The organism is Haloleucobacter ellipsoideus, from assembly GCF_052491725.1.
This window is the reverse complement of the sequence record NZ_JBQWAR010000018.1, coordinates 506,265-620,033: the sequence shown is the minus strand read 5'-3', so window position 1 is coordinate 620,033 and position 113,769 is coordinate 506,265. Positions and strand designations below refer to the sequence as shown.

The 113,769-nt window shown below is 63.1% G+C and carries 97 protein-coding genes (1 of these 97 cut by a window edge); 23 read left to right on the top strand and 74 right to left on the bottom strand.

Annotated elements, in window-relative coordinates; all coding sequences use genetic code 11:
- Positions 1 to 160: 160 nt before the first annotated feature.
- Positions 161 to 1,513 carry a bifunctional UDP-N-acetylglucosamine diphosphorylase/glucosamine-1-phosphate N-acetyltransferase GlmU gene (gene glmU / locus ACT6QG_RS10115; RefSeq protein WP_444977418.1) on the bottom strand — a complete coding sequence of 451 codons (1,353 nt, stop codon included), beginning with the start codon at positions 1,511 to 1,513 and terminating at the stop codon, positions 161 to 163.
- Positions 1,514 to 1,673: 160 nt separating this feature from the next.
- Here glmU and ACT6QG_RS10110 point away from each other — a divergent pair, with 160 nt between their 5' ends.
- Positions 1,674 to 2,072, top strand: coding sequence for a hypothetical protein (locus ACT6QG_RS10110; protein ID WP_444977417.1), 399 nt, complete (start codon positions 1,674 to 1,676; stop codon positions 2,070 to 2,072).
- Here ACT6QG_RS10110 and ACT6QG_RS10105 read toward each other — a convergent pair.
- On the bottom strand, positions 2,032 to 3,657 hold the full coding sequence (locus tag ACT6QG_RS10105; RefSeq protein ID WP_444977416.1) for a glycoside hydrolase family 17 protein: 1,626 nt from the start codon (positions 3,655 to 3,657) through the stop codon (positions 2,032 to 2,034). The genes ACT6QG_RS10110 and ACT6QG_RS10105 overlap by 41 nt on opposite strands.
- A 243-nt stretch (positions 3,658 to 3,900) precedes the next feature.
- On the opposite strand from ACT6QG_RS10105, the gene ACT6QG_RS10100 reads away from it, so the two are divergent.
- From ACT6QG_RS10100 to ACT6QG_RS10080, 5 genes are all read left to right on the top strand, one after another.
- Entirely contained in the window at positions 3,901 to 4,446 is a 546-nt protein-coding gene (locus ACT6QG_RS10100; RefSeq protein ID WP_444977415.1) for a hypothetical protein, read from the top strand.
- A 207-nt stretch (positions 4,447 to 4,653) separates the two neighbouring features.
- Positions 4,654 to 7,305 carry a glycosyltransferase gene (locus tag ACT6QG_RS10095; protein WP_444977414.1) on the top strand — a complete coding sequence of 884 codons (2,652 nt, stop codon included), beginning with the start codon at positions 4,654 to 4,656 and terminating at the stop codon, positions 7,303 to 7,305.
- 81 nt (positions 7,306 to 7,386) lie between these two features.
- Positions 7,387 to 8,031, top strand: a complete 645-nt coding sequence (mobA, locus tag ACT6QG_RS10090; protein WP_444977413.1) for a molybdenum cofactor guanylyltransferase MobA — start codon at positions 7,387 to 7,389, stop codon at positions 8,029 to 8,031.
- 108 nt (positions 8,032 to 8,139) lie between these two features.
- Complete coding sequence (gltA, locus tag ACT6QG_RS10085; protein WP_444977412.1) at positions 8,140 to 9,450, top strand: citrate synthase; 1,311 nt, start codon at positions 8,140 to 8,142, stop codon at positions 9,448 to 9,450.
- Positions 9,451 to 9,647: 197 nt separating this feature from the next.
- The gene (locus tag ACT6QG_RS10080) at positions 9,648 to 10,688 is read left to right on the top strand and encodes an enoyl-CoA hydratase/isomerase family protein (protein ID WP_444977411.1); all 1,041 of its coding nucleotides are present in this window, start codon (positions 9,648 to 9,650) and stop codon (positions 10,686 to 10,688) included.
- Between the two features lie 37 nt (positions 10,689 to 10,725).
- Here ACT6QG_RS10080 and lpxB read toward each other — a convergent pair whose 3' ends face one another.
- The 14 genes from lpxB to ACT6QG_RS10010 all read right to left on the bottom strand — a co-directional run bounded on the left by lpxB (position 10,726) and on the right by ACT6QG_RS10010 (position 25,860).
- Positions 10,726 to 11,952: a lipid-A-disaccharide synthase gene (gene lpxB, locus ACT6QG_RS10075; protein ID WP_444977410.1), complete on the bottom strand. Its 1,227-nt coding sequence runs from the start codon at positions 11,950 to 11,952 to the stop codon at positions 10,726 to 10,728.
- A complete protein-coding gene (locus ACT6QG_RS10070; RefSeq protein WP_444977409.1) occupies positions 11,952 to 12,869 on the bottom strand; it encodes an LpxI family protein in 918 nt (305 codons plus the stop codon). Before ACT6QG_RS10070 ends, lpxB begins: the two co-directional genes overlap by 1 nt.
- 3 nt (positions 12,870 to 12,872) lie before the next feature.
- Positions 12,873 to 13,679 (bottom strand): acyl-ACP--UDP-N-acetylglucosamine O-acyltransferase, encoded by an 807-nt coding sequence (gene lpxA, locus ACT6QG_RS10065; RefSeq protein WP_444977408.1) that lies wholly within the window; start codon positions 13,677 to 13,679, stop codon positions 12,873 to 12,875.
- Between the two features lie 4 nt (positions 13,680 to 13,683).
- Positions 13,684 to 14,184 carry a 3-hydroxyacyl-ACP dehydratase FabZ gene (gene fabZ / locus ACT6QG_RS10060; RefSeq protein WP_444977407.1) on the bottom strand — a complete coding sequence of 167 codons (501 nt, stop codon included), beginning with the start codon at positions 14,182 to 14,184 and terminating at the stop codon, positions 13,684 to 13,686.
- Positions 14,181 to 15,275 carry a UDP-3-O-(3-hydroxymyristoyl)glucosamine N-acyltransferase gene (gene lpxD / locus ACT6QG_RS10055; RefSeq protein WP_444977406.1) on the bottom strand — a complete coding sequence of 365 codons (1,095 nt, stop codon included), beginning with the start codon at positions 15,273 to 15,275 and terminating at the stop codon, positions 14,181 to 14,183. The genes fabZ and lpxD overlap by 4 nt, the downstream gene beginning before the upstream one ends.
- A gap of 77 nt (positions 15,276 to 15,352) precedes the next feature.
- Positions 15,353 to 17,878 (bottom strand): outer membrane protein assembly factor BamA, encoded by a 2,526-nt coding sequence (gene bamA / locus ACT6QG_RS10050; protein WP_444977405.1) that lies wholly within the window; start codon positions 17,876 to 17,878, stop codon positions 15,353 to 15,355.
- 183 nt (positions 17,879 to 18,061) lie between these two features.
- On the bottom strand, positions 18,062 to 19,231 hold the full coding sequence (rseP, locus tag ACT6QG_RS10045) for an RIP metalloprotease RseP (protein WP_444977450.1): 1,170 nt from the start codon (positions 19,229 to 19,231) through the stop codon (positions 18,062 to 18,064).
- A gap of 240 nt (positions 19,232 to 19,471) precedes the next feature.
- Positions 19,472 to 20,632, bottom strand: coding sequence for a 1-deoxy-D-xylulose-5-phosphate reductoisomerase (dxr, locus tag ACT6QG_RS10040; RefSeq protein ID WP_444977404.1), 1,161 nt, complete (start codon positions 20,630 to 20,632; stop codon positions 19,472 to 19,474).
- A 7-nt stretch (positions 20,633 to 20,639) separates the two neighbouring features.
- On the bottom strand, positions 20,640 to 21,476 hold the full coding sequence (locus ACT6QG_RS10035) for a phosphatidate cytidylyltransferase (protein ID WP_444977403.1): 837 nt from the start codon (positions 21,474 to 21,476) through the stop codon (positions 20,640 to 20,642).
- Entirely contained in the window at positions 21,461 to 22,228 is a 768-nt protein-coding gene (locus ACT6QG_RS10030) for an isoprenyl transferase (protein WP_444977402.1), read from the bottom strand. Before ACT6QG_RS10030 ends, ACT6QG_RS10035 begins: the two co-directional genes overlap by 16 nt.
- A gap of 57 nt (positions 22,229 to 22,285) precedes the next feature.
- Positions 22,286 to 22,849, bottom strand: a complete 564-nt coding sequence (gene frr / locus ACT6QG_RS10025; protein ID WP_444977401.1) for a ribosome recycling factor — start codon at positions 22,847 to 22,849, stop codon at positions 22,286 to 22,288.
- A 185-nt stretch (positions 22,850 to 23,034) separates the two neighbouring features.
- The gene (gene pyrH, locus ACT6QG_RS10020; protein WP_444977449.1) at positions 23,035 to 23,793 is read right to left on the bottom strand and encodes a UMP kinase; all 759 of its coding nucleotides are present in this window, start codon (positions 23,791 to 23,793) and stop codon (positions 23,035 to 23,037) included.
- A 26-nt stretch (positions 23,794 to 23,819) separates the two neighbouring features.
- On the bottom strand, positions 23,820 to 24,743 hold the full coding sequence (tsf, locus tag ACT6QG_RS10015) for a translation elongation factor Ts (protein WP_444977400.1): 924 nt from the start codon (positions 24,741 to 24,743) through the stop codon (positions 23,820 to 23,822).
- A gap of 109 nt (positions 24,744 to 24,852) precedes the next feature.
- Positions 24,853 to 25,860, bottom strand: a complete 1,008-nt coding sequence (locus tag ACT6QG_RS10010; RefSeq protein ID WP_444977399.1) for a 30S ribosomal protein S2 — start codon at positions 25,858 to 25,860, stop codon at positions 24,853 to 24,855.
- A gap of 312 nt (positions 25,861 to 26,172) precedes the next feature.
- Between ACT6QG_RS10010 and ACT6QG_RS10005 the strand changes: the two genes are divergently transcribed.
- Positions 26,173 to 27,525 (top strand): dicarboxylate/amino acid:cation symporter, encoded by a 1,353-nt coding sequence (locus ACT6QG_RS10005; RefSeq protein ID WP_444977398.1) that lies wholly within the window; start codon positions 26,173 to 26,175, stop codon positions 27,523 to 27,525.
- Between the two features lie 17 nt (positions 27,526 to 27,542).
- Here ACT6QG_RS10005 and ACT6QG_RS10000 read toward each other — a convergent pair whose 3' ends face one another.
- A complete protein-coding gene (locus ACT6QG_RS10000; protein WP_444977397.1) occupies positions 27,543 to 28,364 on the bottom strand; it encodes a sulfotransferase family protein in 822 nt (273 codons plus the stop codon).
- Positions 28,365 to 28,562: 198 nt separating this feature from the next.
- Positions 28,563 to 32,012 carry a DNA polymerase III subunit alpha gene (dnaE, locus tag ACT6QG_RS09995; RefSeq protein WP_444977396.1) on the bottom strand — a complete coding sequence of 1,150 codons (3,450 nt, stop codon included), beginning with the start codon at positions 32,010 to 32,012 and terminating at the stop codon, positions 28,563 to 28,565.
- Positions 32,013 to 32,240: 228 nt separating this feature from the next.
- On the opposite strand from dnaE, the gene ACT6QG_RS09990 reads away from it, so the two are divergent.
- Complete coding sequence (locus ACT6QG_RS09990) at positions 32,241 to 33,092, top strand: hypothetical protein (protein ID WP_444977395.1); 852 nt, start codon at positions 32,241 to 32,243, stop codon at positions 33,090 to 33,092.
- Positions 33,093 to 33,265: 173 nt separating this feature from the next.
- Here ACT6QG_RS09990 and thiL read toward each other — a convergent pair whose 3' ends face one another.
- The 34 genes from thiL to ACT6QG_RS09820 all read right to left on the bottom strand — a co-directional run bounded on the left by thiL (position 33,266) and on the right by ACT6QG_RS09820 (position 68,200).
- Positions 33,266 to 34,261 (bottom strand): thiamine-phosphate kinase, encoded by a 996-nt coding sequence (gene thiL, locus ACT6QG_RS09985; protein WP_444977394.1) that lies wholly within the window; start codon positions 34,259 to 34,261, stop codon positions 33,266 to 33,268.
- Position 34,262: 1 nt separating this feature from the next.
- Positions 34,263 to 34,757, bottom strand: coding sequence for a transcription antitermination factor NusB (gene nusB / locus ACT6QG_RS09980; RefSeq protein ID WP_444977393.1), 495 nt, complete (start codon positions 34,755 to 34,757; stop codon positions 34,263 to 34,265).
- A complete protein-coding gene (gene ribH / locus ACT6QG_RS09975; protein WP_444977392.1) occupies positions 34,754 to 35,245 on the bottom strand; it encodes a 6,7-dimethyl-8-ribityllumazine synthase in 492 nt (163 codons plus the stop codon). The genes nusB and ribH overlap by 4 nt, the downstream gene beginning before the upstream one ends.
- 189 nt (positions 35,246 to 35,434) lie before the next feature.
- Positions 35,435 to 36,052: a riboflavin synthase gene (locus ACT6QG_RS09970; RefSeq protein ID WP_444977391.1), complete on the bottom strand. Its 618-nt coding sequence runs from the start codon at positions 36,050 to 36,052 to the stop codon at positions 35,435 to 35,437.
- A 57-nt stretch (positions 36,053 to 36,109) separates the two neighbouring features.
- Positions 36,110 to 36,556 carry a hypothetical protein gene (locus ACT6QG_RS09965; protein ID WP_444977390.1) on the bottom strand — a complete coding sequence of 149 codons (447 nt, stop codon included), beginning with the start codon at positions 36,554 to 36,556 and terminating at the stop codon, positions 36,110 to 36,112.
- A gap of 102 nt (positions 36,557 to 36,658) precedes the next feature.
- A complete protein-coding gene (ribD, locus tag ACT6QG_RS09960) occupies positions 36,659 to 37,813 on the bottom strand; it encodes a bifunctional diaminohydroxyphosphoribosylaminopyrimidine deaminase/5-amino-6-(5-phosphoribosylamino)uracil reductase RibD (RefSeq protein WP_444977389.1) in 1,155 nt (384 codons plus the stop codon).
- Entirely contained in the window at positions 37,813 to 38,337 is a 525-nt protein-coding gene (gene nrdR, locus ACT6QG_RS09955) for a transcriptional regulator NrdR (RefSeq protein ID WP_444977388.1), read from the bottom strand. Before nrdR ends, ribD begins: the two co-directional genes overlap by 1 nt.
- A gap of 36 nt (positions 38,338 to 38,373) precedes the next feature.
- Positions 38,374 to 39,693 carry a serine hydroxymethyltransferase gene (gene glyA, locus ACT6QG_RS09950; protein ID WP_444977387.1) on the bottom strand — a complete coding sequence of 440 codons (1,320 nt, stop codon included), beginning with the start codon at positions 39,691 to 39,693 and terminating at the stop codon, positions 38,374 to 38,376.
- 197 nt (positions 39,694 to 39,890) lie between these two features.
- Positions 39,891 to 40,742 carry a TonB family protein gene (locus ACT6QG_RS09945; RefSeq protein ID WP_444977386.1) on the bottom strand — a complete coding sequence of 284 codons (852 nt, stop codon included), beginning with the start codon at positions 40,740 to 40,742 and terminating at the stop codon, positions 39,891 to 39,893.
- A complete protein-coding gene (gene exbD, locus ACT6QG_RS09940) occupies positions 40,739 to 41,254 on the bottom strand; it encodes a TonB system transport protein ExbD (protein WP_444977385.1) in 516 nt (171 codons plus the stop codon). Before exbD ends, ACT6QG_RS09945 begins: the two co-directional genes overlap by 4 nt.
- 9 nt (positions 41,255 to 41,263) lie before the next feature.
- A complete protein-coding gene (gene exbB, locus ACT6QG_RS09935) occupies positions 41,264 to 42,409 on the bottom strand; it encodes a tonB-system energizer ExbB (RefSeq protein WP_444977384.1) in 1,146 nt (381 codons plus the stop codon).
- A gap of 341 nt (positions 42,410 to 42,750) precedes the next feature.
- Positions 42,751 to 43,443, bottom strand: coding sequence for an ABC transporter ATP-binding protein (locus tag ACT6QG_RS09930; RefSeq protein ID WP_444977448.1), 693 nt, complete (start codon positions 43,441 to 43,443; stop codon positions 42,751 to 42,753).
- 29 nt (positions 43,444 to 43,472) lie between these two features.
- Positions 43,473 to 44,771, bottom strand: a complete 1,299-nt coding sequence (locus ACT6QG_RS09925) for a lipoprotein-releasing ABC transporter permease subunit (protein ID WP_444977383.1) — start codon at positions 44,769 to 44,771, stop codon at positions 43,473 to 43,475.
- Positions 44,768 to 46,090 (bottom strand): proline--tRNA ligase, encoded by a 1,323-nt coding sequence (gene proS, locus ACT6QG_RS09920; protein WP_444977382.1) that lies wholly within the window; start codon positions 46,088 to 46,090, stop codon positions 44,768 to 44,770. The genes ACT6QG_RS09925 and proS overlap by 4 nt, the downstream gene beginning before the upstream one ends.
- Before the next feature lie 655 nt (positions 46,091 to 46,745).
- Positions 46,746 to 47,003, bottom strand: coding sequence for a DUF1467 family protein (locus ACT6QG_RS09915; RefSeq protein WP_444977381.1), 258 nt, complete (start codon positions 47,001 to 47,003; stop codon positions 46,746 to 46,748).
- 10 nt (positions 47,004 to 47,013) lie between these two features.
- On the bottom strand, positions 47,014 to 47,418 hold the full coding sequence (gene mce, locus ACT6QG_RS09910) for a methylmalonyl-CoA epimerase (protein ID WP_444977380.1): 405 nt from the start codon (positions 47,416 to 47,418) through the stop codon (positions 47,014 to 47,016).
- 182 nt (positions 47,419 to 47,600) lie between these two features.
- Complete coding sequence (locus ACT6QG_RS09905; protein ID WP_444977447.1) at positions 47,601 to 49,214, bottom strand: ribonuclease J; 1,614 nt, start codon at positions 49,212 to 49,214, stop codon at positions 47,601 to 47,603.
- A gap of 223 nt (positions 49,215 to 49,437) precedes the next feature.
- A complete protein-coding gene (locus tag ACT6QG_RS09900; RefSeq protein WP_444977379.1) occupies positions 49,438 to 50,205 on the bottom strand; it encodes a biotin--[acetyl-CoA-carboxylase] ligase in 768 nt (255 codons plus the stop codon).
- Between the two features lie 4 nt (positions 50,206 to 50,209).
- Entirely contained in the window at positions 50,210 to 51,640 is a 1,431-nt protein-coding gene (gene nuoN, locus ACT6QG_RS09895; protein WP_444977378.1) for an NADH-quinone oxidoreductase subunit NuoN, read from the bottom strand.
- Positions 51,641 to 51,653: 13 nt separating this feature from the next.
- The gene (locus ACT6QG_RS09890; protein WP_444977377.1) at positions 51,654 to 53,165 is read right to left on the bottom strand and encodes an NADH-quinone oxidoreductase subunit M; all 1,512 of its coding nucleotides are present in this window, start codon (positions 53,163 to 53,165) and stop codon (positions 51,654 to 51,656) included.
- A 4-nt stretch (positions 53,166 to 53,169) separates the two neighbouring features.
- On the bottom strand, positions 53,170 to 55,095 hold the full coding sequence (gene nuoL / locus ACT6QG_RS09885; RefSeq protein ID WP_444977376.1) for an NADH-quinone oxidoreductase subunit L: 1,926 nt from the start codon (positions 55,093 to 55,095) through the stop codon (positions 53,170 to 53,172).
- 4 nt (positions 55,096 to 55,099) lie between these two features.
- Complete coding sequence (gene nuoK / locus ACT6QG_RS09880; protein ID WP_444977375.1) at positions 55,100 to 55,408, bottom strand: NADH-quinone oxidoreductase subunit NuoK; 309 nt, start codon at positions 55,406 to 55,408, stop codon at positions 55,100 to 55,102.
- Positions 55,409 to 55,418: 10 nt separating this feature from the next.
- Positions 55,419 to 56,033 carry an NADH-quinone oxidoreductase subunit J gene (locus ACT6QG_RS09875; RefSeq protein WP_444977374.1) on the bottom strand — a complete coding sequence of 205 codons (615 nt, stop codon included), beginning with the start codon at positions 56,031 to 56,033 and terminating at the stop codon, positions 55,419 to 55,421.
- A 202-nt stretch (positions 56,034 to 56,235) separates the two neighbouring features.
- The gene (gene nuoI / locus ACT6QG_RS09870; protein ID WP_444977373.1) at positions 56,236 to 56,724 is read right to left on the bottom strand and encodes an NADH-quinone oxidoreductase subunit NuoI; all 489 of its coding nucleotides are present in this window, start codon (positions 56,722 to 56,724) and stop codon (positions 56,236 to 56,238) included.
- A 52-nt stretch (positions 56,725 to 56,776) separates the two neighbouring features.
- On the bottom strand, positions 56,777 to 57,796 hold the full coding sequence (gene nuoH, locus ACT6QG_RS09865) for an NADH-quinone oxidoreductase subunit NuoH (protein WP_444977372.1): 1,020 nt from the start codon (positions 57,794 to 57,796) through the stop codon (positions 56,777 to 56,779).
- An 85-nt stretch (positions 57,797 to 57,881) separates the two neighbouring features.
- A complete protein-coding gene (gene nuoG / locus ACT6QG_RS09860; protein WP_444977371.1) occupies positions 57,882 to 59,960 on the bottom strand; it encodes an NADH-quinone oxidoreductase subunit NuoG in 2,079 nt (692 codons plus the stop codon).
- Positions 59,961 to 59,975: 15 nt separating this feature from the next.
- A complete protein-coding gene (locus ACT6QG_RS09855) occupies positions 59,976 to 60,344 on the bottom strand; it encodes a bleomycin resistance protein (protein ID WP_444977370.1) in 369 nt (122 codons plus the stop codon).
- A 4-nt stretch (positions 60,345 to 60,348) separates the two neighbouring features.
- Positions 60,349 to 61,644 carry an NADH-quinone oxidoreductase subunit NuoF gene (nuoF, locus tag ACT6QG_RS09850; RefSeq protein WP_444977369.1) on the bottom strand — a complete coding sequence of 432 codons (1,296 nt, stop codon included), beginning with the start codon at positions 61,642 to 61,644 and terminating at the stop codon, positions 60,349 to 60,351.
- A gap of 5 nt (positions 61,645 to 61,649) precedes the next feature.
- Positions 61,650 to 62,285, bottom strand: a complete 636-nt coding sequence (gene nuoE / locus ACT6QG_RS09845) for an NADH-quinone oxidoreductase subunit NuoE (RefSeq protein WP_444977368.1) — start codon at positions 62,283 to 62,285, stop codon at positions 61,650 to 61,652.
- Positions 62,286 to 62,368: 83 nt separating this feature from the next.
- Positions 62,369 to 63,556 (bottom strand): NADH-quinone oxidoreductase subunit D, encoded by a 1,188-nt coding sequence (locus ACT6QG_RS09840; protein WP_444977446.1) that lies wholly within the window; start codon positions 63,554 to 63,556, stop codon positions 62,369 to 62,371.
- A gap of 44 nt (positions 63,557 to 63,600) precedes the next feature.
- Complete coding sequence (locus tag ACT6QG_RS09835) at positions 63,601 to 64,227, bottom strand: NADH-quinone oxidoreductase subunit C (RefSeq protein ID WP_444977367.1); 627 nt, start codon at positions 64,225 to 64,227, stop codon at positions 63,601 to 63,603.
- A gap of 31 nt (positions 64,228 to 64,258) precedes the next feature.
- Positions 64,259 to 64,843: a NuoB/complex I 20 kDa subunit family protein gene (locus tag ACT6QG_RS09830; protein WP_444977366.1), complete on the bottom strand. Its 585-nt coding sequence runs from the start codon at positions 64,841 to 64,843 to the stop codon at positions 64,259 to 64,261.
- Positions 64,834 to 65,199: an NADH-quinone oxidoreductase subunit A gene (locus ACT6QG_RS09825; protein WP_444977365.1), complete on the bottom strand. Its 366-nt coding sequence runs from the start codon at positions 65,197 to 65,199 to the stop codon at positions 64,834 to 64,836. Before ACT6QG_RS09825 ends, ACT6QG_RS09830 begins: the two co-directional genes overlap by 10 nt.
- A 433-nt stretch (positions 65,200 to 65,632) precedes the next feature.
- Entirely contained in the window at positions 65,633 to 68,200 is a 2,568-nt protein-coding gene (locus ACT6QG_RS09820; protein WP_444977364.1) for a hybrid sensor histidine kinase/response regulator, read from the bottom strand.
- Between the two features lie 186 nt (positions 68,201 to 68,386).
- Between ACT6QG_RS09820 and ACT6QG_RS09815 the strand changes: the two genes are divergently transcribed.
- Complete coding sequence (locus ACT6QG_RS09815) at positions 68,387 to 70,774, top strand: FliO/MopB family protein (protein WP_444977363.1); 2,388 nt, start codon at positions 68,387 to 68,389, stop codon at positions 70,772 to 70,774.
- 128 nt (positions 70,775 to 70,902) lie between these two features.
- On the opposite strand, the gene dksA is transcribed toward ACT6QG_RS09815, so the two are convergent.
- Positions 70,903 to 71,319: an RNA polymerase-binding protein DksA gene (gene dksA / locus ACT6QG_RS09810; protein WP_444977362.1), complete on the bottom strand. Its 417-nt coding sequence runs from the start codon at positions 71,317 to 71,319 to the stop codon at positions 70,903 to 70,905.
- 293 nt (positions 71,320 to 71,612) lie between these two features.
- On the opposite strand from dksA, the gene ACT6QG_RS09805 reads away from it, so the two are divergent.
- On the top strand, positions 71,613 to 72,455 hold the full coding sequence (locus ACT6QG_RS09805; RefSeq protein WP_444977361.1) for an AAA family ATPase: 843 nt from the start codon (positions 71,613 to 71,615) through the stop codon (positions 72,453 to 72,455).
- 88 nt (positions 72,456 to 72,543) lie between these two features.
- Here ACT6QG_RS09805 and ACT6QG_RS09800 read toward each other — a convergent pair whose 3' ends face one another.
- Positions 72,544 to 73,383, bottom strand: coding sequence for a MipA/OmpV family protein (locus ACT6QG_RS09800; protein WP_444977360.1), 840 nt, complete (start codon positions 73,381 to 73,383; stop codon positions 72,544 to 72,546).
- Between the two features lie 489 nt (positions 73,384 to 73,872).
- On the opposite strand from ACT6QG_RS09800, the gene ACT6QG_RS09795 reads away from it, so the two are divergent.
- A complete protein-coding gene (locus ACT6QG_RS09795; RefSeq protein WP_444977445.1) occupies positions 73,873 to 74,364 on the top strand; it encodes an HU family DNA-binding protein in 492 nt (163 codons plus the stop codon).
- Between the two features lie 75 nt (positions 74,365 to 74,439).
- On the opposite strand, the gene ACT6QG_RS09790 is transcribed toward ACT6QG_RS09795, so the two are convergent.
- The 3 genes from ACT6QG_RS09790 to ACT6QG_RS09780 all read right to left on the bottom strand — a co-directional run bounded on the left by ACT6QG_RS09790 (position 74,440) and on the right by ACT6QG_RS09780 (position 80,112).
- Entirely contained in the window at positions 74,440 to 77,559 is a 3,120-nt protein-coding gene (locus ACT6QG_RS09790) for an efflux RND transporter permease subunit (RefSeq protein WP_444977359.1), read from the bottom strand.
- Between the two features lie 3 nt (positions 77,560 to 77,562).
- Positions 77,563 to 78,717, bottom strand: a complete 1,155-nt coding sequence (locus tag ACT6QG_RS09785; RefSeq protein WP_444977358.1) for an efflux RND transporter periplasmic adaptor subunit — start codon at positions 78,715 to 78,717, stop codon at positions 77,563 to 77,565.
- Positions 78,718 to 78,933: 216 nt separating this feature from the next.
- Complete coding sequence (locus ACT6QG_RS09780) at positions 78,934 to 80,112, bottom strand: aminotransferase (RefSeq protein WP_444977357.1); 1,179 nt, start codon at positions 80,110 to 80,112, stop codon at positions 78,934 to 78,936.
- 204 nt (positions 80,113 to 80,316) lie between these two features.
- Here ACT6QG_RS09780 and ACT6QG_RS09775 point away from each other — a divergent pair, with 204 nt between their 5' ends.
- Positions 80,317 to 80,454, top strand: a complete 138-nt coding sequence (locus ACT6QG_RS09775; RefSeq protein WP_444977356.1) for a hypothetical protein — start codon at positions 80,317 to 80,319, stop codon at positions 80,452 to 80,454.
- A gap of 128 nt (positions 80,455 to 80,582) precedes the next feature.
- Here the strand turns inward: ACT6QG_RS09775 and ACT6QG_RS09770 are convergent, their stop codons facing one another.
- The 4 genes from ACT6QG_RS09770 to ACT6QG_RS09755 all read right to left on the bottom strand — a co-directional run bounded on the left by ACT6QG_RS09770 (position 80,583) and on the right by ACT6QG_RS09755 (position 88,871).
- Entirely contained in the window at positions 80,583 to 80,867 is a 285-nt protein-coding gene (locus ACT6QG_RS09770) for a hypothetical protein (protein WP_444977355.1), read from the bottom strand.
- 53 nt (positions 80,868 to 80,920) lie between these two features.
- A complete protein-coding gene (locus ACT6QG_RS09765; protein ID WP_444977354.1) occupies positions 80,921 to 85,198 on the bottom strand; it encodes a translocation/assembly module TamB domain-containing protein in 4,278 nt (1,425 codons plus the stop codon).
- A gap of 13 nt (positions 85,199 to 85,211) precedes the next feature.
- Entirely contained in the window at positions 85,212 to 87,179 is a 1,968-nt protein-coding gene (locus tag ACT6QG_RS09760; RefSeq protein ID WP_444977353.1) for an autotransporter assembly complex protein TamA, read from the bottom strand.
- A gap of 345 nt (positions 87,180 to 87,524) precedes the next feature.
- Entirely contained in the window at positions 87,525 to 88,871 is a 1,347-nt protein-coding gene (locus ACT6QG_RS09755) for an FAD-dependent oxidoreductase (RefSeq protein WP_444977352.1), read from the bottom strand.
- Positions 88,872 to 89,113: 242 nt separating this feature from the next.
- On the opposite strand from ACT6QG_RS09755, the gene ACT6QG_RS09750 reads away from it, so the two are divergent.
- The 3 genes from ACT6QG_RS09750 to ACT6QG_RS09740 are packed head-to-tail and all read left to right on the top strand — an operon-like array spanning position 89,114 to position 92,220.
- Complete coding sequence (locus ACT6QG_RS09750) at positions 89,114 to 89,635, top strand: SixA phosphatase family protein (RefSeq protein ID WP_444977351.1); 522 nt, start codon at positions 89,114 to 89,116, stop codon at positions 89,633 to 89,635.
- A gap of 25 nt (positions 89,636 to 89,660) precedes the next feature.
- Positions 89,661 to 91,121 (top strand): YcjX family GTP-binding protein, encoded by a 1,461-nt coding sequence (locus ACT6QG_RS09745; protein ID WP_444977350.1) that lies wholly within the window; start codon positions 89,661 to 89,663, stop codon positions 91,119 to 91,121.
- A 52-nt stretch (positions 91,122 to 91,173) separates the two neighbouring features.
- Positions 91,174 to 92,220, top strand: a complete 1,047-nt coding sequence (locus ACT6QG_RS09740) for a YcjF family protein (protein WP_444977349.1) — start codon at positions 91,174 to 91,176, stop codon at positions 92,218 to 92,220.
- Between the two features lie 15 nt (positions 92,221 to 92,235).
- Here ACT6QG_RS09740 and ACT6QG_RS09735 read toward each other — a convergent pair whose 3' ends face one another.
- From ACT6QG_RS09735 to ACT6QG_RS09720, 4 genes are all read right to left on the bottom strand, one after another.
- Positions 92,236 to 92,814 (bottom strand): SGNH/GDSL hydrolase family protein, encoded by a 579-nt coding sequence (locus tag ACT6QG_RS09735; RefSeq protein WP_444977348.1) that lies wholly within the window; start codon positions 92,812 to 92,814, stop codon positions 92,236 to 92,238.
- Positions 92,815 to 93,070: 256 nt separating this feature from the next.
- The gene (locus ACT6QG_RS09730) at positions 93,071 to 93,670 is read right to left on the bottom strand and encodes a hypothetical protein (protein ID WP_444977347.1); all 600 of its coding nucleotides are present in this window, start codon (positions 93,668 to 93,670) and stop codon (positions 93,071 to 93,073) included.
- Between the two features lie 85 nt (positions 93,671 to 93,755).
- Complete coding sequence (locus tag ACT6QG_RS09725) at positions 93,756 to 94,925, bottom strand: vWA domain-containing protein (RefSeq protein ID WP_444977346.1); 1,170 nt, start codon at positions 94,923 to 94,925, stop codon at positions 93,756 to 93,758.
- 57 nt (positions 94,926 to 94,982) lie between these two features.
- Positions 94,983 to 95,732, bottom strand: coding sequence for a metallophosphoesterase family protein (locus ACT6QG_RS09720; RefSeq protein ID WP_444977345.1), 750 nt, complete (start codon positions 95,730 to 95,732; stop codon positions 94,983 to 94,985).
- 262 nt (positions 95,733 to 95,994) lie between these two features.
- On the opposite strand from ACT6QG_RS09720, the gene cbiB reads away from it, so the two are divergent.
- Positions 95,995 to 96,978 carry an adenosylcobinamide-phosphate synthase CbiB gene (gene cbiB, locus ACT6QG_RS09715; RefSeq protein WP_444977344.1) on the top strand — a complete coding sequence of 328 codons (984 nt, stop codon included), beginning with the start codon at positions 95,995 to 95,997 and terminating at the stop codon, positions 96,976 to 96,978.
- Between the two features lie 3 nt (positions 96,979 to 96,981).
- Here the strand turns inward: cbiB and cobU are convergent, their stop codons facing one another.
- Positions 96,982 to 97,500 (bottom strand): bifunctional adenosylcobinamide kinase/adenosylcobinamide-phosphate guanylyltransferase, encoded by a 519-nt coding sequence (gene cobU, locus ACT6QG_RS09710; protein ID WP_444977343.1) that lies wholly within the window; start codon positions 97,498 to 97,500, stop codon positions 96,982 to 96,984.
- A 150-nt stretch (positions 97,501 to 97,650) separates the two neighbouring features.
- Here cobU and argE point away from each other — a divergent pair, with 150 nt between their 5' ends.
- The 3 genes from argE (at position 97,651) to ACT6QG_RS09695 (ending at position 100,289) form a co-directional block, all read left to right on the top strand.
- The gene (argE, locus tag ACT6QG_RS09705; RefSeq protein ID WP_444977342.1) at positions 97,651 to 98,811 is read left to right on the top strand and encodes an acetylornithine deacetylase; all 1,161 of its coding nucleotides are present in this window, start codon (positions 97,651 to 97,653) and stop codon (positions 98,809 to 98,811) included.
- A 320-nt stretch (positions 98,812 to 99,131) separates the two neighbouring features.
- Entirely contained in the window at positions 99,132 to 99,758 is a 627-nt protein-coding gene (locus tag ACT6QG_RS09700) for a chromate transporter (RefSeq protein WP_444977341.1), read from the top strand.
- Between the two features lie 9 nt (positions 99,759 to 99,767).
- Positions 99,768 to 100,289 carry a chromate transporter gene (locus tag ACT6QG_RS09695; protein ID WP_444977340.1) on the top strand — a complete coding sequence of 174 codons (522 nt, stop codon included), beginning with the start codon at positions 99,768 to 99,770 and terminating at the stop codon, positions 100,287 to 100,289.
- A gap of 192 nt (positions 100,290 to 100,481) precedes the next feature.
- Here ACT6QG_RS09695 and rfaE1 read toward each other — a convergent pair whose 3' ends face one another.
- The 6 genes from rfaE1 to ACT6QG_RS09665 all read right to left on the bottom strand — a co-directional run bounded on the left by rfaE1 (position 100,482) and on the right by ACT6QG_RS09665 (position 106,550).
- Entirely contained in the window at positions 100,482 to 101,918 is a 1,437-nt protein-coding gene (rfaE1, locus tag ACT6QG_RS09690; protein WP_444977339.1) for a D-glycero-beta-D-manno-heptose-7-phosphate kinase, read from the bottom strand.
- 18 nt (positions 101,919 to 101,936) lie between these two features.
- Positions 101,937 to 102,923, bottom strand: coding sequence for an ADP-glyceromanno-heptose 6-epimerase (rfaD, locus tag ACT6QG_RS09685; protein WP_444977444.1), 987 nt, complete (start codon positions 102,921 to 102,923; stop codon positions 101,937 to 101,939).
- A 113-nt stretch (positions 102,924 to 103,036) separates the two neighbouring features.
- Positions 103,037 to 104,062 (bottom strand): lipopolysaccharide heptosyltransferase I, encoded by a 1,026-nt coding sequence (gene waaC, locus ACT6QG_RS09680; RefSeq protein ID WP_444977338.1) that lies wholly within the window; start codon positions 104,060 to 104,062, stop codon positions 103,037 to 103,039.
- A complete protein-coding gene (gene waaF, locus ACT6QG_RS09675; protein WP_444977337.1) occupies positions 104,059 to 105,114 on the bottom strand; it encodes a lipopolysaccharide heptosyltransferase II in 1,056 nt (351 codons plus the stop codon). The genes waaC and waaF overlap by 4 nt, the downstream gene beginning before the upstream one ends.
- 162 nt (positions 105,115 to 105,276) lie before the next feature.
- Positions 105,277 to 105,750, bottom strand: a complete 474-nt coding sequence (locus ACT6QG_RS09670) for a phasin family protein (protein ID WP_444977336.1) — start codon at positions 105,748 to 105,750, stop codon at positions 105,277 to 105,279.
- A 248-nt stretch (positions 105,751 to 105,998) separates the two neighbouring features.
- A complete protein-coding gene (locus ACT6QG_RS09665; protein ID WP_444977335.1) occupies positions 105,999 to 106,550 on the bottom strand; it encodes a phasin family protein in 552 nt (183 codons plus the stop codon).
- A 208-nt stretch (positions 106,551 to 106,758) separates the two neighbouring features.
- Between ACT6QG_RS09665 and ACT6QG_RS09660 the strand changes: the two genes are divergently transcribed.
- The 4 genes from ACT6QG_RS09660 to ACT6QG_RS09645 all read left to right on the top strand — a co-directional run bounded on the left by ACT6QG_RS09660 (position 106,759) and on the right by ACT6QG_RS09645 (position 112,514).
- Positions 106,759 to 109,281, top strand: a complete 2,523-nt coding sequence (locus tag ACT6QG_RS09660; RefSeq protein WP_444977334.1) for a PAS domain-containing protein — start codon at positions 106,759 to 106,761, stop codon at positions 109,279 to 109,281.
- 157 nt (positions 109,282 to 109,438) lie between these two features.
- On the top strand, positions 109,439 to 109,678 hold the full coding sequence (locus ACT6QG_RS09655; RefSeq protein WP_444977333.1) for a (2Fe-2S)-binding protein: 240 nt from the start codon (positions 109,439 to 109,441) through the stop codon (positions 109,676 to 109,678).
- 156 nt (positions 109,679 to 109,834) lie between these two features.
- Positions 109,835 to 110,317: a bacterioferritin gene (bfr, locus tag ACT6QG_RS09650; protein WP_444977332.1), complete on the top strand. Its 483-nt coding sequence runs from the start codon at positions 109,835 to 109,837 to the stop codon at positions 110,315 to 110,317.
- A 265-nt stretch (positions 110,318 to 110,582) separates the two neighbouring features.
- The gene (locus tag ACT6QG_RS09645) at positions 110,583 to 112,514 is read left to right on the top strand and encodes an AsmA family protein (RefSeq protein WP_444977331.1); all 1,932 of its coding nucleotides are present in this window, start codon (positions 110,583 to 110,585) and stop codon (positions 112,512 to 112,514) included.
- A 66-nt stretch (positions 112,515 to 112,580) separates the two neighbouring features.
- Here ACT6QG_RS09645 and ACT6QG_RS09640 read toward each other — a convergent pair whose 3' ends face one another.
- Complete coding sequence (locus ACT6QG_RS09640) at positions 112,581 to 113,198, bottom strand: GNAT family N-acetyltransferase (RefSeq protein WP_444977330.1); 618 nt, start codon at positions 113,196 to 113,198, stop codon at positions 112,581 to 112,583.
- An 18-nt stretch (positions 113,199 to 113,216) separates the two neighbouring features.
- Positions 113,217 to 113,769 carry the final stretch of a M16 family metallopeptidase gene (locus ACT6QG_RS09635; RefSeq protein WP_444977329.1) on the bottom strand. It continues 713 nt past the right edge of the window, so 553 of the gene's 1,266 nt are visible here — the last part of the coding sequence; its start codon lies beyond the right edge, outside the window — the gene reads right to left on this strand; the stop codon is at positions 113,217 to 113,219.

Here is a 113,769-nt window from a genome sequence, read left to right as displayed (position 1 = left end):
ACCCTTCCCGAGAATACCGACAATCCCACACATAGGCCAAAGCTCCACCACTTGCCGGCCGCGCCTCAGGGGAATCAGGGCAGCAGCCTTTACCTTCTCTACCGGCAACACCTCCGACGGAGGAATCAATTCATCTTGCCGTTTCTGTCACTCAAGGGAATCAGCGCGGTTTCACCTGTGCGCTCTTGAAGGCCCTGAAGTCCCGCGCCCAGCCTTCCTTCACCACCTGCCGGCTGCGGGCCAGCGCCAGTGCATCGGCCGGCACATCGCTGGTCACCACCGAACCGGTGCCGATAAAGGCCCCCGCCCCGATCGAAACCGGCGCAACCAGAGCACTGTTCACGCCCACAAAGGCATCCGGCCCGATCTCGGTGCGGTATTTGCCGAAGCCGTCATAATTGCAGGTGATGGTGCCCGCCCCCAGATTGGAACGCGCGCCCACATGCGCATCACCGATATAGGAGAGGTGATTGACCTTCGCCCCCGCCTCGATATGAGCGGCCTTGGTCTCCACGAAATTGCCGATCTTCGCGCCCTCGTCGATCCGAGATCCGGGACGCAGGCGGGCATAGGGGCCAATAGTGACGCCGGCGCCCACCTGCGCGCCCGCCAGATGCGAGAAGGCGTGGATGACCGTATCATCCCCCACGCTGACACCGGGGCCGAAAACCACGTGCGGCTCAATGATGACATCGCGGCCCAGCATGGTATCGGCGCTGAGGAACACGGTTTCCGGCGCAATCAGCGTAGCCCCGCCCGCCATGGCGGCCCGGCGCAGGCGCTGCTGAAGAATGGCCTCAGCCTCGGCCAGCTGGATGCGGCTGTTGACGCCTGCAACCTCATCCACATCGGCCTCGGTCGCCACCACCTTCAGGCCATCCGCGCGGGCAAGCTCCACGGCATCGGTGAGATAATATTCGCCCTTGGCATTGGCATTGCCAATTCCCTCCAGCAGCCGCAAGGCATGGGCGCCCGAGAGAGCCATAAGGCCGGCATTGCAGAAATTGACCGCCTTTTCCGCGGCACTGGCGTCCTTTTCCTCACGAATGGCGAGAAGAGCCTCACCATCTGTGAGCAGGCGTCCATAGCCGGTCGGGTCCTGCGGACGGAAACCAAGCGCTGCGACAGCCGCGCCTTCCGCCAGCGGCGCGCGCAGGGCCTGCAGTGTTTCCGGGCGAATGAGCGGGGTATCGGCATAAAGCACCAGCACATCATCCACCCCCTCGGCCAGCGCGGCGCGCGCGGCCAGCACGGCATGGGCTGTGCCAAGGCGCTCATGCTGCACGAAAACCTGCGCATCCGGGATGACGCGCAAGGCTTCGGCCGCCACATCCTCACGATCCGGACCGATGACGACGGCAGTGCGGGTGGCGCCGGCCTTGCGGGTGGTGGTGAGCACATGGCGCAGCATGCTCCAGCCGGCAACCTGATGAAGAACCTTGGGCAGGCGCGAGGCCATGCGCGTGCCTTCACCGGCGGCCAGAATGATGACGAGCAGGCTGCGATCACTCATGTAAAATTCTCCACCATAGCTGCGGCACTCATGAGACAGTCGCCATCAGAATGCCGTGCATGCCGTTCAGATTTCGTGAAAGCCACAGTGCCATGCAACTGGACGCGAACGTCCGTGCACCTTAATCAGCCCTGCCAGCATTTCGAGTTGAGTTGAGCATATGACACAGACCTCACAACCGGGCCACACCTTGTTCCGCCCCGGCCCGCGCAGCCTCAACTGGCTGATTCCACTGGGCATGGGCACGCTCGGCTGGGCCTTGTACATGCGCTACATGATGGTGGAGCCAGCTCTGGTACGGCTGGCCTGTGATGCGGGCCTGCAGAGCGCGGGCTGCTATGCGCGCTCTGCCGTGCTGGTGCTGATGGAATGGTCCATCTTCGGAATGATCGCGCTGGCGGCGGCTGTGGTGCATCTCATTGCCCCTTCCCTCGCCGCCTTTGCCGTGGCGCTGGTGTTTTCCGCCTGCGCACTGGTGTTTCATAATGAAATCGCCGGCGCGCTGGCGGTGATGCTGCTCATCCTTTCGTTCGCGCGGAGCGGACCCGCCACAGCGTGAGCGCAAGCAGCAGGCACAGCAGGCCGAACCACAGGGCCTGCCAGTTCGCCAGCGTCTCATTGAGCGGAATATAGAAGCCGGCCAGCAGGAAGCCCCAGAAGCTGGCCTGCTCGGCCATCCCCGCGCCCTCACGCACCGGTCGATGCGCCAGAGCGCCGGCCAGCAGGGCGACCACAACGCCTGTCAGCGAATAGATCGGGAAATCCTTGTAGCGCGGGCTGAACACCAGTTCGAGCGTGGCGACGCCCACGGCTGCAACACCCAAGGCAAGCATCAGGGCCGAGATGACAGCGGCAGGACGCGCCATCGCCCGCAAATCCCCCGAAAGCGCGACAGCCATCGGTGCAAGGCCCTGCCCGCGGGCGATCACCGCCGGCACCACCCCCACGCTCAGGACAGCCAGAGCGAAAAAGGCGCCATTGCGCACCCAGCCGGTGATGCCAAGGCTTTCCAGCGGCAGGGCGGAAAGAGCAACCCCCAGCGTTGCGCCGCTGGCAAGGGCAACAAGGGCGATGGCGAACCATTCACCGTTGCGCACGCCTCCCTCACGCCCGCGCCCGGCCAGCGCCGCCGCCCCAAAGGCAGCGATGACAGCGGCGATTCCCACACCGATATGCATGCGCCAGCCCGGGAAATCCTCCACCGGCTGGCCCCAGGCGAATTTCGCCTCGCGGTTTGAAGAATCAATAATGCCCCAATGACCGCCCACCGTGCCCTCGCTGCGGCGCTTCCAGGGCTGGTCGAAGGCCTCGATCAGATTGACCCGATAGCCGCGCTTTTCGGCCAGGGTCAGCACATCCTGCACCACCCGCGCCTGATTGGAGGGGGAAGGCAGAGCCCCCTCGCGCATGCGGCCGGAGGAAGGCCAGCCGGTTTCACCGATAAGGATTTCCTTGCCCGGAAACTCCTCCGCCATTTTCTGGCGGATGGAATCGATATGCGCCCCTGCCTCATCGGCAGAAACCGGCAGGTCCTCCCAATAGGGCAGGATATGGATGGTGACGAAATCCACATCCTGGGTCAGCGCCTTGTTGCGCTCCCAGAACTCCCACACATCGGCATAAGTCACGGGCACATCGCCCACTTTCGACTTCACATCGCGAATGGTGGCGGCAAGGTCGGTGGGAGACATCTCGCCCCGCAGCAGCACCTCATTGCCAACGATGACCGCCTTCACCACATCCGGATTCTCGCGCGCAAGGGTGGTGGCAATCTCCACCTCCTCGCGGTTGCGGTCCTTCTCCGCGCCCAGCCAGATGCCCTGCAGCACCTCCAGCCCATGCTTGCGGGCAATGTGCGGAACCTTGTCCAGCCCCATCTCGATGGAATAGGTGCGCACGCAGGAGGTGATCCTGGCGAGCTGCGCCATGTCCTCATCGATCTGCGCCTCGGAAATCACCAGATCCTTGATGAAAGGCGACTGGTCATCGCGGAAGGGCGCATAGGAAACGCAAGGCAGTTTCTGCTCCGGCCCATGGCTTGTGGCAGGCATGTGAACCGGCTGGCCCAGCCATGCCCATAACCCCGAAACGAGCCCGGCAACCACAAGGGCGAGCAGGAGCGGCAGGCGCGCGGCAGACAGCATGAAAACTCCTGATTAAAGCTCTGCGTGTAAGAATGGGGGCGAAACAGGCGGAGAACCCCGCTCCTGAACCCAAACGATCTGTCTGGCGGGCAAATAGAGCTTCAAAAGGGCACTGTGAAGCCGCAGATGCGAAAAGTCGGGTACAGAAGGCGGGTTATGCCGTCATGCTGACAAATTCACGCGCATCTCCTAGAGTTATTATAGTAGGTGCACGCCTTGTATCTCCAGCAGAATATGGATCTCATGCAACGCTTCCGAATTTCGCATCTGGCTGGCGCAACTGCGGTTGCATGTGCGGCTTTCGTTTTCGCTTCCGGCATCAGCTCACCTGCCCTGGCGCAGAACCAGGCCAGTGTGCCCAATGCTCCCCAGCAGCCGGTGCAGCAGCAGAGCCCGGAGGAGAAGATCCTGCAGGAGATCCAGCGCCGCACCATCGAGGAATATGACGAGGCCGCCAAGCTGCCGGGCACGGCGGGCCTGCCGGAATGCGTATGGGGTGGACGGCGGATCGCGGCCTTGCTCTGGCGTGATGATCTGGATACCGCGAGCCGCCATCTGGCGCTTTATGAGCGCTTCGGCTGCCCCACCGAGCATCTGAAGCTGACCTTCCGCTGCCTCGTGCGGCAGGGCCATATGGACCCGAAGGCGCAGGAGCGGCTGGCCGGGCGGGTGCACCAGTGCTGGGTGAACCCGGACTTCACCCCCGCCATCGCCCCCCAGACTCCCCCGCCGGAAGCCGCACCCGCTACCCCTGCGGAAGATGCCCCGCCACAGGATCCCCGCCAGTAAGGAATAGTCACCCGCAGGCCGCAGGGGCGCCGAAACCCCGCCACAGTCAGGCGCTAGTCCTGTATGCGGAACGGCGGGCGCACCCTTGCGTTGCGGCCAGCACAATGGTTTCGGGCGACGGCACCCAGATGACGCCGCCCATACATCTTTCAGTCCTGCGCACGACATTTCGGGGGCAGGACCATCTCCCTGTTGAGCGGGTCGGCCATGCGTAAGGGTCTTGCTGTTGCGGCAGCGGTCATCATCATTGCCTCGTCCCTGAGCGCGCTGCTCTGGTATCTGATGCGGCCGGAGGTGCACGCTCCCGATATTACCGGACAGGTGCAAAGCCTCTCCTTTGCCCCCTACGGCCGCTATATGGACCCGGAAAAGGGCACGCCGACCAATACCGAGCAAATTCGGAATGATCTGAAGGTCGTGGCGCCCTACACGCAGGCTGTCCGCACCTATGCCTCCACGGGCGGCATCGAGCAGGTGGCCCCGCTGGCGGCGGAGCATGGGCTCAAGGTTTCCGTTGGCGCCTGGATCGACAAGCGCGAGGAGCGCAATACCCGCGAGCTGGAGAATGTCGTCGCCATCGCCAGGGCGAACCGGAATGTCTCAAGCATCGTCGTGGGCAATGAGACGGTGTTGCGCGCGGAAAAGACCGGCCCGGAAATGGCGGCGCTCATCCGTCAGGTCAAGCGGCAGGTCAATGTGCCCGTCACCACGGGCGAAATCTGGAACACATGGCTGGATGAGCCGGAACTGGCCTCCTCGGTGGATTATATTCTGGCGCATATCCTGCCCTATTGGGAGGGTGTGCCGGCCAACCAGGTGGTCGATTATACGGTCAATGCCTATAACCGCCTGCGCGCGGCCTATCCCGGCAAGCGTATTGTCATCGGCGAATTCGGCTGGCCCTCCAGCGGCTTCAACCGCGATGCCTCGGTGCCCGGGCAGGTGGAGCAGGCCAAGATCCTGCGCGACTTCATCGCCCGTGCCGATGCGCTGGGCATCGAATACAACATCATCGAATCCTTTGATTCGCCCTGGAAGAATTTCGAAGGCTCGGTCGGCCAGTACTGGGGCATCTTCGATGCGGACCGGAACCTGAAATTCCCCTTCACCGGCCCGATTGTCGAGCGCTCCTACACGCAGACCACCATCATGGCGCTGGTGCTGGGCGTTCTGTTCACCCTGCCGCTGCTGTGGCTGAAGGGCCCCACCTTCGTGCAGGGGCTGGCGCTGGCCATCTCGGCCAATGCGGTTGCCTCCTGGCTCGCGCTGGTGGCCGAGTACTGGCTCACCCATTATGTTTCCGGCGGTGACTATTTCACGCTGGCGCTTTGTGTCGTGATGCTGGTGCCGCTGGTGTTCGTGATCCTCTACCGTATCGAGGAGCTGGCGACCTTTGCCTTCGGTCGCGGCCCCAAGCGCCTGCTGGACCAGCAGAAGCTGCCAGACCCCACCCGCTTCCCCAAGGTCTCCATCCATGTGCCCGCCTATCGCGAGCCGCCGGAGATGCTGAAGCAGACGATTGATGCCCTCGCCCGGCTGGAATGGCCGAATCTCGAATGCATCATCATCATCAACAACACGCCCGACCCGGAGATGGTGGAGCCCATCCGCGCCCACTGTGCGGCGCTGGGAAGCCGGTTCAAGTTCATCAATGCCGAGAAGGTTTCAGGCTTCAAGGCCGGTGCCCTGCGCATTGCGCTGGAGCAGACGGCGCAGGATGCTGAAATCATCGGCATCATCGATGCCGACTATGTGGTGAGCCCGGACTGGCTGAAGAATCTGGTGCCGGTTTTCGAGGACCCCACCGTCGGCCTCGTCCAAGCCCCGCAGGATCATCGCGATGGCCATCTCAGCCCGCTGCATCAGGCGATGAATGCGGAATATGCCGGTTTCTTCGATATTGGCATGGTGCAGCGCAATGAGGATGACGCGGTGGTGGTGCATGGCACCATGTGCCTCATTCGCCGCGCCGCCATGGAGCAGGCTGGCAACTGGTCTTCCGACACCATCTGCGAAGATACGGATCTGGGCCTGACCATCGCCGAACATGGCTGGAAGACCCATTACACCGCCCGCCGCTATGGCTGGGGCCTGCTGCCGGACAGCTTCGAGGCCTTCAAGAAGCAGCGCCATCGCTGGGCCTATGGTGGCACGCAGATCATCAAGAAGCACTGGCGCCGCTTCCTGCCGGGCAACTCCCAGCTCACGGCGGCCCAGAAGCGGCATTTCGTGCTGGGCTGGATGTCATGGCTGGGCGCAGAATCAGTGGGCGCTGCCGTGGCGCTGGCTTCGCTGCTCTTCGTGCCCTTCGTGCTGTTTCTGGGCATTTCCGTGCCGGCCTATGTGCTGACCCTGCCTATCGTGGCGACCTTTCTGGTCTATGCCCTGCACTTCATCAGCCTGTACCGGCTGCGCGTGCGCACCACGCCCCTGCGGATGATCGGCGCGGCCATTGTGGCCAGCGCCGTGCAGTTCACCGTCGCCAAGGCGGTGCTGGATGGCTTCCGCTACAAGGATCTCGCCTTTGCCCGCACGGCGAAGGGCAATACCTGGCTTGCGGGCGCGGCCCGCTCTTTCCCGGCCCTGCCGGAAGCCGTCATCGGCTCCTGCCTGCTGATCGCCGGCGTGGTGCTGGTTTACACCAACTGGCACGATACGCGTGAAATCAATCTCTACGCCATGGCGCTGATGGTGCAGAGCCTGCCCTATGTGGCCGCCGCGGGCATTGGCCTGTTTGAGTCCTCCCGCTTCAATGATTACGCCTTCTGGCGGGCCCTGCATGCGAAAATGGCCCCCTTCCTGCCCCGCTGGCTCGCCCCGGCGCGCAGTTCCGATACGCCAAGACCCGTGGGGGACTGAACCCCGCTGGCCCGCAAGACCTTGCATGCACCGGAATGAAGTGGGCGGGACAGTTCCCGCCCATTTTGCTATCTGGAGGACATGATGCCCCCGCCCCTTCCATTCGGCCTGATTCTCGCTGGTGGCCATGGCCGCCGCATGCAGGCGGGCCTGGAGCGGAATGGGCCTGCGCCCCACCCGCGCCTCAAGCCGCTCGTCATGCTGGAGACGCAGCCGCTGATTGCCCATGTGGTGGAACGCGTGCGCCCGCAGGTGGCGCGGCTGGCCATCAATGCCAATGATCCGCCCGAGCTTTTTCAGCCCTTTGGCCTTCCCGTGATCGCGGACAGCATGCCCGATCGCCCTGGCCCGCTGGCCGGGGTTCTGGCCGGGCTGGAGTGGATCGCGCGGGAAGCGCCGGGCACCCCCTTGCTCACCGTGCCCGCCGATACACCCTTTTTGCCGGAAAACCTCGTCTCGCGCCTCATGCTGGGCTATCAACGCAGCGGACGTGTGACCTGTGCGGCTTCCAACGGACAGAATCATCATGTCATCGCAATCTGGCCCGCCAGTGCGCGTGAACCGTTACATGCGGCGCTTGAAACGGGTAACCGGAAAGTTGGGGCTATCCTTCAGGCGCTGCAGGTCGTATCGGAGTGCTGGGATGGGGAAGCCGGCGACCCCTTCTTCAATATCAATTCAGCCGAAGATCTCGCCGCCGCGAGGTTACACCGACTTGCCAAATAATGGAGACGGGTCACGCTTGCGGCAAAATTGGGGAGGGGTTAGGACTGCACGATGGCGCTTCGCTCCTGCGAAATGCGCTGATGAGTCCACCCAAAGGATGAGGGATCCATGGACGCCACCAATGACACCGGTGCCAAAGCCGCCAAGCTTAGCCTAGGCGAGAAAAGCTGGGATCTGCCGATCCACGGGGGAACCATTGGCCCCGATGTAGTCGACATCTCCAAGCTGTATGGCCAGACCGGGATGTTCACCTACGACCCCGGCTTCACCTCCACGGCCTCCTGCGAAAGCAAGATCACCTATATTGATGGTGACAAGGGTGTTCTGCTCTATCGCGGCTATCCCATCGAGCAGCTTGCCGAGAACGGCGACTTTCTGGAGACCTGCTATCTCCTGCTCTATGGTGAACTTCCCACCGCCGCCCAGAAGGCCGAATTCGACCGCTCCGTGACCTACCACACCATGGTTCACGAGCAGATGAACCGCTTCTTCCATGGTTTCCGGCGTGATGCTCACCCCATGGCCATCATGGTGGCCTCGGTCGGCGCACTGTCCGCCTTCTATCACGACTCCACAGACATCTCGGACCCGAAGCAGCGTCTCATCGCTTCGATCCGCATGATCGCGAAGATCCCGACCCTGGCCGCCATGGCCTACAAATATTCGGTCGGCCAGCCCTTCGTGTATCCGCGCAACGATCTGGACTACACCGCCAACTTCCTCTCCATGTGCTTTGCCGTGCCATGCGAGGACTACAAGGTGAACCCCATTCTCGCCCGCGCCATGGACCGGATCTTCATCCTCCATGCCGATCACGAGCAGAATGCCTCCACCTCCACCGTGCGTCTGGCCGGCTCCTCCGGGGCCAACCCGTTCGCCTGTATCGCCGCGGGCATTGCCTGTCTGTGGGGGCCCGCCCATGGCGGCGCCAATGAAGCCGCACTGAAGATGCTGGCCGAAATCGGCTCGGTGGATCGTATCCCCGAATATATCGCCCGCGCGAAGGACAAGAATGATCCCTTCCGCCTCATGGGCTTCGGCCACCGGGTCTACAAGAATTATGATCCGCGCGCCAAGATCATGCAGCAGACCTGCCACGAAGTGCTGAACGAGCTGGGCATCAAGGATGACCCGCTGCTCGACGTCGCCGTGGAACTGGAGCGCATTGCGCTGCACGACGATTATTTCGTCGAGAAGAAGCTGTATCCGAACATCGATTTCTATTCCGGCATCACGCTGAAGGCGATGGGCTTCCCCACCTCCATGTTCACCGTGCTGTTCGCCCTGGCCCGCACCGTGGGCTGGATTGGCCAGTGGAAGGAAATGATCGAGGATCCGGGCCAGCGTATCGGTCGCCCGCGCCAGCTCTATACCGGCGCACCGCAGCGCGACTATGTGGACATGGCCAAGCGTTCCTGATGGAAAGTCCGTTCCTGATGGAGCGGGCAGGTTGAAGGCTGCGGCCTGAAACCTGATTGGTGATATCTGAAAAAGGGCGTGACCTTCCGGCCGCGCCCTTTTTTGCATCTTCTGGTCGCGCGCCCTGTTCCTGCGGCCTGAACGGCTTATGATCTCCCCATCAGCGTATTTGCGCCATCACTGAAGGGAGTGCCGACATGTCCGCCCAGCAGGCTGTTTCGGGTCTCACGGTCTCTCGACAGGGCCATGCCGCCATCGTGACGCTGGACAAGCCCCACACATTGAATGCGCTGGATCTGGACATGTTGCAGGGCCTCACCCGGCTGCTGAAGCAATGGGCCGCGGATGATGCCATAAGCGCGGTGGTGGTGCGCTCCAGCAGCCCGAAGGCCTTCTGTGCGGGTGGTGATATCCGTCATCTGCGCACCGCCAGCATGGCGCAGCGATTCGATGAGGTGGAGACCTTCTTCACCGCCGAATATGGCCTCAGCGGCCTGATCGGTGCCTATCCAAAGCCTTATGTGTCCCTTATCGATGGCTATTGCATGGGCGGGGGCATGGGCATTTCCATGCATGGCGGCCACCGCGTTGTTGCCGAAGGGGCGGTGATGGCCATGCCGGAAACCCTGATCGGCTTTTATCCGGATGTCGGCTCAAGCTATCTGTTTCCGCGCCTCAATAGCGGGGTGGGCCCCTATCTTGCGCTCACGGGAACATATATCGGCCCTGCGGAGGCACTGGAGACGGGCCTCGCCACCAGTTTCGTTCCCCGCGCCAGCCATACCGCGCTGGTGAATGCCCTGATTGATGGCCAGCCGGCTGCGGAAGCCATTCACCAGTTTTCTGTCCCCCTGCCAGAGCCTTCCGCCCTTGCCCCGCAGATTCCCGATATTGCCAGCGCCTTTTTCAATGCCGCATCGGTGCTTGAAATCATCCAGAGGCTGGAGCACACACCGGGGCCGTTTGCCAGCCGGACACTTGCAACGCTCAGATCCCGCTGCCCCACAAGCCTTGCCCTCACCTTCGAGAATATGCGCCGGGGCGCCCGGATCGATCTTCCCGGCGCTCTCGCGCTCGAACTGCATCTGTGCGTGCCGGTTTCCCGCAGGGCTGATTATGCGGAGGGCGTACGGGCGGCTGTGGTGGATAAGGACCATAATCCGCGCTGGCAGCCGGCCCGCATCGAAGATGTGGATATGGCCGCCATTTCAGCACTTTATGAAGGCGCGCCTGGCTAAGTGCGGCAAGACCGGGGATGGCGCCGAAAGCGGGCGGCTATGCCCTGGAGGGGGGCGGCAAGGCCGGGGAGCGCCCCTGCCGGGCGAGCCTCAGCACAACCTCTGCCGCGCGGGTGCTGGGCCCGGGGCCGGCAATGCCGAAAATATCATCCAGCCGGGCAAAAGCTTCCAGCTGCCTCTGCCGCTCCGGGCCTTGCGCCAGCATGGCCAGCACATTTTCCCGCAGCACAGGCACGGTGCAATATTCCTGCAAAAACTCGGGGACCACATTCTCCCCAATCACCAGATTGGCCAGAATGACTGTGGTGCCCTTCAGCAGGCGGCGGGCAATCTGCGCCTCCAGCCAGCCCAGCTTGTAGGCGGCAACATGGGGAATGCCAGCCAGCGCCAGCTCCAGCGTCACCGTGCCAGAGGCCGCCAGCGCGCCGCGCGCCTGCCTGAAGGCGGCATATTTTTCGGCTTCATCCGTCATGATGCGGGGCTTTTGCGGCCAGTTGGCCATCGCCTTTTCCACGCTCGCCCGCAGATGCGGCAAGGTGGGCAGCACCATCTCCAGCGGGCGCTGCTGAGCCACCTGCGCCAATGCGGCCCCGAAATCCGGCATCAGTCGTTCGATTTCACGCTTGCGACTGCCCGGCAGAACCAGCAGCAAGGGCGGATCACTCTCCCGCCGCTCGGCCTCCTTCGGCGTGGGGCGCAGCGTGTCCAGCCGGTCCAGCAGCGGGTGGCCGACATAAAAGGTGGATGGTCCACCAAGACGACGATGTACTTCCGGCTCAAAAGGCAACAGCGCCAGCAGCGCATCCACATATGGCCGCATGGCCGCCGCCCGGCCTTCCCGCCAGACCCAGACGGTGGGGGAGACATATTTGACGATCGGAATTTTAGGGTTCCGCGCCCGCACCCGTGCAGCCACGCGGTGCGTGAAGTCCGGCGCATCAATCAGCACCAGCACATCGGGTGGATTGGCCAGAACCGCTTCCACAGTCTGCCGCAGACGGCGCAGGATCAAAGGCAGCTTGGCAATAACAGCGGTGACCCCCATGGCCGTGAGGTCTTCCATGGGGAACAGGCCCTCAAGCCCGGCATCCTGCATGCGGGTGCCACCAACGCCCTGAAAGCGCACGCCCTCCCCCGCCATGGCGGTCAGGGCCTCCATCAGGGCACCACCGAGCTGATCGCCGGATTCCTCGCCCGCAACGATAAATACGGAAAGCGGACGGGATCGGGGGGCTGAAATATCGAGTTTCCCTGCCTGCTCCATCACCCGCGCCCCTCAGGCGCCACACCCATGACGAACAGTCCCGCGGCATCCGCCGTTTCCACCAGCCCGACCACATCCGGCACCATGGCTCCGCCCGCTTCAAAAGCGATGCCCGCCAGCCCGGCCTCTTGCGCCCGTGTAACGGAATCCGGCCCGAGCGAGGGCAGATCAATGCGCCGATCCTGCCCGGCCTTGGGAGCCTTCACCAGCACCCCCCGCCCCGGAGGAAAGCGCAGCCGCCCGGCCGCTCGCATTTCACCATAACGGTGCAGCATCTTGTCGGTGCCCTCTGCCGCCTCCACTGCGGCGACAAGGCCATCCACCACGATAACACCCTGCCCCACATCATAGGGGCTGAGAACCTTCAGCAGCTTCATGGCATGGGCAATATCGGCACGGTCCTGCTCACTTGGGGCATGGGCCCCCAGCACACCTTCCGGCAGCAACAGATTGGGGGCCACTTCATGCGCCCCCAGCATGCGAAAGCCCTGCTCGGAAACCAGCTGAACGACACCGGAAAGCAGATGGTTATCACCCCCCCGGAACAGGCGGGCGATGCGCGGCAGCAGCCGCACCATTGTCCAGTCCAGCCCCAGATCCCGCACACGCGGGCGCGTGACGGTGCCAACCATCACCACATCCCTCACACCACGGGCACGCGCCATGGCGGCGACCCCGCCCAGTGAGCCGATGCGGAACCAGTGATGCTCGTAACGTTCCAGCTCCGGGTCGGCAAATCCCCGGATCAAAAGCAGGATGACCTCGCGCCCCTGCGCACGGGCGGCCTCGGCAACGGCTGCCGGGAAAGCCCCGCCACCCGCCACAATGCCAAGCGGCCCGCGCGTGGAAGGCGCGGAAAGAGATGCGCTGTTTGGGGCATCATTGGCCGCATCATCACGGCCGGGAGGCAGGCTCAAGGCTCAGGCCTCCTTGATAACGCCTCGAGAGGGATGACACAGCGCACGCTTGCGGTCCGCATCCACAAAAGCCAGAACGGCAGCGGCGAAGGGAGACGTTGAGACCTTTTCTCGGACCCGCTCAAGGCGCTCGTCAAACGTATCTTCGCCAAAGAAGAGATCGCGATACACCGCCCGCGCCTCATGGATCTCGGCTCGCGTGAAGCCACGCCGCTTCATGCCAATGACATTGAGCCCAACCAACTTGCCCGCCTGCCCGAGAACATTGCCATAGGGAATGACATCCTCGCGCACACCGGTAAGGCCGGAAATCATGCATTGCTGGCCGATACGGGTGAACTGGTGGACAGCGCACAGCCCGCCCAGAAATGTGCGCTCACCCACATCCACATGCCCGGCCAGAGTGGCATTGTTGGCGAACATCACATGATCGCCAACCAGACAGTCATGCCCCACATGCGAGCCGACCATCATCATGACACCATTGCCGATACGGGTTTCACCGCGTCCGGTCGCGGTCCCGATATTGGCGGTGACATGCTCGCGAATATGGCAGTTCTCGCCAATGATGAGCCTGGTCTTCTCGCCCTTGTAGTGAATGGACTGGGGCGGAGTGCCAAGAGAGGCAAACGGAAAGATTTCCGTTCCCGCGCCGATCGTCGTGTCGCCCTGTATATTCACATGGGCATGCAACCGGACCCCGGCACCGAGAACAACGTGTGGCCCAATAATGCAATAGGGGCCGATCACCACATCGTCGGCAAGACCCGCGCTATTTTCAACACGAGCAGTGGGGTCGATTTTCGGCACGATATCAGCTCTCCATAATCATGGCGCCGACCCGCGCCTCGGCCACCAACTCGCCCCGAACCTTCGCCTCACCCCGATACCACCACATGTTGCGGCGGCGCGAGATGCGCGTCATATGATATTCCAGCACATCACCCGGGACGACGGGGCGACGGAACTTGGCTTCATCAATCGTCATGAAATAGACGAGAGACGGCGTCTGGCTTTCCTTGGCCAGAACACAGACGACACCGGCCGTCTGGGCCATGCCTTCAATGATGAGAACGCCCGGCATCACCGGATTTCCGGGAAAATGCCCCTGAAAGTGCGGCTCGTTCGCGGTGACATTCTTGATGCCGACGCAGGATAGGTCGCCATCAATCTGCTCGACGCGATCAACCAGCAGGAACGGATAGCGATGCGGCAGACAGGCCAGAACACGCTGAATGTCAGCATAACCCAGTGATTTCAATTCACCACCAGCTTCATTTCCGGCAGCATTCTGCTGCGACAGCGCATCGCTCATTCGCCCGTCCCTTCCCCTTCTTTGCCTGAATCCCGACCTTGCGGCCGGGCAGCAAGATTCTTCAATGCCGTCACTTCACGGAACCACTCACGCACAGGCTTGGCCGGCGAGCCTCCCCAGCGCACACCTGGGGGCACATCGCCCTTCACATTGCTGGATGCCGCAATCTGCGCACCGCTGCCAATGGTGGCGTGGCCCACAACGCCCACCTGCCCGCCAAGCATCACGAAATCACCCAGCGTGGTGGAGCCGGAAATACCCGTTTGCGAAACAATGATGCAATGCCGCCCGATCACAACATTGTGGGCGATCTGCACCAGATTATCGATCTTGGTGCCCTCACCAATAACCGTATCGGTCAAGGCGCCGCGATCTATCGTTGTGTTGGCGCCGATCTCGACATCATCCTGAATGACGACCCGGCCGAGTTGCGGCACTTTCACATGGCCCGCAAGGCCGGGCTGGTAGCCGAAGCCATCCGCCCCGATCCGCGCCCCACTGTGAATGATGACATTGTTGCCAAGCAGCGCATGAATGACACTTGCGCCCGGCCCGACGGCACAATTCCGACCAATCCGCACATTCGGCCCGATCACCGCGCCCGCACAGATCAGAGAGCCACTGCCGATTTCAACACCCGGCCCGATCACCGCACCGGGATCTACCGTCACGCCCGGCTCCAGCTGGGCTGCCGGATGGACCAGCGCGCCCGGCGCAATGCCTTCCTGCCCGAAAATGGACTGTGGCCGCAAAGCCGAGGGGAACAGATGGCGGGTCACCGCCAGAAAGGCCGCTGCAGGGCGCGGCGAGATCAAAAGGATCAGATCCTCATGCGCCTTGTCAGCAAAACGCTCCGATGTGATGCAGACCCCTGCCCTGGTATTCTGCATCTTCCCGGCAAACTTGGCCGCATCGCAAAAGACCAGATCATCCGGCCCGGCGGCATCCAGCGTGCCGACACCCTTGATGAGGCGCTGCCCCACCTCGGCCAGATCATGCCCGGATGGCGCGCGAATCTGAGATTCACTGAGCCGGGCCACGGCCTCAAGCGTCAGCGCTTCGGGAAGCGGGAAAAAGACCGGAAGATTCATGCAGAAGAAACTCGGGCGCCGCAACACTCAGGTCATGAACCCAAGTCTCGCAGCGCCCGCCTTATATGGGATGAGGATCAGAAGCGCGCACCACCAGAGAAGCGGAACTCCTGAATGTCGTCATAGTTGGCCTTCGAAAGGGCCCACGCATAGTCAAACCGCAGAGGTCCGAACGGCGACTGCCAGATCAGGCTCGCACCAACCGAGGACCGCACCACATTCTCATCCACCACGCAGACATTGCCCGCGGCATTCTTGGTGTTGTAGCCCGTGGTCCGGCAATCCACGAAGTTCGGCTTGCCGTAATAGTTGTTCCCGTTCCAGCCGGCGATATCGGGGAAAGAGGTCGAACCGTTATAGTCGTAGAGCGAACCGGCATCCGCGAAGATCGCAGCAGTCAGCCCCAGATCCTTCGGCAGGAAGGAGAGCGGGAACTGCACTTCGGCAGACACACCCCAGTACATCGTACCACCGAGAGCTGTCGTGTTTTTCTCAAGGCAGTTCAGATAGGCCGGGTTACCGGAGTTCGTCAGGGCGCAAGGAGCAACGTCACGCGGGCCGATACCGGAGGGCGCAAAACCGCGCACCAGATTCGGACCCATGAAGAAGTTGTCCATGATGGCCAGATCATCATCACCCCATGAGGTGACATAACCCGCCTGACCACGCAGCATCAGCACCGCATCAGCAACACCGAGAGCCGTATAGTGACGCACATCGGCAGACGTACGGAGGAAGTTCACGTCACCGCCGAGACCGGCCAGATCCTGCTTCAGCTCGGCATACAGGCCCTGGGTGGGCTTCATGTTGCTGTCGAGACCGTTGAAGGACAGGGTATAGCCGAGCGCCGAAGTGATTGTCCGGCCATCCTGCTGCGCCTGACGCACAGCCCAGGATGTCGTGCTTTCGCAGAACAGAACCTCCTGCGCACCAAGAAGCGGACCGAGATTATCATAACGGCTTGCGTCGCAGACCGTGATCTCACGCTGATAGAGGTTGTAGCGCAGCGCCAGCGTCACTTCGTCCGTGATCGGCAGACCCAGACGCAGGCCACCACCCACCATATCGGTAGAATAGTTGCTGTAGCTGGTCGGGGTCGTTTCCTTCCAGTAGGCATCGACACCCGCAGCGATGCGATAACCCAGGAAGTAGGGCTCGGTGAAGGAGAACTCGGCACCCTTGGTGTTTTCACCCCAGGAACCGGACACCTTCACATACTGACCACGACCCAGGAAGTTCTTCTCACCGAGAGAGACTTCACCGATGAAGCCATCCGAAGTGGAGTAGCCGCCAGACACGGAGAATTCACCCGTGGCCTGATCTTCCACATCCACAACAAGAATGACGCGGTCCGGCGCAGAGCCCGGCTCATTGATGATCCGGACTTCCTTGAAGTAGCCAAGGTTGCGCAGACGGCGCTCGGCGCGATCCACCAGCACACGGTTATAGGCATCACCCTCGCCGAGATCGAACTCGCGACGGATCACCCAGTCCCGCGTACGGGTATTGCCACGCACCTCGATGCGCTCGACATAAACCCGCGGCCCCTCTTCAACAACGAAGAGGAGGTTGATCTTGTGGGTCTCGAAGTCACGGTCACCGCGCGGACGCACCTGCGCAAAGGCATAGCCCCGCTTGGCAACCTCGACGGTGAGATTCTCGACGGACTGCTCGACCAGATCCGCATTGTAGGTCTTGCCCTCGACCGCACGCACAGCGCTGCGCAGCGACTCGGCAGAAACCTCACGGATGGAGGAGGTCACATCCACGGTGCCGAACTTGTAGGGCTCACCCTCATCCAGCGTGAAGGTGACGATATAGCCATCACCATTCGGCTCACGCTCAGCAGTCGCGGAAACAACACGGAAGTCGGCATAGCCGTTCTTCAGATAGAAACGGCGCAGCAGCTCCTGATCCGCATTGATGCGATCAGGATCATAAACGTCGGTGGACTTCAGGAAGGAGAGCAGACCACTCTTCGTCGTGGTGATGACATCATTGAGCTTCCAGTCCGAAAAGGCCTTGTTGCCCACGAACTTGATTTCCTTGACGCCGACCTTCTTGCCTTCCTCGATCTCGAACACCAGATCGACGCGCCCGTTGCCGCGATCAATGGTGACGGGATTGACGCGCACATCATCACGCCCCGAGCGGCGATAAACCTCGATGATACGCTGCGTATCGGACTGAACAGTCGCAGGAGAAAGGTTGCCGCGCGGCTTGGACTGCACCTCGCCGGCCAGAACCTCATCCTTGTGCTTCTTGTTGCCCTCGAAGGACACCTTGTTGATGACCTGGTTCTCGGTCACCCGCACATGGATGCGCCCGCCAGACTGGGAAACCTGAACATCAGAGAAAAGGCCGGTGGCGTAAAGCGCCTTCCATGCCTCGTCGATCTTGGCGGCCGTATAAGGGGCGGAACCGAAATAGGAGCGGATCGTCTCCGCATCCACACGGTGATTGCCCTGCACAACAATGGAGCTGGATTGAGCCGCGGCCGGGCTCGCCAATACGATGGTCCCAGCCGCCGTGGTCATCGCCGCTGTGGTCGCGATGCCAATGGTGGCAGCCAGATTTCTCATCACTCGGAGCGAAGCAGTCATATGGCGCGCAACCTTAAAAATTTATCATTCACAAATCCGACGCGAGGCTTCCCATCGGATTCTCGCCCTAGCAGGGCAGCTTTTACAGGCTTTTAGCCGTGGTGCAAACCACACCCGCGCTTTTCGCCTGCCTTTTCCCGCCAACCGTTGCGATCTCGCCACGACCGGCAGGAGTTCAGCCTCTCACGATGCTATGAGGTGCATCACATCATTCCAGGTAGAAAACAGCATCAGCATCAAAACCAGTGCCATCCCGATCCGGAACCCGATGTCCTGCGCCCGCGGACTGAGAGGCCGCCCACGGATAGCTTCCAGAGCGTAGAACAAAAGATGCCCTCCGTCCAAGAGCGGGATGGGAAAAAGGTTAAGCAAACCTATCGAAACCGACAGAACCGCTGCAAGGGAAAGCAATGCGCCAAAGCCGAAAGTGGCCACCTGGCCTGAAACCTGGGCGATGCGGATGGGGCCGCCGAGCTGATCGGCCGATTCTGTGCCCATGACGAGGCCGCCGATATAGCTGAAGGTGCGGGTCACCACGAACCAGGTTTCCTGCGCGCCCATGCCAACGGCCTCGATCGGCCCGTAATGCTGCGTGGTCACATCCCCGGCGGCAAGGGAGCGGGTGATTCCCAGAAGGCCCACGCGCTGCACATTGCCGAAGCTGTCCTTGATTTCCTTCGCCTCGGGCGTGGCTGTCAGCTCCACTTCCCGATCATTGCGCAGCACCACGACATTCAGCGGCTGGCCCGCATGAATGCTCACGATGCGCTGCATGTCGGAGAAGCTCTCCATCTTCTTTCCATCGATGGACAGCACCAGATCACCGGGCTGGAAGCCGGCCTGCTCGGCAGCGCTGCCGGCATTGATCTGATCCACGCGCGGAGCCGTGACCTGCTTTCCAAATACCATGAAAACAAAGGCAAAAATCACGATTGCCAGAATGAAGTTGGCAATTGGCCCGGCCGCGACAATGGCCGCGCGCCAGCGCAGGGGCTGGTAGAAGAAGCTCTGCCGGCGCTCCGTCGGGCTCATCCGCTCAAGGCGGGTCTGGTCCGGGGTGGAGGCGGCATCGTCGTCGCCAAAGAAGCGCACATATCCGCCGAGGGGAATCGCCGAGACCTTCCAGCGCGTCCCGTGGCGATCATTGAAGCCGAACAGTTCGGGGCCGAATCCCAGAGAGAAGGTCAGCACCCGCACACCCGCCCTGCGCGCCACCCAGAAGTGGCCCAGCTCATGGAAGAACACCACCAGAGTCAGCACGAACAGGAAGGGAATGAGATAGCCGAGCATGGAAGACCCTGCCCCGGTCATGCCTTCCAGAAACCCCGTACTTGCGCTGGAAACCGTTTCCATCATCTGCTTCCTTGAACTGCCTGATGCCGGCATGGGCCATCACGCGCCAGAATCGCCGGGCATCCCCCGGCCCTCATTTCCAGCGCAATCCCCTGCGCAGAACCCTTCCAGTGGGATGCAGGCGTGGCCATGCAGCCAGACACCCAGATCCTACCCATCCTGTACCTAAGCTGCATTTGCGGCAAACTTGAGCACATGTGACCTTGCGGCATATGGAATATGCAGCGGCAGCCGCGCCCGCTACGCAGATACCGAGAGCAACAGGCCGGAGGCCATACGCCGCGCTTCCGCATCAACAGCCAGCGCCTCTTCCACACTGGCAGGCGCAGTGGCCACATTCATGCCCTCCAGCGTTCCGGCGACGACATCGCTGATTCCGTAGAAGCCCAGCCTTCCCTGCAGGAAGGCGGCAACAGCGATCTCATTGGCCGCGTTCAGAACGGTGGGAGCGGAGCCGCCGGCCTCCATGGCCATGCGCGCAAGGGCAAAGGCGGGGAAGCGTTCTTCGTCCACCGCCTCGAATGTCAGCCGCCCCAGCTCCACCAGATCCAGCCGCCGGGCCGGCAAGGGCAGACGATCCGGATAGGCAAGGCAATGGGCAATGGGCACGCACATGTCCGGCATGGCCATGCCGGCAACAACGGCGCCATCAGTAAAGGACACCAGCCCGTGAATGACGGATTCGGGATGCACCACGGCATCCAGCTTCTGCGCGGGCACGGCGAACAGATGATGGGCCTCGATCAGCTCCAGCCCCTTGTTCATCAGGGTGGCAGAATCGATGGTGATCTTGTCCCCCATCGACCAGTTGGGGTGCTTGAGGGCATCCTGCCGGGTGGCATGGCGCATCTCTTCCCGCGACCTGTTGCGGAAAGGGCCGCCTGACGCGGTCAGCGTCATGCGCTCGACAGCCGAGGCCGGTGCCGCGGAGAGCGCCTGAAAGATAGCGTTATGCTCGCTGTCCATCGGCAGGAGTTCGGTGCCCTTCCGCCCGGCCTCATCCATGAAGAAACGGCCGGCGGCAACAAGGCACTCCTTGTTCGCCAGCGCCATGCGCCGCCCTGCCCCGAGCGCGGCGACCGATGGGGCAAGACCTGCAACGCCCACAATGGCGCTGACCACCATATCCGTTTCCCGGGCCGCCGCCTCCAGAACGGCGGACGGCCCCGCCCCGCTTGCAATGCCTGTTCCGGCCAGTGCGGAGGCCAGTTCCGGGCCCGCATCAGGATCTGCAATCGCGGCGAAGCGCGCCTGCAGAGTGCGGGCCATCTGCGCCAGAGCTGCAACATCACGCCCGCCAGCCAGCGCCTCGACCTGGAAACGGCCGGGGTGAGCCATCAGCACCTTCGCCACACTGCGGCCAATGGAGCCTGTCGCCCCCAACACGGTCAGACGGGTCATGACACTCCTACCAGAACAGCAACCCGGTCGCCGGATCTTCCGCCATGCGCACAAGAGCGATCAGAACCGCCACGAGGGCTGCCACGGTGAACCCGTCCAGCCGATCCAGAATGCCACCATGGCCGGGAATAAGCCGGCTGGCATCCTTCACGCCGCAGACGCGCTTGATGGCCGATTCCGCCAGATCCCCCGCCTGTGAGACGATGGAGAGCGGCACGGCAAGCAGCATCAGCGCCACGACATTCGGAAGGCCGGAAAAATATGCGAGAAGACCCGCGGCAAGCGCTGCGGCAAGCATGCCACCGAGCGCGCCAGACCATGTCTTGTTGGGCGAAACCTTCGGCCAGAGCTTTGGCCCACCCAAAGCGCGCCCGACGAAATAGGCAAAAATATCCGTCGCCCATACAACGGCATAGAGATAAAAAACCGCATAAATGCCGGGCTCCCCATTCCCCCTGAGAATGAGGATGGGCAATATGGCCGCCCCGGCAATGACCCCGCCCCAGAACGACCAGATGCGGCATTTGGGCACCACAAGCGCACCAAGCACGGCCCCGGCCAACACGATCAGTGCGCCATAGGCCAGCGGTGCATCCTGATGGGTGAGAATGACAGACGCGATCAGGGCCGCGCCATTTATGCCAAGCCAGAGCCCCTGGCGCTCCAGCCGCCCCATGGCCGCCCATTCATAAAGAACGGCGAGGCCGGCGAAGGTCCACAGAATGGTGAATGGCCAGCCGCCCCACCAGGTCAAGCCCAGAACAAGCGGTACAAGAACCAGACCTGAAAGGGACCGGTGCTTCAGTTCGCTCCCCTTGCAGGGGGGGGTTACGGGGCCGGACAAGGCATTACACCACCAAAACGCCGATCTCGTCGGGCATATTCCTCAAGTGCGCCACGCAGGGCGTCCTTGTCGAAATCCGGCCAGAACAGCGGAAGAAAAACAAACTCGGCATAAGCCGCCTGCCACAACAGAAAATTGGACAGGCGCTGCTCGCCAGAGGTTCTGATGATCAGGTCCGGGTCAGGAATACCCGCCGTCTCAAGGCGGGAGGAGAGCAGATCCTCATCCACATCCTCCGGCTTCAGCAGCCCCTGCGCGACATCTGCCGCTATGGAGGCCGCCGCCGCCGTAATCTCCTGCCGGGCACCATAATTGAAGGCGACGACAAGGGTCAGGCCTGTATTGGCTGCGGTCAGCGCCTCGGCCTCATCCAGAAGCGCGGCAATGTCCTTGCCTAGCCCCGCCCGCGCGCCAATCACCCTGATGCGCACATTGGCGGCCCGCAGCTCCGCCAGATCCCGCCGGACGAAGAGCTTGAGCAGCCCCATCAGCTCGGCAATCTCATGATGCGGACGGGTCCAGTTCTCGGATGAGAAACTGTAGATGGTGAGATAGCGGATACCCAGCTCGCGGGCGGCGCGCACACAGCGGCGCAATGCCTCCACCCCCCGCCGGTGCCCCTCAACCCGGGGCAGCCTGCGGGCTGTGGCCCAGCGCCCGTTCCCATCCATGATGATACCCACATGAACGGGCACATGGGCAGGATCACATGGCGCAGCGCCCGCCTCATCAGGGCGGATAGGCGCGGGCATGGCTTGCTCCGGGTTCAAATGAGGCTCCTCATGCCTGGCGCGGCAGACCACGACAAATCAGACAGAGAGGATTTCCTTTTCCTTCTGGGCAAGGTTCTGGTCGATCTCGGAAATGGCCTCGTCAGTCACCTTCTGGACATCCTTCGAGAGACGCTCGATCTCGTCCAGACCGGTCTCGCCATCCTTCTCCATCTTCTTGAGAAGATCGAGGCCATCACGGCGCACATGGCGCACGGCCACACGGGCGGCCTCGGCATATTTATGGGCGACCTTCACCAGCTCCTGACGGCGCTCCTGGTTCAGCTCGGGAATCCGCAGGCGCAGAACCTGCCCTTCCGTGGCCGGGTTCAGGCCCAGATTGCTGTCACGGATCGCCTTCTCCACGGCGGAGACCATGCCGCGATCCCACACCTGCACGGAAAGCATGCGCGATTCCGGGACGGAAACGGTTGCAACCTGATTGAGCGGCGTACGCGCGCCATAGGCTTCCACCGTGATCGGGTCCAGCAGATTGGCGGAAGCCCGCCCGGTGCGCAGGCCAGAGAGTTCATCACGCAGCACAGCGATAGCACCGCTCATCCGGCGCTTGATATCAGACAGGTCGAATTTCGCGGCGCTCATGACAATCCTCTTCTTGCTTTCGCATCGCCCCAGAGGGCTGCACCTTTTATCCTCAGGCGGCAATCAAGGCGATGACAAAATCCTGGAACCTGCAATGTGACGGAATTCACCGGACTGTAAAACCGTTCAATGCGACAGCTTCAATCCTGAAAAGCTGCATATGCAGGCAAGCTGTATGCACTCCCTCAGGGAGAAACAAGTGTCGCGCGCCCGGCCCCGGTCGCGGCGGCAGTGATGGCACCCGCATCACGGATGGAAAATACGATGATAGACAGAGATGCCTCACGGGCAAGTGCGAATGCGGCGGCATCCATCACCTTGAGGTCACGCGCCAGCGCTTCATCATGGGTGAGGTGTTCATAGCGCACGGCATTCGGGTCTGTCTTGGGGTCCGCGCTATAGACGCCATCCACATTCGTGGCCTTCAGCACAGCCGCGCAATCCAGCTCGGCCGCGCGCAGAACCGCGCCTGTATCCGTTGTGAAATAAGGGTTTCCGGTGCCGCCGGCCAGAATGACCACCCGGCCGCGGCGCAGATGGCGCAGCGCCTGCTGGCGGGCATAGGGCTCGCACACGGAAGGCATGGCAATGGCAGACATGGTGCGGGCCGGCACACCGGCCTTCTCCACAGCCTGCTCCAGCGCCAAGGCGTTCATCACGGTCGCGAGCATGCCCATATTGTCTGCCGTGGGGCGCGCAAGATCCTCGCCCGCCACACGCGCGCCGCGCAGGATGTTTCCACCCCCCACGACCACAGCCACCTCGCAGCCCCGCTCCCGCAGGGCCGCAAGATCGCGGGCGATGGCAGAAACGGTTGGCGGATGAAGGCCGAACGGCTCAGGCCCCATCAGGGCCTCGCCAGAAACCTTCACCAGCACCCGCGGGAAAGGCAGCACCGGGCCCTCAGACCCGACAGCAGCCCTCACCTCATCCGATTCGCCCATCGCCCTGCCTGTCATATCAGCCCCCGTCAGCCCTGACCGGCCGCAGCAGCGACCTCGGCCGCGAAATCGGAGGTTTCCTTCTCGATGCCTTCGCCAAGGGCGAAACGCACGAAGCCGGTGAGCTTCACCGGGCCACCAACCTGACCCTCGGCTTCCTTCAGCACCTGCGCCACAGACTTGGAGCCATCATGCACAAAGGCCTGATCCAGCAGGGTGTTCTCCTTGAAGAAGCTCTTCATGCCGCTCTCGGCGATCTTCTCCTGCACATTGGCCGGCTTGCCCTGATGCTTTTCGAGCAGGATGGCCTTTTCACGGGCCAGAGTCTCGGCGGAGATACCAGCCTCGTCCAGCGCCAGCGGGCTCAGGGCGGCCACATGCATGGCGATCTGACGGCCAAGGGCGGTCAGCTTCTCCACGTCACCGGTCGACTCGAGAGCCACCAGCACGCCGATACGGCCCTGCCCCTCGACAACCTGACCATGCACATAGGAGGCCACGACGCCCTGGGGAACGGAGAGCTTCGCCACGCGACGCAGAGTCATATTCTCGCCGATGGTGGCGACAAGAGCGGTCAGCTTCTCGGCAACGGTGACATCCGCGCCCGGGAACTTGGCGTTTGCCAGGGATTCCAGAGTGCCATCGGTGTTGAGCGCCACCTTGGTGGCCTCGCGCACGAAAGCCTGGAAATCGGGATTGCGGGCGACGAAGTCGGTTTCCGCATTGATTTCCACGACAGCGGCATTGTGACCGGCGGACTCGACAGCAACCAGACCCTCGGCAGCAACGCGGCCGGCCTTCTTCGCAGCCTTGGCAAGACCCTTCTTGCGCAGCCAGTCCACAGCGGCTTCCACATCACCATTGGTTTCGGTGAGGGCGGTCTTGCAGTCCATCATACCCGCGCCGGTCTTGTCGCGGAGTTCCTTCACCAGCCCGGCAGTGATCGCAGCCATGTCCAAATTCCTTCTTTTACAACACGGCCGGCAAGGGGTTGGTCCCGAGCCGGCCGCTGGGGCGTCATACGCCCCTTTGCCTTCGATACGTTTCAGCCGTGCGACAGGATCACTCGGCTTCGGCGGAAAGCTCCTTGGCCTGAACCACCCAGCCGTCAACACGACCCGGCAGACCGACCTCTTCACCGATGCGCTGGGCATCAGCAGCATTCAGGCTGGACACCTGCCAGAAGTGGAAGACGCCAAGCTCGTTCAGCTTCTGCTCGATCTCGGGGCTGACACCGGCCAGCTTCTTCAGATCGTCGGCAACGCCGCGCGGGCCGGAGAGCGGCTCGAAGGACACCCACAGGGAGGTCTCGGCCGGCAGATCTTCCACAAGAGCCAGATCCTCGTCCGCACCCAGATCGAAGCCCAGATCACCCTGGCTGCGACCGATGCCATCAATGGCGGCGCGGGCGATCAGATCGCAATAGAGCTGAATGGCGCGGCCGGCATCGTCATTGCCGGGAACCGGGAAGGCAATGCCGTCCGGATCGCAGTTGGAGTCGAGAATCGCGGCCACCGGAATACCCAGGCGCTGCGCTTCCTTCACCGCGATGTCTTCCTTGTTCGTGTCGATCACGAACAGCAGGTCGGGCAGGCCGCCCATGTCGCGGATACCGCCGAGCGCCTTGTCGAGCTTCTCCAGCTCGCGGGTCAGCGTCAGGCGCTCCTTCTTGGTGTAGCCGGAGTTGCCTTCGGGAGCGGCCAGAATCTCTTCCAGCTTCTTCAGGCGGGCGATGGAGTTGGAAATGGTCTTCCAGTTGGTGAGCATGCCGCCGAGCCAGCGGTGGTTCACATAATACTGGGCGGAACGACGGGCGGCATCAGCCACGATGTCCTGGGCCTGACGCTTGGTGCCGACGAACAGCACGCGGCCACCCTGGGCCACGGTGTCGGACACCGCCTGCAGCGCGCGATGCAGCGCCGGCACGGTCTGGGACAGGTCAAGAATGTGGATGTTGTTGCGCACGCCGAAGATGTACGGAGCCATCTTCGGGTTCCAGCGATGAGCCTGGTGACCGAAATGCACGCCGGCTTCGAGGAGCTGACGCATGGAATAGTCGGGGAGAGCCATTGTCTTCTTTTCTCCGGTTGAACCTCCGCGGACGTACTCTCACTCCATCGGGAGCAGAGCACCGGATGGCCCAAAGGCCGCTGAGTCCGCGTGTGGGATGGTCGCGCATATACGCGAAGGTACACAGTGAGGCAAGCCTGAAGGCGTGATCCGTGCTGGCGCCCCTGAAAAAACTGTGCAGATGGACCGGATCAAAAATATATCTTGTCTATAGACATAATACGTATTGAAGATCTGTTCCGCCCTGTCATTCTGTATGGGAAAATGTGTGGCCTGTCTGCCCGCCACATCCGCGTTATCGAGGGCCCTATCATGGCATCCGCCTCCCCTGCCGCCGCGCCATCCGGCCGCTTCTTTTCCTCCTTCGGCCTTCAGGTTCTGGCCGGTCTGGTTCTGGGCCTGCTGCTGGGCCTGCTGGCCCGCGCCATTGGCCCGGATGCGGACGGGGGCCTCAATGCCCTGACGGTGACGCTCGATCTGGTCGGCTCCATCTTCGTCCAGCTTCTGCGGGCCATTGTCCCGGTGCTGGTGGTTTCGGCGATTGTGGCCAGCATCGCCAATCTGCGCCAGCTTTCCAATGCGGCGGAGCTGGTGTGGAACACGTTGCTGTGGTTCGCCATCACCGCTTTCATCGCGGTGCTCATCGGCATCACGCTCGGCCTCATCATCAAGCCGGGCCTGCATACGGGCGTGACAGCCGCTGCCGAGGCCCTGCCCCGCACATCCGGCGGCTGGCTGGACTTCCTGCGCGGTCTCGTCCCCTCGAACTTCCTCGGGCTGGAAGCCTCAACCCGCATCAATGACTCCGGGGCCACCACCGCGCTCAACTTCAATGTGATGCAGCTTGTGGTCATTTCCATCGTCATCGGCGCGGCGGCGGTGCGAGTAGGCGAGAAGAGCGCGGCCTTCCTTGCCTTCAACGAATCCCTGCTCGCGGTGATCCGCAAGGTGCTGTGGTGGGTCATCCGCCTCACCCCCATTGGCACGATCGGCCTGTTCGGCACCGCTGTGGCACAATATGGGTGGAATGCGCTGGGCCAGCTCGGCTGGTTCACGGCGGCAGTCTATATCGGCCTCGCACTGGTGCTGTTCGTGGTCTATCCGGCGCTGCTCGCCTTGCACGGGCTCAATCCGCTGCGCTTCTTCGCGGGCGCATGGCCGGCCATCCAGCTGGCCTTCGTCTCGCGCTCATCCGTGGGCACCATGCCGGTGACACAGGCCGTGACGGAAGATGAACTGGGCGTGCCGCGTGAATATGCGGCTTTCGCCGTGCCGCTCGGCTCCACCACCAAGATGGATGGCTGCGCGGCCATCTATCCGGCCATCGCGGCGATTTTCGTTGCGGAATTCTATCAGGTGCCGCTGGATCTGGCGGATTACGTCCTGATCGTCCTCGTCTCTGTGCTGGGCTCGGCCGCCACGGCCGGCATGACCGGAGCCGTGGTGATGCTGACGCTCACCCTCTCCACCCTCGGCCTGCCGCTTCAGGGCGTGGGCCTGCTGCTGGCAGTGGACCCGATTCTCGATATGGGACGCACGGCGGTGAATGTGGCGGGCCAGGCTCTGGTGCCCACCATCGTTTCCAAGCGCCAGGGCATTCTGGATGAGGCGGCGTACAACTCCCGCGCCAGCATCGACCGCATAGCCGGGGCGCCCGCGGAATAAGCGGGCGGCAGCCCCGCTCAGGTAAAGGGAAACAGCATGGCAGCCCGCGTCATCTCCATTCTGGCGCGGGAGTCTGCCGGGTCAGTCTCAAGCTGTTTCATCGCCTGATAGACACGGGCCACCAACCGCTGCCGGAGATTTTCGGCATGCTTGGGGGCCGGCAGGGTGTGGTGGCGCAGGGATGAGGTCATGAAGCTGTCCGCCTCTTCCTCCGCCTCGGGTGACAGCACCGGCCATGTGATGCCGAGCTGGCGGCCAAGCTTGCCGATCGTGCCGCGCCAGTCGGCCATGAGCGCATCATAGGAGGCAACGCCCCGAGGCAGGTGACGGGTGGCGCGCTCGGAATCCAGCGTGTAGCGCAGCCAGAGCCGCTCGGTGCGGCGCAGGTCGAACTTGTCCCGCTTGATGATGGAGGCCACCACCTCTGCCGGATTGCGCAGGGCCAGAACCGGGCAGACCTCATATCCCAGATCCCCCAGCGCCTTCTCATACAGCCCCACGAGACGCGAGACGCGCGGGTCTTTCAGCACGATCAGCTCGCTGCCCTCGAACTCGGACGCGATCAGCTCACGCAGGCGCTCTCCAAGTCCGCGGCGGCGCAGGCGCAGCGCCTTGTCCAGCCGCATGCCGTCCGGCAGATCCCAGCCCGTGCCGCTGACCCGGAGAATCTCTTCATTGAGCTCCGTCAGCACGGCGGATTCCCAGTAACCGCGCGCATTGTCCGAAGTGGCGGGAAGAAGGGTGCGCGGGCCCGTTGCGCCCATGAGATTGATGATGCGGGTCAGTGCAGAGGTGCCGCTGCGGTGCATCCCCAGAACCAGAATCGCGCGCTTTCCCACTCTCAATCCCCATCCCTGCAAACATGAACAGCGCGCCACACACCGGAGTACGGCCCCGCATTTGCTCTTAAACGAAACCGTCCGCGTACAGTGGTAATTATATACCAAATCGAGGATTGCCGGGCTTTATCTGCCGAAAAAGGCCAACCAACTCAGATGCAAGACAGCAGATACGGGCCCGCACGCTTCAAGCCGCCCCTAGCCGGCCTCCACGGTCACCACACCGGGAATGGCCTTGATGGCGCCGGCAATCTGCGGCGAAACGGGGTAATGCCCATCCAGCCGGATCTCCACCTCCGCCTTGCCATCCTCCATCAGCAGAATGAGGCTCACCTCACCATCGCCCCGGCCGGCTGAAAGACGACGGGCGATGCCCTCAATCGGCTCCGCGGAACGCAGGAAGATGCGCAGCGCCTTGTGATGGCGGGCGGTGGCCTCATCCAGCCGGTCACAGGTCTGGATGGTCAGGCGCACATCCTCGCCATTGAGCGATGCCCCCACCATCATCAGCACCGGGGTGCCCGGCTCCAGCAGGTCCCGGTAATGGGCCAGCCCTTCCGAGAAAATGACAGCCTCGAAATGCCCGGACGGATCGGACAGGCCAATGATGCCCATGCGGGAGCCACTCTTGGTGCGCCGCTCCTGACGCGAGACAACAGTGGCGGCCAGCCGCCCGGCCGCCGCCCCAGCCCGCACGGCCCGGGATATTTCGGCGAAGGTCTGCACCCGCAGCTTTTTCAGCGCATCCGCATAATCATCCAGCGGATGGCCAGTGAGGAAAAAGCCGACAGCATCATATTCCTTCTTCAGCCGCTCGGCGGGCAACCATGGCGTCACCTCGGGAATATGCAGCGAGGCCGCCGCCGGGCCGGAGCCGAACATGTCATTCTGCCCGGATGAGGCATTGGCCTCCACACGGTGCGCCTCCGCCAGCACATGCTCGATGGCGGCAAAGGCGCGGGCCCGGTTGGGCTCCAGCACATCAAAACAGCCTGCCGCCGTCAGGCTTTCCAGCACCCGCTTGTTGACCATTTTCACAGGCAGGCGTGTGGCAAAATCAGCCAGGCTGCGGAACGGCCTGTCAGCACGCGCATCCACCAGCGCATCCACCGCCGCCGTGCCGACCCCCTTGATGGCGGCCATGGCATAGATGATCTCGCCATCCTCCACCGCGAATTCACGATAGGAGCGGTTGATGTTCGGCGGCACCACCCTGATGCCCAGCCGCTGGGCCTCCTGACGGAATTCGGCCAGCTTGTCGGTATTGCCCATATCCATGGTCATGGAGGCGGCGAGGAACTCGTTGGGGTAGTTCGCCTTCAGCCATGCGGTCTGGTAGGCCACCAGCGCATAGGCAGCGGCATGGGACTTGTTGAAGCCGTAATCGGCGAACTTGGCCAGAACGTCGAAGATCCGGTCCGCCATCGGCTTGTCGACACCGCGCTCGGAGGCGCCGGAGACGAAGCGCTCGCGCTGCTTCTCCATCTCCGCGCGGATCTTCTTGCCCATGGCGCGGCGCAGAAGGTCGGCTTCACCCAGTGAGTAGCCCGAAAGCGCCTGGGCAATCTGCATCACCTGTTCCTGATAGATGATGACGCCGAAGGTTTCCTTCAGATAGGGCTCAAGTTTCGGGTGGATATAATCCGGCTCTGCCCGCCCGTGCTTGCAGTCGCAATAGACCGGAATATTCGCCATCGGGCCGGGACGATACAGCGCCACAAGGGCGATGAGATCCTCGATACGGTCGGCCTTCATGTCCACGAGGGCGCGGCGCATGCCGGCGCTTTCCACCTGGAACACGCCCACCGTCTCGCCCTTGCCGAGCATGGCGTAGGTTCTGGGGTCATCCAGCGGGATCTTGGAAATATCCAGCTCGATTCCGCGCTTGCGGATGAGCTTCACCGCCTTGTCGATGGTGGTCAGCGTCTTCAGGCCGAGGAAGTCGAACTTCACGAGGCCGGCCTGCTCCACCCATTTCATATTGTACTGGGTGACAGGCATGTCGGACTTGGGATCGCGATAGAGCGGCACCAGTTCGTGCAGCTTGCGATCGCCGATCACGATGCCGGCGGCGTGGGTGGAGGCATGGCGGTTGAGCCCTTCCAGCTTTACCGCAATGTCGAACGCCTGCTTCACCACCTCCTCTTCCTCGGCGGCGGCCTGAAGGCGCGGCTCGTCCTTGATGGCATCCTTCAGCGAGACAGGGCTGGCCGGGTTCTGCGGCACCAGCTTGCACAGCTTGTCCACCTGCCCATAGGGCATTTCCAGCACGCGCCCCACATCGCGCAGCACACCGCGCGCCTGAAGCGTACCGAAGGTGATGATCTGCGCCACCTGTGCGCGCCCATAGCGCTCCTGCACATACTGGATCACCTCGTCGCGACGCTCCTGACAGAAGTCCACGTCAAAGTCCGGCATCGAGACACGATCCGGGTTCAGGAAGCGCTCGAACAGCAGGTGGAAGCGCAGCGGGTCCAGATCCGTGATCTGGAGCGACCAGGCCACCAGCGAGCCTGCGCCCGAACCACGTCCCGGCCCTACCGGAATGTCATTCTTCTTGGCCCATTTGATGAAGTCCGACACGATGAGGAAGTAGCCGGGGAACTTCATGCGGGCGATGATGGAGAGCTCATAGGTGAGCCGCTCCTCATAATCCTTCACCTCCAGCCCTTCCGAGGGGCCGTGCTTCTCCAGCCGCAGCGCCAGCCCTTCCCGGGCCTGCCGCTCCAGCTCGGCGGCCTCGGCTTCAACCGGGTCCTGCCCCTCCTCGCTTTCATCCGCCGTGGTGAAGCGCGGCAGGATGGGCTTGACCGTGCGCACGCGCCAGGAGCAGCGACGGGCGATTTCCACCGTATTGGCGGTTGCCTCGGGCAGGTCCGCGAACAGCTCCAGCATTTCCGCCCGGGTCTTGAAGCCATGCTCGGGCGTGAGGCGACGGCGGTCTCCATCGCCTATGATCTTGCTCTCCGCGATGCAGATCAGCGCATCATGGGCCAGATAATCATCGCGCCCGGCAAAGAAAGGCTCATTGGCCGCCACCAGCGGCAGCCCCTTCTCATAGGCCAGATCCAGCAGGCCGCCTTCCACCTGCTGCTCGGTCTGCGTGCCGTGGCGCTGAAGCTCCACATAGAGGCGGTCATTGAAGATGGCGGCCAGCTTTTCCAGCCGGTCTGTGGCGAAATCCATATGGCCGCCCGCCAGCGCCATATCCAGCGGGCCGGCCGGGCCACCGGTGAGCGCGATCAGCCCCTGATGGGACTGCTCCAGCCATTCCAGCAGAATACGCGGCTCATCATCGCTCGGCGTTTCCAGATAGGAGCGCGAGACGAGATGCATGAGATTGCGCCAGCCCTGCTCCTGCTGCGCCAGCAGAACAATGCGCGGGCGGCGCGGACGTATGGCACTGCGCGGCCCGGGCGGCTCGGGCAGATCCACGGCCAGGGACACACCGGCAATGGGCTGGATGCCAGCACCCGACATCTTCTCGGAGAATTCGAGCGCTCCGAAAAGATTCCCGGTATCCGTCAGCGCCATCGCAGGTTGCGCATCAGCTTCCAGCAACTTCGACAGCTTGCCGATCGTCAGCGCGCCTTCCAGCAATGAATAGGCGGAGTGGACATGGAGATGAACAAAACCGGGACCGGACATCAATTCTCACCTTCCACGCTTTTTCCGGGGCGCAAGACAGTGTACATTCCATAAGGGAAGGTACCAGAGCCGGCTGCTGTACCGGCCGTTGTTTTAAGTTGCGGGCATGATCATCGGCAAGTCCTGCCCGGCATCATGTCGTGCCCCCATGCCGCGAACATCCCCCGGCACTCTCCCCCCGTGCCGGCCCACACAAGGAACCGGGAAGACACACCTGCAGGAGAGAAGGTGACACGAGAGATATTCATCCATATCGGAACGCACAAGACAGGCACCACATCCATACAGGCGCTGCTCTGGCGCCGGGCCACGCGATTGCGCAAGGCCGGCATTCATGTGCCCCACACCGGCCGTCCCTTTCCCAATATGGCGGGGCATCACAATATCGGCTGGCTCCTGCGGGGTGACAGCCGCGCCGACCCCGCACTTGGCGGGCTTGATGAACTGGTTCGCGAACTGGCCGATGCACCCTGCCCGAAAGCCGTGATTTCAGCGGAAGACCTGCAGTTCCTGGCTGCCGAACCCCGTCTGCTCCGGCTGATGGAACAGACATTTGAGGCTCATGGATGGCAGCCGCACTATATTGTCTTCCTGCGCGATCCATCCAGCTACGCCATCTCACTTTTTCATGAGATGCGGAAGACCCAGCCGGACCTGGCCTTTTCCGACTTCTCCGAATCCATCCTGCGCAACGGCTATTTTCACCGGCACGCCACGGACCATCGCTATTTCGATTATGAGGCATTCCTGGCACGCTGGACAGCGACAGCGCGCGGACCGGTCGACCTGTATTCCTATGATGCGGCAAGCGCGGGGGTGGGCGTGGTGGAAACCTTTCTCTCCGCACTCGGCATCACCCAGGTGCAGCGCATCATGCGCGAGGCCATCACCCCGCGGCAGATCCGGGATCAGATCATGGCCCGCATCAATATGGCAAAAGCCCCGGCCTCAGGCCCTGCCATTCTCCTGAACCAGAACACCAGACCGGTTAGCGAAGAGATGCGGCAGCAGGCTGCAAAGATCGGAGAGGCCTTTCAGCCCGGTTATGAGCGACTGATGAGGCAGTGCCGCAACCGGTAAGTTGAAGACTCAAATACGATATACACTTATAGGCGAAAGACCCGCAAGGACACGACTCCTATAATGGTATACTATAAATATGTATACACATATACGAGAATACAATAGTCTTCACTCGAATGCATCGGCAAGGCGCCTGCGCCAATGCGGGGCAGTCCTCTCGTCATGCGGGGTCAGAAGTGGCTGAAGCTGGCTTTGCCCAACACAACCGGCTGGCCTTCAGCATCATGGATCTCTAGTCCTGCCCCGGCCACAACCTCGCCAACAGGGTATACACCTATATCCGCAGACGCCGCATCCGAGATGAATTGCGGCACATGTTCAGGAGGCATGGTGGCGAGGATCTCATAATCATCTCCCCCGCCCAGAACCGTCGCGAGCAGGCGCCTATCGGCCTGCACCACCGCGGCCGCGGACGGTGACAATGGCACCCGGCTCACATCAAGCCGGCCACCGCAGCCCGAGACATCCAGCATCTTGGCCAGATCTCCGGCCAGACCATCCGAAACATCCATTGCAGCGGCCGCATGGGTGCGCAGGCTGGCAGCCAGAGGCAGACGCGGCTGGGGATGGAGATAGCGATCCAGAAGAAAAGCGCGCTGCTTCTCATCCAGCACCGCAAAGGCCGGATGTTCCGGCTGCTGGCGCAACAGCAGCCCCAGCGCCGAGTCACCAATCGTGCCGCTCACCACAATCGCGTGCCCCGGTCGCGCGCCTGTGCGGGGCACGAACCGGCCGTAGGGAACAGCGCCCAGAGCGGTGATGGACAGGGTGACCGGGCCATCGGTGGAGACTGTATCGCCTCCCAGAAGCGGACTGCCAAAAGCCGCGCAATCCGCCCCCAGCGCCTGGGCGAAGGGGGCGATCCAGCCTGCGCCCAAACGCCTCGGCACGGCCAGCGCCAGCAGCACGCCGAGCGGCGTGGCTCCCTTGGCCGCAAGGTCTGAAAGATTGACCCGCAGCGCCTTGCGCGCCACGCTGGCCGGATCATCATCTGCAAAGAAATGGACGCCCGCGACAAGGGCATCCTTGGTCAGCACGAGCTGGGTGCCCTCTGGCGGGGTCAGCAGGGCTGCATCATCCCGCAGCCCCAGCGCCTCGGGCGCACCGGCGTGCGGGCGGAAGAAACGGGCGATGACATCATCCTCCCCCGAACCACCGCCCTGCATCTCACACCGCTCCCGGACCCGTCAGGCCCGTGCCGAATTCATGCGGACGCACCTCGCGGGCCAGCTTGTCCAGCACCGCATTGGCCATGCCAATCTCGTCCCCCTCAAGGAAGGCGCCGGCAACGTTCACATATTCGGTAATCACCACCCGCGCGGGCACATCATCCCGTTCCAGCAGCTCATAAGTGCCGGCGCGCAGCACGGCCCGCAGAACAGCCTCCACCCGGCCAAGCGGCCAGCCATCGGAAAGGATGCGGTTCACCAGCGGATCAATGCGGCGCTGCTCTTCCAGCACCCCTTCCACCACGGCACGGAACAGGCGGATATCGGCTTCCGGCATCTGCACGCCCTCAACCTCCTGCCCCAGCCAGAAGGTCTGGAACTGGGCCAGAATGTCGTGCAGCGGGGTTTGCGCCATGTCCATCTGGTACAGCGCCTGCACCGCACCGAGGCGGGCCGCGCTCTTCTTCATGGGTCTGGCGGGGGCGGCGGTCATTGTTCCAGTCTCCGTTTGAGGCGCAGCAGGCTCAGTGCGGCCTCGGCCGCGCCACCACCCTTGTTGCCCTCGCTCACGCGCGCACGCTCCCAGGCCTGCGCCTCGGTTTCCACGGTGAGAATGCCATTGCCCACCGGCAGTGCATGGCCAATCCCCACATCCATCAGCCCGCGGGCGGACTGGTCCGCCACAATCTCGAAATGATAGGTTTCCCCGCGGATGATGACGCCAAGGCCAATCACCGCATCCACCATCTCACCCGCCAGCTCGGCCGCCTCTATGGCGATTTCCGCGGCGATCGGCACTTCCAGCGCGCCCGGCACGGTGATGACCTCAACCTCGACCCCGGCCGCCTCAAGCACGGCGCGGGCGCCGGCCAGCAGCTCATCGGCCAGCGCCTCGTAATAGCGCCCCTCGACAATGAGAACCCGCGCGCCTTCCAGCGGCTCCTCTTCCAGAATGGCACTTTCCCTGCGCGTGCTGACCATTGTTTTCTCCGCAACTGCCGTGCGATGGGCCCTGCCCGCCTCGCATCTCGCCGCCTGCATCATCCCGTGGACGCGTTGCGCCTGCAAAACGCGATCCACCCTGCTTCGCACACGCTCTAGAGCGGATTTGGTCCCGATGGAACCATCCCCCGTTCACAATCCGCCGGAAAGCCGGCCAAGGTCTCGTTTTCAACCTGTATATTGCGGAAACTCGGCGAGGCGCGCCGCATAACGGGCCATCACGTCCACCTCGAAATTCACCTCATCGCCCGCCGCAACCGCGCCCCATGTGGTGACGGCCAGCGTGTGGGGAATGAGCAGGCAGGTGAAGCGGTTGCCCTCAACCGTGTTCACCGTGAGGGAGGTGCCATCCAGGGTCACCGAGCCCTTCACCGCGACAAAGCGGGCCAGTTCCTCGCTCACCTCGAAGGTGAACCGGGTGGATGTGCCCAGATCCTCACGCGCAACGACACGGGCGCGCGCATCGACATGGCCGGAAACCATATGGCCGCCCAGCTCATCCCCGATTTTCAGAGCCCGTTCCAGATTGATCCGCCGCCCGCTCGCCCAGTCCGCCACGGTTGTGATGGCGAGGGTTTCGGGGGCCGCATCCACGGTGAAATGGGCGCGCCGCTCATTGCCCGGCTTCACCGCCGTTACCGTGAGGCACACGCCCGAACAGGCGATGGAAGCGCCCAGCTCGATGCCCGCGGGGTCATAGTCACAGGCAATCGTCAGGGTGCGGACCTCGCCATGGCTTTCCACGGCCAGCAGGTCGCCCATATCCGTGATGATGCCGGTGAACATTGTTTTTCTCCCTCACCTGCCCGCACGCGTGGCGGGCCCTCATGTTGCTGGCGCAGCTCACCGGATGGACGGCTGACAGGCCATGCGCTTGAGGAAAACCCCGATACTGCTGTCTGTCGGCGGCGTGGCTGAAATCACCCGCCACATATTGCGGGTCTTGTTCACGCCGATATAGGCCCAGTGCTCGGCATCATCCCTCTTCTGCGCATGAATGGTGATGCGGTCCGGGTCGATGTTCTTGCGGCTGAGATAGACATACTCCTCACAGGCCACGCCATCATCCTGCAGCTGGCAGATGGAGAGCTGGTCATCCTTGAAGATGTAATGCTCGCTCTGGATATATTCGTAGCGATTGCATCCCTCTTCGCGACACACATTCATCATGTCGACTGCACAGGTGAGATGAATTTCATCCTGCCCCAGAAATTCGGCCCGCGCCGGAGCAGTGGAGGCCAGGATGGGCAGCAGGATGAGCGCCATGAAGATATGCGTGTGTCGAATCACCGGGCTTGCTCCTGTAACCTGAATTGCCCTTGCGGGTCGCAACTTCGATAGGCCAATGCCAGCCGCGGCAACCGGAAAAACAGGCCAAGGCGAAAGCGACCCTTATCGCCTCCACAATCGGACAAGCTGATCCGCCCCCAGCATCGTACGCTCCGCTTCCGCGAAGCCGACCGGTGACAGCATATGCTGTGCGGGGCGGCCAGAAAAGGCATCCACCGCATCTGCCCCCAGCACGACAGGGCTGCGGAACAGGGCCAGCTCATCCACCAGCCCTTCCTGAAGAAACGCGGCGGCGACCGTGGGGCCGCCTTCCACCATCAGCCTGGTAATGCCCAGCAGCCCCAGAAGCTTGAGCATGGCGGGCAGATACAGCCGTCCATCCTTGCCACGCGGGGCACGCAGCACCTCGACCCCCCGCTCCACGAGCCGAGCCTCGCGGGCGGCATCGGCATCCTCAGCCGCGATGACCCAGACAGGCACCTGCGCCGCCGTGCGCACCAGAGCGCAATCAAGCGGCAGCTCCAGCCCCGAATCCAGAACCACCCGAACCGGCGAACGGTCCTCATGCTGTTCCAGCCGGCAGGTGAGCTGCGGATTATCGGCCTTCACCGTGCCGATTCCCACCAGAATGGCATCCGCATGAGCGCGCATCTCATGCCCGCGTGCCCGGGCCTGAGGCCCGGTGATGACAGCAGGACGCGGGCCGGGCAGACCGGCCTTGCCATCCGCCGAGATGGCCATCTTCAGCAACACATGCGGGCGGCCGCGCGTGACACGGCAGATATGGCCGGCATGGTCATAAAGCGCCTGTTCCGCACCCACGCCAACCGTGACCCACACCCCAGCGGCGCGCAGCCGCGCCACACCGCGCCCCTTCACCCGGCTATCGGGATCCTCAAGCGCCGTCACCACACGGCGCACGCCCGCGGCGATCACCGCATCGGCGCAAGGAGGGGTGCGCCCGTGATGGGAACAGGGCTCAAGTGTCACGTAAAGCGTGGAGCCTCGGGCGGCATCTCCTGCCTGCGCAAGGGCCAGTGGCTCGGCATGGGGGCGGCCTGCGGGCGCGGTGGCGGCGGAACCGACAATCTGCGCCCCGCGCGGACCATGATGCACCACCACAGCGCCAACGGACGGGTTGGGCCATGTACGGCCCAGATTGGAGCGCCCCACATTCAGCGCTTCCACCATGAAGCGCTCATCTTCCTCGGGCGAGGTGACCGGCGCCAGAGGCATGGGCGGCTGATGCGGCGCCATCACTCTTTCTCCCCCGGCCGGGATGGATGCCCCTCATCGGCCGGAGCCGGTGAAGGTGCGGCGGAAGGCTCGTCTTCGGCGCCCAGCTCAGCCAGGGCATTCTCGAAATCACGCGCTTCCCGGAAATCCCGATACACGGATGCGAAGCGGACATAGGCCACGCCGTCAATCTGCTTCAGCCCCTCCATCACCATCTCACCGATGAGTTCGGAAGGGATATCGCTTTCACCCTGGCTTTCCAGCCGGCGCACGAGGCCGGTGAGCATGCGCTCCACCCGCTCGCGATCCACCGGGCGCTTGCGCAGGGCTACCTCGACAGACCGGGCCAGCTTGTCCCGCTCGAACGGCACGCGGCGGCCGGAGCGTTTCACCACAGTCAGTTCACGCAATTGCACCCGCTCGAACGTGGTGAAACGGCCACCACAGTCCGAACAGATACGACGACGGCGGATGGCCGTGTTGTCATCTGTGGGCCGGCTATCTTTCACCTGAGTATCCAGGCTGTTGCAATAGGGGCACCGCATGACAAAACGCCTCCGCCGCCAGTCAGATCCTCAGCCTCACAGGCCCGGATAGATGGGGAACCTGTTCAGCAGCGCAGCCACCTTGCCACGCACGGCTTCCTCCACCAGCGAATCCTCGTCCGACTTCTTCTGGGAGAGCACGTTCAGGACCTCGGCGATCAGGTCGCCGATCTCCCGGAACTCTGCCTTGCCAAAGCCGCGCGTGGTGCCGGCCGGGGTGCCCAGACGCACGCCGGAGGTGATGAAGGGCTTCTCCGGATCGAAGGGAATGCCATTCTTGTTGCAGGTGATATGGGCGCGACCCAGCGCAATCTCGGAGACCTTGCCGGTGAGGCCCTTGGGACGCAGATCCACCAGCATCAGATGGGTATCCGTGCCGCCGGAAACAATGTCGAACCCGTGACCCTTCAGGGTTTCGGCCAGCACCTTGGCGTTCTCGACCACATTATGGGCATAGGTCTTGAACTCGGGGCGCAGTGCCTCGCCGAAAGCCACCGCCTTGGCGGCGATGACATGCATCAGCGGGCCGCCCTGAATGCCGGGGAAAATGGCGGAGTTGAACTTCTTCGCCAGCTCCTCGTCATTGGTCAGGATCATGCCGCCGCGCGGGCCACGCAGGGTCTTGTGGGTGGTGGTGGTCACCACATGGGCGTGGGGGAACGGGCTGGGATGCGCGCCACCGGCCACGAGGCCCGCGAAATGGGCCATATCCACCATCAGCAGCGCACCAACGCTGTCGGCAATCTCGCGCATCTTGGCGAAATCGATCACGCGAGGATAGGCGGAGCCACCGGCGACGATCAGCTTCGGCTTATGCTGGGCGGCAAGGCTTGCCACCTCTTCATAGTCGATCCGGTGATCGTCCTTCTTCACGGTGTAGGGCACCACATTGAACCACTTGCCGGACATGTTGACCGGCGCACCGTGGGTGAGGTGGCCACCGGCGGCAAGATTGAGGCCCAGATAGGTATCGCCCGGCTTCATGGTGGCGAAGAACACACCCTGGTTCGCCTGGCTGCCGGAATTGGGCTGCACATTGGCGAAGGCGCAGCCAAACAGCTTCTTGGCGCGCTCGATGGCCAGCTCTTCCACCACGTCCACATACTGGCAGCCGCCATAATAGCGCTTGCCGGGATACCCTTCCGCATATTTGTTGGTCAGCACCGAGCCCTGCGCTTCCAGCACCGCACGCGAAACGATGTTCTCCGAGGCAATCAGCTCGATCTCATCGCGCTGGCGACCCAGTTCCGCCTTCACGGCGCCGGTGATCTCGGGATCGACTTCGGCAAGAGAAGCTGTGAAGAAACGGTTATACTCCTCCGAACTGGAGGCGGTCTTCGCATCGTGCGAGGCCATGGCTGGGTCTCCGGTAATACGGCTGATAACGGGCTCTTGGCTCCGTGCGCCTGAATCGACAGGGAATCTCCTGTGCCTCTCAGGCAGAAACGGCCTATGCCGCTTATCACAGGGGCCGCCACAAGTCCAAAGTCGGAAATGCGAAAAGGGCGAAGCTGCAACACATATTGCAACTCCGCCCCTTGTCCTCGACCTGTTCAGCGACGGGTGAAGTTCACCGGCACACTGAAGGATGCCCCCTGCCCATCCGGCGGACGCGGGAAGGGCGAGGCACGCCGCACTGTCGCCACCGCTTCCTGATCCAGAACCGCGGAACCGGAAGAGCGCACAAGGCTGGCGGATGTCACCTGCCCCGATCCGTTCAGGGTAAAGCGCACCACCGGACGGCCCGTCGCCCCTGCCGCTCCAGCGGGATAGCGCTTGAAGCGGTTGAGATGGGCCGAAACCCGGCTGGCCCAGGATGCCCGCTCACGCGAGTTGGAGGCGCTTGCCCCCTGCGAGGGCGCGGCGGTGGTGTTGCTGCGCTGTGCATCCGAGCGCGGGGCGGCGGAGGTCTGCGGCGCCGGCTTGCGCGGCTTGGGGCGGGCCTCTTCCTTCGGCTTGGGCTGCTCACGCCTGGGCTTCGGCTTCTCGACCGGCTTGGCCACCTCGCGCGGCTTGGGTTCCGGCAGAACCACCTGGGAAGGCACGGGTGCCGGTTTCAGCTCCGGCATTTCCTCGTCCACTTTCTCCTGCACCGGCTCGGGTGGCGGGGGCTCTTCGTCCGGCTTCTCATCCGGCTTGTCCACCGGCTCGACATCCGGTGCCTGCTCCATGGGCGGGCCGGGCGCGACATCCTCCTCCTGCGTATCCGCGCTCACGGGCAATGGCGCCAGCTCCACCATCACCGCCGCCGGCGGGCTCTGCACCGGCTCCACCTCCTGCCAGAACAGGGCGGCATAGACGGCAACGCTGTGGAGAATGAGCACAAACAACCCCGCAACCGCCCAGAGCGCCAGAAGGCGGGGCCAGTTGATCCGGTCGAAGTCATGCCAGCGCGATCCACTCACTGTCCGGCTCCACTGGTGGCAGGGGGGGCCTGTGAGGCGGAGGGTGCAGCCGGGCTGCCGGCAGGATGGCTTGCAGGGCTGGCCTCCGGGGCAGCGCCTGTCACCTCAAGCCCGACAAGGCCGATCTTGAGATAGCCGGCGGCCCGCAGGAGGTTCATCACCTCCATCACATCGCCATAGGAAACCGCCTTGTCCGCCCGCACGAACACGCGCTGCTCGCGGTCATGGGAGGTCGTGCGGTCGAGCATCGCGCCCAGTGCCTCGCGCGAGACGGACTCATCACCCACGGCGAGGGTGAGATCCTTCTTCACCGAAAGGAACAGGGGCTTGTCCGGCCGCGGGGTCGGCTGGGCTGTGGAGGTGGGCAGGTCCACCGGTGTATCGACTGTTGCAAGCGGGGCCGCCACCATGAAAATGATGAGCAGCACCAGCATCACATCGATGAAGGGCGTGACGTTGATCTCGTGGTTTTCCGCAAGATCGTCTCCGCCATGGTCAAGCTGGGCAGCCATGACGCGCCCTCACTCAGCCGCGGCGCGCACGGAACGCGCCTTGCCGGCCTGCCCCTCACGATCCAGATCACGCGAGAGATGGCGCATCACCTCGGCCGAACAGTCGGAGATATTGGCCTTGTAGCCGGCGATGGAGCGGGCGAACATGTTGTAGATCACCACGGCAGGAATAGCCGCAACAAGGCCGATAGCCGTCGCCAGAAGCGCCTCGGCGATACCGGGAGCGACAATGGCCAGATTGGTGGTCTGCGCCTTCGAGATGCCGATGAAGCTGTTCATGATGCCCCACACCGTGCCGAACAGGCCGACAAACGGGGCGGTTGCACCAATGGTGGCCAGAAGGCCGGTGCCGGAAATCATCCGGCGGCCTGCTGCGGCCTCGATCCGGTTCAGGGCCACGGCGACGCGCTCCTTCACCCCTTCGGCCGGCAGGCTGGCGGAAGACTTCCACTCATCCAGCGCGGCAATCACGGTGGCCTGGGCCGGCCCCCTGCCCTTTGGCATCAAAGTTGCCGCCTCTGCCAGAGTGGGCGCCTCGCGCAGCACATCCAGAGTGCGGCGCACCGTGCGGCGGGCGAAGACCAGCTGAAGCGACTTGCCGAACCACACCGTCCAGGTGACGACAGAGGCGAAGGCAAGGCCGATCATCACCGCCTTCACCACCCAGTCCGCCGCCATGAACATGCCCCAAGGGGAAAGATCATGCGGCAGGGTGGAATCCGGCACCTCGTCATATTCGCCATCAGCATCCGCCAGAGGCACGCCCGGGGCCTGCTGCGCGGGGGTCTTGGCCTCTGCACCGGGAGCCGGAGCGGCAGCATTGGCGCTTCCGCCTGCCGGCTGTCCGGAGGATGCGGGAGCCGCAGTCGCGGCACCTTCAGGTGCGGGGGCGGAAGATGCAGTCCCGTTGGCCGCCGAAGTGGCCGGCGGGGTCGCCTGTGGCGCGGCCGCAGGAGCCGCTGTTCCCGTTGCCGGAGTTGCCGCCGCGGCGGGTGCCGGAGCATTCGCACCGGACGAGGGGGCCGCAAGGGGCTCACTCGGCGGGAAGGCCGGGCGGGCGGGGGTGTGATATGGCGTGGGGGTTGAAGGTTCAGTCTGCGCAAGGCCGGGCTGAACGAGGAAGGCAAGGGCCACTGTGCAAACAGCAGTACCCATCAGAAAACGCCGCGCAGAGCGCAGATCAGGCAAGTAGGTATGAGTGCGGAGGGGCATCGCGCGTCACCAAATCCGGAACCGAACAAATTGCTGGCAGTTCTGCTGAGGCATGAGCCTGTACAGAAGCTGGCTCTCGGCGACAGCTATACTCTTAAATGCGTCTCACCGCTAACCCGGGCGGGCCCGCTCGACACAGCGGCCAAAGCGCCCGGCGGACACATTCAAGATACTGGCATCACTCAGAAATTTCGGATCCGGACTTGCAGGAAAGAGGCGTTTTCCCACATTGGAAATGCTCAATACTGCAAGTGACTCTCATACGCATGAGCGCAAAATGGCTTCTATGGAAGTTCCACAACCTGCCCTTCCAGCAGGGTGACGCGCCGGTCCATCCGCGATGCAAGCTCCAGATTATGGGTGGCAATCAGCGCCGCCACCCCTGTTGCCTGCACCAGCTCGGACAATGCGCCGAACACATGATCCGATGTCTTGGGGTCGAGATTGCCTGTCGGCTCATCCGCCAGCAGAAGGCGCGGGGCATTCGCCAGCGCCCGAGCAATGGCCACACGCTGCTGCTCACCGCCCGAAAGCTCCGCCGGACGATGGGTGAGGCGCTCGCCAAGCCCCAGATAACTCAGCAGCTCTTTCGCCCGCTCATTGGCGACAGCGCGGGAGAGACCGCGGATCATCTGCGGCATGGCCACATTCTCCAGCGCCGTGAACTCACCCAGCAGATGATGGAACTGGTAGACGAACCCCACCGAAAGGCGGCGGATGCGGGTGCGTTCGGCATCATTCAGCTTCGATGTCGCCTCGCCATCAATGAACACCTCGCCGGAATCGGGATGCTCCAGCAATCCGGCCAGATGGAGAAGCGTGGATTTTCCCGAGCCCGAAGGCGCCACAAGCGCAACGGACTGGCCATGCTCGATGACCAGATCCGCGCCGGTGAGGATCTCCAGCCTGCGGTCCTCACCCTGCGCATAGGCCCGGCTGACATTCACGAGCGAGAGGGCATGAGGCGGGGCGGCCATGGCGCGGCCGCGGCGCGCGGAATTATCCATCACTCGTATCTCAGCGCTTCCACCGGATCGAGCCGCGCGGCCCGCCAGGAGGGATAGAGGGTGGCAAGAAGCGAGAGCACCAGCGCCATCACCACCACGGTTGCCGTTTCACCCACATTCATCTCCGCCGGCAGACGGCTGAGATAATAGAGCTCCGGCGAGAACAGCTCGGTTGCGGTGAGCCAGGAAATGAGCTGGCGAATGCTCTCGATGTTCCAGCACACCACCACCCCCAGCAGGAATCCCATCAAGGTGCCCACCACGCCGATAGAGGCCCCGGTGATGAGGAAGATGCGCATCACCGCCCCCTGAGTCGCCCCCATGGTGCGCAGAATGGCGATGTCATGCCCCTTGTCCTTCACCAGCATGATGAGGCCGGAAATGATGTTGAGCGCGGCCACCAGCACGATGAGGGTCAGAATGAGGAACATCACATTCCTCTCCACCTGCAGGGCGTTGAAGAAGGTGGCGTTGCGCTGCCTCCAGTCCACCAGATAGACCGGCCTTTGCGCCGCGCTCTCTATCGCCCCGCGCAGATCGGCGACATGATCGGGATTGTCGATATAGACCTCGATCGCGTTCACATCATCATTGCGGTTGAAATAGGCCTGCGCCTCTTCCAGCGGCATGAAGGCAAAGGCGCTGTCATATTCCGACATGCCAACCTCGAAGATGCCGCCAACCTTGTATACCTTTATACGCGGAGAGGTGCCCATGGGCGTCACCGCCCCGCGCGGGGAAACCAGGGTGATATTGTCACCCGCCCGCAGCGAGAGCTGGTCTGCCAGGCGCTTGCCGATCACCAGCCCCTGCCCCTTGTCGAAGCCCTCAAGCGTGCCGCTCTTGATATTGCCCGCCACGGATGGCAGGCCCCGCAGATCCTTTTCGGACATGCCGCGCACCAGCACGCCGGAAGCGCCGAACTGTGATGAGGCCAGAGCCTGCCCCTCCACCAGCGGCACGGCGATGCGCACCCCATTGAGGCCGGAGATCCGCTCCGCCACTTCCTTGAAATCCGTCAGCGGCGTTTCCAGCGGCTGCACGAGCACATGTCCGTTCAGCCCCAGAATCTTGGAGAGCAGCTCCTGCCGGAAACCGTTCATCACCGCCATGACGATGATGAGGGTGGCCACCCCCAGCATGATCCCCAGAAAGGAAAAGCCGGCGATGACCGAGATGAAGCCTTCCTTGCGCCGGGCCCGCAGATAGCGCAGCGACAGCATCCATTCGAAAGCCGCGAATGGACGCGTGCCGGTGGGCTCTTCGGCAGATGCCGCGGCGGACCCTTTTGACGTCATGCCTTCAGCCTCTCCAGGATATCGGCGGGCGCGATCTGTTCGCGTGCACCATCGACCCGGCGCTTCAGTTCCACCTTGCCTTCCGCGAGGCCGCGCGGCCCCACCAGAATCTGCCAGGGCAGACCGATCAGATCAGCGGTTGCGAACTTGGCGCCCGGACGCTCCTCGGTATCATCATAGAGCACATCATAACCGGCGGCGGTCAGCGTGGCGTAAAGCTGCTCGCAGGCAGCATCCGTGGCGCTGTCGCCGGTCTTGAGGTTGAGGATTCCCACCTGGAAGGGCGCCACCGCATCCGGCCAGATGATTCCCGCATCATCATGGGAAGCCTCGATCATGGCCGCCACGAGGCGGGAGGGGCCAATACCGTAGGAGCCCATGTGGATGGTGTGCTGCTGTCCATCGGGGCCCAGCACCTGCGCGCCGAAGGGCTCGGAATATTTGGTGCCGAAATAGAAGATGTGCCCCACCTCGATGCCGCGCGCCGCCATGCGGCGGGCCTCGGGAATGGCGTTGAAGGCCGCCTCGTCATGCTTTTCAGACGTGGCGGCATAGAGCGAGGTCCACTTGTCGAACACGCCCTGAAGGGCTGCCGCGTCCTCGAAATTCACATCCGCCGGCGGAGGTTCCATCTCCAGATAGTCGCCATGGCAGAAGACCTCGCTCTCGCCGGTGGAGGCCAGAATGATGAATTCGTGAGAAAGATTGCCGCCGATGGGGCCGGTATCGGCCACCATGGGAATGACCTTCAGCCCCATGCGCGCAAAGGTGCGCAGATAGCTGGTGAAGATCTTGTTATAGGAGTGGCGCGCACCCTCCGCCGTGAGATCGAAGGAATAGCCGTCCTTCATCAGGAACTCGCGCGAGCGGTAGACGCCGAAGCGCGGGCGCACCTCGTCACGGAACTTCCACTGGATGTGGTAGAGGTTCAGCGGCAGCGCCTTGTAGGACTTCACATAGGCGCGCACGATATCGGTGATCATTTCCTCATTGGTGGGACCGTAGAGCATCTCGCGCTCATGACGATCCCTGATTCGCAGCATCTCCTTGCCATAATCATCATAGCGCCCGCTTTCCCGCCACAGATCGGCGGACTGGATGGTGGGCATGAGCATTTCATTCGCGCCGGCGCGATTCTGCTCTTCACGGATGATGTTGCAGATCTTGTTGAGCACCCGGTGCCCCAGCGGCAACCAGGCATAGATGCCCGCAGCTTCCTGGCGCACCATGCCGGCGCGCAGCATCAGCCGGTGGGATACGATCTCCGCTTCCTTCGGCACTTCACGGAGAATCGGCAGAAAATAACGGGAGAGGCGCATCGGCTGGCTCTATACAGGAAGAGAGAAAAGGATGGTGTGCGGAGTGAAAGCCCAGCACCGCAGAAAACACAAGCCCACCTTATACACCCGGCGGAAAAACCCGCCCATGGTGCGCTGCAATAATCATCATATTGCGATGCAGGGATGACAAACGACAGTTTCTTGTCCTATTTTGATCCCGCACTAAGAAAGGGGATCGTCACTCGCCCGGTGCGCCGGGTGGTGAATACGGTCTGGGTCTCGGGAGGACATGAAAAAAAGCCGTCCACGGCTGTCACGGACAGCATGCAGGGAAACGGCATCACGGAGCGGCCAAACCGCTGTAATGCAGGCAAAGACCTGCGGGCGCTCAGGCACCGTGACATGACAAAGGCGAGACCACCGGGTCTCGCCTTTTCTTTTTGATCAATATATTGATCCAACAAAAACGCACCCCGAACGATAGATCAGCAGCATGACATATCGACTCGGACTCGCCGGCGGGACACCCCCGCTGCCGCCCGATTCGGCAAAATGTCACACCCGTTTGCGGTGCTGATCCGGTTTCAGAGCGGTTATTTTAAAAATTTTGATGATTGTATTTTGTGCATCGCACAATCCACAATCCCCTCACGCATGGGGCGCTCCACGCGCCATCCATGCGGCTTTCAGGGGTTCATTGCGGCTGGACAGGCGGCACAGGCAATGCACCTGTCTGCTGGAAAACGATAAAGACAACCAGTGCTGTCACAAAAGCTGCAACGAATGTCGTGGCCATGACAATGGGCAGGAAAGGCGGCCGGGATGCGGAGGCGCCAGCCTCCCCACCCTTGGCCGCATGCGTCCCTCCGCGGCGGGCATGCCAAGACACGGCCGCCAGCGTCGCCAGAAACCAGACAGTCAGATAGGTCGCGATGACAGCGCTGAGTGTCACCGGGGCTGCCTCAGGCCTGTTCCAGTTCCACGAGGGTCCCGTTGAAGTCCTTCGGGTGCAGGAACAGCACGGGCTTGCCATGCGCCCCGATCTTGGGCTCGCCAGAACCCAGAACGCGTGCGCCCTTGGCCTTCAGATGGTCCCGCGCGGCGAGAATGTCATCCACCTCATAGCAGATATGGTGGATGCCCCCATCCGGGTTGCGCTCCAGAAACTTGGCGATGGGAGACTCCGCCCCAAGCGGCTCCAGCAGCTCGATCTTGGTGTTGGGCAGCTCCACAAACACCACATTCACACCGTGATCCGGCTGCGGCTCCACACCGGAAACCTTGGCGCCCAGCGTATCGCGATACAGGGCCGTGGCTGCGGCAATATCCTTCACCGCAATGGCAACATGGTTGAGCCGTCCGATCATGGGGTCCTCCTCCTCCATTCTTTCCCTGGCCTGGTGCGCGTTTCGCCCCAGGAAAGAAGGTTCTGCATTTCAGGGATATGCGTTCTGACATGATGAATCAGAACGCCCCTTCTTTTAAGCCCAATGAGGAACGCGTCACTCATCATATAGTCAGGGGCGGCAGCAGCGCTTTTGTGCCGCGCTCACACCTCAACCACATGGACATGACAGACGGGCTTTTTGCCCCACACCGCATTCACACAGCCGCGAACCGCGCGCTCAAGAGTATCGGCCAGCGCGTCCGGGTCGCGACGGCGCGCCTTGGGCAGCCCCTCCAGCGTGCCGACAACGGTATCGAGCACATGCTCCAGCATATCGACACCGCCCTCCCCGCGCTCGGGAATGCCGCTGATCTCGACCGAGGGGTCGCCGGCAATCTGGCCGTGGCGATCGACAGCCAGTGCAACGGAAACAGTGCCGACATAAGCCAGCTTGCGCCGCTCCCGCAGGGTGCGGCTGTCTTCGGAGAGAAGAAGCCGGGCATCCTTGTAGAGCCGCCCGAAGGGCACCTCGCCCACACGCTCGGCCGGGCCGGGCGCCAGGCGGATGACATTGCCATCATAGCAATTCACCACTTCCGGCACGCCAAGGCTGCGGGCGAGCTGGGCATGGGCATGCAGATGCAGCGCCTCGCCATGCACGGGCACGGCCACTTGCGGGCGCACCAGGGCGTACATCTTCTCCATCTCCCCGCGCCGGGGATGGCCGGAGACATGAACCAGATTGTCACGATCGGTGACGACCTCAATGCCCCGCTTGATGAGCGCATTGATGATGTGGTTCACCACCTTCTCATTGCCGGGAATGGTGCGCGAAGAAAATACCACCGTATCACCGGGTGAGAAGGTGATTTCGGGGTGATCATCATCAGCAATGCGGCGCAGGGCAGCGCGCGGCTCGCCCTGACTGCCGGTGAGGATGGCCACCACCCGATCGCGCTCCAGATAGCCATAGGCATCAGCGCTGCGGAATGCCGGCAGTCCATTCAACAGCCCCTGCTCCCGCGCCACAGCGATAATCCGCTCCATGGCCCGGCCAACCACAACCACCTCCCGCCCATTCGCCATGGCGGCTTCAGCGATGCAGCGGATGCGTGCGACATTGGAGGAAAATGTGGTGAAAGCGATCCGGTAGCGCGCCTTGGCGACAATAGCCTTCAGCGATTCCGCCACATCCGCCTCTGAGGGGGAAACGCCATCGCGAATAGCATTGGTGGAATCGCAGATCAGCGCCCGCACGCCTTCATCACCCAGCTCGGCCAGACGGCGCGTATCCGTCGGCGTGCCAACCATCGGCGTGGGGTCGAGCTTCCAGTCTCCCGTATGGATGACGAGACCGGCAGAAGTCCGGATCGCCACGGCATGGCTGTCCGGAATGGAATGGGCGACGGGTATGAATTCGAACTCGAACGGCCCGAGCTGGTTCTTCTCGCCCGCCCGCACAATGGTCACCGGCAGCTCGGATGGCGCCCCCGGCTCACCCGCGCGCTTGGCTTCCAGCAGGCCAGCGGTGAAGGCGCTTGTATAGATGGGGCAATTCAGGCGCGGCCACAGATCCAGCACCGCACCCAGATGATCTTCATGCCCATGGGTGATGATCAGACCGACAATATTCTTCTTCTCCGCCTCCAGAAAGCGGAGATCAGGCAGCATGAGATCGACACCGGGCGCCTCGTCCCCGGCAAAGCTCATGCCAAGATCCACAACCAGCCAGCGCCGGTCCTGACGCGGGCCAAAGCCATAGGCCGCGACATTCATGCCAATCTCGCCGACACCGCCAAGCGGGGCAAAGACCAGTTCATCAGTGGCTGTTTTCAACTTGTTTCACTTCCCGAAGACAGCCTGCCCGAACATTCAGGGGCAGAACATCTTCCTTCATAAGGCCGCCATGAGAGCACATGCTCCCACAGGCACATGTCACGATGCAAAGCAGCAGGAAGCCAGGGGCTTCTCTATTGAAACCTGCAGGCTAAATGCCGGGTCACTCTGGCAAACGCAGGGAAACGTCACCGGCGGTAATGATTTCGGCCACCCCGTCACGCCGGCGCAGCATCATCGCGCCCCGCGCATCAAGGTTTTCAAATCGTCCGATGACTTCACGCTCGCCGATTCTGACACTCACCTGATCTCCCATGCCAAGAGCATGGCGCATCCAATCGGACCGGATGGCGGTGAAGCCGTTTCCACCGTTCCACTGGTTGAGGCGCACGGCCATGGCAAGATCGAGCGCTTCCAGCAACCGGTCCGGCGCTGTCGGCGCACCGGCAGCCTCAAGACTGGTGGCGCGATAGGGAAGATCGTCCGGATGATGAAGGCAATTGACGCCAAAACCGATAACGGCTGCGGAGCGTCCGGAGGCATCCGCCCCGCCCTCGACCAGAATCCCGGACAGCTTGCCGCCATCCAGCAACAGATCATTGGGCCATTTCAGCTTGAGCGATTCCGGGTGGATCTGCGGTGCGGCCGAAAGCACGGCATCGCGCACCGCAAGCCCAGCCACGAAGCAGAGCTGGGCCAGGTTTGCCGCCGGTGCCGGATTGGGCAGCACCAGAGTGGCAAACAGGTTTCCTAATTCCGAAGTCCAGAAGCGGCCACGGCGACCACGGCCAGCCGTCTGAATATCGGCCACCAGCCAGACCGGCATCGTCTCGCCACGAGCAAGACGTGCCAGCCCCTCGGCATTGGTGGAGCCGATTTCAGTGAAACGGATAATGGGAACCGTGGACCCCTGGAATTCGTAGTTTGCCATATCTCTAGAAGAGTGAGCGGGCAGCGGCACCCGCCGCCTCTATCAATGGAGCTGGATAAACGAAATAGAAGGTGCAGAAAAGCCCACTAACAGCCAATACCGCCTTCAATTCCGATGGAGCGGGGTCAAACGCCTCTGCCGGCTCGTCAAAGAACATGACCTTGACGACGCGCAGATAGTAGTAGGCACCCACCACCGACGCCAGCACACCGATGATTGCGAGAGGATAAAGGCCCGCCTGAATCGCCGCGACGAAGACATAGTATTTCGCGATGAAACCGGCAAACCACGGGATACCTGCCAGCGAGAACATCAGCGCACCCATCATCAGCGCCATCAGCGGACGTGTGCGGGCAAGACCGGCCAGATCCTCGATATTCTCGACAGCCTGCCCCTTGCGCCGCATCGACAGGATGCAGGCAAAGGTGCCCAGCGTCATGACCACATAAATGGCCATGTACAGCACGACGCCACGCAGACCTTCCACCGTTCCGGCAGCCAGCCCGACAAGGGCGAAGCCGACATGGCCGATAGAGGAATAGGCCATAAGGCGCTTGATATTGCGCTGGCCAATGGCGGCAAAGGCACCCAGCACCATCGAGGCAATGGAGACGAAGATAATGATCTGCTGCCACTCATGCTGAATGTTCGGAAACGTGTCCGCAACGATCCGCACGAGAATCGCCATGCCCGCAACCTTGGGCGCAGTGGCGAAGAACACCGTCACAGGGGTAGGCGCGCCTTCATACACATCCGGGGTCCACATGTGGAAGGGAACCGCGGAGATCTTGAAGCACAGGCCGGCCATCAGGAACACCAGGCCGAAAATCACGCCAAGGGAAGGCTCGCGGACGATATCCGCGATAACGGCGAAATTCACGGAACCGGTGAAGCCGTAGATCAGCGACATGCCATACAGCAGCATGCCGGAAGAAAGCGCGCCCAGCACGAAATACTTCAAGCCCGCTTCCGTGGAGCGCACGGAATCCCGGTTGATCGCCGCCACGACATAGAGCGCAAGGCTCATCAGTTCCAGGCCAAGATACAGGGCGATGAAGTCCCCTGCCGCAACGAGCATGCACATGCCCAGCACGGAGATGACCATCAGCACCGCATATTCAAACTTGGCCTGCTTCTCCCGGTTCAGCCAGTCCACCGCCATGATGAGCGAGACGGCAGCACCCAGAATGGCCAGAACCTGCATGAAGCGGCTGAAGGGGCTGATCACGAGGGAGCCGTTGAAGGCGACGGTTTGCCCCGAGGGGCCCAACACCACCAGAATGCCAGCGGCCACAAGAACCGCAATGGCAAGGCCGGTCACAAGGTTGGCCGCCGCCTCTCCACGGATCGCACCAATGAGAATGAGCACGATTGCAGAAACGGCGAGCACCAGTTCTGGCAGAACCGCGCCAATGGGAGGCAGGAGCTGCGACATAGCGACCTCGAGATCAGAAGGACAGGAGGAGTGCGGTCTTGACCACACCCGCCACCTGGTCGGTACGCGCGATGACAGTGTTAACTGCACTTTGCGTCATGTTGAGGATAGGCGACGGCCACACACCGAACAGGATGGTGATGATGACCAGCGGCACCATGATCGCAATCTCGCGCGGAGAGAGATCAAGAATATGCTTGAGGTTTTCCTTCTCAAGCGGCCCGAAGATCACCTGCCAGTACAGCCACAGGGCATAACCTGCGGAAAGAATGATGCCGATCGCCGCAAAGAACGCGATCCAGGTGTTCCGCTCGAAGACCGAGAGCATGGTGAGGAACTCACCCACAAAGCCCGAGGTGCCCGGCAGACCGACATTCGCCATGGTGAAGATCATCATGACAGTCGCATAGATCGGCATGCGCTTGGCCAGACCACCATAGGCGGCGATATGGCGCGTGTGCATCCGGTCATAGATCACGCCGACGCACAGGAACAGCGCGGTGGACACGAAGCCGTGCGAGATCATGAGGAACATCGCGCCCTGAAGGCCCGCCTCATTCATCGCGAAGATGCCCATGGTGACGAAGCCCATATGGGCCACCGACGAATAGGCGATCAGCTTCTTCATGTCCTCCTGCACGATCGCGACAAGCGATGTGTAGATGATGGCGACAACCGAAAGGGTGAACACCAGGGGGGCAAAAAACACGCTGGCTTCAGGGAACATGGGCAGGGAATAGCGGATGAAGCCATAGCCACCCATCTTCAGAACCGTGCTGGCCAGAATGACCGAGCCGGCTGTCGGCGCTTCCACGTGCGCATCCGGAAGCCAGGTGTGAACCGGCCACATCGGAGTCTTCACGGCAAAGCATGCAAAGAAGGCCAGCCACATCCACATCTGCATGTCGGACGGGAAGTTGTAGGTCAGCAGCGTGGGAACATCGGTCGTGCCCGCCTGCCAGTACACCGCCATGATGGCCAGCATCATGAGAAGCGAACCGACGAGCGTGTACAGGAAGAACTTGAACGTCGAATAGACGCGGCGCGGACCACCCCAGACACCGATGATGAGGAACATCGGGATCAGGCTGCCTTCAAAAAAGAAGTAGAACAGCACAAGGTCAAGCGCGCAGAAGGTTCCCAGGATCATCGTCTGGAGAACCAGGAACGCGATCATGTACTCCTTCACGCGGGTATGGACCCCCCTCCACGACGCAAGGATCACCAGCGGCATGAGGAATGTCGTCAGCATGACGAATGGCAGGGAAATGCCGTCCACCCCCATGTGATAGGAGGCGATGTCACCCAGCCAGGATGTCTTTTCAACAAACTGGAAGCCCGGGGCCGTATTGTCGAAATAGAAGACGAGCGGCAGGGAAACCAGGAATGTTACAATGGTCGTCCACAACGCGATCCAATGCGCGTTGCGCTCCGCCACCTCATCACTGCTCCGCACAAAGAAGATGAAGAGCGCGCCGACGAGCGGCAGGAAGGTGACAACGGAGAGGATAGGCCAGTCGATCATGGCATCACGCTCCGATAAACATGAACCAGGTGAGCAGGGCCGCAATGCCAATGAGCATCACGAAGGCGTAGTGGTAGATGTAGCCAGTCTGAAGACGGACCACCCGACCCGTAATATCTACTACTCGAGCGGCAATGCCGTCGGGGCCGAAACCGTTGATGACGGTTCCATCACCACGCTTCCAAAGCAGATTTCCAAGCCACAGCACGGGACGAACGATCCCGGCATGATAGATTTCGTCAAAGTACCACTTGTGAACCAGGAAGTTGTACAGACCGGGGAATGCCCGGGCCAGACGCGCCGGAGCCTGCGGATCCAGAATATAGAACCAGAAGGCCACCACAAATCCGATGATCATCATGATGGTGGGCGTCAGTATCAGCAGTTCCGGCAGATAGTGCATATCATGCAGAACCGTGTTCTCGGCCGCAATGTAGATGGACTTGCGGAAGAAGGCGTCAACACCCGAACCAACAAAGACATCGAACAGCATGTAACCGGCGAACAGCGCACCCAGTGACAGCACCGCGAGCGGAATTGTCATCACCAGCGGCGGCTCATGCGCGTGGTCAAACGCATGATGGTCACGCGGCTTGCCATGGAAGGTGAGGAACACCAGACGCCAGGAATAGAAGGACGTCAGGGTCACGGCGAGCGTCGTCATGATCCAGCCATAGAGCGAGAAGGAATTCGCGCTGACAATGGTGGATTCAATGATGGCGTCCTTCGAGTAATAGCCCGAGGTGAACGGAAAGCCCGTAATGGCGAGCGTACCGATCATCATCATCGCATAGGTGAAGGGGATCTTGCGGAACAGGCCACCCATCTTCCGCATGTCCTGCTCATGATGCATCGCGGTGATGACAGAGCCGGCGCACAGGAAGAGCAGCGCCTTGAAGAAGCCGTGAGTCATCAGATGGAACAGGCCGAGCGAATAGGCGCCAGCGCCCATTGCCGCGAACATGTAGCCCAGCTGCGAACAGGTGGAATAGGCGATGACCTTCTTGATGTCCGTCTGCACCAGGGCAATCGTTGCCGCAAAGAAGCAGGTGGTTGCGCCAACGAGCATCACGACATCAAGCGCGACGGGTGAAAGCTCGAAGATGGGCGACATGCGCGCCACCATGAACACACCCGCGGTCACCATGGTCGCCGCATGGATCAGCGCGGAGACCGGGGTCGGGCCTTCCATCGCGTCCGGCAACCAGGTGTGGAGCAGCAACTGGGCGGACTTGCCCATGGCGCCCACGAACAGAAGCAGGGCAATGACGGTGGCCGCATCCCACTCACTCCACAGGAAGGTCATCTTCTGACCCACCAGCGAGGGCGCTGCCGCAAACACGTCATCGAACGCCACGGAGCCGGTCATGAAGACAATCGCGAAAATACCGAGGATGAAACCGAAGTCACCCACGCGGTTCATCACGAATGCCTTGAAGGCGGCGGCATTCGGCGCCGGCTTCTCGTACCAGAAGCCGATCAGCAGATAGGATGCCAGACCCACGCCTTCCCAGCCGAAGAACATCTGCACCAGATTGTCGGCCGTCACCAGCATCAGCATGGCGAAGGTGAACAGGGACAGATAGGCAAAGAAGCGCTGGCGGCTCGGATCCTCATGCATGTACCCGATCGAGTACAGATGCACGAGGCAGGAGACCGAGGTCACGACGATGAGCATGACCGCCGTGATGGAGTCAATTCTCAGCGCCCAGTCGATCGGCAGCCCGGTGATGTGGATCCAATCCAGAAGATGGATCCGCACTTCCACACCCTGGAAGCCGACCTGGAAGAAGGCAACCCAGGAAAAGGCGCACGAAATGAAGAGCAGAAGAGTCGTTATGACCTCACTCGCACGCGCACCAATAACACGGCCGAAAAGACCCGCTATCAGAAAGCCGACAAGGGGGAGGAAGACAATCGCCTGATACATAACCTCAACCCTTCATCGCATTGATATCTTCGACGGCGATCGAACCGCGATTGCGATAGTACACCACGAGGATTGCAAGACCGATGGCGGCCTCTGCGGCTGCAACCGTCAGAACCAGCAGGGCGAAGATCTGCCCCGTGATGTTCCCCTGGAAGACGGAGAAGGACACGAGATTGATGTTCACCGAAAGCAGGATGAGCTCGATCGACATCAAGATGACGATCACATTCTTCCGGTTGAGGAAAATGCCAAGAGTGCCAAGGGTGAACAAAATCGCCCCGACAGTGAGAAAGTGGGAAAGACCGATTTCCATGGCTGTCCCCTCAAAGACCCTGACCGGGACGCACTTTGACCACCTCGAGCGTTTCCTCGGGCTTGCGCGTCACCTGGGCAGTGATGTTCTGACGTTTGACATTCGGCTTGTGGCGCAGGGTGAGCACGATCGCCCCGATCATCGCCACCAGCAGCACGAAGCCGGCCGCCTGGAAGAAATAGATGTAGTCCGTGTAGAGAACCCGGCCGATGGCCTCGACATTCGTCAGGTTCTCGCCGCCGGGGTTCGGGTTGGGCGTACCGCCAACCGCATTCGGCGCCATCACCCACGCCCCGACGACCAGCGCCAGCTCGCTCAGGAAGATCAGCCCGACAATCACGCCGATCGGCATATATTGCAGGAAGCCCTGGCGCAGTTCCACGAAGTCCACGTCGAGCATCATCACGACGAAGAGGAACAGCACCGCCACGGCACCGACATAAACGACGACAAGAATCAGGCCGAGAAACTCGGCGCCGATCAGGATGAAGAGACCCGCCGCGTTCACAAAGGCAAGGATGAGGAACAGTACGGACTGAACCGGATTGCGGGAGGAGATCACCATGAAGGCGGACGCCACCAGCACGAACGCGAAGAGATAGAAAAACACTGCCGCGACACTCATGCGCAGAGCCCTCCCCGGCGCGACTGAAGCGCGCATGTGGTCATCGCCACCGCGACCGACGCCCGGGCATCCGCCCGGCGCAGGCTGGCGCGTTGAATGAACTGACCCATCCCAAAATCCACCGATCTGGTCCCGCGCCCAGCACGCGGCACCGTTTCAAACCGCGCCCGCCCCGGAAGGGGCGAGCAAAACTCAAATGCACTCAGCGATAAGGCGCATCCAGCGCGATGGCGCGGGCAATTTCCCGCTCCCAGCGGTCACCATTCGCGAGCAGCTTTTCCTTGTTGTAGTAGAGCTCTTCACGGGTTTCCGTGGCGAACTCGAAGTTCGGCCCCTCGACAATCGCATCCACCGGGCAGGCTTCCTGACAGAAGCCGCAATAGATGCACTTGACCATGTCGATGTCATACCGGGTGGTCCGGCGCGTACCGTCATTCCGGCGCGGGCCAGCCTCGATCGTGATGGCCTGTGCCGGGCAGATGGCCTCGCACAGCTTGCACGCGATGCAGCGCTCTTCCCCGTTGGGGTAGCGGCGCAGGGCATGCTCACCCCGGAAACGCGGTGACAGCGGGCCCTTCTCGAACGGATAGTTCAAAGTGGGCTTGGGCTGAAAGAAATACCGCATCGTCAGGAAGAAAGCGGAGATAAACTCCGACAGGAAGAAGGCACGCGCGGCCTGATCCAGCTTCATCAGCGCTCTCCCCTCGCATTGCAGCAATCGGTGTGATGGATGAGATGCACGATCATTGCGGCGCCATCCCGGTGAAGTGCAGCACGCTTGCCACCAGAACCACGGCGATCAGCGAGATGGGCAGGAAGACCTTCCAGCCAAGACGCATGAGCTGGTCATAGCGGTAGCGCGGCACGATCGCCTTCGCCATGGCGATCAGAAAGAACATGAAGCAGACCTTGATGACGAACCACACAAGGCCAGGCACCCAGGTGAAGGGCGCGAACGGCAGGGGCGAAAGCCAGCCGCCAAGGAACAGGATCGTCGCCAAGGAGCACATGGTCAGGATCGCCACATATTCACCCAGCATGAACAGCAGATAGGGCGTGGAGCCATATTCTGTCATGAAGCCGGCAACGAGTTCGGATTCCGCTTCCACGAGATCGAACGGAGGACGGTTGGTTTCCGCCAGCGCCGACACATAGAAGATGACGAACATCGGGAAGAGCGGCAGGACATACCAGTTCAGCAGGCCCAGATCCCCATCCTGCGCACGCACGATCTCGGACAGGTTCATGGTGCCCGCGCACATCAGCACGGTCAGGATCACGAAGCCGATCGAGACTTCATAGGACACCATCTGCGCTGCGGAACGAAGCGCGGCAAGGAATGGATACTTCGAGTTCGAAGCCCAGCCGCCCATGATCACGCCGTAAACGCCGAGCGACGAAATGGCCAGAATATAGAGAACGCCGACATTCAGGTCCGCGATCACCCAGCCATCCGCGAGCGGAACCACCACCCAGGCCGCAAGGGCGAGAACGCAGGTGACCAGCGGGGCCAGCAGGAACAGCGCCTTGTTGGAGCCCGCCGGAATGACCGGCTCCTTGAAGACGAATTTCAGCAAGTCCGCAAAAGACTGCAGAAGGCCAAGAGGGCCGACCACGTTCGGGCCACGCCGGATCTGCACCGCCGCCCAGATCTTGCGGTCTGCAAGCAGGATATAGGCGACGAAGACCAGCAAGCCCACCAGCAGGGCAAGGCTCTGCCCCAGGATGATCAGCACCTGGATAAGGGTATCCTGCCAGCTCATATCCTAGTTCCCACGATACCTTGACAATATTCGCCAGCCCGCAGGGAGACGGCGTCGAAAACCTGTACCAGCCCGGACATGCGGATCACTCCGCTGCTTCCGCGACAGCCGCCGCCCGCAGGGCCGAGCATTCGGCCATGACAGCGGAGGCCCGCGCGATCGGGTTGGTCAGGAAGAAATCTTCCACCACAAGACGGAACGGTTCCTTGCCGGGTGTTCCTGCCTTCTGGGCCAAGGCCTCAAGAGAGGCCGCATCGGCCGGCTCGACATGATCCACCAGCTTGAAGTGGCCATGCTCTGCCACCAGCGCCGCACGCAGCGCCTGAAGGCTGTCAAACGGCAGGGTCTGGCCCAGCACTTCGGAAAGGGCACGCAGAACGGCCCAGTCCTCACGCGCCTCACCGGGCGGGAAGGCCGCACGGTTGGCAAGCTGCACACGGCCTTCCGTATTCACATACAGGCCGGACTTTTCCGTATAGGCGGCACCCGGCAGGATCACATCCGCACGGTGCGCACCACGGTCGCCATGCGTGCCGAGATAGACCACGAAGGCGCCCGGAGCCACATCGATCTCATCAGCGCCCAGCAGGAAAGCGACATCAAGCCCGTTCGGGGCCACCATCGCCTTCACATCCAGCCCGTCCTTGCCCGGCACGGCGCCCACATCCAGCGCACCCACGCGGGCCGCGGCGGTATGAAGCACGGCGAAACCGTTCCACTCCGGCTTGATGACATTGGTGGCCTGCGCAACCTTTGCAGCCAGCGCCAGCACCGCCGCGCCATCAGCGCGGGCCAGAGCCCCCTGCCCCACAATGATGATGGGACGCTGGGCCTGACGCAGCACATCGGCAAAACCGCCCTGCCCTGTCAGGGCAAAAAGGCTTTCGGGGCCAGCGCCGAGATATTCATAGCTGTAGGTCAGGTCGACCTGCTCACCAATCAGCCCAACGCGCAGCCCGCCACTCCGCCAGCGCTTGCGAATGCGCGCATTCAGAACGGAAGCCTCGTGGCGCGGGTCGGCGCCGACCAGCAGAATGGCATCGGCCTCTTCAATGCCCGCAATGGTCGGATTGAAGATATAGCTTGCGCGCCCAAGAGACGGATCAAGCGCTGCGCCATCCTGGCGGCAATCAATGTTGGAGGAGCCGAGCTTGCCCAGAAGCGCCTTCATGGCGAAGACTTCTTCCACGCTGGCGACATCACCGATGATCGCGCCAATACGCTTCGGGTTGGCAGACTTCACCTTCTCGGCGATCAGCCCGAACGCCTCGCTCCAGGAAGCCGGCACAAAGCGGCCATTCTTGCGCACATAGGGGCGATCAAGACGCTGGGTCTTCAGACCATCCCACACATAGCGGGACTTGTCGGAGATCCACTCCTCGTTCACCAGATCATTCTCGCGCGGCAATATGCGCATGACCTCACGCCCGCGCGTATCAACACGGATATTGGAGCCAACAGCATCCATCACATCGATGGACTCGGTCTTGATCAGCTCCCACGGGCGTGCATGGAAGGCATAGGGCTTGTGGGTCAGCGCGCCCACCGGGCACAGGTCTGCCACATTGCCCTGCATCTCGGAGGACAGGGCCTTCTCGAGATAGGTGGTGATTTCGGAATCCTCGCCACGCCCGATCGCGCCCATTTCCGCGACGCCAGCCACCTCGGTGGTGAAACGCACGCAACGGGTGCAGTGGATGCAGCGGGTCATGGAAGTACGGATGAGCGGACCGATATATTTGTCCTCGACCGCACGCTTGTTTTCGGCAAAACGGGAGGTATCCACGCCATAAGCCATGGCCTGGTCCTGCAGGTCGCACTCGCCACCCTGGTCACAGATCGGGCAATCCAGCGGATGGTTGATGAGGAGGAACTCCATCACCCCTTCGCGGGCCTTCTTGACCATCGGGCTCTTGGTGAGAACCACCGGCGGCTCCCCATTGGGTCCGGGGCGCAGGTCTTTCACCGCCATGGCGCAGGACGCCGTAGGCTTGGGCGGACCGCCCTTCACTTCCACGAGGCACATGCGGCAATTGCCGGCAATGGAGAGACGCTCATGGAAGCAGAAGCGCGGAATCTCGACCCCTGCCGCTTCACACGCCTGAAGCAGCGTATATTCGGCCGGGACTTCGATCTCAGTGCCGTCGACGACGATCTTCGCCATCACTCCCACCTCGCCTTACGCCGCGCCAGGCGCGGACACGGGGACACCAAACCGCAACAGATTGCCGCTCGGGTCCCACACATAGAATTCACGCATGCCCCAGTCCCGGTTTTCCACCGGCGAGATGCGCCCGCCTTCCGCGGCACCTGCCATTTCGGCATGCGCCGCATCAATATCATCCACCCGCACATAGACCGATGTGTTCTCGGCAATGGCCTTGTCAGAGCACCGCCAGAAGTGGATCTCCACATCGTCCCGGCCCACGATGGCGTAGCCATCCATGGTAAACTTCACCGCGAACCCCAGTTTTGCCGCATACCACTGCGCCGCTGATTCAGGATCTGCGGCTGGAAAAGTGGGGCAAATCTGGGTGATGCGCGCCATTACATCACTCCGCCGCCACCGGATGCGGGTGCGGATTGGCCGAATACTGGTCAATCCGCTCCTCGATCACATGGCGATAGTGCCGGATGAGACCCTGTACAGGCCAGGCCGCGGCATCGCCGAGAGCGCAGATGGTGTGACCCTCGATCTGGGTCGTCACCTCAAGCAGCATGTCGATCTCGCTCTTGTGGGCGCGACCTTCCGCCATGCGGTTCACCACGCGCCACATCCAGCCCGTGCCTTCGCGGCAAGGCGTGCACTGGCCGCAGCTCTCATGCTTGAAGAAGTGCGAGATGCGGGCAATGGCGCGGATGATATCGACAGACTTGTCCATCACCAGAACGCCGGCCGTGCCGAACGAGGACTTCACGGCGCGCAGGCCATCAAAGTCCATGATCAGGTCTTCACAATGCTCGGCCGGAACCACCGGGCAGGATGCGCCGCCGGGGATGATGGCCAAGAGATTGTCCCAGCCGCCACGAATGCCGCCGCCGTGTTTTTCCACCAGCTCACGGAAGGTGATGCCCATGGCTTCTTCAACCACGAGCGGCGTGTTGACATGGCCAGCAAGACTGAACAGCTTCGTGCCCACATTGTTCGCGCGGCCGATGGAGGAGAACCACGAGGCACCGCGCCGCAGAATGGTGGGCGCAACCGCAATGCTCTCCACATTGTTCACGGTCGTCGGACAGCCATAAAGGCCCATATTGGCCGGGAATGGCGGCTTCAGCCGCGGCATGCCCTTCTTGCCCTCAAGGCTTTCAAGCAGCGCTGTCTCTTCGCCGCAGATATAGGCGCCCGCACCATGGTGCAGATAGAGATCGAACGGATAGCCGTGCACATTGTTCTTGCCCAGAAGGCCAGCCGCATAGCATTCGTCGATCGCCTGCTGGAGGCGCTTGCGCTCGTAAATGTATTCGCCGCGCAGATAGATATAGGACGTATGCGCCCCCATCGCGAAGGAGGCGATCAGCGCACCCTCGATCAGATGGTGGGGATCATTGCGCATGATCTCCCGGTCCTTGCAGGTGCCCGGCTCGGACTCGTCGGCATTGATGACGAGATAGTGCGGACGCCCGTCGGACTGCTTGGGCATGAAGGACCATTTCAGGCCGGTCGAGAAGCCCGCGCCACCACGGCCACGCAGGCCGGAGGACTTCATCTCGTTGATGATCCAGTCGCGCCCCTTCTCCAGAAGTCCCTTGGTGTTGTCCCAAAGGCCCCGGGCCTGCGCACCCTTCAGGGAGAAGTCGTGCTGCCCATAGAGATTGGTGAAGATACGATCCTTGTCGGCGAGCATGGCGGTCACTCCCCGGCAACCGGCTTGGACCGGTCCGCATAGATTTCGGGATCAATGAGGGCAGCCTGCCCGGAAATGGGTTCCGCGCCCTGCCGCGAATTCTGCGGACCAACCTTCACCGGGTTTCCGGCGGCCAGATCGTTCAGCAGCTTCTCGAAGTTCTCGGCCGTGAGATCTTCGTAATAATCATCATTGATCTGGACCATGGGTGCATTGGTGCAGGCACCCAGACACTCGACCTCAAGCCAGGAGAAGGTGCCATCCGCCGTGATCTGGCGCTCGGCGCCGATCTTGCGCTGGCAGACCGCGCGAATATCGTCGGAACCGCGCACCATGCAGGGGGTGGTGCCACACACCTGCACGAAGAACTTACCCACCGGCTCAAGATTGAACATGGTGTAGAAGGTCGCGACTTCCAGCACGCGGATATGCGCCATGCCGAGACGGTCAGCCACCGCGCGCAAGGCCGGCTCCGGCAGCCAGCCGCCGGCAACCTTCTGCGTTTCCCACAGCAGCGGAATGACCGCGCTGGCCTGACGGCCTTCGGGATATTTCGCGATCAGATCCTGCGCGATCTTTTCCAGCTCCGGCGTGAAGGCGAAGCTTTCAGGCTGCTCTTGAGCAAGGCGACGAACGGACATGGCTCAGAACTCCACACCGACGGCGGCACTCACCGCCGGAAGGCGGAGCGCTTGGGTCGGGTCAATGGCAAGGTGGCGGGGCATCAGCGGTCCACCTCGCCAAACACGATATCGATGGAACCAAGAATTGCTGAAACGTCAGCCAGCATGTAGCCGCGAGACAGGAAGTCCATGGCCTGAAGATGCGCAAAACCCGGAGCGCGGATCTTGCAGCGATAAGGCTTGTTGGTTCCATCAGAAACCAGATAGACGCCAAACTCACCCTTCGGCGCCTCAACCGCGGCATACACATCGCCCTTGGGCACATGGAAGCCTTCGGTGAAGAGCTTGAAGTGGTGGATGAGGCCTTCCATCGAACGCTTCATCTCACCCCGCCTGGGGGGAGCGATCTTATGGTCGGGCGTGTGAACCGGACCCGGCTCCTTCAGCAGCCGGTCGATGCACTGAAGCATGATCCGGGCCGACTGGCGCATCTCTTCCATACGGACGAGATAGCGATCATAGCAGTCACCATGCTTCCCGACCGGAATATCGAACTCCAGATCCGAATAGCATTCATAAGGCTGTGCACGCCGCAGATCCCAGGCCGCGCCGGAGCCACGGATGACCGGGCCGGAGAAGCCCCATGCCTGCGCATCCTCCAGCGTCACGATGCCGATATCGACCGTGCGCTGCTTGAAGATGCGGTTGCCGGTCACCAGGACGTCAAGGTCATCGAGAACCGTGAGGAAGTGCGGGCAGAAATCACGAATGTCTTCCAGCAGCTTCTGCGGAAGATCCTGATGAACGCCACCGGGGCGGAAATAGGCCGCGTGCATACGGCTGCCGGATGCGCGCTCGTAGAACACCATCAGCTTTTCACGCTCTTCAAAGCCCCACAGCGGCGGGGTGAGCGCACCAACGTCCATCGCAAAGGTGGTGACGTTCAGCAGATGGGACAGGATACGACCGATCTCGGAATACAGCACGCGAATGAGCTGCGCCCGGATCGGCACCTCGATACCCAGCAGACGCTCCACCGCAAGGCAGTAGGCATGCTCCTGGTTCATGGGGGAGCAATAGTCGAGGCGATCGAAATAGGGCACGGCCTGCGTATAGGTCTTGCTCTCGATCAGCTTCTCGGTGCCACGGTGCAGCAGGCCGATATGCGGATCAACGCGCTCGACGACCTCACCATCCAGCTCCAGCACCATGCGCAGCACGCCGTGCGCAGCCGGATGTTGCGGGCCGAAATTGATCTGGAAGTTGCGGACCTTGTCAGCCGGCTTCATGTCTTCGGCGGCGTGTCCCAGAGTCTGTGCCATGTGAAGCTCCCTCACCCGGCCTTCGGGGGCACAGGCTGTCCAGCAGCCTTTTCATCGCCCGGCAGAACATATTCGACACCTTCCCAAGGGGAAAGGAAATCAAAATTACGGAATTCCTGAGCAAGACGGATTGGCTCGTAAATCACCCGCTTCAGCTCGTCATCATAGCGCACTTCCACGAAACCGGAGGTCGGGAAATCCTTGCGCAGGGGATGACCATCAAAGCCATAGTCCGTCAGCAGGCGCCGCAGATCCGGATGGCCGGAAAAGAGGATGCCATACATGTCATAGGCTTCGCGCTCGAACCAGTTCGCACCGGGGAAGACAGGGCAGATGGACGGCACCTGGCCATCCTCGTCCGTCTCCAGCTTCAGGCGGATGCGCATGTTCTGCTTCAGGGACAGCAGATGATACACCACATCGAACCGCTTGGCCCGCTGCGGATAATCCACGCCGCACACATCAATGAAGCACTTGAACTGGCACGCCGGATCATCACGCAGGAAGGTGGTCACCTTGACGATCTGCGCGGGCACAACGTTCAGCGTCAGTTCGCCAAGCGAAATACTCCAGCCCGTCACCGCGCCGGGAAGCTCGCCCGCAATATGCGCTGCCAGATCCTTCAGGTTCTCATCCATTCCGACTCTCCGTCCTCTCGGCCTGAAAGGCTCAGCGCTCAATGGTGCCCGTACGGCGGATCTTCTTCTGGAGAAGAAGGACACCGTAGAGCAGCGCTTCCGCCGTGGGCGGACAACCCGGCACATAAATATCGACAGGCACGACCCGGTCGCATCCACGCACCACCGCATAGGAATAGTGATAGTAGCCACCACCATTGGCGCAGGAGCCCATGGAGATGACATAGCGCGGCTCTGGCATCTGGTCGTAGACCTTGCGCAAGGCCGGGGCCATCTTGTTGGTCAGCGTGCCGGCGACGATCATCACGTCGGACTGGCGCGGCGAGGCGCGCGGGGCAAAGCCGAAGCGCTCCACGTCGTAACGCGGCATGGAGACCTGCATCATCTCGACCGCGCAGCAGGCAAGACCGAAGGTCATCCACATCAGCGAGCCGGTTCGCGACCAGGTGATGAGATCCTCCACGGAGGTCATCACGAAGCCCTTGTCGGCGAGCTGCGCGTTCACGTCCTGGAAGAAGGGATCATTCGCACCGACAGGCTTGCCGGTGGAAGGATCGATGATGCCGGTCGCCGCCGGAGCGATGGCGGGCTTCGCCGCTGAAGTGGTCAGTCCCATTCCAGAGCTCCCTTACGCCACTCGTAGATGAAGCCGACAGTCAGGATCACAAGAAAAATGATCATTGACCAGAAGCCCAGATCACCCAGACCACCGAAAGTGACCGCCCAGGGGAACAGGAAAGCGACTTCAAGATCAAAGATAATGAAAAGGATCGAGACCAGATAGAACCGCACGTCAAATGTCATGCGGGCATCGTCGAATGCGTTGAATCCGCACTCGTATGCCGACAGCTTCTCCGGGTCGGGATTACTGTAAGCGACGATAAATGGAGCCACCAGCAACGCCAGGCCAATGACCAATGAAACGCCGATGAAAATCACCACCGGCAGATAATCCATGAGCAATGCGTTCATTTTACCCGCCCATCGGGGCGTGAGGGTCACCGCTCAACGCGTCCCGCACCGGCCTCGGTTGGAGGAATTCGAAATGACGAAGGCAGCCTTATCTCAGTGCCTGATGGGAGGCAAGCCCTTGCTTCCACCAAGTTTCCATCTTCCGGCGCCGCGGCCGTTCAGGGATGCGGCATAAAGAAGGCTATATATGGAAAGAATATAGACAGGGCACAGTGTTGCGGGAATGCAACGAGGGATTTCACGTTTTGTTTTCGTGCCCGCCCTGCATGACCAGTATGTTTATAGCCGACATCAGAAATGGGCGGGCCGGGGCTGTGGATCACCGGTTTCGAAGATTTTGGAGGGGATTCGCTCCCCCACGACAGACTCAGGGCATGAAAAAGGGGGCCGAAGCCCCCTTCCCATAGGTCACATGCGGTAGCGGGAGGCGCCCTCACTCTGTTCCGCGCAAGGTGCCGTTCACGGCTGCGACCAATTGCTTCAGCGAGAAGGGCTTCGGCAGGAAGGAGAAGTGCTCTTCCGGCGGCAGATTCTTGGCGAATGCCTCTTCCGCATAGCCCGAGATGAAGATGACCTTCATGGAAGGGTCGCGCGCCCGCAGCTCCCGCAGCAGGCTGGGGCCGTCCATTTCCGGCATCACCACATCCGAGATGACAAGGTCCACCTTCTTGCGGCACCCCTCCATCACCTCCAGCGCCTCGACACCGCTGGCCGCCGTCAGCACCTCATAGCCGCGCCCGGTGAGCGCGCGGCTGGCGAAGGCCCGCACCGCATCCTCATCCTCCACCAGCAGGATGCAGCCATGGCCGGTGGAATCGCCCACCTTGACCTCGGGCTCCTGCACCTTCGGGGTCTCATCCTCCGCCCCCGGCACATGGCGCGGCAGGAACACACGGAATGTGGCCCCCTGCCCCGGCTCGCTGGCGGCCAGAATGGTGCCCCCCGTCTGCTGCACGATGCCATAGACGGTGGACAGGCCCAGCCCCGTGCCCTTGCCCACCTCCTTGGTGGAGAAGAAGGGCTCGAAGATCTTGTCGATGATATCGGGCGGAATCCCCTCGCCGGTATCCTGCACCTCCACCATCACATAATCTTCCACGGCAAGGCCCTGTCCATAGTCGGCGCAGGCGCTGGCCGGCACATTGGCCGTGCGCAGGGTGAGCGTGCCGCCATTGGGCATCGCATCCCGCGCATTGACCGCAAGATTGACGATGACCTGCTCGAACTGGTTCACGTCCACCTTCACCGGCCACAGCTCGCGGGCGTGCTGCACATCCAGCGTGATCCGCTCGCCGATCAGGCGGCGCAGCAGTTCGGAGACATCCGAGATCGCATCCGTCAGCTCGATAACCTGCGGGCGCAGGGTCTGGCGGCGGGAGAAGGCCAGAAGCTGGCGCACCAGCGCCGCGGCGCGGTTGGCATTCTGCTTGATCTGCATGATGTCCGGGAAGGACGGATCGCTGGGGCGATGCTTCAGCAGCAGCAGATCACAATTGCCGATGATGGCGGTGAGCACATTGTTGAAATCGTGTGCCACCCCGCCGGCCAGATGCCCCACCGCCTGCAATCGCTGGGATTGGGCATACTGGGCCTCGATCGCCTTCTGCTCGGTGGTTTCCATGGCGCACAGCGCCACCGTCCCATCCGCACCGAGAGGCGCGCCATAAAGACGGGCAGCCCGCCCGTTCACCATCACCTCGCATACCGCAGCCGGCGCACCCGCCTTTCGCGCGGAGGACAGGAAGGTTTCGATCGAATCGCGATCCTGCTCCCCCACCGCCTGAAGCAGCGCCGTGCCTGCCGCCGCCGTCTCGGCACCGAACACACGGGTAAAGGTGGCATTCACCCCCTTGACCCGGCCTGTTCCATCCACAACGGCCAGCGCCAGCGGCGCGCGCAGGAAGAACTGGTCGAGAGCCGGATTGGCGGATGCCTCCGCCTGAGGCGCCGCTACAGGAAGAGCCGAAGAAACCGGAGCAGGCTGGCGCGCATCAGCAGGCAGGGCCGCCTGCGGAAGCAGCACGGCTGTCGCCTCACCCGCCATATCCACCATGCCAAGACGCATGAACACCGGAAGCAGGCTGCCATCCTTGCGGATGACATTCAGGCTGAAGCTTGCAGGCTTGGAGCCCGGCAGAAGCGCCCTGCGCACCAGTTCCGCCTGCTCGGGCGCAATCACCTCCTGGAGGGGCAGGCCATCCGCGCCCCATTCGGCAAGCCCGTATCCCAGAATGCGGCACATGCCGGCATTGGCCTGACTGACCCCGGAGCCACTGAGGCGAGCCACTCCGGCGGGAGCAAGATCCCACACCTTCAGCAGATTCTGGGCGGCATCGGCTGAGACTGCGGGCCCTGCCGGGGCTGCCACGGCTGCCACGGGAGGCGGGAGCGGGGCAGCCGCGGGCGCGCTGTGTGCGGCCGGTTCCGCCACCCTTGCGGGTGCTTTCAGGCGCAGCTCCCACAGCACCTGCCGCGTACCACCACCAAGCGGGTGGGCGGAAATTTCCATCTGCCGGTCATTCGCACCAGAATCGACATTGATCACCCGGCTGGCGCTCTCCTTGTTGGCGATCGCGGCCAGAATCTCGCTCACCGCGGCCTGAGCGCCCGGCACGCGGGCCAGAAACTGCTCCGGCGTTGGCGGCACACCGTCGGAGATGCGGCACAGTTCCTTGTAAGAGGCGTTGGCGCTGAGAACCTTTTCGCCATCCTGCACCAGCGCCATAGCCTCTGAGGCCACGGCGATGACCGCGCTGGCCGACTGGTCCGGCACCGCCCTGGCGCTCGCCCGGGTACTGGACCAGAACATGTTCAGCACCAGCCATACACCGATGACCGTCGCCCATCCGATGAGGGCCGGAATCAGGGAAGCGGCGGGATCGGACAAAAGCGGCCAGGTGACGAAACCGACCGCAAAGGCGAGGAAGGCCAGAAAACCACTGCCCAACAGGCGGTACACCGCCTCACGACTTTCGTGCCCCGAAGACCTCGAACTGCTCATCGTCCGCCCTTCTTGTTCACCATTTCTGCATTTCCCTGGCCCGGAGAGATTCGCACCGGCATGGAATCCTGCCATGTTTATCAACAAAACCTTAGGTGATGGCGTTTAAGGTAAAGCCGCAAGTCATGGGAGCAGGAGTGGCCCTGTGCGTGGCAAAGTGTGTGCAGATTGCGCGACGGAGGCGTGATGTTACAGCAGTTTTTTGGAACGGAGCCGGACTTCTGGGTTCGGCTTGCGGTTTCCCTGGTCGTCATCATCGCGCTGCTTGGGCTTACGGCGTTTATCATTCGCCGCATGGGCCGCAAGAGTTCCGTGCCCGCCATGCCCCGCCCGCGGACAGGGCGCGCGCGTCTTTCCGTCGTGGATGCCGTGCCTGTGGATCAGGACCGCAGACTGGTTCTGGTGCGCCGCGATGACACGGAGCATCTGCTGCTCACCGGCGGAGTTTCCGATGTCGTGGTAGAATTAAACATTCCCGTGCGGGGCGAAAGCCCGGCCACGGTGCAGGAGGCTCTCACCCCGCATGCCGCCGAACAGGTGGGCCTGCGCCGGGAGCCCTCTCCCGCCGTTGCCCCTCCTCCGGAGCAGCCCTCCCTGCCCGGCCGCGCCGAGAAGGCACTGGAGCCCCCGCCCCTCTCCCTCACGGCAGATGATATCCGGCCAGAGAATCGTACCGCACCGGAACCGCCGGCCCGCCACCGGGCCGGTTCGCGCACCGACGATTCCCTGATTCCCCCCATTCAGCACACACGCCCCAATCCCTATGCGGCAGCCCCGGTCATCGCGCCCGTTGCGGCGGCAGCAGAGCGGCTGACGTCCGAAGATGTGCGCCCGCGCATGCTCTCCACTGCCGAGTTCCCCGCCGAGCCACCCGCGCAGGACCGGCAGGATGAAGGGGAAGAGCTGCCCCCGGCCACACATGCCGATGCACAGAGCAGTGCAAACAGGAACGAGCCCGACCACCGGCCGGACCTTCTGATTTCCGAAGATGACCTGCTTGATTCTGGCGAACTGATCGAAACCGGCCCTGACGACGAGACGGACAAGGCCGAAGACAGCAAGGCCAGCAAGGCAAGGCCGGAAGAGGATGAGGCGGCCCGGGCGGCAGAAGCTGCAAAGCGGGAAGCCCAGGCCCTTGAGGACATGCTTGCCGCCGAGCTTGAGGCCGAGCGGGAGGCTGAAGAAGCTGCCCGTCGAGAGGCCGAGGCGCTTGCCGCCATCGAGGCGGAGCGTATTGCGAACGAGGAACGCGCGGAAGCAGAGCGTCTGGCACTGGAGGCGGCAGAACGGGAGGCGGCAGAACGCGCGGCGGCGGAAGCCGCTGAGCTTGAAGCTCTGGAGCGTGCCGAAGCTGAACGTGCCGAGGCCGAGCGTGCGGAAGCAGAGCGCGCCGCCATTGAGGCTGCGGAGCGTGAAGCGGCAGAACTGGCGCGCGCTGAAGAAGAGCGCCGCGCTCTCGAAGAAGCCCGTCTGGAAGCAGAGGCCCGGGCGGAAGAGGAGCGTCTGGCCCGCGAGGCGGCCGAACGCGAGGAAGCCGAACGTCTGGCGCTGGAAGCGGCCGAGCGGGAGGCCGCAGAACGCGCGGCGGCGGAAGCCGCTGAGCTTGAGGCCCGGGAGCGTGCCGAGGCCGAGCGGACTGAGGCGGAACGTGCCGAGGCCGAACGTCTCGCCATGGAAGCCGTGATGGAAGCGGCCCGCAAGGAAGCCGAGGAACGCGCGGAAGCGGAGCGGCTGGCCCGCGAGGCTGCCGCGCGTGAAGAGGCGGAACGCCGGGAGGCGGAACGGCTGGCGGCGCTGGAGCGGGAGGAGGCCGAACGGCTGGCCGCTCTGGATGCCGCCCAGGCGCAGGATCTGGATGAGCGGATCGCCGCCGAAATGGCGCAGGCGCTTCAGGATCTTGAGTTCGAGCAGTCAACACTGGCCCAGCCGGCCCCGGACACCGCGCCCCCCTCCCCCCACGCGGAAGGCGATCAGGACCCGCAGACCGACCACAGCCAGCACATCACCCTTTCCGATTTGCTCGATGACCTTGAGAACACCACCCCGCGGACGATGGATGCCCAGCCGCCGGTGCAGGAAGCGCCCGCAGTGGAGCTTGATGCCCCCATCCGCCCCATGGCGGAGGAACCGCGCACCAGCCGTTTTGGCAGCGTGTTCGGCCGCGGCGGCAGCAGCTATGGCCGCCCGCGCATTGAGGCGGCCCCGCGTCCGCCGGCGTCGGTCCAGCACCCGCCCATGCGGCCGGATCCCTATGCCCGGCCCCGGCCACTGGCTGGCGGCGCCATGCGCGAGCCTTCCGTGCCCATGCTGGGCGCGGCCCGCCCCGAGCTGGGTGCGCCCGAAGCAGGACGCGAACTGCCCCCTGCCGCCCCGCGCCTGCGCCCACCCGCACCCATGACATCGCGCCGGCCGGAACTGCTGCCCCCCACCCCTGCGGAAGAGCGTGTGGTTCCGGAACGCGTGGCACCGCCCGTGGTGAAGCCCGTGAAACACGACCCCGCGACCGATTTCCTTGAGGATTTCGAGAGCGAGATCGCCAATCTTCTCGGCCGCACACCGGACAGCAAGCCATAAGCCCCGGGCGAAGAGGCGTGGCCCAAAGGGGATACCCCCAAGGGCCTGTCTCCCGCCTTCAGGGTTTGCAGAAAAAAGGCTGGCATCATGTGTGATGCCAGCCTTTTTCATATCTTGCGGCAGACGGGTCAGTCGTCCCGATACACCTTCTCACGCCGTTCATGGCGCTCCTGCGCCTCGATGGAGAGGGTCGCGATCGGGCGAGCCTCAAGGCGCTTGAGGGAGATGGGGTCACCCGTCTCCTCGCAATAGCCATAGCTTCCATCATCAATGCGCAGCAGGGCAGCATCAATTTTCGCAATCAGCTTGCGCTGGCGATCACGCGCCCGCAGCTCGATCGAGCGATCCGTTTCAGAAGAGGCACGATCTGCCAGATCGGGATGATTCTGGTTCTCGTCCTGAAGGTTCTGAAGGGTATCACGCGCTTCCCGCAGGATGTCGTCCTTCCAGCGCAACAGCTTCTTGCGGAAATATGCCCGCTGCCTGTCGTTCATGAAAGGCTCGTCCTCGGTGGGCCGATAATCCTCTTCGAGATGGATAGACATCAGCCTGTCCCTCATAAGCTGTGGTTCCCTGCGGCACGGCGCCTTTCAGGCAAACGCACCGGCAACGAACTCAAGCGCACTCCCCTGCCTTACAGACGCGACATGCATATCTTTCGGCATGGATAACGCTCCAAGGTCGCCGCGCTTATATCGGTGAGGTGGCCCGTGGACAACCCGATTAAATTTACAATGGTTGGGCGTGCAAATTGATCCTCCGCAAAACGGGGGGCTTGACGCACACCCCGACTGTGCCAACCCTGCACCCGGCCAGACAGAAACTGAGGAAACAGCCGATGCGCTTTGAGGGGACCAGGGATTACGTTGCCACCGAGGATCTGAAAGTGGCCGTGAATGCCGCCATCGTTCTCGAACGCCCCCTGCTGATCAAGGGAGAGCCCGGCACAGGCAAGACCGTACTGGCGCAGGAAGTGGCGCGGGCGCTGGATGCGCCGCTGATTGAGTGGCATGTCAAATCCACCACCCGCGCCCAGCAGGGGCTTTATGAATATGACGCCGTGGCCCGCCTGCGCGACAGCCAGCTCGGCGACCCCAAGGTGCATGACATTGCCAACTATATCCGCCGCGGCAAGCTCTGGACGGCCTTCGCCGCCGAACAGCGTCCGGTGCTGCTGATCGATGAGGTGGACAAGGCCGATATCGAATTCCCGAACGACCTGCTTCAGGAACTCGACCGCATGGAGTTCCATGTCTATGAAACCGGCGAGCAGGTGAAGGCGCGCCAGCGCCCTGTGGTCATCATCACCTCCAACAATGAGAAGGAGCTGCCGGATGCCTTCCTGCGCCGGTGCTTCTTCCATTACATCCGCTTTCCCGATGCGCAGACCATGCGGGAGATCGTGGAGGTGCATTTTCCGGGCATCAAGCAGCGGCTGGTGAGTGAGGCCCTGCGCGTGTTTTATGAGCTGCGCGAGGTGCCCGGCCTGAAGAAGAAGCCCTCCACCTCCGAGCTGATCGACTGGCTGAAGCTGTTGCTGGCCGAGGATGTGGATGCCGAAACCCTGCGTCAGCAGGATGCCCGCAAGGCCATTCCGCCGCTGCATGGTGCACTGCTGAAGAATGAGCAGGATGTGCATCTGTTCGAACGGCTTGCCTTCCTGGCGCGGCGCGAGCGCTGAGGCGGCGACCGGGACCGCCCTTGCAGACAAGCAAAAAGCCGCCCCGGTTTCCCGCGGGCGGCTTTTTTCAGACCGGAAAACCTTCAGCTCACCACAGGCCGGGGCCCATATTGAAGGTGTAGCTCAGGGAAACGCCGGCGGTGAACTGGTTCTTGTCCTCCACCAGAGGCGAATCGGCGGCATCGCTCAGCAGATAGCCATAGGAACCGAAGATGCCGGCCTCAAAGCCGTTATTGAAGGTGTAGTTGAGCTGCGCTGTCGCCCCCACCTTGTCGAAGCCGCTGCTGGCCTTGTAGGTCGGCAACGGGTTCAGGAGCAGGGTGGAGAGGAAGGACTGCTCGGCCGTGACGCCATAATAGGTATCCATATAGCCCGAGCTGGCATAGGACAGGCGCGGACCAACCGCGAAGCGCCAGGGGCCTTCACGGAAGATGGCATCGGCACGCAGGTCGCCACGCAGGCCGTCAAACCCGCCCATGCCATAGCGCAGTTCGGCGCGCAGGCGCAGCCAGTCCATCGGGTAGAATTCGGCGAAGCCACCGGCCTCGATCGAGAAGTCGACATCACCCATGCCGCGCAGACGGTCAGAATCACTCTCGCTGCGGCCCCAGTCCAGCCGGCCGACGATACCGGCGCGGAAAGCGCGGCTGTTCCACAGGGCGATGGAGGGGTTGTCGTCCACGCTGTGGAAGACATTGCGTTCGCTGGCGCGGGCGATGGACAGGATAAGGCCGGGGCGCACCTTGTAGCTGTCCGAACCGGGATAGCTGGGCTCCATGATGCCGCGGGCGCCGATGGTGATGTACCAGTCTTCCGGCGTTGCCGCCTTCTCGCCAAAGGCGAAATCAGCGGCCTGCGCGGCAGTTCCCAGCCCGAGGGAGAAGCCCATTGCCAGAAGGGCCATCCGGCCACAGCGATATGCAGACATGCCGAACCTCGATTTCCCGTCGTGCCACAGCCTGACCGGCCATGCGCCGCGCTTTTTGCCATCGCCCACACCCGGACACCGGGCCGGGCGACATATCCCGTATGCTTCCCCAACTAGAGCACAATTCCAGTCATGTGGTGACACAAATGACACATTCACCGACCATTTCATGCTCACGGCCTATTCCGGCAGCCCTGACATGTGCCGGCGCTGCCGAACGGGAAAGACAGTGTTCCACCCCACTGACAAGCAGCCGGGCGCCCCATTTACCCGACTTTGCACCCGGATTCATGAACAGGGGCTTTATGCATCTTGGTTCAGGCCAGTTGCGCGGGCGCATCTTTTCTGATGCCGTCGATTTTCATGATAAGTTTTTACTGTTCGCCATGATTATGCGCTAAAGAACCCCATAAACAGGCGAGAGTTACCTAGGGGCGCAAGTTGCTGCCGCCTGCCAGTCTGAACCGCTGCGCTTGAAAGGACTGTATGATGACGGAGACACCCACCCAGGCTTCCGGTCATGAGAACCTGGCGGACGAGAGCTTCATCTCGGCTGAAGACCTGCGCAATTATATGCACCAGCAGGAAGCCGCCCGACTCAATAAAGAACTGTCGGCCATGGATCTGGCAGAGCGGACGCGGGCTGAGCTCATCAAGAAGCTCTCCGAGCCGCTCGAACTCACTCCGGAACGCTTGCACGAGATTCAGCAGAACCTCATCCACAAGATCCGTCTGGCCGCCGAGCGGGGGGAGACGGAAATCATGATCATGCGCTTCCCCAATGCCCTGTGCACGGACAAGGGGCGCGCCCTGAACAACGGGGATGAGAACTGGCCAGATTCCCTCACCGGGCGCCCCCGTCAGGCCTATGAGCTGTGGCGCGACCATCTGCGCCAGGCCCATTACAAGTTCAAGGCGCAGATCGTGGACTGGCCGAATGGCCTGCCGGGTGATGTCGGCCTGTTCATCAGCTGGGCCTGATGCCCACCCCTCCGGGGTCATAGGAGAATCAAAGCCGGCGGTGCAGCAGATGCCCGCCGGCTTTTTTGTGCCGGCCTATTCGGCCGGGTTCTTCTGCGGTGTGGCCTGATTTTCCGAATGGGCCAGAATCGCCCGGTTCACCGCCCGGTCGAACCGGTCCAGATAGAGATAGACCACCGGGGTGATGTAGAGCGTCAGCAGTTGCGAGACGAGCAGGCCGCCCACCACCGCCACCCCCAGCGGCTGGCGCAGCTCCGAGCCCGCCCCGGCCCCCAGAGCGATGGGCAGCACACCGAAAATGGCGGCAAAGGTGGTCATCATGATCGGGCGGAAACGCATCAGGGCGGCGGTACGGATGGCGGTGACCGCATCCTCCCCCCGCCGCCGCAGCACCAGCGCCACGTCGATCATCATGATCGCGTTCTTTTTCACAATGCCCACCAGCATCACAATGCCAATGATGGCGATGACGGACAGTTCCATGTCCAGCGCCATCAGTGTCAGCAGCGCCCCGATGCCTGCGGAAGGCAGGCCGGAAAGAATGGTGATGGGGTGGATGAAGCTCTCATACAGGATGCCCAGCACAATATAGATCACCACCACCGCCGCCAGAATGAGGATGGGCTGGCTGGACAGTGAATCCTGGAAGGCCTGCGCCGTCCCCTGGAAGCTGGAGGTGACATGGGCGGGCAGGCCCGCCTCCTGCTCCACCGCGCCAATCGCCTCCACCGCCTGCCCCAGCGCCACGCCCGGCGCCAGATTGAAGGAGATGGTGACAGCCGGCTGCTGCTGCTGGTGGGAAACCGAGAGCGGCCCCACGGTGCGGCGGATATTGGCCACCGTTTCCAGCGGCACGACAGACCCCTCCGCCGTGCGCAGATACACCCGGCCCAGATCCGCCGCATCCCGCTGGAAGCGCGGCTGCGCCTCCACAATGATGGCGTGCTGGTTGGTAGAGGTGAACAGGGTCGCCACCTGCCGGGTTCCGAACTGGCTGTAGAGCGCATCGCGCAGCATCTGTTCGCTCACGCCCAGCGCGGCGGCCTTGTCCTTGTCCAGATCAATGGTGAGCTGGGGATTGCTGATTTCCAGATCCGAGGTCACATCCCGCAATCCGGGCAGATGCGAGAGACGCTCCTCCATTTCGGCGGCGATCCGGTAGAGCTCCACCTCATCCGCACTTTGCAAGGTGTACTGGAACTGGCTGCGCGAGGAGACGCCGCCGATACGGATATTCTGCACCGGCTGGAAAAACACCTGAACGCCGGGAATATCGGCAACACGCTTGCGCAGATCCTGCACCACCATGTCGGCAGAAAGGTCGCGCTCGGCAAAGGGCTTCAGCGCAATGAACAGGCGCCCGGTATTCGAGCCCCGGCTGGCCGCCGAACTGCCCGCCGTGGAGACCAGATAGGCCACGTTGGGATCGGCCTGCACGGCTTCAGCCACCATCTTCTGCCGCTCGGCCAGCGCATCGAAGGAGGAGTCATTGGCCACCACCACCGTGCCGGAGATGAAGCCCGTATCCTCCTGCGGGAAGAAGCCCTTGGGAATGATCACATAGAGATAGACCGAAAGGGCGATGCTCCCCAGCGTCACCACCAGCATGAAAGGCCGGTGACGCAGCACCAGATCCAGACTCACCCGATAGGCCGCCAGCCATGAATCGAAGATCCGCTCCATCATGCGGGAGAAGCGGCCCGGCGGCTTTTCCTGCGTATGCCCCTTCATCACCCGCGCGCACAGCATGGGCGTGAGGGAGAGCGAGACGAAGCCGGACACCAGAATGGCCACGGAAATGGTCACCGCGAATTCGCGGAACACCCGCCCCACCACGCCATCCATGAACAGCACGGGAATGAACACCGCCACCAGAGACAGCGTCATCGAGACAATGGTGAAGCCGATCTCCCGCGCGCCCCGCAGCGCCGCCGCAAAGGGCTTCTCCCCGTTCTCGATATGGCGGTGGATATTCTCCAGCACCACGATCGCGTCATCCACAACGAAGCCGACACACAGGGTCAGTGCCAGCAGCGTCATGTTGTTGATCGAATAGCCGAACAGCCACATGGCCGCGAAGGTGGCGATGATCGAGAGCGGCAGGGAGAGCGCCGGAATGAGGGTTGCCCGCACATTGCGCAGAAACAGGAAGATGACGAGCACCACCAGAACGATGGCCTCGAACAGCGTGCGCTGCACATCGCTCACCGCCTCGCGGATGGAGGTGGAGCGGTCATTCAGCACATTCACATCCACCGAGGCGGGAAGCTGGGCGCGGAAGGACGGCAGGCGGGCGCGCACCTCATCCACCACGGCCACGGTATTGGCATCCGGCTGGCGGACAACCGCGACGATGACCGCGCGCGTATCGCCAAACCAGCTCGCCACCCGCTCATTTTCCACGCCATCGGAAATCTCCGCGATTTCATCAAGACGCACCGGAGCGCCATTGCGCCAGGCCACGACGATGCGGCGGAAATTGTCCGCGCTCGCCTGTGCCGTGCCCATATCTATGGTGAAGGACTGGCGCGGGCCGGAAAGAATGCCGATGGGGGTATTGGAGGCAGCAGCCGAAACGGCCTTCTGAATATCATCGGGCGAAATGTTGCGCGTGGCTGCCGCCGCCGGGTCCACACGAATGCGCACGGCATATTTCTGGCTGCCATAAATCTGCACCTGCGCCACGCCGGGCAGTTGCGAAACCTGCTGGCCAATCACCGTATCGGCATATTCATTCACGCTGGAAAGCGGCAGCGTATCGGAAGAGACCACAAGGAACAGCACCGGCGCATCAGCCGGATTCACCTTGCGGAAACTGGGCGGGGTGGTCATCTCGTCCGGCAACTGGCGCTGGGCCAGAGAGAGGGCGGACTGCACATCCAGCGCCGCCTCATCAATATTGCGGTTGAGATCGAACTGCACCGTAACCGATGTGCTGCCCTGAGAACTCACCGAGGTAAGCGAGGTGATGCCGGAAATGGTTGCAAGCTGGCGCTCGATAGGGGTCGCCACCGCGGTCGCCATGGTCTGCGGGTTGGCACCGGGAAGCGAGGCGGTGACGGTAATGGTGGGCATATCCACCCGTGGAAGGGCAGCCACCGGCAACTGGCGATAGGCAAACAGGCCCACCACGATCAGCGCCAGCATCATCAGCGTGGTCATCACCGGGCGGCGGATGCACAGATCGGTAAACATGGCTCAGCCTCCCGCTGCCGCAGGCACCGTGTTCTTCACGCTCACCGCGCTGCCATCACGCAGGGAGAGATGGCCATCGGTCACCACCACCTCCCCGCTCCTGAGCCCCTCCCCGATCACGCTCAACCCATCCACCGTGCGGTTCACCGTCACCGGGCGCATGGTGGCCATGCCATCCTTCACCACAAACACGAAGGTGCCATTCTGCCCCACCCGCACGGCCTCGCCCGGCACGGTGACGGCGCCCGGCTCGGTGCGCAGGGTCACGGTGACGGCGCCCAGCGTGCCGGGCCACAGATGTTCATCCTTGTTGCCGAACACGGCGCGGACAGGAATGGTTCCGGTCTGCGGGTCCACCAGATTGTCGATCACGGCGACACGCCCGCCATCCACCCGGTCTCCCGAGCCCTGAAGCGTGATGGCGACATGGGCATCCTGTGCCTCGCGCAATGCGTTCAGATAGCGTTCCGGCAGGCCGAAAGTGACATAGATGGGCCGCAGCTGGCGCACGGTCGCCAGTGTTTCATCCTCCCGGATCACCGCCCCGGCCCGCGCGGCGGCCACACCGATGCGCCCGCTCACCGGCGCATGAATGTCATAATGGGTGCGCTGCACCTTCAGGGCCTCGAGGCTGGCCTCGTTCTGGGCCACCACGGCGCGCTGCACATCCACGGTGGTCCGTGAATCCTCCACCTGCACCTGCGAGACCGCCTGACGGGTGGCAAGCCCCGTATAGCGCACGACATCACGCTCCGCCTTTTCAAGCTGCGCCCTGTCCCGCGAGAGGGTCGCCTCGGCCTGACGGATCTGAGCATCAATCTCGCGCGCATCAAGCTGGAAGAGCAGTTCACCCTGCTTCACCTCCGCGCCATCCTCAAAGGCAACGCGGGTAATGGTGCCGGCAACGCGGGAGCGGATGGGCACGGTGACCATGGATTCAACCATGCCGAGCGCTTCCACCCGCACCGGCATGTCCCGGCTGGCGGCGGGCTCGGCGAGAATGGCCACGGCACGCGGCGTCGCCTTGATCTCAGCACCCTGGCCGGCGCCATCCCATGGCCGGTTCTGCCAGAGCCATCCCGCCCCGCCCAGAATGGCAAGACCGATGATGACGGCCAGAACACGCCGCCCTCTGCCCTGTGATGCTGTTTCGCCCATTACGACCCCAAAGATCCACACTTCTGTATGGCCACCCGCGCGATTGCTCCGGCCCGCAAGCCGAAGAAACCCGACAACACGCATCTGGATGGCCACAGGAACAGCCCTTCCCCACGCCGCTGAAGGCATGGCCGCAGGGCCTGACATATGAGACGGATGCAACGCCAATTTGCGTCGCAGGTCCAATTAATGTTTGGTCAGGTTGCCCGGAACCGGCTACCTCATGCCTTCCCCCGCCCGCGCGAGACGCTCCAGAGCCAGATCCAGCGTGGCGTCGGATTTTGCAAAGCACAGACGCACCACGCTGCGCACCGGCTGCTGCGCATAGAAGGCGGAAACCGGAATGGCCGCAACGCCATGGCGCAGCACCAGCTCCTTGCAGAAGGCCTCATCATCCGGCGCGGCAAAGCGCGAGGACAGGTCGATATTCAGGAAATAGCTGCCGGCAGAAGGCAGCACGGTGAAGCCCAGCCCCTCCAGCCCGTCGCCCAGCCTGTCTCGCGCGCGCTGGAGCTGGGCGCGCATATCCTCAAACCAGGCATCCTCCTTGCCCAGCCCATAGGCCACCGCGCTTTGCAGGCAGGGCGGCGTGGTGAAGGTGAGGAACTGATGGGCGCGCGAAAGCACCTTCATGAGAGGCGGGGCGGCGAACATCATGCCCACCTTCCAGCCTGTCATGCCAAAAATCTTGCCGGCGGAGGAAATCTTCACCGTGCGCTCCCGCATCCCCTCCAGCGCCATGAGGGGCTCGAACCTGCGCCCGTCAAAAACGATATGCTCCCACACATCATCACATACCGCATAGGCATCGAACCGCTGGCAGTATCCGGCCACCAGCTCCAGTTCCGCGCGGGAATGGACGACACCGGTGGGATTTTGCGGGTTGTTCAGCAGCACCAGCTTCGTGCGGTCCGAGAAGACCGCCGCCAGCTTTTCCGGGGTGATGTGCCAGTGTGGCGGCTCCAGCCGCACCAGCCGGGGCACGCCGCCGGCCCTCTGCACCAGTGGCAGATAGGCATCATAAAGCGGCTGGAACAGCACCACCTCATCCCCCGGCTCGATCAGGGCCAGAAGCGCCACGGCCAGCGCCTCGGTGGCACCGGATGTGACCATGATCTCCGTTTCCGGGTCCAGCACCAGCCCCTGCCAGTGGCGGTAATGAATGGCCGCCGCCTGCCGCAGTTCCGGCATGCCGAGCATGGAGGGATACTGGTTCCAGCCCGCCACCACCGCTTCCGCCGCCTTGCGCCGCACATCTTCGGGCCCCGGGTCCTCCGGAAAGCCCTGCCCCAGATTGACCGCCTGATGCACACGGGCAAGCTGGGACATGGTTTCGAAAACCGTTGTCGGCAAGGCGGAATAGACGCTGTTGAGCGAACGGGCGGGAGAGGTCACGATGGCACCATCGGCTTGATGCGGCAGGAAGGTGGTGGAAAACGTCCGCAGACCCGGCAGGACAGGGTCTGCGCGCCTCTTTTAAATCCAGAATGCCCGTGCGGGAACGGGCAGACTTGCAAGACAGCGCTCCAGCTTCTCAGCTTCGACATGGCGGCGCAAGACGCAGGCCACATCGCGCATTGCCATATCAGGTGAGAAATTATGGTGGGGCCGCAGCATCTGCACCTCGCGCGGCATGGCGAGCAGGATCTGTGCGAAAGCGATGGCATCCCGCAGGCTCAACCGGCGGTGGACGCAGATGAGGGCGCCCTGCACCGTGCCATAGGCCTGATGGCGTGAAGGCAGGCCGCACTGTTCGGCGACCTCGGCAAGAACCGCATCGAAATCCCCCGATGCGGTTTGTATTCCATGGGAAATGGCATTCCACTCTCCCGCGCCGCCAGATCCGCGATGCGCGGACAGGCGGATCAGCCGGCCTCCGGCCCCGCCAGTGGCCGAAGCGCGGCCAGCAGGTCTGCCTCCTGCACCTGCGCCATCGGCATCAGTACCTTGGCGGCCTGGGTGCGCTGGCCCGGGCGCATCACCAGCACCACGGTTTCCGCCCCGCCACAGGCCGGATCCCCGCAGGAAATTTCGGAGATGGAGACGGTCGCCTCCTCTTCCAGAGCCAGTGCCTTACGCACCATGTCTCCCAGAATGCGCGCGGCATCCCGGTTGCCATCCCCGCCTCGCCGTTTCATGAAGAAACGCATGCTGCGCTCTTGCCTTTCCTGATCCGGTTGCGCCGGGCCTCACGCCCGGCGCATCAATATTCCCACTGGGCGCCAATGCCCACGGTCGTATTGCCGTCCGCACCTGTCGCGCCCTGAAGGCGAATGTTCTTGGTCACGTCCACATCCACCGTCACCTTGCTGGAGGCCGGTGTCGTGCCCTGGCGCACGCCCATATAGATGCGGTCATTGATGCGCTTCCCCATGCCGATCTGCCCGCCCTTGCCGGTGGAGTCGGTGCCGACTTCCAGGCTGTCCACGCCGAGCGAGCGGCGCATCTGGTCCATCACACCGCCGCCGCCACTGGAGAACTGCGCCATGGCCTGCGCCAGTTCCAGCGCCTGGCTGGTGGTGAGCGAGCTGGAGGAGCGGCCGAACAGCAGGCGGGAGACCACCTCATCCTGCGGCAGGGTTGGGGTGGAGCCGAATGTGATCTGCGGGTCAGAGGCATAGCCCGCCACCATCACCCGGGCGGTGATGTCATTGGCCGAGGTTTCCGCCACGAAGTCCAGTTCCGGATCGGTGGAGCCGGTGAAGGTGATCTTGCCGCGGGTGAAGTTCAGCCGCCGGCCGACAACGGCAAGCTGGCCGCGCCGCATCTCGAACCCGCCCTCCGTTACCGGAGCCGTGCTGGTGCCCCCCACCTTGATGGTGCCGCCGAGTTCCGCCTCCATGCCCATGCCGCGCACGAAGATGTTGTTCGGTGCGGAAACGACCACGTCCAGCGCCATGCCCTTGCTGGGTGCGGTGGCGGGGCCGCTCTCCTTTGGCGGGGCAAGGCGGGCGGCATTACGGCCGCGACGGTCATTCTTGTCGCGCACATTGATGGCCTGCACACCACCGGGAATACGCTCGGCAATGTTCACGTCCATCGCCTTGATCTCGATGCGGCCGACGATTTTCGGATCATTGGTGAACTGGCCATCCACCGCCACCGAACCCTGGGTGACCAGCCGGATCAGCTCGCTGTTCACAATGCCCGCATTGTGCATGAACAGCTCGACGCGGCCGGGAAAATTGGCCTGCGGGTCCAGCCCCACATTGCCGCGCGCGGTAATGGTGCCGCCATTTGGCGTGCGGGCGCTGAAGGAGGTGACCGTGACGGTGCGCTCCGTGCCCGTGATGACACCCTCGATCTGGTTGAGCGTCACGCCCATTTCAGAAGAGAGAAAGCGGCCATTGCTGATGCGCACCGTGCCGCCCGCACGCGGGGCCTGCGCCGTGCCGCGCAAGGTTGCATCAATGGCCGCCCGGCCGGAAAGCTGACTGCCGGTTGCCGCAAGGGTGGCATTGGCGATGGCCAGATCCAGCCCGCCGCGAATGGCAAGGTCCAGGTCTCCGGCTCCCATGGGAGCGGAGCCGGAAATCACCAGATCGGAAACATAGCGCCCGCCAATGGTGGTGCGGGTATTCACCCGCCCATTGCCCAGCGAGCCCTCGCTGCGAATGCTGAAGGGGCCGGCGCCGGCGCTGGCGATCTCACGATTGCTGAGGCCGTTGATCTGAAGATTGTAGGTGCCGTCCGGCTTGTCGGCCGCGCCACGGATACGGGCATTGCCGCTGAGCGTTCCGGCAAGGCCAAGGCCCTGCACGGCCAGCTCCGCGGTTGCCAGCGGAAGGGCGCGGATATCCACGGCAAGATCCAGCGCGCTGCCGGCCTTGCCGGAGACGCTGACATTGCCGCTGCCGCTGGCGATGGTGAGCTTGTCGATCTCCACCTCGCCACCGCGAATGGTGATATTGGCCGGTGCGGTGGTGGCGATGGCCGTGCGCCCGCGCGCCGCACGCAACCGCTCCAGCCGCAGGCGTGATGTATCGCCCGAATGGTTGAGCTGGGCCGCGCCAGTCACATCCATGCCGTCCACCACGGCATCGATCTGCAAGGCCGTGCCCTGCCCCTGCCCGCGCGCCACAATCTTGGCCCGGGGGATATGCACGCCGGCATTCACATTGTTCAGGTCAATATTGCCGTTCATCACCGGCTGGCCGGTAGGGTCCGTGATGCTGGCGTCGATCCGTGCGGAGCCGATGCTCTGCCCGGCAGCGCGCACCCCATCAGCCGAAGCCTTCACCGAAACGCTCTGCACGCCATTGGCATTACCCAGATCCACATCGGCATTCAGCTTGCCGGCCATTTCGGTCAGCGCCAGCGCGGAAAGGTCCGCCAGATTGCCGGCGGCAACCGCAAGCTTGCCTGCAAACAGGCCATCCTCACCACGCGCCACATCCCCCTTGGCCGAAACCGAACCGATAGCCAGATCCAGCCCCTCCAGCCGCGCCGCGCCATTCTCGCCCATGGCGAAGGCGCCGCCGCCCTGGGCCGGCTTTTCGGCAATGCGGCCATCCAGACGGAAATCTCCCGAAGGCAGGCCGGTGAGGTTGCGGGCATTGAGGTCCAGTCCCAGCCCCTCGATCTTCTGCCCCATGGCGGTGCCCTGCGGCACGGCCACGCGCGCGGCCACGCCCAGATCATTCAGCGAGCCGGAAAAGGCCGCATCCGCATCCAGCTTGCCGGAAAGGCGCGGGTCCACCCGCTTCAGATCATCCAGCGAGACCGTGGTCTTCAGGTCCGCCAGCGTGGAGGACATGGTGCCGTTGGCAGCCAGCGTCAGGCCAGTCGCCTCCAGCGCCAGATTGCGGACGGCGAAATCCTCCGGCCCATTGCGCTCCAGGGCGCCGCTGATGCGGCTGGTGGCGCCGAAAATGGAATCCACGGCGGCGATGCCGGTCTTCACGGCATCGGTCGAACCATCCAGCCGGATGTCGAGCTCCTCATAGCCCTTTGCCCCCTTCACCTCGGCCTTCAGCTGCGCCGTGCCGGAAAGAGGTTGGCCTGCCAGCGGGCCGAAAGCGGCCAGATCCAGCCGCTCAAGCGTGAGCACACCGGAGGCGGCCTGCGCGCTGGCCGTGCCATTGAAATGCGCATCCAGCGCCGCAAGATTCGCGACAAAGCCGGTGAGAGCGGGCTCACCCGCCTCGGGAACAGTGGCATTGAGGGAGAAAGTGGCGGTCTCGCCCAGCGCGCTCCTCACCTTGCGGTCATCTGCGGTGAGGCCCTGCGCATCGCCTTCCACACTCACCAGAAGCGCATTCTGCGCCGCATAGGGCATGGTCTTGGCATCGATCTTGAGAGTGCCCACCCCATAGCCGGCGCCCCCCAGCTTCACCGCCTCAAGGCGTGATGAAGTGGCCGGAGAAGCCAGCTTGCCCTTGAGCACGCCTTCCAGCTTCACGCTCTCCCACTTCACGCCCGGTGCAAGCCCGGCAAAACGGGAAGCATCACCCAGCACGGCGCTATAGGCGAGATCCGAGCGGTTGCCCTCCAGATCCACAAGCCCGCGCGCGGCAGCGCCAAAGCCGGCCGCACGGGCCGTGAAGCTTTCCACATCCACAAGCCCGCCATCCTGCACCAGCGCGGTACCGGAAATTTCCGTGCGCCCGTCCAGCAGCGGAGCGATATCGTCGGGCAGCAGCCGCGCCACATCGGCATCAAGACCCAGATTGATGCGATGGCCTTCCGGCACCGCGCGCACACCGGCTGCACCGCTCATCTGCGCGATGTCCCCGGCGGTCAGGCGCAGATGGCCATCCCACGCATCGATGGGGCCATTGCCCTCGATACTGGCATTCAGCTCCGGCAATCCGTCCATGCCGGCAAGGCGGGCCACAAGGCCCCCTGCCGGCTCATTGGCGGTGATGTTCACATCCAGATTGCGGGTTTCCGGCAGATATTCCACCTTCGCCGCAATCCGTCCCGGCGCATCCTTGCGGTCCAGGGCCAGATTGGCGGAAAGGCCGGGGCCACGGGCCATCAGATCGGCCGAGCCGGTGAGCGACAGCTCGGCGGCATGGCCAAGAACCGGTTCGCCAATGGAAATATCCGCAATATCCAGACGACCCAGACGCACCGGCATCATGAAGCTGCCGCCACTGCTGGCGGGCGCTGCCTCCGGTTCGGAAGGCGGAAGCTCCGGCAGGCGCTCCAGCGCCACGCGCCCGGCAGTGATGGCATCCACATTCAGCACACCCCCCAGCAGGGAGAGCGGGCTCCAGCTCAGGCGCAGATCATCCACCTGCGCCACGGGGCCGTGCGGGTCAGCCACAGAGATGCGGCCAATGCGCATGTCCCACGGCACGCCACCGCTGATATCGGCGATCTCGACCTCAAGCCCGGAGACGGAGGACAGGGAAGACGCCACGCGCGCCAGCACGGACTTTCCCGGCCCGGTCTGGAGCACGCCGAACAGAACCAGCACCAGCACCACAACCGCTGCCAGAGCAAAACCAATCCACCTGAGAAGGCGCAGAAACATGATACCCACCCCCTCAGAAGGCTTGTCCGAGACTGACATAGATGCCGTAGGAGCCATCATTCGGCCCCGGATTGAGCGGCACGGCGAAATCGAAGCGCAGCGGGCCGATTCCGGTGTAGTAACGCAGGCCAAGACCCGCGGCATATTTCAGGTTGTTGAAGTCCGGGAACTCGTTGGAGAAGGCCGCGCCCATATCGAAGAAGGGCACGATGCCGATCGTGTCGGTGATCTTGATGCGCGCCTCCGCGGAAGCCTCGAAATAGCTCAGGCCGCCGATGATCTGGCCAAAGGCGTTGCGCGGGCTGGCAGACTGGTAGTCATAGCCGCGCAGGGAGCCGCCGCCGCCCACATAGAAACGCCGGTTGGCCGGCACATCATCCAGTGATGCGCCCATCATGCTGCCCGCCGAAACGCGGCCGGCCAGCACATAGCGCTTGTCTTCATCCAGTGCGTGATAGGCCGAAACTGTGCCCTTGGCCATGACAGGCCCTGCCCCGCCATCGCCCAGATAGGCGAAAGGCTCCACCGTCGCATTCACGCGGAAGCCGCGGGTGGGGTCGAGCTGGGAGTCGGTATTGTCGAAATTGGCATCGATCGGGATGCCGACGATGAAATAATCGCCCTTGCCATTGGCATCCTCGATCGAGGAATCCTCGAAATCGACGCCGATCTGCATGGAGAACTGATCGCTGAAGCGGCGACGCACACCGGCGGTGACGGTCACACCTTCCCGCACATAGGCGTTGGTCACCTCGCGCATCAGGGCCGCGGCGGCGATGAGATCATCGCGCGCGGTGATGATGCCGGGCTTGGTGAAGGTTGCCGAGACCTTGTAGCCGAAGGGGTCAGCATTGGGCACCGCTTCCGGGGTCTGGCCGAACCATGAGACAGCGCCATCCAGCCGCAGTGTTTCACCACCACCGAAAAGGTTGCGGTGGCCCCAGAACACATTGGCGGAGGAACCGTCCGTATTGGAATATTCCGCCGAAAAGCCCACATAGCGCGGCTTGCGCGGGCTCACCTCGATGACGACGGGCAGGCCGCCATTGGCATCCAGATGGTCACCCTCGCGGATACGGATGCCGCCAATGGCCTCGATCTTGGAAAGGCGGGTGCGCAGATCCGCCAGCCGCTTGGGCGAGAAGGTCTCGCCCGGCTGGATCTCGATCCGGTCCTCGATGAAGCCGGGGGTCAGGAAGTCCGCCCCCTCCACCGTGAACCTGCCGAATTTCGCGCGCTGGCCCGGATCGACAAAAAAGGTGACATCGATCCGCTTGTCGGCGTGATCGGCCACCACATCCTTGTTGGTGACGCGGGCGAAGGGGTAGCCCATGTCCCGCCAGTGGCCGGCCAGCCGCGATTCCGCCGAGACGATGGAGCTTGCAAGCGCCGGCTCATCCGTCTGCAGCGCCAGCGCCTTCTGGGTCGGCGCATCGGCCAGGGGCCGTCCGGTTGCGGCATTGAGAATGCGCACGGAGCCGAAATGGAATTGCGGGCCGGGATGAATGACGATCTTCACCGGCACCGGGCCGCGCGAACGGGCGGCCTGGACGATATCGAAGATATTGGGCGAATCCGGCTGGTTGCCGGAAATGGTCATGTCGATGGTGCCGCCATAATAGCCTTCGGCATACAGGGCCGCGACCAGCCTGTCCCGATCCACCACCGCCCGGCGCACGAGTCCGGCCGCGCCGGCCGGCGGGTTCTTCTCCAGCGCCTTCAGGTTCGAGGCATCGATGACGGCATTGCGCAGCGAGCGGCTGCCATCGACCACCTCGATCTCGACCTTGTAGGGCACGGCATCCGGAGAGGCTGTTGACTGCTCCTTCTCCCGGTTGGGATTGAAGAAGTTGGCGACGGAATCAAAAAATCCCCCCTCTTCATCCGCCCGAGCGGGCGTGGACGCGAGCACGAGGGCAGCGGAAGCCACCAGCACGGGCGTCAGAAAGGAGCTGTGAAAGGATTTCGCCGCGTTCGCCATATCAACTCGGTTATCGGGAAAACATCAGGCGGAATAAAGATTTCCGCCAACCAGACATCACCGGGAACCCGGCAATCGGCCTGACGCTATGCGGTGTCCGTAAATTCTACCTTTCACCTTTTCGCCCGAACCCTCCGCCAAGGGGCAAAATTATGGTTAACAATATGCCATTTTTTGATGGCGATGGCGAGAATCCCCACCGGGCATTCAGGCTTTCAATCAACCCGAAGATGTATCCGGACACCCTTGCAAGCGCAGCATTCCCCTGGGGAACATAACGCTGCGGGAAGCCCGGAGCACATCCGGAAAACCGGAGAAATCCCCATTCTTTTCATGGGGATGCGCTCAAGCCCGCGGGCCTGACCCACCCCCGTCCCCATCCGCGCCGGATGATGGTGCCGGCAAGGCTGGCGGGGGTGTGGGGGGTTCTGGTTTTCTGCCTGAAAAAGCTCTGGAAAGCCTTGCGTAACCATAGGAGACGATCGTTTCCATACGGCTCAATGGACGCTGGGTTGCAGAAGCAAGGCCGAAGGGCTGGAGCAGGCGGATACGATCATCCTGCCCGATCATGGCATCGACGATGAGGTCTGCCGCCATCACCCCATGGGTCGGCTCGTCATCCCCAAGGGTCGCGCAATACCAGACCCCCTTCCCCCCTTCATAAAGCACGGGCATCCGCTCGCGGGCACCGGCCAGCATGATGGAATGGACATTCTGCGGCGCCTGCCCTTCCACCGCCGCGCCAAGCACACGCGCATGGCGCTTGAGGGCAAAAGCCGCCCAGCCTTCCGTGCGGGGCAGAAGCGCCGTTTCGGCGCACACATGGAGCAGACGGCCTTCCCGGTAGAAGCGCAGGCCCGTGGAGCCATATTCCTCCACCAGTCCCTGATAGGCATCCTCATCCTCCCCCACCTGAAACACGCCGCGCACATGTGGCCGCGCCACCAGAGAAGGAACGAGCGCGGGCGCCACGCGCGCCACCGCAAGCCCGCCACTGAACACCACCCCGAAAGAGCGCACACGCACCTTGCCCGCATCCACGCATTTGCGCGGATTGGCAAGGTCGGCCTTCAGTCCGGCCGTTCCCTCCAGAATATGGACCTCGGATTCGCGCGCGGCGGTGAACAGGAGAGCCCGCAGGGCCGCCACATCCACCCGGTTTGCCGGCACGACACCCATGGCCGCACAAAAAGCCCGGGTGCCCAGCAGGGCCTGCGTATCCTGCGCGTTCAGCAGCAGCGCCGAATGGGCCAGCAGATCCTCTCGCGCGGCATGCTCCATCACCAGTGCCTCTGCGGCATGAGGAGCGGCCACGGCCAGACGGCCCCGCGGACCAGCCGCAAGCCCCGCCTGCCGCACATAGGCCATGCCCTTTTCAGCGGCCGCGACAGACATTTTCATCAGGGCCCTTGCATCATCGCGCCCCACACGCGCAACCAGCTCGGGCGTTGGCAAGCTGAAACCGGGGGCAAAGGCGGCATCAAAGCCGGATGTCTCCTCCCCCGGAATAGTGATGAGGGCCACCTCATAGCCGCGGCTGGCCAGATCACAGGCGATCAGCAGCCCTGCAAGGTCCGCCCCGACAATGCAGAAGTCACAATCCACAACAGGCCCGAGGCTGTCACCGGCTGCCGCGCCACCATGCGCCGCGTCATCGGAAGACCTTGGCGATGCAGCGATGTCTGCCGCCACAGAAGTATCATCATGCCGCACAGAGAGGGGCTGAAGAGGGGGCGAAAGGGTCATCATCATGGCCTCCCTGAATCACAACCGGCCCGTTCTCGCAACCCGGCCCGGTCAAAAGCCCTCCGCACATGCTGCCGGGCGAACTCCTTGAAGCGACATTAAAAAGCATGGTTTCACCGCCCCATGTCTTGCGCCGCATACCGGCCATGGGCCATAAATGGGGCACCTGAAAGGCATCGAGGCACCAGATGCGGCGACTTCTCCTGCTCCGTCACGCCAAGTCCGAATGGCCAAACGGGGTTGCTGACCCTGAACGCCCCCTTGCCCCACGCGGGCGGGCGGCGGCGCCACGCATGGCGGCCTATCTGGCCCGCGAACAGCTGGTGGCGAACAAGGTGCTGGTTTCCCCGGCCCGCCGCACCCGTGAGACATGGGATCTGGTCTCCCCCCTTCTCAAGCCCGCACCGGAGGTGGCGAGCGAGCCGCGCATCTATGAGGCGCCGGTCGCCCGCCTGCTGGCCGTGCTGCGCGAGCAGCCGGCCGATGTGCACACGCTGATGCTGGTGGGGCACAATCCCGGCCTTGAGGACCTCACCCTGATGCTCTGCGCATCTGCCGCGGGGGATGCGCTGGAACGGGTGAAGGTGAAATTCCCCACCGGCGCGCTGGCGGTGATCGACCTGCCGGTGGACGAATGGTCCGCTGTCGCGCCGGAAACCGGGCGTCTGGACCGCTTCATCCAGCCGCGCGAGCTGGTCGATCCCACATGATGCACCTGAAGCCGAGGGCTTGAGAATGGCCGGCTTCACCGATGCGCTGGATGATGCCCGCATCGCCCTCATGTCTCTGGCAGACAAGGCGAGCGGAATCGCCAACCCCACCTTGCGGCTGGGGGTGACCGGGCTTTCGCGCGCGGGCAAGACCATCTTCACCACCGCGCTCATCCATGCGCTCACCCAATCGGCCCGCATGCCGGTTTTCGAGGCGGCCCAATCCGGCCGCATCGCCCATGCACGGCTGGAGCCCCAGCCCAATGATGCCGTGCCGCGCTTTGCCTATGAGGCGCATATGGCCAGCCTGCAACAGGCGCGCGCCTGGCCCGAATCCACCACGCGGGTGAGCGAGCTGCGCATTGCCCTGCGCTATGCCACCGGGCGTGGGGCCATGCGCAATCTCACGCTGGATCTGGTGGACTATCCCGGCGAATGGCTGCTGGACCTGCCCTTGCTGGACATGAGCTATGCGGATTTTTCCCGCCAGAGCCTGTCGCTGGCCCGCGCAGCGCCCCGCTCCGCCGTCTCCGGGCCATATCTTGCCGCCGTTGCCGCAAACCCGCCCGATGCACCAGCGGATGAAACCCGGGCGCGCGAGGTGGCCGGAGCCTTCACCGCCTATCTCGCCGCCTGCCGCACGGAAACACTGGCCATGAGCCTGCTGCCGCCCGGCCGCTTCCTCATGCCCGGCGAACTGGAGGGCTCCCCTGCCCTGACCTTCGCACCGCTGGACCTGCCGGCCGATGGCGGCACGCGCTCCGGCTCCCTCGCGGCAATGATGGAGCGGCGGTTCGAGGCCTATAAAAGCGCGGTGGTGCGGCCCTTCTTCCGCAATCACTTCGCCCGGCTCGACCGGCAGATCGTGCTGGTGGACCTGCTCTCCGCCCTGAATGCCGGCCCTGCCGCGCTCGCCGATCTGGAACGCGCGCTGGATGGCATTCTGGCGGCCTTCCGCACCGGACAGAACAATATCATCAGCGCCCTGTTCCGTCCGCGGGTGGAAAAGGTGCTGTTCGCCGCCACCAAGGCAGACCATCTCCACCGCTCCAGCCATGACCGTCTGGAAGCCATTCTCTCCAGACTGGTGGAGCGGGCGCGGATGCGGGCGCATGAGCGCGGCGCGGCGCAGGATGTGGTGGCTCTGGCGGCCATGCGCGCCACCCGCGAGGCCCGTGTGCGGCGGGACGGGCAGGACATGGATGCCATTGTCGGCACGCCCGAAAAGGGCCAGCGCGCGGGCGGCCATGTGTTTGATGGCGAGGAGGAGGTGGCGGTCTTTCCCGGAGATCTTCCGGCCGACCCGGACACCCTCTTCGACCCCACCGGCAGCGGCTTTCGCGGCCTTGCGGCGGATGACCCGGAGGCGGCGGATTTCCGCTTCCTGCGCTTTCGCCCGCCCGCCGGCATTGGCGAAAACCGTCCCATTCCCCATATCCGTCTGGACCGGGCCCTTCAGTTTCTCATCGGTGACCGGCTGGTATGATGCCCGGTGGTTCTGAACATGCGCCCTTCCACCGGCACTGGAGTGGTTCCTGATGCGTGACGAGACTTCCGGCCACACAAATGAGCAGGGGCGCTCGTCACGCCGGCCCCGCGTGTTCCGGCTGGATGAGGAAGACATCACCCTTGCCCCGCCAGAGCCGGCTGAACCGGAGTTTTCGCCACTGGATGTGGCACCGGTGGAAAAGCGCAAGGGGGGCTTTCCCTGGGGCACGGTGTTCTGGTCCGCCCTTGGCGGTGTGGTGAGCCTGGCCTTCTATATCGGGCTCAGCCGCCTTGTGAGCGACCTGTTCGCGCAATCGGAATGGCTCGGCTATCTGGGCACCGGCATTGCGCTGGTGCTGGTGCTGGCCGCGCTCGGCGTTGTGGCGCGGGAGGTGGGCGGCCTCTATCGCCTCGCCCATCTCGACCATATCCGCGATGACGCCACCGCCGCCCTTGCGGAAGATGACCGCGTGAAGGCCGAGAAGGTCACGCGCGAAATGCTGAGGCTGACGGCGGAAAATCCCGGCCTTGCCCGCGCGCGGGTGGATCTGGAAGGCCATCTCGGCAGCATCATCGATGGCGCGGACCTGGTCCGCCTGACCGAGCGCACCCTTCTGCCCAATCTGGATTCCCGTGCCCGGCAGATGGTGTCGGAAGCGGCGAAGAACGTGTCCGTCGTCACCGCCATTTCCCCGCGCGCGCTGCTGGATCTGGCCTTTGTGCTCTATACTGCGGTGACGCTGATGCGTCGTCTGGCCCAGCTTTATGGTGGCCGGCCGGGCGCACTCGGCATGTTGCGGCTGTTCCGGCATGTGCTGGGGCATCTGGCGATCACGGGGGGCATGGCGGCGGGAGATACGCTGGTTCAGCAACTGGTGGGGCAAGGCGTTGCCGCCAAGCTCTCGGCCAAGCTGGGGGAAGGGGTGGTGAACGGCATGCTCACGGCCCGCCTCGGCCTTGCCGCCATTGCGGTGACACGGCCCATGCCCTTCAATGCCCTGCCCGCCCCGCGCCTTGCCGATGTCGCCACCGGACTGTTGCGCAAGGCGGAGGAAGAAGAGCGCGGCAAGCCGAAGGAGACTGCACCGCGCACCTGAGCGCTGACAGGCGGCCTATTGCGCCGCCGGCTTGCAGGAGAGCTCGGAAACCTGCTCGCACAGGATCTCCACCACCTGCCTGTAGCCAGCGGCATTGAGATGGACACCATCCTGCGACAGATCCATCCGCAACCCTTCGGCATCAGCCAGACGCGGGTTCAGCTCGACAAATTGTGCACCGTTTCTGGCAGCCAGATCGCGCAGATAGGCATTCACCGCCGCCACCTTGGGGCGGTCACACCCCTCCAGCTTGCAGTCTATGACCTCAAGAACCACAAGCCGCCCGACCATGGGCAGAAGTTTCGCCATCACCGCATCGGCATTGGCGCGGATCGCATCCAGCTCATAGCCCAGCAACACATCGTTCACGCCGATTTCCAGCAGCGCCACATCCGGCTTGCGTATGCCCAGATGCTCGATGCGCTTCAAGAGGCTGTGGAACGTATCCCCGCTGATCCCCCGGTTCCCCACCCGGACATTCTCGAACATGTCCTCCCAATCGGGATGGTCTATGCGACTGTCCCCAATGAAGACAATGCGGGCATCCGTCGGGAAAGCCTCATGCATTTCTATATTGGAATTGAAATAGGCCATCAATACAGGCGATTCTTCAGCCTGCTCGGGCGAGGAATGCGCAACGGGCTCTTTTTCCGAATCCGTGAAACAAAAAATACCAGCAAAAACAATTATGATTATTGCTGTGGCAGCAGCCAGAACTGATAACACCCGCATAGGGAAGAATCCCCGGTTTCAAAGAAGCCCCACAGGGATACTCATAAACCGAAATATGGCGGAAAAGCCGGTTTCTCACATAAAACGAACAGCTTGGCATATGTAGAAACAGGAGCGCTCAGCCCGGCAGCAAACGCTGCGGCAGATGTTCCGGTCCATAATGCACAGGCTGGTTGCGCCAGAGCGCCTCTGCCATGGGCCAGGCCAGCAGCACCGCGAACAGCGACACGATGGCAATGAACATCCACTGGCCGCCCTCCATGCTCATCAGCAGAACCACAACAAGCGCCGCCAGCGTGGCCAGACCGAGAGCGACCATGATGTTCCAGCGCAAGCGGCCATAGCCGCCCACCCACTCCACCTGTGCCCCGCTTGTGGCAACCGCCTTGTGGAAGGCCCGCACAAAGGTTGTGAAGGCCTCCCGCTGGTCTTCCATCCGGGTCAGCGCCACGCGCGAGACGGAGGATGCGACAAGGCGCGTGCCCTCGCGCCCCTCAAGGCGCATCTCAAAGCAGGAGGAGCCGAACTTGGCATGCTGGAACAGCAGATGCACCCGCGACACATCTTTCAGGGCCAGCCGGCCCTTGCGCATGCCCATGTCCCATTCCAGCACATCCGCATGCAGTTCCAGCCGCACCCCGGCACCCCCCAGACGCGGAAGGAAGGCATAAGTGGCAAGCGGGTCATTCAGTGGGGCGGCGTGGGGAGCATCGGCCATGAGGCGGAAGGAGCTTTCGCAAGGTGAGACACGGGCGCAGTGATAGCAGCCCGCACCTTAAGGACCAATGCCCGGAAAGGGCGGATCAGGTGAGCTCGCGCATGGCGGCATCTATGCCTTCCACCGTGAGCGGAAACATGCGCCCCTCCAGAATCTCGCCGATGAGGCCGATAGAGGCCGTATAGCGCCAGTGCTGCTCGGCAACCGGGTTCAGCCATGCGGCGTGGGGATAGGCGCAGAGCAGCCGCTCCAGCCACACCTTGCCGGGCTCGGCATTGTGATGTTCCACCGAGCCATTGGGGAAGAGCACCTCATAAGGCCCCATGGAGGCATCACCCACAAAGATCAGCTTGTAGTCACCGCCATAGGTGTTGATCACCTCATGCAGGGGAATGCGCGCATCATGACGGCGGCTATTGGAGCGCCACACGCTTTCATAGACACAATTGTGAAAGTAGAAATGCTCAAGATGCTTGAACTCGGCCCGCGCGGCGGAGAACAGTTCCTCGCACTGGGCGATGTGCCAGTCCATCGAGCCGCCCACATCCAGAAACAGCAGGACCTTCACCGCATTGCGCCGCTCGGGCCGCAGCTTCACATCAATATAGCCGGCCCGGGCGCTTTCACGGATGGTGCTGTCCAGATCCAGCTCCTGCGCCGCACCCACGCGGGCGAATCTGCGCAGGCGCCGCAGGGCGATCTTGATATTGCGCGTGCCCAGCTCCTGCTGGTCATCCAGATCGCGAAACTCGCGCTTGTCCCACACCTTCACGGCGCGGAAATTGCGGTTGCCATCCTGCCCGATGCGGATGCCTTCGGGATTATAGCCATAGGCCCCGAAAGGAGAGGTGCCGCCGGTGCCGATCCATTTGTTGCCGCCCTGATGGCGGCCCTTCTGCTCCTTCAGGCGCTCGGCAATGGTTTCAAGCAGCTTGTCGAGCCCGCCCATCGCCTCGATCTGGCGTTTTTCCTCTTCTGTCAGATGCTTTTCGGCCAGCTTGCGCAGCCACTCCTCGGGAATGGACGCCATCTCCTCGCCCACGCTTTCCAGCCCCTTGAAACAGGTGCCGAACACCTTGTCGAAGCGGTCGATATAGCGCTCGTCCTTCACCAGCGTGGCGCGGGAGAGATAGTAGAAGGTCTCCACCTGCCGGTTGGCAAGGTCCGCCTCCATCGCCTCCATGAGCGTGAGATATTCGCGCACCGAGACCGGAACGCCCGCCGCTTTCAGCGCCTCGAAGAACCCGATGAACATGCGCGCCTGCTCCTTCTGAACAGGGGTGAATGAAGCAGAGCACGCGCGGGTCGGCAATCAGGTCGAAAGAATGTACTGCTCCGCCCCCTCCAGCACGAGGCAGGTGAGATGGCCGCTTTCATAGGCGCGGGTGTCGATATCCATGCGATTGTGCCGCACCTCCACCTCCCTCACCGGCTGGTGGCCATGCACCACGAAATGCTCGAACGGCTCATCATGCTGGTGGAACAGCTTGCGGATCCAGAGCATGTCTTCCCGTTTCTGCTGCGCCAGCGGCACACCGGGGCGCAGGCCCGCATGCACGAAGAGATAATCTCCGCAGACATGATAGAGGCCCAGCCCCCGCAGAAAGGACACATGCTCCCGGGGCAGCTTCTCGTCCCAGAGGGCCTTGAGCTGCGTGGTCGTCTCCCGCCCTGTCGGCACCGTATCGAGATAGGAGAGCATCGCCTCATAGCCGCCAACGGTCAGCCAGTAGCGGAAGGTCTCCTCATCCTCCAGCCCATTGAGGAGCATCTCCTCATGGTTGCCGGAGAGGCACCGCGCCCCGTGGCTGCCCTGGCGGGCGATGAGATGGGAGATGACAGCGGCGGAATCCGCCCCCCGGTCCACATAATCCCCCAGATAGATCTCGACATAGTGCCGGCCGGGATGGGCGGCACGGTCCTCATCCATCTGGCGGGTCAGGTCGCGCAGAAGATCAGCGCGCCCGTGAATATCCCCCACCGCATAGAGCCGCACATTTTCCGGCACGCGAGGCGCCGGGCGCCCCTGCACAACCGGTATCGACAAAGACTTCAGAGCCATCCATTCCTGTCCTGCCGGCCAGAAGCGGTTCTGCTGGCAGGAACCGACTCGGCCATGAAAAATGCAGTATGGGCCAAGGATGAATCAGTTTTGCGATGACTGACATGCGAAATTGCATGATCGGTCCCGCAGGGCGCGCATATATTGCCCGGCATCCCCGCGCCATTTCCTGTTCCATCCGCCCATGCCGGCCGCCTTGTGAATTGATCCGCCCCGCCCCTTGCGGCATGTGTGGGGCAGGCAGCATCGCAAGGGGGCGCATATGGGGTTCGGCATCACGGCGGTGGCGCTGCTGGTGGAAGCCGTCTTTGGCTATCCTGATGCGCTGGTCCGGCGTATCGGGCACCCGGTCATGTGGATCGGCGCACTGATCTCGCGTCTCGAACGGGCATGGAACAAGCCACATTTCTCGCCGGAAAAGCGCCGGGCCCTGGGGGTCGTCACCGTCATCATTCTGGTTCTGGCGGCCGCCTTGCCAATGCTTGTGCTCCAGTCCCTTCTCGGCCTTGTGCCGCTGGGCGCGGTGGTTGCCGGGGTTCTGGGCAGCGCGCTGATTGCCCAGCGCTCCCTGCACTGGCATGTGGCGCAGGTGGCGCAGGCGCTGGAAACGGGGGATATCGAGATTGCCCGGGAGGCTGTCAGCCATATTGTCGGGCGGGATCCGCAACAGCTTGATTCCTCCGGCATCGCCCGCGCCGCCATCGAAACCCTTGCCGAGAATTTCTCCGATGGCATCGTCGCCCCCACCTTCTGGATGTGTCTGCTGGGCCTGCCCGGCGCTGCCGCCTACAAGGCCCTGAACACGGCCGACAGCATGATCGGCCATCTCAATGTACGGTATGGTGATTTTGGCTGGGCGGCCGCGCGGGCCGATGATGTGGTGAACCTGCCGGCCTCCCGCATTGCCGGCTGGCTTCTGGTGGGCGCGGCGGCGCTGGGCGGCGGCGGCTCGCCCCATATGGCTTATGACACCATGCGCCGTGATGCGCGCAAGCATCGCTCGCCCAATGCCGGCTGGCCGGAAGCCGCCATGGCCGGCGCGCTGCATCTGCGGCTCAATGGCCCCAAAATCTATGACGGCGTGCCAACCGATGATGCCTATATGGGTCAGGGCCGGCGTGAGGCGACAGCCGCGGATGTGCGTGCCGCGCTCCGCCTCTATCGCCGGGCCGATGCACTGATGGTGGCGCTGGTGCTGCTGGTTGCGGGAGTGATGACCCTCCTTTCAGCCGCCATGGCGGCATAGGGTTCAGCCCTCGCCCTTGACCCGCACGGGAAGGCCGGCCACCACGAAATCCACCCGCCCGGCACATCCGGCCAGGCGCTGGTTCAGCCGGCCGGCGGCATCGCGAAAGCGGCGGGAGAGCGCATTATCGGGGACGATTCCCAGCCCCACCTCATTGGCGACACAGACCGTGAGCCCCGCCCGCGCCACCAGCGCCTGTTCCAGCTTCCGGGCCTCGGCTTCCAGATCATGCTCGGCCAGCAGATGATTGGTGAGCCAGAGGGTGAGGCAATCCACCAGAACCGGCTGCTCCGGCGGCAGGGCCTGCACCGTTTCTGCCAGAGCCAGCGGAGCATCATGGGTCTGCCACCCCTCGCCCCGGGCGGCGCGATGATGGGCGATGCGCTCGCGCATTTCATCATCCAGCGCCTCGGCCGTGGCAATATAGGCCCATGGGCCGGGCAGCGCCTGCACCAGCGCTTCCGCATGCCGGCTCTTGCCCGAGCGCGCCCCGCCCAGAACCAGAACAAGCCCCTGCCTCATCGCGCTCTCCCTTTGTGATCCCTTGACCAGATGCAGTACAGGCTTCCTGTGCGCGGCGCAAAAGCACCCTGCCCGCGCGGGCAGAAGCAGCCTATAGTAAAACCGGCCCCGCCCCGCAGGCCGGACATACATGCACGGAGTTGACCACTCATGCCATCTGCCCTCACGCTGGAATGGCTCACGCGTCTTGTGGGTTTTGACACCACCAGCCGCAACCCGAACCTGCCGCTGATCGAGGCGGTGGAAGCTTTTCTGCGTGAACAGCAGGTGCATTTCGAGCGGGTGGAGGATGCCGCACAGGGCAAGGCCGCGCTCATTGCCACCATCGGCCCGCGCGAGAAGGCTGGCATCGTGCTTTCGGGCCATACCGATGTGGTTCCGGTGGACGGACAGGACTGGACCACCCCGCCCTTCCGCGTGGATGCCCGCAACGGCCGCCTTTATGGGCGCGGCACCTGCGACATGAAGGGTTTTGATGCGGTCTGCCTCGGCATGATCCCGCACATGAAGGCCGCGGCGCTGAAGAAGCCCATCCACATCGCCCTTTCCTATGATGAGGAGATTGGCTGTCTGGGCGTGCGCCCGCTGCTGGAGCACATGGTGGCGAATGGCTATCAGGCCGAAGGCTGTATCGTGGGTGAGCCGACCATGATGCAGGTGGTGGTTGGGCACAAGGCCAAGCGTTCCATGCGCACCATCGTGCATGGGCGCGGCGGCCACTCCTCCCGCGCGCCGGAACTGGTGAACGCGGTGGAGATTGCCGCGCTCATCGCCACCCGCATTGTCGCGCTCGGGCAGAAGCTGGCGCGGGAAGGCGCGCGGGACGAGCTTTATGATGTGCCCTGCACCACCACCCATGTCGGCACCCTGCAGGGGGGCACCGCCCTCAACATCGTGCCCGAACTTGCGGTGATGGAATGGGAAGTGCGCGCCTTGCCGGAGGAGGACATTGACGCGCTGGTGGATGAAATCACCACCTATTCCCGCACGGAACTGGAACCGCAGATGCGGGCGCGTGCGCCCGAGACGCGGATCGAGTTCGAGGTGATGGCCGCCTTCCCCGGCCTTGCCACCGCCCCGGATGCCCCCATTACCACGCTGGCCAGACGCTGGGCCGGGCGCAACGACCATGCCCGCGTGGCCTATGGCACCGAGGCCGGCCTGTTTGTGGAAATGGCGCGGATTCCAACCGTTGTCTGCGGCCCCGGCTCCATCACACAGGCGCATCAGGCCGATGAATATGTGGATGAAAGCCAGCTTTCAGCCTGCGAGGCTTTCATCCGGCAGGTGATCCGCTACTGCGAGGAATGAGCGCGGCACCAACACCGGTGCGGGCGCAGGCATGGATACGCCGCGCGGAATGATGTGTCACACATGGCTTGTGGCCATGCTGTATGGTGCACACCCCATTCCCTGAAGCTTTTCCAGCCCCTCCGGCCTCCTTGTTTCGCCCGCAAGCCTTGCCTGTGAAACGTATCCCAAAATAAAAACAGGCCATGCCTTTTTCATACAGGCAGAATTTGTTTCGGCTATATGGAGATCAACTGTTTTCAGTTGATCGAGACAGAACAGGAACGACCAGTTGGCAGACCACAAAAGCTGATGGACCTGCACAAACCGGATGTGAAATCATGACTGACCAGCCCCCGGCCATAACGGCCCCCACGCCGCCTGCAGGCGCCACCAAGCGGCCGAAAGCCCCGCTTGGCGAGATTTTTCTCACCTTTCTCATCATTGGCGCCACCTCATTTGGCGGCGGCACCTTCGCCTATCTGCACAACAGCCTCGTTCTAAAGAAGAACTGGCTGACAGAAGACGACTTTCTGGCCGCCCTCTCCGTCTCCGAGGCATTGCCGGGGCTGAATGCGGCCAATATGTCGATCATCGTGGGGGACAGGCTGCGGGGCATTCCCGGCGCTTTCATCGCCTTTCTGGGCATGACCCTGCCGGGGGCGCTGTTCATTCTGGCACTGGCGGTCATCTATGCCAGCCACCATGACAATCCATGGGTCGAGAAGGCGCTGATCGGCGTTGGCGCGGCCTCTGTCGGACTGCTGGCCTCCATTGCGCTGCAACTGGGCAAGAAGCAGTTCTCCCATGCGCTGGATCTGGTGGTCATCGCCGTGACCGTGGTGATGATCAGCTTCCTGCACATCTCGCTGGTGTGGGTGCTGCTGACCGTGGGGCCGGTGGCCTATCTCCTGTTCCGCGGGCACACGAAGAAGTCTCGCGGCCCCCATGGACATTCGGTGGATTGAGGCAGCGCCATGAATGATACCAACTGGAGCATACTCATCATTTTCGGTCTGCTGTCCGTCCTCACCATTGGCGGGGGCACGGCCATTCTGCCGGAGATGAAACAGCTCACCATCAATCAGCAGCACTGGCTGACAGACCACCAGTTCCGCAACATCTACGCCCTTGGCCAGCTTGCGCCCGGGCCGAACATGTTGATCATCGTGGTTATCGGATACCATGTGGCCGGCTTCCTCGGTGCCTTTCTGGCCTTTGTCGGCTTCTTCACCCCGGCCAGCGTCATCGTGCTGTATGCCAACCGCGTGTGGGGCCGCTTCGAGGATACGGAGTGGCACAAGACCGTGCAGCGCGCCATGGCGCCAATGGTTGTGGGTTTCATGGTGGCCGGCACCATCACCATTACCCGCGCGGCCATATCGGACAAGCTGACGATCCTCATCGCGCTCACCACCTTCGCCATCTTCATGATGTGGAAGATCAATCCCGCACTGCTGGTTCTGGCTGGAGCCGGCGCCTATCTGCTGGGTGGATGAGCCGGGACTATGCTGAACCGGGTGGCGGCAAGCCACCCGGAAACCCTTCTGCTGACCGCCCCGCCCTCGTTCGCAGACAGGCATGAGAGGCTGAAGGGATCAAGGCGGAACAGGTTAAACGTGCACAGCGCGGCAGGCAGGGCCTCGCCATGCCGCTTCCCCGCCTTCCCGCCTTTCGGCTGCCCCGCTATTTCAGCTGCGGGCCCTGGCCACCAGAGCGGACGTGGAGCGCCCCTCCACCAGCGGCACCAGTGCGACACGGCCGCCACGGGCCTTCACCACATCGCCGCCCACCACCTGATCCTCACGATAATCCGCGCCCTTGACCAGTACATCCGGCCCCAGAGCCGTGATGACCTCCAGCGGCGTATCCTCATCGAACAGCACCACCAGATCCACGCAGCGCAAGGCGCCCATCACGCGAGCGCGGGCGGCCTCATCCTGCACCGGGCGGGTTGCGCCCTTCAGGCGGCGGACAGAGGCATCCGTATTCAGCGCCACCACCAGCTTGTCACCCTCGCGCGCGGCAGCTTCCAGCAGGCTGATATGGCCAGGATGAACCAGATCGAAGCAGCCATTGGTGAATACCACCCGTGCGCCTGCATCCTGCCAGCTTGAAATGATGCGCGCGGCCTCTTCCCATGAGACGAGTGCGCCCTGACGCGGCCCATCCATCAGTGCCGCTTCCAGCGCGGCCGTCAGTTCCGCACGGGTCACCACCGCCGTGCCCAGCTTGCCCACCACCACGGCAGCGGCGGCATTGGCCACATGCACCGCGGTTTCCAGTGCCTCGCCGGAGGCCAGCGTCACCGCCAGCGCCGCCAGCGCCGTATCCCCCGCACCGGAGACATCGAACACCTCACGCGCCTGTGTCGGCACATGCAGCACACGCCCGCCCTGCCGCCACAGGGTCATGCCCTTTTCGGAGCGCGTCACCAGAACATCGCCGCCGAACTGGGCGGCGGCGACGGCGGCGGCGGCGGCGGCCTGTTCATCACTCGTATCCGGCAGGCCGGTCGCCGCCACCAGCTCCAGCCGGTTCGGCGTGACAAGGCTTGCCCCGCGATAGGCCTCAAAAGTCCGGCGCTTGGGATCCACGATGATCGGCACACCCTCGGCCTGTCCGGCAGCGATGGCGGCGGCGATCACCCTGTCCGAAAGCACCCCCTTGGCATAATCCGAGAGCACCACCACCTTTGCCCCCCTGGTGGCGATGCGCACCGCCTCGATCAGGGCCGCCTCGGCCTCGGCGGAAGGGGGGGTACTGTTCTCGGCATCGATACGCACGATCTGCTGGCGACCGCTCATCACCCGGGTCTTGGTGATGGTGGGGCGGGCAGCATCACGCACGAGGCGGGACAGGTCGATCCCCGGCCATTCGTCCAGCGCGCCGGCCAGCCGGTCGGCCTCCGCATCGCGCCCGACAAGCCCAATAAGCGTGACCTGAGCCCCGAGGGCGGCCGCATTGGCCGCCACATTGGCCGCGCCGCCCGGCACGATCCGCTCCGCGCCATGCACCAGAACGGGCACCGGCGCTTCCGGCGAGATGCGGGAGACCGAACCGGTGATGTAGCGATCGACCATCACATCGCCAATGACGACGATACGCTGCGCGCCTTCCTGAGCCATGTCAGTTCGTCCTCACGCTCAGAAGGTTGAGCCGCCCGTGGCCTTGAGATGTTCGCTCACATAAGCGGCCACCCCCTCCTCCAGAGACATGAAGGGGCGCTTGTAGCCGGCGGCGCGCAGCTTGGTCACGTCCGCCTCGGTGAAATACTGATAGGCCTTCTGGAGATGCTCGGGCATGTCCACATAGCTGATGAGCGGCTCCTGCCCCAGCGCGGCAAACACCGCTCCGGCCAGATCCGCAAAGGAACGCGCCTTGCCGGTGCCGACATTGAAGATGCCGGAAACATTGCGGTTTTCCAGCAGCCAGCGCACCACTTCCACGCAATCCGACACATGGATGAAATCGCGCAGCTGGCCGCCGTCGCCATAATCGGGGTGGTGGGACTTGAAGAGCGTCACCTTCTCGCCGGCGGCGGCGGCGGGATAGATCTTGTGCACCACGGAGCGCATGTCGCCCTTGTGGTCCTCCCCCGGCCCATACACATTGAAGAAGCGCAGGCCCGCAAACTGCGGCGGACGCGGTGCACCGCCCTCGACATCGGCCATGATGCGCCGGTCCACGAACAGCTTGCTCCAGCCATAAGGATTCAGCGGAGCCAGAAGCCCCAGCCCCGGCAGGGACTCGTCATCCGTGAACCCCTCGCTGCCATCGCCATAGGTGGCGGCGGATGAGGCATAGATGAAGGGCAGGCTCTTGTGCGTCGCCAGCTCCCACAAATCCAGCGTCGCGCGGATATTGCGGGTGACGATCTTGTCGCCGTCACGTTCGGTGGTGGCGGAGATGGCACCCATATGCACGATGCCGGCAAGCCGCCCGCCCTCACGCACCACGAAACGGTTGGTTTCCTCGGGGCGGATCACGTCATGCAGGGGAATATCGGCGAGGTTGCGCCATTTGGGGCCGTCTTCCAGCCAGTCTGCCACCACCACGCGGTAGCCATCCTCGGTGGCGGCGCGGGCGATGTTGGAACCGATGAAACCGGCGCCGCCGGTGACGAGAAGGATATCACGACCCAATGCAGCGCGTGTCATCTGCCTGCCTTTTCGCTGACCTGTTGCCCCGATGTGCCACGCCTTGCGCCTCTTTGTCCATGGACACGGAGAATTGTGGAGCAGTTTCAGCCCTTTTGCGCGCCCAGGGCCTGAAGCGCGGCCCATACGCCGCGCGCATCATGGTCCGCCATGCAGGGCGGGCCTTCCTTCATGTGCGGGGCAATGCGGCAGGCGGATTTCTGGCAGGGCGCACATTCGCGCCCGGTGGCCGCCAGCTCCCGCACACGCGGGCCGAACATGCCGGTGAGTTGCGGGTCCGTGGGTCCATAAAGGCCAAGGGTCGGCACACCATAGGCCGCCGCCAGATGGCCAAGGCCGGTATCCACGCTCACCACACCAGCAGCCGCCCCCAGAACCGGGGCGAGCCTGTCCAGGGATTGCGGCGGCAGAAGCTGAACCGCCGCGCAGCTTTCCGCCACCTTGCGGGCGCGCGCCTCTTCCACCGCGCCATGGGCGAACATCTTCACCTGCCAGCCTGCCGCCTCCGCCAGCCGGGCCAGGGATTGCCAGCCCTCCAGGCTCCACGTTTTGGTGGGCCATGTGGTGCCATGCAGATAGACCAGATAGGGCGCTGCCCCCTCTTCCGGCGGCAGCGGACGCAGCCCGCAATCTTCCGGCAATCCCTCAAGACTGTAGCCCAGCGCGAGAGCGAACAGCTTGCGGATGCGGGTGGCCATATGCTCCACCTCGGGCACATGGTGGCGGGCGCGATAGAAATGGCTCGCCAGCCCTTCCCGCGCACTGGTTCTGTCAAACCCATGGCGGGGGCCATGGGCAAGCGCCGCCACGAGCGCGCTTTTCACCAGCCCCTGCGCATCAATGACAATATCATAATGCTCACGCGCCAAAGCGCGGCGCACGGCACCGGCCTCACCACTGCGCCATGCGCGCAGGGGGGTCTTGCGCAGGCGGCGCATGGGGACGCTGATGGTGTGGCGCACCGCCGGATGCAGTGCGGCGATGGGGGCGAAAGCCTCCTCCACCGCCCAGTCCACCACCAGATCCGGAAACATGGTCTTGGCATCTGTCAGCGCCGGGAAGCTGTGCACCACATCTCCCAGCGAGGACAGCTTGACCAGAAGCAGCTTCATCGCCCGCTCTGCTCGGCCACCTCGAACACCTCTTCGGCGGAGATGCTCTCAAGGCAGGCCAGTGTGCCCAGCGGGCAGACGCGCTTGTGGCAGGGGCGACACGGCAGCTCGCGCGAGACGATGCGCGCCCGCGGCGAGGCCGGTGGGGTCATCAGCTCGGATGAGGCACCATAGAGCACCACCAGCCGCCGGTCGAACGCACCGGCAATATGCATGAGGCCGGAATCATTGGAGATGACCACATCCGCGATGGAAAGCAGCGCGGCGGCATCGATCAGGCTGGTGCGCCCGACAAGATTATCAACCGGCACCCCGCTCTGCTCGGCAATGATGCGCGCGGAGTCGGCATCCTTGGGTGAGCCGAAGATGCGGACATGATAGCCATTCTTCACCGCAATGGCCGCGAGCTGGGCGAACTTCTCGGCCGGCCAGCGCTTGGCCGGGCCATATTCCGCCCCCGGGCACAGGGCCATGACAGGGCCGGCGCTGGGCAGGGGAAACTTGTCGAGCGCCTGATCGAGCGCACCATCGGGAATGATGAGGCGCGGGCGCGGGGAAACCGTTGTCGCCCCCACCGGCAGGGCCAGCGCCACGAAGCGCTCTATGGTGCGGGCGGTCTTGCGGTTCTTGTCCGGGCGCGCATCGGTCAGCAGCGGGGTGCGCATCTCGCCCTTGTAGCCCACCCGTTCCGGTATGCCGGCGGCAAGCGGGGGAATGGCGGCCTTGAAGGCGCGCGGCAGAATGATGGCCTTGCCATAGCCTTCCGCACGCAGGGCACGGCCGGTGCGCCAGCGGGCCATGAGGCCCAGCTCGCCATGGGCAAAGCCGAGGGGAATGGTGCGCCGCACGCCGGGGATCATCCGCGCAACAGGCAGGGCGGCGGGCGGGGCCAGCACATCTATGGGACGGCCCGGCTCGCGCATGCGCAGGACTTCTATCAGGCTTGCCGTCATGACCATATCGCCCACCCACGAAGGGCCGACAACCAGCAGGGGCGAAGCAGAACCGAGGGGGCGCATGCGATACTCGATGACAGAAGGTGAGCGTGTCATGACAAGGCGGGCCTGACACGTCAAGACAGGAGAACACCGCGCCGCGGGTGCAGGCAAGCGCGATGGGCATAATAAACGGCGTGAAAGCAGCCTTAAAATGGCAGAAGGCGCTTCATGGCGAAGCGCCTTCCCCTCAATTTCCGGGCATGGGCCTGAAACGGCTCACTCGCCGGAGCGTACGGTCTTCTCGACGGTTGCCTTCAGGGAGTCCGCGCTTTCGGAAGCCACCTTCTGGGCCAGGGCGGACAGGTCCTTGACCTGGCTGCTCACCGTCTCGAACTGCTGGCGCGCATGGCCGGTGGACAGCTCGACCACTTCCGCCATGGTCTTGGCATTGATGAGCGAGTTGTAGAAATCGAAGGTGGACTTGATGTTGGACTGAAGGGCTTCCAGCACCCGGGCATTATATTCGGAAACGCCCTTGCCGGCGTTTTCGTAAGTGCTTTCGAGAGCGGAATTGAGCTGCGACGTGGAGGCCTTCAGCTTCTCGTAATTCTCCCGATAGGCCGCGAGATTCTTCTCGGCCATCTCGCGCACGGAAGCCGGCACCTCGACAGGGGCCACGCCACTGCTTGCAAGAGCCTTCTTCGCCGCCTCGATCTGGTCCTGATACGCCTTGATGAAGGTGTCGCTCATGTGATCCTCGATAAACGGAAAAACAGTTGTGGCAGAACGCAACTGGACACGCGACCACGAGCACTCCCGACCGGACGGCCCCCATGCCCCCCTGCGACGCGCGCGCCACCCGAACACAGAACCGCACCATGCAAAGGGTTTGCACGCATGCCCTGACCCTTCGAGCTATAGCGGAACACAACGTACAGCGCAAAATATTCCGCGCCACACAACCCTGCCTTTCAGCAGGCAGGTGCTGTGCAGCCGGCTCACTTCTTCAGGTTTTCCTGAAAGCTCGTGGTGGCATTCTCCACATTGGCTTTCGCCGCATTCACCATGCTTTCGCCAACATTCCTGAGGTCCTCGGCGGCATTCTGGGCATTCTGCGCGGCGGCGGCGCTCAGGGTCTTCACCCGTTCTGTCAGGATGCGGGTGTTTTCGTCGAGCGAGCGCATGGACGCCTCGCCCAGCCCCTTGGCATCCTGCCCCAGTGAGCGGGCCTGCTCGGCCGCCACCTTCATCTGCTGGGAGAGGAAGGCAGCCTGAAGGCTCAGTACATCCTGCGGGCTGCGGGCGGAAACCATCTTCTGAAGGAAATCGAAGCTGGCTTCCATATTGTTCTGCATCAGGTCCAGCGCCTTGGTGCGCAGCCCCTGCACGCTGGCGAGCACCTCATCGAGATGGCTCTCGCCCTCGCCAACGGTTGCGCGCGCGTTCTGGAACAAGGCTTCAAAAGCCTGTCGGGCCTGGGCCACATTCTTTTCCGCAATGGCGCGCACTTCGGCGGGCAGCTCCAGATTGGGAACGAAAGAATTCGGCATGTCCTGCACTCCTTGAGCCGGTGACACCCCTCCAAGGTTATCACCATGGGGGGAAGTGTAGTATGGAAAACGCCACGCCCGGCAATATCAAAAGAAAGAAAACGCGGCCGGTTGCGGGGTGTTAACCAATTTCCTCCATTTTCTCAGTCAGATCGAATCCACACAGCCCACCCCGGCTGCGCGTGTGTATGGGATGGGACAGGAGAAGATGACGGAGACGACAGGCCCCTCGCCCCGCTGGTCAGACCCACGCCTTGCTCCATTCCAGCGGGCGGACCTGCCTTCATTCCTGATCCGCTGGTCTTCCGAACAGGCCATGGTGGAGATGGCGACACAGGCCAGCGCGCGACTCGGCCTTCCGGCCGGCACGCCCGCCCCCCGGCAGGCGGCGGATATTGCGCGCGGGCTCGTCTCCAATCGCGCCCGCCCCTTTGCGCTGGCCCGCCTGCGCCTGCCCATGGCCCTTGCGCCACACATGTTCTATTGCAGCGTGCTGGATCTGGATGAGGGGCCTGCGGTCCTGTTTGCCGATCCCGCCACCTATGTGCAGCCCGCCCGCGAAACCGCTGCCGAACCAGCTGTCGAACCGGCTGCCGAGCCGCCCGCCCCGCAGGACCGGGATGCCCCGCGCGCGGACACGGAAATCACCGCGGAAGAGCCTCTCCCGCCCGCCGATACCCCGCCCCTGCGCTTCACCTACGAGACAGATGCGGCCCATCGCCTGCGCGGGCTTTCCGCCACGCTGCTGCGCGCGCTGGGCGATGGCGCGGCCCACTGGCACGGCGCCACATTCCAGGAGCTGGAGGATGGCGGCTGGATCATTTCGGCCGCCGATATTTCCGATGCGCTGAATCAGGGCGCCAGCTTTGCCGGGGTGCGCGTCACCACGCCCGGCCCCATCGTGCTGGATCTGGAACTGGGCGGCATTCCCCTTTTCGATGGCACACGCCGGCGGATCGCCACGCGCGGATTCGGCGTCCTGCGCACATGGCCAAATACCCGCACCAGCAGCTGGATCAGCAGTCTGGAGCCGGATGATGAGGGGCATGCCCCCCACGAAAGCCCTTCCCTCGTGCCGCTTTCCGGCTCGCTCTCCCCCCGTGACAGCGAGACCTTCCGCGATATCGGCCGCACGCTCCATGCCGTCATGTCACAGGACAGCGAGACGGAAGACGCGCTGCCCGCCGGGATGGCGGACGAGAGCCCGGCCCTGCCGGCGCCCGATGCCGGGCATGGCACGCCGGTTGAGACCGCGCCGCAGGAGCCCGCATTCCCCGGCCCGCGCACCACCCAGCTGCTGGATGCCCTGCCCTTCGCCACCCTGCTGGAGCAGGATGGGCAAGCCCTGCATCTCAACACCACATTTCTGGAATGGACCGGCTGGCCGGACCTTGCCGCATTCCACGCCGCCGGAGACATCGAACAGCTCGTCTCGGTGGGCGAGGATGATCTGGCGCAGGTGAAGACCGCGCAGGGCGAGGCACTGGAGCTGAGCCTGCGGCCGGTTGAGCCCCCCTTCCTTGCCCCATATGCCCGCCTTCTGCTGTTGCGGCAGGTGGAGCGGCAGGCGGAAAAGGCGGCCGAGGCCGAGCCGGCAGACGCGCGTGCAGACACCACCCGGGAACAGGCTCTGGACCTTGTGCCATGGCCGGTCCTGCTGCTGGATCGCGGCTGCGAGATCCGCTTTGCCAACACCGCGACAGAGACCCTGCTGGGCTTCACCATTGCCGAACTCATCGGCCAGCCCCTGACGATTGGCCTGCCGCCCGAGGCGCGCGGGGCAGCCATTGGCTGGTTCGATCAGGTGGCCGGCAGTGCCGAGCCGGGCCGCGTCCACACATCCCCCCTCACCCTGCGCACCCGGACGGACGAGCGGATTTCCATGCTGGCGGGCCTCGCCCGCATGGATGGTGTCTCGAACCAGCTCTGCCTCGTGCTCGGCCCGCAGGGCAGCGCTACGGCTCAAGAGCAGGCGGTGGCGGACATGTTGCCGCAGGCTCCCCAGCCTGCCCCGGAGCCGCTCGCACCCGGGAATGATGCGGAAACGGCCGAAACGCGCGCATCCACCGCACTGCATGTCGCCGCCCGTCGCCTCACGAACAGCCTGTCACCAGCCCTGACCACATTGCTGGATGACACCGCGGATGATGCGCAGGGCGCATCCCTGCCCCAGCCGGTGGCAGATGCCCTGCGCGCCGTGCGGCAATGCCTCTCGGACCTTGCCGCCCTTGCCCAAACCGGGGCAGACATCCCTGCGGAAAGTGCCGGCACGACCTGCGCGCCCGCGCCCATCGTGCAGGAGGCGCTGGCGCATGTCGGCCCCTCGGCCCGCCGCCGTCGAATCACCATTCGCACGGATATTGCCGAGGTGCCCCCGGTCACCACCCAGCCCCCGCGGCTGGCGCGGCTGGTGCGCCTCATGCTGGAAGAGGCGCTGGATGCCACGCCGGCCCAGGAGGCGGTGATTGTCTCCCTCACCTGCGATGAGGAATCGGAAAGCGCGCCCGTCCTTCTGGAAATTGCCGATGGTGGAGCGGCCATTGATGAGGTGGCGCTGGCTGCGGCGCGAGCGCCCCTGCAGACCAATGATGAATCAGACCGTTTCTCGCAGGCCGGCCGGCCCCTGCGCTATGTGCGCCTGAACGCGGAGGCGGAGGCCATCGGTGCCCGCTTCAGCATTCGCCGTGGGCAGGCCCATGGCATGCACGCCCTTCTCGAACTGCCCCGCTGACCCCCAAGGATGCCCATCCGGGAAGGGCTCTCCAGTTTAGAGTCTTTCCTATTTATGCGATTCATTCGCAAGTCGAGTTGACGCGGGTCACCCATATCGGCCTAAATCAATTCCACAAGAAACCTTTGGGTCATCTTACAGGTGGGTCGGAAGCGCGATGATCGTGTGTTCGTGTAATGTCTTCTCAGACCATCAGGTTCGGGATGTGGTTTCCGGCGCCGGCAATGCCTGCTCCACCAGCGATGTCTATCGCGGCCTTGGCTGCGCCCCCCAGTGCGGCCGCTGCGCCCGCACCATCCGCAATATCATGGAAGAAGTGCGCGCCCATGAGGGTTGCCGCACCTGCACCGAGAACTGCGTGGCTGCCGGCATGGTCCACATGCTCGCCGCCGAATAGTTCCCTCCCGCCTCTTCAGCCTTTCATCCTCTGAACCGATAACCATTCGCATCAGGGATTGCGAATGGTTATCGCGTTGCGCAAAGGTTGGAATTGGTCTAAGCCTGATTCAAAATCCAAACACCATATGCCCGCTGGGGCAATGAGGAGCAGGCCATGAAGGGCGATCCGAAGGTTATCGAATATCTCAACCGGGGCCTTCGTTCGGAACTCACCGCCATCAACCAGTACTGGCTGCACTACCGCATGCTGGACAACTGGGGCTACAAGGCGCTGGCGAAGAAGTGGCGCGCCGAATCCATCGAGGAGATGGTGCACGCCGACAAGTTCACCGATCGCATCCTGTTTCTGGACGGCTTCCCGAACATGCAGGTTCTGGACCCGCTGCGCATCGGCCAGGATGTGAAGGAAATCCTTGAGGCGGACCTTGCCGCCGAGCTGGATGCCCGCGCGCTCTACCAGGAAGCCGCTGCCTATTGCCAGACGGTGAAGGACTATCCCAGCCGTGACCTCTTCGAGGAGCTGATGGCGGACGAGGAAAGCCATATCGACTTCCTTGAGACCCAGCTCGGTCTCATCTCCCAGATCGGTCTGCCGCTCTATGCGCAGCACCATATCGGTGAGCTTGAGGAAGACTGATAGCGGCATCCGCCCCATGCAGACAGGACAAGGCCCGGCACAATGCCGGGCTTTTTGTTTGCGCGCTTGTGTTCTAAAGACATCACCAGCCTTGAAAGAGACACAGAGACAAGGGAATGTACCGCCATTCTGAGCCAGTCTGCCCGGAGAATGCGGGATTCGGCCTTGTCGCCGGGCCTGTTCCGGGCGACCAGCCACAGGGCAAGGCGGCATCTTCGCCGCATAAGCCAGCGGACCTCCACATGATCCCACAGTTCGAGAGCTGATGCGAAGACTTGGCCATATATCGCGCCGGATTCTATGGACAGGGGGGCTGCTCTGTGGTTTCGCGGCGCTCTTCTGGCTGGCGGTCATTGCTGTCCTGCCATGGGTCATTTCCGCCGCGGATATGCGTCTTGCCGTTGAAAAGGCCCTCTCCGACGATGGCCGGCTGACCGTATCACTGAAGGGCGAGCCGGAACTGCGCATGCTGCCCATGCCGCGCCTGCTGTTGCCGGATGTGCGGCTGCCGATGAACGAGGCCCAGTCCATCCATGTCGGCACGGTGGTGAGCCGGCTGGATCTGTGGAGCCTGCTGTTCGGCCGGTTTGAAGTGGCGGAAGTGATTCTCGAACGTCCGGTTCTGGTCCTCACTGGCCCTGTCCACTGGGAGGATCTGCTTGCCCCCGTTCTGGCCCATCCCCCCACCGCGCCGGCACTCAGGATTGTTGACGGCACCATCGCATGGCGTGCGCCCAACGGTTACACCCGCACCCTGATGAGCCAGCTCACCGGACGTATCGACCGCACGCTCAACGGCAAGGGCATTTTTGCTCTCTCACAGTTCAAATGGCGCGATGCGCCGGTTGAGGTTTCCCTTTCGATTGATGATGTGCCCGCATATCTGAAGGGCACATCCAGCGCGGTGCGCGTGCGCCTTGCCGGCGAGGGGGCCATTGTCCGTTTTCGGGGACAGGCCGGCCAGGATGAAACCCTTTCCGCCCGCGGCGAGCTTTCCGCCGATGCCGATTCCCTGCGCAAGGTCATGGAGTGGCTGCATCTGACGGTGCCGTCCCAGACCGGGTTCGGCTCCCTCAGCTTCACCTCCCAGCTGGTGCTGGAAAAGGGAGACTTCTCCCTCACCGGCACCCGCATGAGCCTTGATGGCAACAAGATCGATGGCGGATTCCTGGTCAACATGGCCGGTGCGAAGCCGAAGATTCAGGGCACGGTGGCGGCGGATGAGCTCAATCTGCGCCCTTATGAGCGCATCCAGCTCACGGTGAACAACGGGCAGGAATGGAACCCGGCTCCACTGAATCTGGACCTGCTGAACAGCTTTGATCTCGATCTGCGCTTCTCCGCCGGACAGGTCAACACAGGCTCCACCACCTTCACCACGGTTGCAGGCAGCGCTGTGCTGAACGAGGGCAAGCTCGTGCTGGCCATTGGGCAGACCAGCGGCTGGGGCGGCATGCTGCGCGGCACTGCCACGCTTTCCCCGCGCTGGAGCGGGGCCAGCCTCAACCAGCGCGGCCTGAGCGTGCAGGTGGAGGCCGAGTGCACCAATATCGCGCTGGAACAGGCGCTGGGTGATCTGGTGGACCTGACACGGTTTGAAGGCACCGGCTCGCTCACCTTCCGCCTTCATGGGGAGGGGCGCTCCATTGCCAGCATCGCCCAGGACCTGTCCGGCTCCCTGGACCTTTCCGGCACGGGTGGCTATCTGCGCGGCTTTGATGTGGCGCGGGTTCTGCGCCGTATCGACCGTCGCCCCCTTTCCGGCAGCACGGACCCGTATGGCGGGCGCACCCCCTTCCAGAAGCTTCAGGCCAAGGCGGATATCCGCAACGGCGTGGCCGCCTTGCATGTGCTGGATCTGAGCGGGAACCAGGTCGAGCTTTCCATGGTGGGGCGCATCCTCATCAAGTCGCGCACGCTGGACCTGCACGGCCTTGCCTCCCTGCGCCCTTCCGCCGAGCAGCCCCCGGAAACACGCAGGAGCGATCTGCCCTTCATGATTCAGGGGCCGTGGAATGCCCCCCGCATCATGGCAGACCCGCTGAGCCTGATTGAGCGTTCCGGCGCGGCGCAACAATTGCTGGAAGCAGTGCGCCATCAGCGCGCGCCCGCCGAGGCGCGCCCTCTGGTCGAGCATCTGATCGGCCCACCGGCGGCCGCTCCCGAGGATGAGCAGCCGCAAGAGATGCTGCAATAACGGATGTTGCCGTAACGGATGTTGCAAGAGCAGATGGTGGAACCGCCGGCCGCTTTTGCCCCACCCTCAGCCGGATGAGCGGACCCGCAGCGTATTCGGGCCCAGGATGTCGCCCCTCAGCCGCGCAAACATCAGGTGGTCTTCCCAGATGCCATTGATGCACAGATATTTGCGCGCATAACCTTCCTGCACGAAGCCACAGGCGCGCAGCAGATGGATGGATGGCGTGTTGCGCGGAATGCACACAGCCTCCACCCGGTGCAGCCGCAACACATCATGCGCCACAGGCAGCACTGCGCGCACGGCGGCGGTCATGAACCCCTTGCCTGCATAGGGCTGCCCCATCCAGTAGCCCAGCACCGCCGCCTGACAGGCCCCGCGTCGAACATTGGAAAGGGTGAGGCCACCCAGCAGCATATGGTCCTGCTTGCGGAAAAGAAGGAAGGGATAAGCCTCATCCGCCTCCATATCGCGCGCATAGCGCCGCATGCGGTGGCGAAAGGCCGATCGGGTCAGGTCATCCTTCGGCCACACCGGCTCCCATGGGGCAAGAAAGGCCCGGCTGCCGGCGCGCAGCGCGCTCCATTGCTGGAAATCCTTCATCTGCGGGGGGCGCAGATAAATGCCGTGCCCCTCAATGACGGGAACGGGGGGCGGCGCGAGAAGTGAACGCAAAAGCCACATGAACCGCGCGCCTGAACCTTATTTCGCCGCCAGACGTTCCACCGCGCGGGCGGCAGGATCAAGCCCTGCCTTCGGACCCAGCGCGGTCAGCGTCGGTTTGCCACGCCCCACCAGCGCGCGGGCCACACGCTGCACCGCGCCCACATCCACGGCATCCACCTTCGCGACGATTTCCTCAACCGGAATGACCCGGCCAAAGCCGAGAATCTGCCGGGCGAGCTGTTCTGCCCGCGCACCGGAACTTTCCAGTGCGGCCAGCAGGCCCACCTTCATCTGCGCCCGTGCACGCGCCACCTCGGTTTCGGTCACATCCTCGCCAACGCGCAGAAGCTGGTCCACCACCGCATCGGAAAGCTCGCCCACATCCCCCGTATCCGTTCCGGCATACACGCCGAACAGGCCGGTATCGGCAAAGCTCCAGTGGAAGGCATAGATGGAATAGCACAGGCCGCGCTCTTCACGCACATCCTGGAACAGGCGGGAGGACATGCCCCCGCCCAGAACGCCGGAGAGCACCTGAAGCGCATGCACATCATCATTGGTATAGGCGCAGCCCTCAAGGCCGATGAGC

What these genes read in the sequence shown, in the direction of transcription:
- glmU (WP_444977418.1), bottom strand. Translation starts at nt 1,513, where the DNA reads ATGAGTGATCGCAGCCTGCTCGTCATCATTCTGGCCGCCGGTGAAGGC.
- ACT6QG_RS10110 (WP_444977417.1), top strand. Translation starts at nt 1,674, where the DNA reads ATGACACAGACCTCACAACCGGGCCACACCTTGTTCCGCCCCGGCCCG.
- ACT6QG_RS10105 (WP_444977416.1), bottom strand. Translation starts at nt 3,657, where the DNA reads ATGCTGTCTGCCGCGCGCCTGCCGCTCCTGCTCGCCCTTGTGGTTGCC.
- ACT6QG_RS10100 (WP_444977415.1), top strand. Translation starts at nt 3,901, where the DNA reads ATGCAACGCTTCCGAATTTCGCATCTGGCTGGCGCAACTGCGGTTGCA.
- ACT6QG_RS10095 (WP_444977414.1), top strand. Translation starts at nt 4,654, where the DNA reads ATGCGTAAGGGTCTTGCTGTTGCGGCAGCGGTCATCATCATTGCCTCG.
- mobA (WP_444977413.1), top strand. Translation starts at nt 7,387, where the DNA reads ATGATGCCCCCGCCCCTTCCATTCGGCCTGATTCTCGCTGGTGGCCAT.
- gltA (WP_444977412.1), top strand. Translation starts at nt 8,140, where the DNA reads ATGGACGCCACCAATGACACCGGTGCCAAAGCCGCCAAGCTTAGCCTA.
- ACT6QG_RS10080 (WP_444977411.1), top strand. Translation starts at nt 9,648, where the DNA reads ATGTCCGCCCAGCAGGCTGTTTCGGGTCTCACGGTCTCTCGACAGGGC.
- lpxB (WP_444977410.1), bottom strand. Translation starts at nt 11,952, where the DNA reads ATGGAGCAGGCAGGGAAACTCGATATTTCAGCCCCCCGATCCCGTCCG.
- fabZ (WP_444977407.1), bottom strand. Translation starts at nt 14,184, where the DNA reads ATGAGCGATGCGCTGTCGCAGCAGAATGCTGCCGGAAATGAAGCTGGT.
- lpxD (WP_444977406.1), bottom strand. Translation starts at nt 15,275, where the DNA reads ATGAATCTTCCGGTCTTTTTCCCGCTTCCCGAAGCGCTGACGCTTGAG.
- bamA (WP_444977405.1), bottom strand. Translation starts at nt 17,878, where the DNA reads ATGACTGCTTCGCTCCGAGTGATGAGAAATCTGGCTGCCACCATTGGC.
- rseP (WP_444977450.1), bottom strand. Translation starts at nt 19,231, where the DNA reads ATGGAAACGGTTTCCAGCGCAAGTACGGGGTTTCTGGAAGGCATGACC.
- dxr (WP_444977404.1), bottom strand. Translation starts at nt 20,632, where the DNA reads ATGACCCGTCTGACCGTGTTGGGGGCGACAGGCTCCATTGGCCGCAGT.
- ACT6QG_RS10030 (WP_444977402.1), bottom strand. Translation starts at nt 22,228, where the DNA reads ATGCCCGCGCCTATCCGCCCTGATGAGGCGGGCGCTGCGCCATGTGAT.
- frr (WP_444977401.1), bottom strand. Translation starts at nt 22,849, where the DNA reads ATGAGCGCCGCGAAATTCGACCTGTCTGATATCAAGCGCCGGATGAGC.
- pyrH (WP_444977449.1), bottom strand. Translation starts at nt 23,793, where the DNA reads ATGGGCGAATCGGATGAGGTGAGGGCTGCTGTCGGGTCTGAGGGCCCG.
- tsf (WP_444977400.1), bottom strand. Translation starts at nt 24,743, where the DNA reads ATGGCTGCGATCACTGCCGGGCTGGTGAAGGAACTCCGCGACAAGACC.
- ACT6QG_RS10010 (WP_444977399.1), bottom strand. Translation starts at nt 25,860, where the DNA reads ATGGCTCTCCCCGACTATTCCATGCGTCAGCTCCTCGAAGCCGGCGTG.
- ACT6QG_RS10005 (WP_444977398.1), top strand. Translation starts at nt 26,173, where the DNA reads ATGGCATCCGCCTCCCCTGCCGCCGCGCCATCCGGCCGCTTCTTTTCC.
- dnaE (WP_444977396.1), bottom strand. Translation starts at nt 32,012, where the DNA reads ATGTCCGGTCCCGGTTTTGTTCATCTCCATGTCCACTCCGCCTATTCA.
- thiL (WP_444977394.1), bottom strand. Translation starts at nt 34,261, where the DNA reads ATGCAGGGCGGTGGTTCGGGGGAGGATGATGTCATCGCCCGTTTCTTC.
- nusB (WP_444977393.1), bottom strand. Translation starts at nt 34,757, where the DNA reads ATGACCGCCGCCCCCGCCAGACCCATGAAGAAGAGCGCGGCCCGCCTC.
- ribH (WP_444977392.1), bottom strand. Translation starts at nt 35,245, where the DNA reads ATGGTCAGCACGCGCAGGGAAAGTGCCATTCTGGAAGAGGAGCCGCTG.
- ACT6QG_RS09970 (WP_444977391.1), bottom strand. Translation starts at nt 36,052, where the DNA reads ATGTTCACCGGCATCATCACGGATATGGGCGACCTGCTGGCCGTGGAA.
- ribD (WP_444977389.1), bottom strand. Translation starts at nt 37,813, where the DNA reads ATGGCGCCGCATCAGCCGCCCATGCCTCTGGCGCCGGTCACCTCGCCC.
- nrdR (WP_444977388.1), bottom strand. Translation starts at nt 38,337, where the DNA reads ATGCGGTGCCCCTATTGCAACAGCCTGGATACTCAGGTGAAAGATAGC.
- glyA (WP_444977387.1), bottom strand. Translation starts at nt 39,693, where the DNA reads ATGGCCTCGCACGATGCGAAGACCGCCTCCAGTTCGGAGGAGTATAAC.
- exbD (WP_444977385.1), bottom strand. Translation starts at nt 41,254, where the DNA reads ATGGCTGCCCAGCTTGACCATGGCGGAGACGATCTTGCGGAAAACCAC.
- exbB (WP_444977384.1), bottom strand. Translation starts at nt 42,409, where the DNA reads ATGGGTACTGCTGTTTGCACAGTGGCCCTTGCCTTCCTCGTTCAGCCC.
- ACT6QG_RS09930 (WP_444977448.1), bottom strand. Translation starts at nt 43,443, where the DNA reads ATGGCCGCCCCGCCTCATGCCCTCTCGCTCGTGAATGTCAGCCGGGCC.
- ACT6QG_RS09925 (WP_444977383.1), bottom strand. Translation starts at nt 44,771, where the DNA reads ATGACGTCAAAAGGGTCCGCCGCGGCATCTGCCGAAGAGCCCACCGGC.
- proS (WP_444977382.1), bottom strand. Translation starts at nt 46,090, where the DNA reads ATGCGCCTCTCCCGTTATTTTCTGCCGATTCTCCGTGAAGTGCCGAAG.
- mce (WP_444977380.1), bottom strand. Translation starts at nt 47,418, where the DNA reads ATGATCGGACGGCTCAACCATGTTGCCATTGCGGTGAAGGATATTGCC.
- ACT6QG_RS09905 (WP_444977447.1), bottom strand. Translation starts at nt 49,214, where the DNA reads ATGAATGTCGCGGCCTATGGCTTTGGCCCGCGTCAGGACCGGCGCTGG.
- ACT6QG_RS09900 (WP_444977379.1), bottom strand. Translation starts at nt 50,205, where the DNA reads ATGGCAAACTACGAATTCCAGGGGTCCACGGTTCCCATTATCCGTTTC.
- nuoN (WP_444977378.1), bottom strand. Translation starts at nt 51,640, where the DNA reads ATGTCGCAGCTCCTGCCTCCCATTGGCGCGGTTCTGCCAGAACTGGTG.
- ACT6QG_RS09890 (WP_444977377.1), bottom strand. Translation starts at nt 53,165, where the DNA reads ATGATCGACTGGCCTATCCTCTCCGTTGTCACCTTCCTGCCGCTCGTC.
- nuoL (WP_444977376.1), bottom strand. Translation starts at nt 55,095, where the DNA reads ATGTATCAGGCGATTGTCTTCCTCCCCCTTGTCGGCTTTCTGATAGCG.
- nuoK (WP_444977375.1), bottom strand. Translation starts at nt 55,408, where the DNA reads ATGGAAATCGGTCTTTCCCACTTTCTCACTGTCGGGGCGATTTTGTTC.
- ACT6QG_RS09875 (WP_444977374.1), bottom strand. Translation starts at nt 56,033, where the DNA reads ATGAGTGTCGCGGCAGTGTTTTTCTATCTCTTCGCGTTCGTGCTGGTG.
- nuoI (WP_444977373.1), bottom strand. Translation starts at nt 56,724, where the DNA reads ATGAAGCTGGATCAGGCCGCGCGTGCCTTCTTCCTGTCGGAGTTTATC.
- nuoH (WP_444977372.1), bottom strand. Translation starts at nt 57,796, where the DNA reads ATGAGCTGGCAGGATACCCTTATCCAGGTGCTGATCATCCTGGGGCAG.
- nuoG (WP_444977371.1), bottom strand. Translation starts at nt 59,960, where the DNA reads ATGGCGAAGATCGTCGTCGACGGCACTGAGATCGAAGTCCCGGCCGAA.
- ACT6QG_RS09855 (WP_444977370.1), bottom strand. Translation starts at nt 60,344, where the DNA reads ATGGCGCGCATCACCCAGATTTGCCCCACTTTTCCAGCCGCAGATCCT.
- nuoF (WP_444977369.1), bottom strand. Translation starts at nt 61,644, where the DNA reads ATGCTCGCCGACAAGGATCGTATCTTCACCAATCTCTATGGGCAGCAC.
- nuoE (WP_444977368.1), bottom strand. Translation starts at nt 62,285, where the DNA reads ATGTCCGTTCGTCGCCTTGCTCAAGAGCAGCCTGAAAGCTTCGCCTTC.
- ACT6QG_RS09840 (WP_444977446.1), bottom strand. Translation starts at nt 63,556, where the DNA reads ATGAAGCCGGCTGACAAGGTCCGCAACTTCCAGATCAATTTCGGCCCG.
- ACT6QG_RS09835 (WP_444977367.1), bottom strand. Translation starts at nt 64,227, where the DNA reads ATGGATGAGAACCTGAAGGATCTGGCAGCGCATATTGCGGGCGAGCTT.
- ACT6QG_RS09830 (WP_444977366.1), bottom strand. Translation starts at nt 64,843, where the DNA reads ATGGGACTGACCACTTCAGCGGCGAAGCCCGCCATCGCTCCGGCGGCG.
- ACT6QG_RS09825 (WP_444977365.1), bottom strand. Translation starts at nt 65,199, where the DNA reads ATGAACGCATTGCTCATGGATTATCTGCCGGTGGTGATTTTCATCGGC.
- ACT6QG_RS09820 (WP_444977364.1), bottom strand. Translation starts at nt 68,200, where the DNA reads ATGAGCAGTTCGAGGTCTTCGGGGCACGAAAGTCGTGAGGCGGTGTAC.
- ACT6QG_RS09815 (WP_444977363.1), top strand. Translation starts at nt 68,387, where the DNA reads ATGTTACAGCAGTTTTTTGGAACGGAGCCGGACTTCTGGGTTCGGCTT.
- dksA (WP_444977362.1), bottom strand. Translation starts at nt 71,319, where the DNA reads ATGTCTATCCATCTCGAAGAGGATTATCGGCCCACCGAGGACGAGCCT.
- ACT6QG_RS09805 (WP_444977361.1), top strand. Translation starts at nt 71,613, where the DNA reads ATGCGCTTTGAGGGGACCAGGGATTACGTTGCCACCGAGGATCTGAAA.
- ACT6QG_RS09800 (WP_444977360.1), bottom strand. Translation starts at nt 73,383, where the DNA reads ATGTCTGCATATCGCTGTGGCCGGATGGCCCTTCTGGCAATGGGCTTC.
- ACT6QG_RS09795 (WP_444977445.1), top strand. Translation starts at nt 73,873, where the DNA reads ATGACGGAGACACCCACCCAGGCTTCCGGTCATGAGAACCTGGCGGAC.
- ACT6QG_RS09790 (WP_444977359.1), bottom strand. Translation starts at nt 77,559, where the DNA reads ATGTTTACCGATCTGTGCATCCGCCGCCCGGTGATGACCACGCTGATG.
- ACT6QG_RS09785 (WP_444977358.1), bottom strand. Translation starts at nt 78,717, where the DNA reads ATGGGCGAAACAGCATCACAGGGCAGAGGGCGGCGTGTTCTGGCCGTC.
- ACT6QG_RS09775 (WP_444977356.1), top strand. Translation starts at nt 80,317, where the DNA reads ATGGTGGGGCCGCAGCATCTGCACCTCGCGCGGCATGGCGAGCAGGAT.
- ACT6QG_RS09770 (WP_444977355.1), bottom strand. Translation starts at nt 80,867, where the DNA reads ATGCGTTTCTTCATGAAACGGCGAGGCGGGGATGGCAACCGGGATGCC.
- ACT6QG_RS09765 (WP_444977354.1), bottom strand. Translation starts at nt 85,198, where the DNA reads ATGTTTCTGCGCCTTCTCAGGTGGATTGGTTTTGCTCTGGCAGCGGTT.
- ACT6QG_RS09760 (WP_444977353.1), bottom strand. Translation starts at nt 87,179, where the DNA reads ATGGCGAACGCGGCGAAATCCTTTCACAGCTCCTTTCTGACGCCCGTG.
- ACT6QG_RS09750 (WP_444977351.1), top strand. Translation starts at nt 89,114, where the DNA reads ATGCGGCGACTTCTCCTGCTCCGTCACGCCAAGTCCGAATGGCCAAAC.
- ACT6QG_RS09745 (WP_444977350.1), top strand. Translation starts at nt 89,661, where the DNA reads ATGGCCGGCTTCACCGATGCGCTGGATGATGCCCGCATCGCCCTCATG.
- ACT6QG_RS09740 (WP_444977349.1), top strand. Translation starts at nt 91,174, where the DNA reads ATGCGTGACGAGACTTCCGGCCACACAAATGAGCAGGGGCGCTCGTCA.
- ACT6QG_RS09735 (WP_444977348.1), bottom strand. Translation starts at nt 92,814, where the DNA reads ATGGCCTATTTCAATTCCAATATAGAAATGCATGAGGCTTTCCCGACG.
- ACT6QG_RS09730 (WP_444977347.1), bottom strand. Translation starts at nt 93,670, where the DNA reads ATGGCCGATGCTCCCCACGCCGCCCCACTGAATGACCCGCTTGCCACT.
- ACT6QG_RS09725 (WP_444977346.1), bottom strand. Translation starts at nt 94,925, where the DNA reads ATGTTCATCGGGTTCTTCGAGGCGCTGAAAGCGGCGGGCGTTCCGGTC.
- ACT6QG_RS09720 (WP_444977345.1), bottom strand. Translation starts at nt 95,732, where the DNA reads ATGGCTCTGAAGTCTTTGTCGATACCGGTTGTGCAGGGGCGCCCGGCG.
- cbiB (WP_444977344.1), top strand. Translation starts at nt 95,995, where the DNA reads ATGGGGTTCGGCATCACGGCGGTGGCGCTGCTGGTGGAAGCCGTCTTT.
- cobU (WP_444977343.1), bottom strand. Translation starts at nt 97,500, where the DNA reads ATGAGGCAGGGGCTTGTTCTGGTTCTGGGCGGGGCGCGCTCGGGCAAG.
- argE (WP_444977342.1), top strand. Translation starts at nt 97,651, where the DNA reads ATGCCATCTGCCCTCACGCTGGAATGGCTCACGCGTCTTGTGGGTTTT.
- ACT6QG_RS09700 (WP_444977341.1), top strand. Translation starts at nt 99,132, where the DNA reads ATGACTGACCAGCCCCCGGCCATAACGGCCCCCACGCCGCCTGCAGGC.
- ACT6QG_RS09695 (WP_444977340.1), top strand. Translation starts at nt 99,768, where the DNA reads ATGAATGATACCAACTGGAGCATACTCATCATTTTCGGTCTGCTGTCC.
- rfaE1 (WP_444977339.1), bottom strand. Translation starts at nt 101,918, where the DNA reads ATGGCTCAGGAAGGCGCGCAGCGTATCGTCGTCATTGGCGATGTGATG.
- waaC (WP_444977338.1), bottom strand. Translation starts at nt 104,062, where the DNA reads ATGAAGCTGCTTCTGGTCAAGCTGTCCTCGCTGGGAGATGTGGTGCAC.
- waaF (WP_444977337.1), bottom strand. Translation starts at nt 105,114, where the DNA reads ATGACACGCTCACCTTCTGTCATCGAGTATCGCATGCGCCCCCTCGGT.
- ACT6QG_RS09670 (WP_444977336.1), bottom strand. Translation starts at nt 105,750, where the DNA reads ATGAGCGACACCTTCATCAAGGCGTATCAGGACCAGATCGAGGCGGCG.
- ACT6QG_RS09665 (WP_444977335.1), bottom strand. Translation starts at nt 106,550, where the DNA reads ATGCCGAATTCTTTCGTTCCCAATCTGGAGCTGCCCGCCGAAGTGCGC.
- ACT6QG_RS09660 (WP_444977334.1), top strand. Translation starts at nt 106,759, where the DNA reads ATGACGGAGACGACAGGCCCCTCGCCCCGCTGGTCAGACCCACGCCTT.
- ACT6QG_RS09655 (WP_444977333.1), top strand. Translation starts at nt 109,439, where the DNA reads ATGATCGTGTGTTCGTGTAATGTCTTCTCAGACCATCAGGTTCGGGAT.
- bfr (WP_444977332.1), top strand. Translation starts at nt 109,835, where the DNA reads ATGAAGGGCGATCCGAAGGTTATCGAATATCTCAACCGGGGCCTTCGT.
- ACT6QG_RS09645 (WP_444977331.1), top strand. Translation starts at nt 110,583, where the DNA reads ATGCGAAGACTTGGCCATATATCGCGCCGGATTCTATGGACAGGGGGG.
- ACT6QG_RS09640 (WP_444977330.1), bottom strand. Translation starts at nt 113,198, where the DNA reads ATGTGGCTTTTGCGTTCACTTCTCGCGCCGCCCCCCGTTCCCGTCATT.